This window comes from Xanthobacter sp. ZOL 2024 (assembly GCF_052932325.1).
The window spans coordinates 2838969-2953115 of sequence record NZ_CM128808.1; the positions used below are offsets into that span (position 1 = coordinate 2838969).

At 68.3% G+C, this 114147-nt stretch carries 93 protein-coding genes, 3 tRNA genes, 1 other RNA gene and 1 riboswitch (2 of these 98 running past the window's edge); of the genes, 52 read left to right on the plus strand and 45 right to left on the minus strand.

Going from position 1 to position 114147, the window contains the following annotated elements; genetic code table 11:
- The 10 genes from ACU4E7_RS13040 to lgt all read right to left on the minus strand — a co-directional run.
- Window positions 1–166: the start of an ABC transporter ATP-binding protein gene (locus tag ACU4E7_RS13040; protein ID WP_447019103.1), read on the minus strand. Its footprint begins 635 nt before the window's first position; 166 of the gene's 801 nt are visible here — the first part of the coding sequence; its start codon is at window positions 164–166; the stop codon falls past the left edge of the window.
- A complete protein-coding gene (locus ACU4E7_RS13045) occupies window positions 163–1179 on the minus strand; it encodes a FecCD family ABC transporter permease (protein WP_447021629.1) in 1017 nt (338 codons plus the stop codon). Before ACU4E7_RS13045 ends, ACU4E7_RS13040 begins: the two co-directional genes overlap by 4 nt.
- Window positions 1180–1196: 17 nt before the next feature.
- Entirely contained in the window at window positions 1197–2174 is a 978-nt protein-coding gene (locus ACU4E7_RS13050) for an ABC transporter substrate-binding protein (RefSeq protein WP_447019104.1), read from the minus strand.
- A 16-nt stretch (window positions 2175–2190) separates the two neighbouring features.
- Window positions 2191–4143, minus strand: coding sequence for a TonB-dependent receptor plug domain-containing protein (locus ACU4E7_RS13055; protein WP_447019105.1), 1953 nt, complete (start codon window positions 4141–4143; stop codon window positions 2191–2193).
- A gap of 207 nt (window positions 4144–4350) precedes the next feature.
- Window positions 4351–4556: riboswitch (cobalamin riboswitch) on the minus strand.
- Window positions 4557–4623: 67 nt separating this feature from the next.
- Window positions 4624–5061 (minus strand): hypothetical protein, encoded by a 438-nt coding sequence (locus tag ACU4E7_RS13060; RefSeq protein WP_447019106.1) that lies wholly within the window; start codon window positions 5059–5061, stop codon window positions 4624–4626.
- A gap of 60 nt (window positions 5062–5121) precedes the next feature.
- Window positions 5122–5934, minus strand: coding sequence for a WYL domain-containing protein (locus ACU4E7_RS13065; RefSeq protein ID WP_447019107.1), 813 nt, complete (start codon window positions 5932–5934; stop codon window positions 5122–5124).
- A 103-nt stretch (window positions 5935–6037) separates the two neighbouring features.
- Window positions 6038–6394: an SH3 domain-containing protein gene (locus ACU4E7_RS13070; RefSeq protein WP_238120206.1), complete on the minus strand. Its 357-nt coding sequence runs from the start codon at window positions 6392–6394 to the stop codon at window positions 6038–6040.
- Entirely contained in the window at window positions 6391–7170 is a 780-nt protein-coding gene (pgeF, locus tag ACU4E7_RS13075; RefSeq protein WP_447021630.1) for a peptidoglycan editing factor PgeF, read from the minus strand. Before pgeF ends, ACU4E7_RS13070 begins: the two co-directional genes overlap by 4 nt.
- A gap of 124 nt (window positions 7171–7294) precedes the next feature.
- Window positions 7295–8395 carry a class I SAM-dependent methyltransferase gene (locus tag ACU4E7_RS13080; protein WP_447019108.1) on the minus strand — a complete coding sequence of 367 codons (1101 nt, stop codon included), beginning with the start codon at window positions 8393–8395 and terminating at the stop codon, window positions 7295–7297.
- Window positions 8392–9204 (minus strand): prolipoprotein diacylglyceryl transferase, encoded by an 813-nt coding sequence (gene lgt / locus ACU4E7_RS13085; protein ID WP_238120209.1) that lies wholly within the window; start codon window positions 9202–9204, stop codon window positions 8392–8394. Before lgt ends, ACU4E7_RS13080 begins: the two co-directional genes overlap by 4 nt.
- A 182-nt stretch (window positions 9205–9386) precedes the next feature.
- Here lgt and ACU4E7_RS13090 point away from each other — a divergent pair, with 182 nt between their 5' ends.
- From ACU4E7_RS13090 to ACU4E7_RS13105, 4 genes are all read left to right on the plus strand, one after another.
- Window positions 9387–9698, plus strand: coding sequence for an accessory factor UbiK family protein (locus ACU4E7_RS13090; protein WP_238120210.1), 312 nt, complete (start codon window positions 9387–9389; stop codon window positions 9696–9698).
- Window positions 9699–10011: 313 nt separating this feature from the next.
- Window positions 10012–10512 carry a type III secretion system chaperone family protein gene (locus ACU4E7_RS13095; protein ID WP_238120211.1) on the plus strand — a complete coding sequence of 167 codons (501 nt, stop codon included), beginning with the start codon at window positions 10012–10014 and terminating at the stop codon, window positions 10510–10512.
- A gap of 113 nt (window positions 10513–10625) precedes the next feature.
- Complete coding sequence (gene proC, locus ACU4E7_RS13100) at window positions 10626–11462, plus strand: pyrroline-5-carboxylate reductase (RefSeq protein WP_238120212.1); 837 nt, start codon at window positions 10626–10628, stop codon at window positions 11460–11462.
- 101 nt (window positions 11463–11563) lie between these two features.
- Complete coding sequence (locus ACU4E7_RS13105; RefSeq protein WP_238120213.1) at window positions 11564–12220, plus strand: TetR/AcrR family transcriptional regulator; 657 nt, start codon at window positions 11564–11566, stop codon at window positions 12218–12220.
- A 39-nt stretch (window positions 12221–12259) separates the two neighbouring features.
- Here the strand turns inward: ACU4E7_RS13105 and cmk are convergent, their stop codons facing one another.
- Complete coding sequence (cmk, locus tag ACU4E7_RS13110; protein WP_447019109.1) at window positions 12260–12886, minus strand: (d)CMP kinase; 627 nt, start codon at window positions 12884–12886, stop codon at window positions 12260–12262.
- Between the two features lie 6 nt (window positions 12887–12892).
- Complete coding sequence (gene aroA, locus ACU4E7_RS13115; RefSeq protein WP_238120218.1) at window positions 12893–14269, minus strand: 3-phosphoshikimate 1-carboxyvinyltransferase; 1377 nt, start codon at window positions 14267–14269, stop codon at window positions 12893–12895.
- A 200-nt stretch (window positions 14270–14469) separates the two neighbouring features.
- Here aroA and ACU4E7_RS13120 point away from each other — a divergent pair, with 200 nt between their 5' ends.
- The 3 genes from ACU4E7_RS13120 to ACU4E7_RS13130 all read left to right on the plus strand — a co-directional run bounded on the left by ACU4E7_RS13120 (window position 14470) and on the right by ACU4E7_RS13130 (window position 15375).
- Window positions 14470–14859: a TIGR02300 family protein gene (locus ACU4E7_RS13120; RefSeq protein ID WP_447019110.1), complete on the plus strand. Its 390-nt coding sequence runs from the start codon at window positions 14470–14472 to the stop codon at window positions 14857–14859.
- Between the two features lie 144 nt (window positions 14860–15003).
- Window positions 15004–15079: transfer RNA gene (locus ACU4E7_RS13125), tRNA-Ala, on the plus strand.
- Between the two features lie 220 nt (window positions 15080–15299).
- A tRNA-Ala gene (locus ACU4E7_RS13130) sits at window positions 15300–15375 on the plus strand.
- 239 nt (window positions 15376–15614) lie between these two features.
- Here ACU4E7_RS13130 and ACU4E7_RS13135 read toward each other — a convergent pair.
- A complete protein-coding gene (locus tag ACU4E7_RS13135) occupies window positions 15615–15917 on the minus strand; it encodes an ArsR/SmtB family transcription factor (RefSeq protein ID WP_447019111.1) in 303 nt (100 codons plus the stop codon).
- Between the two features lie 181 nt (window positions 15918–16098).
- On the opposite strand from ACU4E7_RS13135, the gene ACU4E7_RS13140 reads away from it, so the two are divergent.
- From ACU4E7_RS13140 to ACU4E7_RS13160, 5 genes are all read left to right on the plus strand, one after another.
- A complete protein-coding gene (locus ACU4E7_RS13140) occupies window positions 16099–16302 on the plus strand; it encodes a YgaP family membrane protein (RefSeq protein ID WP_238120221.1) in 204 nt (67 codons plus the stop codon).
- A gap of 49 nt (window positions 16303–16351) precedes the next feature.
- Window positions 16352–17425, plus strand: a complete 1074-nt coding sequence (locus ACU4E7_RS13145) for an efflux RND transporter periplasmic adaptor subunit (protein ID WP_447021631.1) — start codon at window positions 16352–16354, stop codon at window positions 17423–17425.
- A complete protein-coding gene (locus ACU4E7_RS13150; protein WP_447019112.1) occupies window positions 17422–20679 on the plus strand; it encodes an efflux RND transporter permease subunit in 3258 nt (1085 codons plus the stop codon). The genes ACU4E7_RS13145 and ACU4E7_RS13150 overlap by 4 nt, the downstream gene beginning before the upstream one ends.
- Window positions 20680–20770: 91 nt before the next feature.
- Window positions 20771–20846, plus strand: a tRNA-Ala gene (locus tag ACU4E7_RS13155).
- A 172-nt stretch (window positions 20847–21018) separates the two neighbouring features.
- On the plus strand, window positions 21019–22533 hold the full coding sequence (locus ACU4E7_RS13160) for a Fic family protein (protein ID WP_447019113.1): 1515 nt from the start codon (window positions 21019–21021) through the stop codon (window positions 22531–22533).
- Between the two features lie 89 nt (window positions 22534–22622).
- Here ACU4E7_RS13160 and ACU4E7_RS13165 read toward each other — a convergent pair whose 3' ends face one another.
- From ACU4E7_RS13165 to ACU4E7_RS13185, 5 genes are read right to left on the minus strand one after another with little or no spacing between them, the layout of a single operon-like run.
- Entirely contained in the window at window positions 22623–23453 is an 831-nt protein-coding gene (locus tag ACU4E7_RS13165) for an ABC transporter permease (RefSeq protein WP_238120226.1), read from the minus strand.
- 3 nt (window positions 23454–23456) lie between these two features.
- Window positions 23457–24509, minus strand: coding sequence for an extracellular solute-binding protein (locus ACU4E7_RS13170; protein WP_447019114.1), 1053 nt, complete (start codon window positions 24507–24509; stop codon window positions 23457–23459).
- Between the two features lie 38 nt (window positions 24510–24547).
- On the minus strand, window positions 24548–25606 hold the full coding sequence (locus ACU4E7_RS13175; RefSeq protein ID WP_447019115.1) for an ABC transporter ATP-binding protein: 1059 nt from the start codon (window positions 25604–25606) through the stop codon (window positions 24548–24550).
- Window positions 25607–25626: 20 nt separating this feature from the next.
- The gene (locus tag ACU4E7_RS13180) at window positions 25627–26427 is read right to left on the minus strand and encodes an ABC transporter permease (RefSeq protein WP_238120229.1); all 801 of its coding nucleotides are present in this window, start codon (window positions 26425–26427) and stop codon (window positions 25627–25629) included.
- Complete coding sequence (locus ACU4E7_RS13185; protein ID WP_447019116.1) at window positions 26424–28700, minus strand: CocE/NonD family hydrolase; 2277 nt, start codon at window positions 28698–28700, stop codon at window positions 26424–26426. Before ACU4E7_RS13185 ends, ACU4E7_RS13180 begins: the two co-directional genes overlap by 4 nt.
- A gap of 109 nt (window positions 28701–28809) precedes the next feature.
- Here ACU4E7_RS13185 and ACU4E7_RS13190 point away from each other — a divergent pair, with 109 nt between their 5' ends.
- Window positions 28810–29742, plus strand: coding sequence for a LysR family transcriptional regulator (locus ACU4E7_RS13190; protein WP_447019117.1), 933 nt, complete (start codon window positions 28810–28812; stop codon window positions 29740–29742).
- 5 nt (window positions 29743–29747) lie between these two features.
- Here the strand turns inward: ACU4E7_RS13190 and ACU4E7_RS13195 are convergent, their stop codons facing one another.
- Window positions 29748–30281 (minus strand): DUF2244 domain-containing protein, encoded by a 534-nt coding sequence (locus ACU4E7_RS13195; protein WP_447019118.1) that lies wholly within the window; start codon window positions 30279–30281, stop codon window positions 29748–29750.
- A gap of 34 nt (window positions 30282–30315) precedes the next feature.
- Here ACU4E7_RS13195 and nth point away from each other — a divergent pair, with 34 nt between their 5' ends.
- From nth to ACU4E7_RS13210, 3 genes are all read left to right on the plus strand, one after another.
- A complete protein-coding gene (nth, locus tag ACU4E7_RS13200) occupies window positions 30316–31263 on the plus strand; it encodes an endonuclease III (RefSeq protein ID WP_238120233.1) in 948 nt (315 codons plus the stop codon).
- A gap of 214 nt (window positions 31264–31477) precedes the next feature.
- Complete coding sequence (locus ACU4E7_RS13205) at window positions 31478–32065, plus strand: DUF2087 domain-containing protein (protein WP_447019119.1); 588 nt, start codon at window positions 31478–31480, stop codon at window positions 32063–32065.
- Between the two features lie 38 nt (window positions 32066–32103).
- Window positions 32104–33003 (plus strand): alpha/beta fold hydrolase, encoded by a 900-nt coding sequence (locus tag ACU4E7_RS13210; RefSeq protein ID WP_447019120.1) that lies wholly within the window; start codon window positions 32104–32106, stop codon window positions 33001–33003.
- 6 nt (window positions 33004–33009) lie between these two features.
- Here ACU4E7_RS13210 and aroB read toward each other — a convergent pair whose 3' ends face one another.
- Entirely contained in the window at window positions 33010–34761 is a 1752-nt protein-coding gene (gene aroB / locus ACU4E7_RS13215; protein WP_447019121.1) for a 3-dehydroquinate synthase, read from the minus strand.
- Window positions 34762–35028: 267 nt separating this feature from the next.
- Between aroB and ACU4E7_RS13220 the strand changes: the two genes are divergently transcribed.
- The 6 genes from ACU4E7_RS13220 to ACU4E7_RS13245 all read left to right on the plus strand — a co-directional run bounded on the left by ACU4E7_RS13220 (window position 35029) and on the right by ACU4E7_RS13245 (window position 39223).
- Window positions 35029–35172, plus strand: a complete 144-nt coding sequence (locus ACU4E7_RS13220) for a hypothetical protein (protein ID WP_238120237.1) — start codon at window positions 35029–35031, stop codon at window positions 35170–35172.
- Complete coding sequence (locus ACU4E7_RS13225; protein ID WP_447019122.1) at window positions 35169–36146, plus strand: site-specific tyrosine recombinase XerD; 978 nt, start codon at window positions 35169–35171, stop codon at window positions 36144–36146. The genes ACU4E7_RS13220 and ACU4E7_RS13225 overlap by 4 nt, the downstream gene beginning before the upstream one ends.
- 54 nt (window positions 36147–36200) lie before the next feature.
- Window positions 36201–36572: a transfer-messenger RNA gene (gene ssrA / locus ACU4E7_RS13230) on the plus strand.
- A 159-nt stretch (window positions 36573–36731) separates the two neighbouring features.
- The gene (locus ACU4E7_RS13235; RefSeq protein ID WP_238120239.1) at window positions 36732–37334 is read left to right on the plus strand and encodes an SspB family protein; all 603 of its coding nucleotides are present in this window, start codon (window positions 36732–36734) and stop codon (window positions 37332–37334) included.
- A gap of 87 nt (window positions 37335–37421) precedes the next feature.
- A complete protein-coding gene (locus ACU4E7_RS13240; RefSeq protein WP_447019123.1) occupies window positions 37422–38687 on the plus strand; it encodes a flavin monoamine oxidase family protein in 1266 nt (421 codons plus the stop codon).
- Window positions 38684–39223, plus strand: a complete 540-nt coding sequence (locus tag ACU4E7_RS13245; protein ID WP_447019124.1) for a dihydrofolate reductase — start codon at window positions 38684–38686, stop codon at window positions 39221–39223. The genes ACU4E7_RS13240 and ACU4E7_RS13245 overlap by 4 nt, the downstream gene beginning before the upstream one ends.
- A gap of 57 nt (window positions 39224–39280) precedes the next feature.
- Here the strand turns inward: ACU4E7_RS13245 and ACU4E7_RS13250 are convergent, their stop codons facing one another.
- Together ACU4E7_RS13250 and ACU4E7_RS13255 are read right to left on the minus strand one after the other, a co-directional pair.
- The gene (locus ACU4E7_RS13250) at window positions 39281–43210 is read right to left on the minus strand and encodes an AsmA family protein (protein WP_447019125.1); all 3930 of its coding nucleotides are present in this window, start codon (window positions 43208–43210) and stop codon (window positions 39281–39283) included.
- A gap of 77 nt (window positions 43211–43287) precedes the next feature.
- The gene (locus ACU4E7_RS13255) at window positions 43288–44700 is read right to left on the minus strand and encodes an FAD-binding oxidoreductase (RefSeq protein ID WP_447019126.1); all 1413 of its coding nucleotides are present in this window, start codon (window positions 44698–44700) and stop codon (window positions 43288–43290) included.
- Window positions 44701–45028: 328 nt separating this feature from the next.
- Between ACU4E7_RS13255 and ACU4E7_RS13260 the strand changes: the two genes are divergently transcribed.
- Window positions 45029–45538 carry a thioesterase family protein gene (locus ACU4E7_RS13260; RefSeq protein WP_238120247.1) on the plus strand — a complete coding sequence of 170 codons (510 nt, stop codon included), beginning with the start codon at window positions 45029–45031 and terminating at the stop codon, window positions 45536–45538.
- Window positions 45539–45790: 252 nt separating this feature from the next.
- Entirely contained in the window at window positions 45791–45979 is a 189-nt protein-coding gene (locus ACU4E7_RS13265) for a hypothetical protein (protein ID WP_238120248.1), read from the plus strand.
- Window positions 45980–46234: 255 nt separating this feature from the next.
- On the opposite strand, the gene ACU4E7_RS13270 is transcribed toward ACU4E7_RS13265, so the two are convergent.
- The 4 genes from ACU4E7_RS13270 to ACU4E7_RS13285 all read right to left on the minus strand — a co-directional run bounded on the left by ACU4E7_RS13270 (window position 46235) and on the right by ACU4E7_RS13285 (window position 51761).
- Window positions 46235–47146, minus strand: a complete 912-nt coding sequence (locus tag ACU4E7_RS13270; RefSeq protein WP_447019127.1) for a 50S ribosomal protein L11 methyltransferase — start codon at window positions 47144–47146, stop codon at window positions 46235–46237.
- A gap of 248 nt (window positions 47147–47394) precedes the next feature.
- Complete coding sequence (locus ACU4E7_RS13275; protein WP_447019128.1) at window positions 47395–48648, minus strand: diguanylate cyclase; 1254 nt, start codon at window positions 48646–48648, stop codon at window positions 47395–47397.
- Between the two features lie 212 nt (window positions 48649–48860).
- The gene (locus ACU4E7_RS13280; protein WP_447021632.1) at window positions 48861–51296 is read right to left on the minus strand and encodes an ATP-dependent helicase; all 2436 of its coding nucleotides are present in this window, start codon (window positions 51294–51296) and stop codon (window positions 48861–48863) included.
- A gap of 120 nt (window positions 51297–51416) precedes the next feature.
- A complete protein-coding gene (locus ACU4E7_RS13285; RefSeq protein WP_447019129.1) occupies window positions 51417–51761 on the minus strand; it encodes a cupin domain-containing protein in 345 nt (114 codons plus the stop codon).
- A 202-nt stretch (window positions 51762–51963) separates the two neighbouring features.
- On the opposite strand from ACU4E7_RS13285, the gene ACU4E7_RS13290 reads away from it, so the two are divergent.
- Window positions 51964–53622: a hypothetical protein gene (locus ACU4E7_RS13290; RefSeq protein ID WP_447019130.1), complete on the plus strand. Its 1659-nt coding sequence runs from the start codon at window positions 51964–51966 to the stop codon at window positions 53620–53622.
- Between the two features lie 16 nt (window positions 53623–53638).
- On the opposite strand, the gene ACU4E7_RS13295 is transcribed toward ACU4E7_RS13290, so the two are convergent.
- Window positions 53639–55021, minus strand: a complete 1383-nt coding sequence (locus tag ACU4E7_RS13295; RefSeq protein ID WP_447019131.1) for an MFS transporter — start codon at window positions 55019–55021, stop codon at window positions 53639–53641.
- A gap of 275 nt (window positions 55022–55296) precedes the next feature.
- Here ACU4E7_RS13295 and ACU4E7_RS13300 point away from each other — a divergent pair, with 275 nt between their 5' ends.
- The 3 genes from ACU4E7_RS13300 (at window position 55297) to ACU4E7_RS13310 (ending at window position 60586) form a co-directional block, all read left to right on the plus strand.
- The gene (locus tag ACU4E7_RS13300) at window positions 55297–56715 is read left to right on the plus strand and encodes a diguanylate cyclase domain-containing protein (RefSeq protein WP_238120255.1); all 1419 of its coding nucleotides are present in this window, start codon (window positions 55297–55299) and stop codon (window positions 56713–56715) included.
- A gap of 299 nt (window positions 56716–57014) precedes the next feature.
- Window positions 57015–58982 (plus strand): hypothetical protein, encoded by a 1968-nt coding sequence (locus ACU4E7_RS13305; RefSeq protein WP_447019132.1) that lies wholly within the window; start codon window positions 57015–57017, stop codon window positions 58980–58982.
- Window positions 58983–58993: 11 nt separating this feature from the next.
- Window positions 58994–60586 carry a PEP/pyruvate-binding domain-containing protein gene (locus tag ACU4E7_RS13310; protein ID WP_447019133.1) on the plus strand — a complete coding sequence of 531 codons (1593 nt, stop codon included), beginning with the start codon at window positions 58994–58996 and terminating at the stop codon, window positions 60584–60586.
- A 12-nt stretch (window positions 60587–60598) separates the two neighbouring features.
- On the opposite strand, the gene ACU4E7_RS13315 is transcribed toward ACU4E7_RS13310, so the two are convergent.
- Window positions 60599–61072 carry a winged helix-turn-helix transcriptional regulator gene (locus ACU4E7_RS13315; protein ID WP_447019134.1) on the minus strand — a complete coding sequence of 158 codons (474 nt, stop codon included), beginning with the start codon at window positions 61070–61072 and terminating at the stop codon, window positions 60599–60601.
- Window positions 61073–61233: 161 nt separating this feature from the next.
- Here ACU4E7_RS13315 and ACU4E7_RS13320 point away from each other — a divergent pair, with 161 nt between their 5' ends.
- Window positions 61234–61854 carry an NAD(P)-dependent oxidoreductase gene (locus tag ACU4E7_RS13320; protein ID WP_238120259.1) on the plus strand — a complete coding sequence of 207 codons (621 nt, stop codon included), beginning with the start codon at window positions 61234–61236 and terminating at the stop codon, window positions 61852–61854.
- Between the two features lie 6 nt (window positions 61855–61860).
- Here the strand turns inward: ACU4E7_RS13320 and ACU4E7_RS13325 are convergent, their stop codons facing one another.
- Window positions 61861–66735: an NAD-glutamate dehydrogenase gene (locus ACU4E7_RS13325; RefSeq protein ID WP_447019135.1), complete on the minus strand. Its 4875-nt coding sequence runs from the start codon at window positions 66733–66735 to the stop codon at window positions 61861–61863.
- Between the two features lie 226 nt (window positions 66736–66961).
- On the opposite strand from ACU4E7_RS13325, the gene ACU4E7_RS13330 reads away from it, so the two are divergent.
- From ACU4E7_RS13330 to ACU4E7_RS13360, 7 genes are all read left to right on the plus strand, one after another.
- Complete coding sequence (locus tag ACU4E7_RS13330) at window positions 66962–67537, plus strand: peroxidase-related enzyme (protein WP_447021633.1); 576 nt, start codon at window positions 66962–66964, stop codon at window positions 67535–67537.
- 266 nt (window positions 67538–67803) lie between these two features.
- Window positions 67804–68577, plus strand: coding sequence for an ABC transporter ATP-binding protein (locus tag ACU4E7_RS13335; protein WP_447019136.1), 774 nt, complete (start codon window positions 67804–67806; stop codon window positions 68575–68577).
- 1 nt (window position 68578) lies between these two features.
- Window positions 68579–69304 (plus strand): ABC transporter ATP-binding protein, encoded by a 726-nt coding sequence (locus ACU4E7_RS13340; RefSeq protein WP_447019137.1) that lies wholly within the window; start codon window positions 68579–68581, stop codon window positions 69302–69304.
- Between the two features lie 56 nt (window positions 69305–69360).
- Window positions 69361–70572 (plus strand): ABC transporter substrate-binding protein, encoded by a 1212-nt coding sequence (locus ACU4E7_RS13345; RefSeq protein WP_238120263.1) that lies wholly within the window; start codon window positions 69361–69363, stop codon window positions 70570–70572.
- Between the two features lie 74 nt (window positions 70573–70646).
- Window positions 70647–71528, plus strand: coding sequence for a branched-chain amino acid ABC transporter permease (locus ACU4E7_RS13350; protein ID WP_238120264.1), 882 nt, complete (start codon window positions 70647–70649; stop codon window positions 71526–71528).
- Window positions 71529–71538: 10 nt separating this feature from the next.
- A complete protein-coding gene (locus ACU4E7_RS13355; protein WP_443265861.1) occupies window positions 71539–72525 on the plus strand; it encodes a branched-chain amino acid ABC transporter permease in 987 nt (328 codons plus the stop codon).
- A 204-nt stretch (window positions 72526–72729) separates the two neighbouring features.
- On the plus strand, window positions 72730–75036 hold the full coding sequence (locus ACU4E7_RS13360; protein ID WP_447019138.1) for an FAD-dependent oxidoreductase: 2307 nt from the start codon (window positions 72730–72732) through the stop codon (window positions 75034–75036).
- A 643-nt stretch (window positions 75037–75679) separates the two neighbouring features.
- Here ACU4E7_RS13360 and ACU4E7_RS13365 read toward each other — a convergent pair.
- Window positions 75680–77305: an alpha-amylase family glycosyl hydrolase gene (locus ACU4E7_RS13365; protein WP_238120268.1), complete on the minus strand. Its 1626-nt coding sequence runs from the start codon at window positions 77303–77305 to the stop codon at window positions 75680–75682.
- A 60-nt stretch (window positions 77306–77365) separates the two neighbouring features.
- Between ACU4E7_RS13365 and ACU4E7_RS13370 the strand changes: the two genes are divergently transcribed.
- Complete coding sequence (locus ACU4E7_RS13370) at window positions 77366–78142, plus strand: cobalamin-binding protein (protein ID WP_447019139.1); 777 nt, start codon at window positions 77366–77368, stop codon at window positions 78140–78142.
- A gap of 8 nt (window positions 78143–78150) precedes the next feature.
- Here ACU4E7_RS13370 and ACU4E7_RS13375 read toward each other — a convergent pair whose 3' ends face one another.
- Window positions 78151–79278 (minus strand): aminomethyltransferase family protein, encoded by a 1128-nt coding sequence (locus tag ACU4E7_RS13375; RefSeq protein WP_238120272.1) that lies wholly within the window; start codon window positions 79276–79278, stop codon window positions 78151–78153.
- 372 nt (window positions 79279–79650) lie between these two features.
- On the opposite strand from ACU4E7_RS13375, the gene ACU4E7_RS13380 reads away from it, so the two are divergent.
- The 7 genes from ACU4E7_RS13380 to ACU4E7_RS13410 all read left to right on the plus strand — a co-directional run bounded on the left by ACU4E7_RS13380 (window position 79651) and on the right by ACU4E7_RS13410 (window position 88608).
- Window positions 79651–81057 (plus strand): acyl-CoA dehydrogenase family protein, encoded by a 1407-nt coding sequence (locus tag ACU4E7_RS13380; protein ID WP_447019140.1) that lies wholly within the window; start codon window positions 79651–79653, stop codon window positions 81055–81057.
- Between the two features lie 94 nt (window positions 81058–81151).
- On the plus strand, window positions 81152–81670 hold the full coding sequence (locus tag ACU4E7_RS13385; RefSeq protein WP_238124998.1) for a flavin reductase family protein: 519 nt from the start codon (window positions 81152–81154) through the stop codon (window positions 81668–81670).
- 46 nt (window positions 81671–81716) lie between these two features.
- Window positions 81717–84041 carry a DUF1989 domain-containing protein gene (locus ACU4E7_RS13390; protein WP_447019141.1) on the plus strand — a complete coding sequence of 775 codons (2325 nt, stop codon included), beginning with the start codon at window positions 81717–81719 and terminating at the stop codon, window positions 84039–84041.
- 260 nt (window positions 84042–84301) lie between these two features.
- Window positions 84302–85981 (plus strand): APC family permease, encoded by a 1680-nt coding sequence (locus ACU4E7_RS13395; protein ID WP_238121439.1) that lies wholly within the window; start codon window positions 84302–84304, stop codon window positions 85979–85981.
- An 11-nt stretch (window positions 85982–85992) separates the two neighbouring features.
- Window positions 85993–86580 (plus strand): dimethylamine monooxygenase subunit DmmA family protein, encoded by a 588-nt coding sequence (locus ACU4E7_RS13400; RefSeq protein ID WP_447019142.1) that lies wholly within the window; start codon window positions 85993–85995, stop codon window positions 86578–86580.
- A complete protein-coding gene (locus tag ACU4E7_RS13405) occupies window positions 86577–87527 on the plus strand; it encodes a PDR/VanB family oxidoreductase (protein WP_447019143.1) in 951 nt (316 codons plus the stop codon). The genes ACU4E7_RS13400 and ACU4E7_RS13405 overlap by 4 nt, the downstream gene beginning before the upstream one ends.
- A 16-nt stretch (window positions 87528–87543) precedes the next feature.
- A complete protein-coding gene (locus ACU4E7_RS13410) occupies window positions 87544–88608 on the plus strand; it encodes a heme-dependent oxidative N-demethylase family protein (RefSeq protein ID WP_447019144.1) in 1065 nt (354 codons plus the stop codon).
- 102 nt (window positions 88609–88710) lie between these two features.
- On the opposite strand, the gene ACU4E7_RS13415 is transcribed toward ACU4E7_RS13410, so the two are convergent.
- Entirely contained in the window at window positions 88711–90156 is a 1446-nt protein-coding gene (locus ACU4E7_RS13415) for an NAD-dependent succinate-semialdehyde dehydrogenase (protein WP_447019145.1), read from the minus strand.
- A 456-nt stretch (window positions 90157–90612) separates the two neighbouring features.
- Here ACU4E7_RS13415 and ACU4E7_RS13420 point away from each other — a divergent pair, with 456 nt between their 5' ends.
- Window positions 90613–91269, plus strand: coding sequence for a GntR family transcriptional regulator (locus tag ACU4E7_RS13420; RefSeq protein WP_238121445.1), 657 nt, complete (start codon window positions 90613–90615; stop codon window positions 91267–91269).
- Between the two features lie 89 nt (window positions 91270–91358).
- Here ACU4E7_RS13420 and ACU4E7_RS13425 read toward each other — a convergent pair whose 3' ends face one another.
- Together ACU4E7_RS13425 and ACU4E7_RS13430 are read right to left on the minus strand one after the other, a co-directional pair.
- Window positions 91359–91763: a DoxX family protein gene (locus ACU4E7_RS13425; RefSeq protein WP_447019146.1), complete on the minus strand. Its 405-nt coding sequence runs from the start codon at window positions 91761–91763 to the stop codon at window positions 91359–91361.
- A gap of 93 nt (window positions 91764–91856) precedes the next feature.
- Window positions 91857–92687: a DODA-type extradiol aromatic ring-opening family dioxygenase gene (locus tag ACU4E7_RS13430; RefSeq protein WP_447019147.1), complete on the minus strand. Its 831-nt coding sequence runs from the start codon at window positions 92685–92687 to the stop codon at window positions 91857–91859.
- Window positions 92688–92810: 123 nt separating this feature from the next.
- Between ACU4E7_RS13430 and ACU4E7_RS13435 the strand changes: the two genes are divergently transcribed.
- A complete protein-coding gene (locus tag ACU4E7_RS13435) occupies window positions 92811–93725 on the plus strand; it encodes a LysR family transcriptional regulator (protein WP_447019148.1) in 915 nt (304 codons plus the stop codon).
- Window positions 93726–93727: 2 nt separating this feature from the next.
- Here ACU4E7_RS13435 and ACU4E7_RS13440 read toward each other — a convergent pair whose 3' ends face one another.
- Both ACU4E7_RS13440 and ACU4E7_RS13445 read right to left on the minus strand, forming a co-directional pair.
- Window positions 93728–95368, minus strand: coding sequence for a Na+/H+ antiporter (locus tag ACU4E7_RS13440; protein ID WP_238121451.1), 1641 nt, complete (start codon window positions 95366–95368; stop codon window positions 93728–93730).
- 196 nt (window positions 95369–95564) lie between these two features.
- Window positions 95565–96470: a LysR family transcriptional regulator gene (locus ACU4E7_RS13445; protein ID WP_238121453.1), complete on the minus strand. Its 906-nt coding sequence runs from the start codon at window positions 96468–96470 to the stop codon at window positions 95565–95567.
- Between the two features lie 125 nt (window positions 96471–96595).
- Here ACU4E7_RS13445 and ACU4E7_RS13450 point away from each other — a divergent pair, with 125 nt between their 5' ends.
- The 4 genes from ACU4E7_RS13450 to ACU4E7_RS13465 are packed head-to-tail and all read left to right on the plus strand — an operon-like array spanning window position 96596 to window position 102736.
- Complete coding sequence (locus ACU4E7_RS13450; RefSeq protein WP_447019149.1) at window positions 96596–98320, plus strand: acyl-CoA dehydrogenase family protein; 1725 nt, start codon at window positions 96596–96598, stop codon at window positions 98318–98320.
- Window positions 98317–99561 (plus strand): CaiB/BaiF CoA transferase family protein, encoded by a 1245-nt coding sequence (locus ACU4E7_RS13455; RefSeq protein ID WP_447019150.1) that lies wholly within the window; start codon window positions 98317–98319, stop codon window positions 99559–99561. Before ACU4E7_RS13450 ends, ACU4E7_RS13455 begins: the two co-directional genes overlap by 4 nt.
- 32 nt (window positions 99562–99593) lie before the next feature.
- A complete protein-coding gene (locus ACU4E7_RS13460; RefSeq protein WP_238121458.1) occupies window positions 99594–100727 on the plus strand; it encodes a TAXI family TRAP transporter solute-binding subunit in 1134 nt (377 codons plus the stop codon).
- Between the two features lie 56 nt (window positions 100728–100783).
- Window positions 100784–102736, plus strand: coding sequence for a TRAP transporter permease (locus ACU4E7_RS13465; protein ID WP_447019151.1), 1953 nt, complete (start codon window positions 100784–100786; stop codon window positions 102734–102736).
- A gap of 106 nt (window positions 102737–102842) precedes the next feature.
- Here the strand turns inward: ACU4E7_RS13465 and ACU4E7_RS13470 are convergent, their stop codons facing one another.
- The 9 genes from ACU4E7_RS13470 to ACU4E7_RS13510 form a co-directional block, all read right to left on the minus strand.
- Complete coding sequence (locus tag ACU4E7_RS13470) at window positions 102843–104066, minus strand: CaiB/BaiF CoA transferase family protein (protein ID WP_447019152.1); 1224 nt, start codon at window positions 104064–104066, stop codon at window positions 102843–102845.
- A gap of 75 nt (window positions 104067–104141) precedes the next feature.
- Window positions 104142–104951: an IclR family transcriptional regulator gene (locus ACU4E7_RS13475; RefSeq protein ID WP_238121463.1), complete on the minus strand. Its 810-nt coding sequence runs from the start codon at window positions 104949–104951 to the stop codon at window positions 104142–104144.
- A gap of 97 nt (window positions 104952–105048) precedes the next feature.
- Window positions 105049–105801 (minus strand): enoyl-CoA hydratase-related protein, encoded by a 753-nt coding sequence (locus ACU4E7_RS13480; protein WP_447019153.1) that lies wholly within the window; start codon window positions 105799–105801, stop codon window positions 105049–105051.
- 69 nt (window positions 105802–105870) lie between these two features.
- Window positions 105871–106788 (minus strand): NAD(P)H-dependent flavin oxidoreductase, encoded by a 918-nt coding sequence (locus ACU4E7_RS13485; protein ID WP_447021634.1) that lies wholly within the window; start codon window positions 106786–106788, stop codon window positions 105871–105873.
- Window positions 106789–106856: 68 nt separating this feature from the next.
- Window positions 106857–107567, minus strand: a complete 711-nt coding sequence (locus ACU4E7_RS13490; RefSeq protein ID WP_238121467.1) for an ABC transporter ATP-binding protein — start codon at window positions 107565–107567, stop codon at window positions 106857–106859.
- Window positions 107560–108270: an ABC transporter ATP-binding protein gene (locus ACU4E7_RS13495; protein WP_447019154.1), complete on the minus strand. Its 711-nt coding sequence runs from the start codon at window positions 108268–108270 to the stop codon at window positions 107560–107562. The genes ACU4E7_RS13490 and ACU4E7_RS13495 overlap by 8 nt, the downstream gene beginning before the upstream one ends.
- Window positions 108257–109267, minus strand: coding sequence for a branched-chain amino acid ABC transporter permease (locus tag ACU4E7_RS13500; RefSeq protein WP_447019155.1), 1011 nt, complete (start codon window positions 109265–109267; stop codon window positions 108257–108259). Before ACU4E7_RS13500 ends, ACU4E7_RS13495 begins: the two co-directional genes overlap by 14 nt.
- A 10-nt stretch (window positions 109268–109277) precedes the next feature.
- Entirely contained in the window at window positions 109278–110150 is an 873-nt protein-coding gene (locus ACU4E7_RS13505; protein ID WP_238121473.1) for a branched-chain amino acid ABC transporter permease, read from the minus strand.
- A 75-nt stretch (window positions 110151–110225) separates the two neighbouring features.
- The gene (locus tag ACU4E7_RS13510) at window positions 110226–111404 is read right to left on the minus strand and encodes an ABC transporter substrate-binding protein (RefSeq protein ID WP_447019156.1); all 1179 of its coding nucleotides are present in this window, start codon (window positions 111402–111404) and stop codon (window positions 110226–110228) included.
- A 458-nt stretch (window positions 111405–111862) separates the two neighbouring features.
- Between ACU4E7_RS13510 and ACU4E7_RS13515 the strand changes: the two genes are divergently transcribed.
- Complete coding sequence (locus ACU4E7_RS13515; protein WP_447019157.1) at window positions 111863–113947, plus strand: 3-hydroxyacyl-CoA dehydrogenase NAD-binding domain-containing protein; 2085 nt, start codon at window positions 111863–111865, stop codon at window positions 113945–113947.
- Window positions 113947–114147 carry the start of an AMP-binding protein gene (locus ACU4E7_RS13520; RefSeq protein WP_447019158.1) on the plus strand. Its footprint extends 1539 nt past the window's final position, so 201 of the gene's 1740 nt are visible here — the first part of the coding sequence; it begins with the start codon at window positions 113947–113949; its stop codon lies off the right edge, out of view. The genes ACU4E7_RS13515 and ACU4E7_RS13520 overlap by 1 nt, the downstream gene beginning before the upstream one ends.

Sequence of the window (114147 nt, forward strand, 5' to 3'; positions counted from 1 at the left end):
CCTGCGGCGGCTCGAGACCGGCCATCACCCGCAGCAGGGTGGTCTTGCCGGCGCCGTTGGGGCCCAGCAGGCCCAGCACCCGGCCGGGCTCGGCGGTGATGTCCACCCGGTCGAGGATGGCGCGACCGCCCCGCTGGACGGTGATGCCTTCGGCACCGATGATCATTCGCGCTCCGTGCCCAGGCGCCGCAGCAGCAGCAGGAAGAACGGTGCGCCCACCAGAGCCGTCACCACGCCGAGCTTCAGCTCGGGCCGGGTGGGCAGGAGTCGCACCAGGATGTCGGCGCCGAGGGTGAGGGCGGCGCCGGCCAGGCCGCTCACCAGCAGCAGCCGGCCCGGCCGGTGACCCACCAGCGGTCGCAGCAGATGCGGCACCACCAGGCCGACGAAGCCGATGGTTCCCGATACCGAGACCGCCGCGCCCACCATGGCGGCGGTTCCGGCGATGGCCAGCAGCCGCAGCCGGCGCAGGGAGAAGCCGAGGCTTTCGGCGGTCTCCTCGCCCAGGGTCAGCGCATCGAGCCCGCGCGCGGTGGCCAACACCAGGGCGGTGCCGACGGTGATGAAGGGCAGTACCAGCAGCACGTGGTCAAGGCTGCGATCGGCCAAAGAGCCCATGAGCCAGAACACGATTTCGAGCGTGGCATAGGGGCTGGTGGACAGGTTGAGGGCGAGGGCGGTGAGGGCGCCGGCGAGGCTGTTGACGGCGATGCCCGCGAGAATCAGCACGGTGGTGGAGGCGCCGTTGCGGGCCAGCGCCAGCAGCACCGCCGTGGCCAGCCCGGCGCCCACCAGGCCTCCCAGCGGCAGGGCCAGGGGAAACAGGGCGGCGGCGCCGAAATAGAAGGCGGTCACCGCGCCCAGGGCCGCGGCACCGGACACGCCCACCACGCCGGGATCGGCCAGGGGGTTGCGCATCAGCCCCTGCAGCGCGGCGCCGGTGAGGCCGAGGCTGAAGCCCACCATCACCCCCAGCAGGGCGCGCGGCAGCCGCAGTTCCAGCAGCACCAGGGCGGACAGGCCGCGCTGGCCGGCCATCAGTTCGCGCAGGGCGGCCGGCCAGTCGAGTGGGGCGTAGCCGACGGCCAGCGACAGGGCGAACAGGGCCAGCACCAGGGCGGCGAGACTTCCCACCAGCAGCGGCAGCGGCCAGGCGTGCGGCGGCGCCGCGGCGGTCATGGGCGAGGAGGCGCGCGTCACGGCGTCCGCACCGGCGATGGAGCGGGTGCCACCGCCACCGCTGCGCCGTGGGCGGCGCGGGAGAGGCGAATGAAGGCCTCGCCCAGCTGCGGCCCCACGCAGGCCCACAGCCGAGTCGGCACCGAGGCGATGCGGCCGGCGGCCATGGCATCCACCACCGCGGGGTGGGCCATCATCTCGCGCGCGAGGGAGGGCGGGGCATCGGGCTCGTCATCCACCACCAGCACGTCGGGCCTGGCGGTGACGATCTCTTCCAGGGAGAGCTGGCCGAGTTTGTCCGGCGAGAGGCGGGCGGCCACATTGTCGAGCCCGGCCCGCCGCATGAGGTCGTCGGCCAGGGTGTCGCGGCCTACGGTGAAGCCGTTGGGGCGCATCACCACCGCGCGCGGTGGGCGAGCGGGGGCGGGCGGCGCGGCCGCCAGGGCCGCCTCGATCTCGCCGACCATGGCCTCGCCCCGCTCCGGCACGCCCAGACGCTGCGCCACCAGGCGGATCTGCGCGTAGGCCTCGTCCAGATTCTGGGGAATGGTAAGCTCCATCACCGGAATGCCGAAGCGGTGCAGCATCGCCACCGTATTGCGGGTGGTGAAGGCGCCGGCGATCACCAGATCGGGGCCAAGCGGCACCACCTCTTCCGCCAGCCCCCGATTGGCCGGCACCCCGGTCGCCAGATCGGCCACCGTGGAACCGACCGGATCGGCGGCGAGGCGGGTGACGGACAACACGCGCTCCTTCGGCACGAGGCGCAGCACCAGCTCATCGGCGCACAGGTTCAGCGAGACGATGCGGCGCGGCGCGGCGTCCGCCGCGGGCTCGCCGCCGCGCGCCGTCCCGTTCCCGCCGGCGAGTCCGAGGGCGAGGCCAAGGGCGAGGACAGCGGCGCCCAGCACCCGTCGCGCCGGGGCGAACGGCCGCCGGCCGCCCGCCGGAGCGGGCCGCCGGCGTGCCTGTCGCGCCCTCTGGTCGTGGTCCATGCGCGGGTCCGCCCCCTCAATAGGTCAGCCGCAGCCCGGCGAAGGCACCGAAGCCTGGAGCCAGCCAACCATTGGGGTTCTCATAGGATTCGTTGAACAGGTTGTCGATCCGCCCGAACACCGCGACGTTCTGGTTGACGGTGTAGTTGGCCGCGAGGTTGACGATGGTGTAGCCGGGCTGGCGCACCACGGCGAAGGTGGTGCGGTCCACGTCCCACCAGTCGGAGAGATAGACCAGGGTGGCCGAGACCGTGAGCGGGTCGATGGGCTGCCAGTTCACGCCCACGCTCACCTTGTTGCTGGGCCGCCGCAGCGGATAGCAGGAGGTGGCATCGCGCGGCGCGCAGCTCACGCCGAACGAGCCGCCGGAGGGGAAATAGCCGATGGTGCTGGTGTAGGTGTAGTCGGTCCGCACCGAGAGGCGATCGGTGATCTTCAGGGCCAGATAGGCTTCCACGCCTTGGCTCGTGGCGCTGGAAAGGTTGGCGTAATTGTAGCTGTAGGTTGCCGCGTCGTAGGTGGTGACGATCAGGTTGGTGATGTCGTTGTGGAAATAGGTGGCACCGAAGCCCACCCGGTCGCTCCACAGCATCTGCTCGAAGCCGGCGTCCCAGCCGGTGCTTTCTTCCGGCGACAGGTCGGGATTGCCGTAATAGGGGGCATAGAGCTGGTAGAGGGTCGGCGCCTTGAAGGCGGTGCCGTAGGTCATCTTCAGCTTGGTTCCGGTTTCCGGAAACAGCAGGGCCGGGGCGATGCGCCAGGTGGTGTGATCGCCGAAATCGTCATTGCTGTCGTAGCGCACATTGGCGGCGACGAAGAAGCGCTCGGCGAACGCCGATTGCAGCTCCAGATAGCCGGCGGTATCGCCGGTGTTCGCGTCCATGGCGGACCAGGCGCTTTCGCTGGTCATGCTCTCATTATAGCGCTCGATGCCGGCGAGCAGGTTCTGCCCGGGTAGGAAGGTGTAGTTGGAGCGCCAGTAATAGGTTTGCCGGTCGCCGTCATAGGTGCTGGCATTGTCGGGATAGGGGCTGGCATTGGTGCGGCTGTAATCGGTGGCGGATACCCCGAAGGTGCTCACCAGCCGGTCGTCGAAGGTCTTCCACAGGCCCTCGGCCTTGCCGATGAAGAAGCGGCCATAGCTGGTGTCCTGCATGGGGGCGGGATAGCCGGTGCCGGTGCTGTAGTTGTAGAGGTCCGAGGTGTAGGCGAGCTGGCTCTCGATGTAGCGCGCCACCACATTCACCGAGAAACTGTCGCTCACGTCCGCATCGAGGCGGGCCGAATAGGTCCAGTTGTCGTTGGCGTTGTTGTTGATGGGCTCGCCCGGCAGGGCGATGTTGGCCGGTGTCACCGGGATCGACGTGCTGGCGAAATGGCCGACGTTGAAGGCATAGCCGATGTTGTTATAGCCGCCGCTGAGGCTCGCCACCTGGTTGAAGGTGCCGAGCGAGCCGGCTTCCACATAACCGCTGGCCTTGGCCGGGCCCTCGCCACGCTGGGTGGTCATGGAAATGACGCCGCCGATGGCGTCCGAGCCATAAAGGCCGGACTGCGGGCCGCGCAGCACCTCCATGCGGGCGAAGTCATTGGTGTAGAGGGTGCCAAGGTCGAAGGCGCCGTTGGGGGCCGAGGGGTCGCCGATGTCGACACCGTCGAGCAGCATCTTCACGTGATTGGAATTGGTGCCGCGCATGAAGATGGAGGTCAGCCCGCCGGGGCCTCCGGTCTGCACCACATTGAGACCGGGCACCGATTCGAGCGCATCGGCCACCGAACGCTGCTGGGTGTTGGCCAGGTCTTCAGCAGTGATGACGGTCACCGAGCTCGCCACTTCGCGCAGCGGCGTGGGGATGCCGGTGGCGCTCACCACCACGTCGGGCAATTGGATCTGGCTGGCATCGGTGCCGGTGGTGTCGGCAGATTGCGCCAGGGCCGGCGTGGCGGCGGCCAGAGCCAAGAGGCTCACGGACAGGCTTACGGACAGGTTCAGGGCGCGGGACAACAGATGAGGGCGGCGAACAGGCACTGTGGCAGACGGCGAAACGACAAGCATTGCAACCTCGGGCGGGACGCCTGTGGCACGTCACCGCGAACGAGGGCTTTCGTGTTGCCGGCCGCAGCCGCCTGACCCGAAACACTCCCACTATCGGAACACCCCGCCCGACGAGCTCGCGTGTGACCACGGTCGACGGCAGGTCTCCTGGCTCGCGGGTCACCATTTTCCGCTGCCTTCCCAGGCCCCGAGTGCCCAGTGGCGTTGCTGCGGAAAACTCGCCGCTTACAGTTGCGGGGGCAGCCGCGGAATAGAAGCGCCAAGCGCCTCGCACCGCATTCCCTTTTATTCCTCCGGGGAGGAGTACCGTCGCCGGCGAACCTAGGCGAGCCGGGGGTGCCCCGTCAATGCCCGGTTGTTGCTGCACTTTGGTCGCAATCGGGCGACGCCCCGTTATTGCTCGGTGAAGAAGGTCATCAACACGTCGCCCTCGGCGCCGGTGAGGCACAGGAAGCGGTGCACCTTGTCGCTGCGGTCGCGCTGGATATAGGCCTCGCCCATGATCACCGTGTCGATGGGGGTGTTGCCGACCTTCAGGTCGCCCTTGGCGATGGTGAGGCCGTCCATGTCGATGAAGAGGTCGTCGATGGACGGCGATTGCGCCTTCAGCCGGGTCAGTGCGTGGGCCTTGCAATCCGCCACGTGCCGCGCCTGCTCGGCGGCAAGGGCCTGTTGGCGGGCCACCGCTTCCGCCGTGGGCTGCGGGCTGGCCGGTGCCGGTGCCGCCGGCGCCTTCTCCGGCGCGGCGGAGGCGACGCGGGGCGCGGCGGAGAGCGCCGCCATCACCAGCAGCGGGAGCAGCGCAACGGGGCGGACGATGGAATGCGGCATCGGGTGTCCTCACGTGGTTGATCCGTGAGGACAACGCTGCAGCTCGAGATTTGTGCCGCCTCAGAGCAGCCCCTGGCCGGTCAGGCTGTGGCAGAACTGGTCGAGCAGCACCGCTTCCTGCTCCTTGAGCACCCCATCTGCGGCGATCACCTTGAGGCCGGCTTTGAGCAACGGGCCGATGGCCGCGCGATCCCCCGCCATCAGGGTGTCCAGCGCCGCCTCGACGCTTTCCGGCGTTGGCCGCAGGCGGCCGAGATAGGCGGCGAGGCGCTCACGCTCGCCGCCGGTGAGGTCAAGGTCAGCGGCGGCACAGGCGCGCTCGCAGAAGAACTGGATCTCCTCCATTTCCGCCGCCCCCAGCTCGCCATCGGCCACCGCCAGGGCCACCAGCAGCACCACGCCGGAACCGTTGACGATGGTGCGGATGCGATCCCAGCGGGGCGCCGCCGGCTCCGCGGGCGGCACGCGGATGGCATCCTGCGGCCAGGTGAAGCCGAAGGTGTCCAGGAAGAACCGGCTGAGCGGCTCGCGCCGGGTCCCGTCGAAATCGCTCACGGCCTTGATGCGGTCCACCCGGAACGCGCGGGCCGCCTGCCGCTCGTGGCAGCGGGCCAGCAGGATGGGCACGCCCTCCACATTGCGCTGCACCGCCCAGACCGAAATGCGCCGGTGGCTGAGATTGCCGGCATGGTCCTCATAATCGATCACGAACGACTGGCCCTCGGCCGGATCGTGATCGTGGGCGTGGTCCGCCCATTCGTCGTGTGGGTCGTCGGCCGGCACCACGATCTGCGAGGCCCGGGCGTAGACCGGCGCGCCGAGGCTGGCGACGCGGCCAATGAAATAGGACTTCAACGAGGTGATGGCGTTCATGAGCCGCTCATGGGCAACGTCTTGAGGCAAGGGCCAAGTCGTGGGCAAGGTCCCGGATCACCTTATTGGTAACCCAGGCGCGCGCGGCCTCAAAGCGGTGCTCTCAGAAGCTGGCCTCGCGCAGGTAGCGGCCATTCACCCAGCCCACCGCCGGTGCCGGCTGGCCCGGCGGCGGCGCGTGGCGGCTCACCTTGCACCAGCGTTGGCGGCCGCGCAGCACGCAGCCCTGGTTGGTGAGAAGGGTGCCATTGGCGAACCGCGCGAGGATCGGGCTTTTGGCGGATGGTTCCGTCCGCAGGTTCAGCGCATCGCCCGGTGGTACGCCCGCCACCGCCCACACATCGGGGCCGCCCATCAGCCCGTCGGCGAAATCCAGGGCCATGGCCGGGGCGCTCAGCCCCACCACCGCCAGCAGGGCGAAGGCCACGCGCCGTGGCCGGACAGGACGCAGACCCATCATGCCGCCTCGGGGGCCAGAGCGATGGCGGCGATCAGCCGGCCGTAATCGGCTTCGCCGCGGTGGGTGGCGCGGCGGAAGGAATAGAAGCGCGTCGGGTCGGTATAGGTGTCCAGCCCCAGGTCCTCGATGAAGACGACGCCGGCTTCCTCCAGCCGGAAGCGGATGAAGCTCGGCAGGTCGAACCAGGCGTGGTGGGGGCGGTCCGCCGGGGCGAAGAAGCGGGCATAGGTTCGTTCGACGCTGAGGAAGCGGGTGACGAAATCCTCCCCCACCTCGTAGCTCGACTGGCGGATCAGCGGACCGATGACCGCCCGGATGGCGCCGCGCCGTGCACCCTGGCTCTCCATTTGCGCCACGGTGGCGCCGATGACGCCGCCGAGCGCCCCCTTCCAGCCCGAATGGGCGGCGGCGACCACCCGCGCTTCGGCGTCGGCAAACAGCACCGGCCCGCAATCGGCGATGGAGACGGCGGCGCCGAGGCCCATGGTGGCGGTGACAATGGCGTCCGCCTTGGGGGCATCGTCCCGGGTCCAGGGGGTGGTGGCGAGCACCGCATCGGCGGAATGCACCTGCCAGCAGGCCAGGAGCTTCTCCGGCGCGACACCGATCTCCGCCGCCATGCGGGCGCGGTTCTCGGCCACCGCGGCGGGGTCGTCTCGGGAGCCCATGCCGCCGTTGAGGCTGGCGTAAAGGCCCGAGGAAACCCCGCCCTGGCGGGTGAAGAAGCCATGGCGGATGCCGGGCAAGCCCTTGAGAGAGGCGGCCTCGATCTTCATCGTCATCCCCATCACCATCCGTCGGCGTGCGCGTTCCGGCGCCCGCTCCGTTCGGTGATCCTGTACGCCTTTTCCTTAACGAGAGGCAGAGGGGGCAGGGGACTGGCGCGTTTTTCCCGGGGCCTCAGCGGCCGCGCCGCTCGCTCGGGTCGAAGCCGGGGGGCACGCCCACGGTGGGCGCACTGAGGGCCAGCACCTTGAACAGCTCTCCCATCTGTCCCGGTCCGCTGCCGGCGAGGCGCAGGGCGGCGGCCTCGATGGCGTCCTGCCCGGCTGGCTCCGCCTCCCGCATCAGCCGTTCCGCCCGTGCGCCGAGGCCGAGGCGGATGAGGAAATCCCCCTGCCCGAGGGGACCAAAGGCGGCGAGCCCCTGGCCGAGGGCGACGCGGGCGAGGGCGGCAAAATCCACATGGGCCGTGAGATCGGCGCCGCCGGGATCGGCCAGCGGATCGGCGAAGCGGTGATGGGAGAGCGCCTGCAGGGTATCGCCGAAGCCACCCGCATGGCCGTAATCAATCACCAGCGCGGCGCCGCCATGGCGGGCGAGATGGGCGGCGAGGGCGAGGGCGGGGCCGGGGTCCATGCGTTCCAGCACGGCCCCATCGGGAGCCGCGGACGCCGCATAAGCATCCGCCAGGGGCGAGGGGCGCGGGTCGAGGCCGAAGCGGAGAGCGCCGCCCGCATCAAGGCCCACCCGGCGCTCGTGCCAGCCATCGGCGGCCCGCACATATTGGTCGACGGGCAGGGCATCGAAGAATTCGTTGGCGAGCACGATGGCGGGGCCTTCGGGCAAGTCCTCGATGCGCCCGTGCCAGGCGAGGGGGACGCCGCACGCGTCCAGGGTGCGCTGCTGGGCGGCGCGCAGCACCGGGCTCGTCTCCACCAGATGCACGCGGGCAGCGGCGCCGAAGGCGGGCAGCAGCCGCGCCGCCCGCAGGGCGTCGGCCATCAGGGTGCCGCGCCCGGGGCCGAGCTCCACCAGGCTGAAAGCGGAGGGCGCGCCCATCTGCTGCCACAGGGCCACCGCCCACAGGCCCAAAAGCTCGCCGAACATCTGGCTGATCTCGGGGGCGGTGGTGAAGTCGCCCTTGGCCCCGAGCGGGTCGCGGGTCATGTAATAGCCGTAGCGGGGATGGCCGAGGCACAGCGCCATGTAGCGGCTCACCGGCAGCGGCCCCTCGGCGGCGATGAGGGCGCGGATCTCCGCCGCCAGCGGGCTGGTCACGCCTTGGCCTTGCGCTTCAGGGCATAAGCCACGAGGCCGGCGCCGGCGAGCACCACCGGCACCGAGAGCCACATGCCCATGGTGGTGCCGAAGGCGAGATAGCCGAGCTGCACGTCCGGCTCGCGGAAGAACTCGCCGATGATGCGCCCGCAGCCGTAGCCCATGCCGAAGATGCCGGCGGCGAGCCCGGGCCGCTTCAGGGCGCCCAGGCGCACCGCAACCAGCATGATGAGGAACAACAACACTCCTTCGAGCCCGGCCTCGTACAGCTGGCTGGGATGGCGGGGCAGGTCGCCGCCATTGGGGAAGACGACGGCCCACGGCACGTCGGCGGGCCGGCCCCACAGCTCCGAATTGATGAAATTGGCGATGCGGCCGAACAGCAGGCCGAGGGGCGCCACCACGCCCGCCACGTCGAGCAGGGAAAGAATGCGGATGCCGCGGGCGCGGGCGAAGAGGATGAGGCCGAGGATGGTGCCAGTGAGGCCGCCGTGGAACGACATGCCGCCCTTCCAGACGGCGATGATGTCGCCGGGATGGGCGGCGAAATAGGCCGGATTGTAGAACAGCACATAGCCGATGCGCCCGCCCAGGATGACGCCCAGGGTGGCCCAGAACAGAGCGTCGTCCAGATCCTGCGGCCGCATGGGCGAGGTGCCGCCCCACAGAGCGGGGCGCGCCACCAGCCAGCGGCCCAGCTGCCAGCCGAGCACCAGGCCGGCGATATAAGCGAGGGCGTACCAGCGGATGGCGAGCGGCCCCACATGGATCAGCACGGGGTCGATGGTGGGAAAGGGCAGGGCGAGCATCAGATGAGGTATCCCGGATGGAGCGCGCCGGCGCCGGAAGGCGGGCGGCATGTGGCGCGGCCGGGCCGCCGCCGTCAAGGTGCCGCACGGACCGGTGGGGGCGACGCCGTTCGGCCTTGCGTCTGCCGGCGCCCCTCGCCATGTTCTGCTGCAAGCGGCATCGACCGCCGAAGGAGATAGTCATGACCCAGACCACGGGCCGCATTTTCGACGAGATGGCTCGCCTCGTGAACGATGCCGCCGGTGTCGCGCAAGGTGTGCGCCGCGAGGCGGAAACCGTGATGCGCTCGCAGCTGGAGCGCTTCCTGCGTGACATGGACCTCGTCAAGCGCGAGGAATTTGAGGCCGTGAAGGACATGGCCGCCGCCGCGCGGGAGGAGAATGAGCGCCTCGCCGCGCGAATCGCCGCGCTCGAGGCCAAGCTGGGCGTCAGCCCCACCGAGACCCCCGCGCAGCCGTATGACGAGAGCTTCGGCGGCACCGCCCAGCCATGAGGTGGGGCGCCTGCGCGCCTGTTTCGTGTGCATGCTCAAAGCGTGCACACAATCTGTCGTAGCGGGGCAATCTTGACCCGCGATATACTGATTTTCAGGGCGATTCGGAGCCGGTTCGTCGCGGGGTGATGGCGACGGGGCGTAGCTTCGCCTGGTGCGGGAGCCGGTTCGTGCTTCTGAATGCACACATCCGGAGACTGCATCGACGTGTGGCACGTGGTGCTGCCCCGCCTTTGGCTGTTCCGGCCTCTGGTGACATTGCCCCGGTGCCGTCCGACCCTGTCCGCGTTCCAGACACCGCGAGGTCGAGGCCATGTCTCTCATCGACATCGAAGCCGAAGCGCCGGCGAACCCCGTGGACCTGATGGAGCAGCTCGCCGCTGTTCACGACTGGTCCTTCGAGCGCTCCGACGAGGACGAGATCACCCTGGCGCTCGCCAGCCGTTGGACCGATTGCCATGTCTCGGTGCAGTGGATGGACGAGCTGGAGGCCCTGCATCTCGCCTGCGCGTTCGATTTCAAGGTGCCGGAGAACCGCCGCGCTGAGGTGGTGAAGCTGCTGGCGCTCATCAATGAGCAGATGTGGCTGGGCCATTTCGACATCTGGGCCCAGGAGGGGGTCATCATGTTCCGCCACGCGCTGGTGCTGACCGGTGGCGCCACCGCTTCCGACCGCCAGTGCGAGGCCATCGTCGATGCCGCCCTCGATGCGGTGGAGCGCTATTACCCCGCCTTCCAGTTCGTGGTGTGGGCCGGCAAGACCGCCCGCGAGGCCATGGACACCGCCTTGTTCGAGACCGTGGGCGAGGCCTGACGGCGCGGCGGCGGCGCGAAAACGTCCCGCGCGGGTTTCCCCTGGCGCGGGCGTGACGTAAATCTGGGCCTCGGTTCGAGGCGCGCCGGGGCGCGCCCGTTTGCGAGGCGATCATGAGCGATGTGGAGTTGAAGGATCTGTCGGGCCCGGTGGTGCTGCTGGGCGCGGGCAAGATGGGCGGAGCTATGCTGGACGGCTGGCTCAACCTGGGCTTGCCGGCCCATCTCGCGGTGGTGCTGGATCCGAATCTGCCCGTCGATGCCGCTGCGCGCCTCAAGGCCAGGGGCGTGGCGGTGAACCCGCCCCTGCATCAGATCGCGGCGCCGGCGGTGGTGCTGCTGGCGGTGAAGCCGCAGGTGGCGCCCGATGCGCTGCCTCAGGTTTCACCGGTGGTGAAGCCGGGCACCCTGGTGGTGTCCATCATGGCCGGGCGCACCCTGTCCTTCCTCTCCGGCTTCTTTCCCGAAGGCACGCCGCTGGTGCGCGCCATTCCCAATACGCCGGCCGCCATCGGCCGTGGTGTGAGCGTGGCGGTCCCGAGCGCCACGGTTTCCGCCGCCGACCGCGATCTCGCCGCGACCCTGCTCGGTGCCATCGGCATCGTTGAATGGGTGGCGGATGAGGAACTGATGGATGCGGCCACCGCCGTGTCCGGTTCCGGGCCGGCCTATGTGTTCCTGCTGGCCGAGGTGCTGGCGGAGGCCGGCCTTGCCGCGGGTCTGCCGGCGGATCTCGCCGCCCGCATCGCCCGCGCTACCGTGGCCGGCTCCGGCGCGCTGCTGGATGATTCGCCGCTGCCTGCCGCGACCTTGCGGCAGAATGTCACGTCTCCGGGTGGAACCACCGCGGCGGCGCTGGCGGTTCTCATGCACGAGACCCGCGGCTTCGGCCCGCTGATGGAAGAAGCGGTTGCGGCCGCCACCCGCCGGGGCAAAGAATTGGCCGGCTGAGGCCGACCTTTGCCGGTGCGCGGGTTCGGCGCGGCGCCGGTGAGCGATGGACAAGAGCCCGGGCCCGCCTTGCGTGGCGGCCCGGTTTCAGGAGTGACGCCATGACCTCGGAGATGTCCCGCGAGGCGTGCCTGCGCGGTTTCCTGGAGCTGCTGGCGGAACGGCCGCTGGCACGGATCGATCTTGCCGAGGTGGCGGCGCGCTGTGGCGTGGCGCTCGGCGAGATGCGGGCTTCCTTCTCCTCCACCGACGACCTGCTGGCGAGCTTCTTCCGCGTCACCGATCGCAAGGTGCTGGCGGAAGGCGGGCCGGATTCGGATGAGCTTTCGGAAGAGGGGCCCAAGGAGCGTCTGTTCGAGGTGCTGATGCGGCGTCTCGACGCGCTGGAGCCCCATCGTGATGCGGTGCGCACCCTCATGCGCTCCGCGAAGCGCGATCCGCTGCTGGCCGCCCGGCTGCTGCGGCTGTCCGAGCGCTCGCAGCGCTGGATGCTGGCGGCGGCGGGCATCGACTGCACCGGGGCGGCCGGCGCCATCCGGGCCAAGGGTCTGGCGCTGCTGTTCGCGCGCGTGCTGGACGTGTGGCTGGCCGATGACGATCCCGGCCTCGGCCGCACCATGGCGGCCCTCGATGAGCAATTGACCCGGGGCGGCAAGCTCCTGGGCATGCTGGACGATCTCGCCTTCCTGGCGATGCCCTGGCGCACCCGTCGCCATCGGGACAGTGCGCCACAGGCCGAAACGCCGTCCGGGGCCTGAAGACTTTCAGTGCTGGGATGGGGTGTCGGTGGCGCGGTCTCAGCGTCCGCCCAGGCGCTGTTCCACCAGCTCCAAAGCCGCGCTGTAGGCCTCTTCGATGCCGAGGTTGGAGGTGTCCAGCTCCATGGCATCCCCGGCTTTCACCAGCGGCGCCGAGGCGCGCCCGGAATCCCGCGCATCACGCCGGCGGATGTCGTCCAGCACGCTCTCGAAGGTTGTCGCTTCGCCGCGCCCCGCCAGCTCCCGATAGCGCCGCTCCGCCCGCACGTGCGGGGTGGCGGTGACGAACAGCTTGGCGTCGGCATCGGGGCAGATGACGGAGCCGATGTCGCGTCCGTCCAGCACGGCGCCGCGGGGGTGGGCTGCAAAACGTCGCTGCAGATCGAGCAGCGCCGCCCGCACCTGCGGCACCGCCGCCACCACCGAGGCCGCCTCGCCGATGGGGGCTGAGCGCAGGTGCTCGGGGTCGAGCTGGGAGACATCCAGGGTGCGGGCCGTCTCGGCCGCCGCATCCGCCTGGCCCAGCTTGCCAGCTGCGAGGCAGCGGGCCCCCACTGCGCGGTAGAGCAAGCCGGTGTCCAGATGGGGCAGGCCGTAATGGGCGGCGAGTCGCCGGGCCAGGGTGCCTTTGCCGGATGCGGCGGGACCGTCGATAGCGATAATCATGGGCGGTCAGTCGATCTGCGCGCCAAGGCCACGCATCATGGGCAGAAAGCTGGGGAAAGAGGTGGCGATGAAGGCCACGTCGTCGACGCTGACACCCTGTTCGGCCACCAGCCCCAGCACCAGGAACGACATGGCGATGCGGTGATCCATGTGGGTCTTCACCGGACCGCCGCCGGGGACCGCGGCGCTGCCGGTGACGATGAGATCATCGCCTTCCACGCGGTGGACAATGCCACAGGCGGCAAGGCCGTCCGCCACCGCGGCCAGCCGGTCGCTCTCCTTCACCCGCAGCTCGGCAAGCCCGCGCATGATGGTGTCGCCTTCGGCGCATGCCGCCGCCACCGCGAGGATGGGATATTCGTCGATCATGGCCGGCGCCCGTTCGGCCGGGACCTCCACACCCTTGAGGCGGGTGTGGCGCACCCGCAGGTCCGCCACCGTCTCGCCGCCCTCGGTGCGGGGGTTCAGGATGGCGATGTCGGCCCCCATCTCCTGCAGGGTGGTGACGAGGCCGGTGCGCAGCGGATTCATCATGAGATCGGTCAGCACGACGTCGGAGCCGGGCACCAGCAGCGCCGCCACCAGCGGGAAGGCCGCCGACGACGGATCCGCCGGCACGTCCACCGGCGCCGCCACCAGATGCGGACGGCCCCGGAGGGCGATGCGCCGTCCGTGGGCGCCATGGGGCGTCACGCTCACGGTGGCACCGAAATGCGCCAGCATGCGCTCGGTATGGTCGCGGGTGGCTTCCTGCTCGATCACCACCGTCTCGCCATCGGCCCCGAGGCCGGCGAGCAGCACCGCCGACTTGACCTGGGCGGAGGGCACGGGGGTCGTGTAGGTGCTGGCGGCGAGGCCCGAATGGCCTTTCAGGGTGAGGGGCAGGCGGCCGCCCTCGGCGGCGCTCACCACCTCGGCGCCCATGGCGGTGAGGGGATCGAGCACCCGCTTCATGGGCCGACGGCGCAGGCTGGCGTCACCATCGAACGTGGCGGTCACGTCCTGGCCGGCCACCGCGCCCATCATCAGCCGCACGCCGGTGCCCGAATTGCCGAAATCCAGCGGTGCCGCCGGTGTGGAGAGGCCGTTGGCACCGACGCCGTCCACCTGCCAATGGCCGTCGCCCAGGCGCTCCACGCCGGCCCCCAGGGCGCGGCAGGCGGCGGCGGTGTTGAGCACATCTTCGCCTTCCAGCAGGCCGGTGATGGTGGTGCGGCCGTGGGCGAACAGGCCGAAGATGAGGGCGCGGTGAGAGACCGATTTGTCGCCGGGCACCCGGACGGTGCCGGCCAGCGGCCCGCCGCGACGGGCGGTGGCCGGCTGTGGTGCGGCATGATGGCCGGAGGGCGTGGGGGCGGAGGAGCTCAGCGGCGCGCCGGACATGGGATCGAAACCTCGGACGGAGGGGCAGGCACGGCTGCTTCGTGCGCCCTCGGAGTGCGGATATGGGGGTCCGTCTAACACAGCCGGCGGGGCGCTGCCACGCGGCCGATCCGTCGAGATCGGCGCTGGGGCCTTGACACTGACCCGGCAAGGCTCCAATGGAGCACGCTCCATTTACAGCCCTACCGAGGATCTTTGCCGTGGCGAAGCCTGAACTCGGCACCAAGCGCATCTGTCCTGTTACGGGGCGCAAGTTTTACGACCTGAACAAGGACCCGGTGGTTTCGCCCTTTACAGGCGAATCTTATCCGCGGTCCTATTTCGAGCCCGCCGCGCGCGGAGCCAGCCGTACCGAGGCCACCGAGAGCGACGAGCACGAGACTGAAGTGCCCGACGCCGAGGTGATCAGCCTGGAAGAGGCCGATGCGGAGAAGACCGCTACGGCCAAGGTGACGACTGGCAGCGACGTGGATGTGGACGACGATATCGAGGCCGGCGATGACGACGCCTTCCTGGAGGAAGACGAGGACGACGGCGACGATGTGAGCGACCTCATCGGCGAGGGCCGCGAGGACGACGAAGAGACTTGAAGTCGGAAGCGGCCTGTGTTTTAAGGCCGCTCTCGCTCGGAGGACGTGAGTCGCCGGGCACCCCGCCGCGGGACCTCCCGTTGCACTAAGCCTTTCTCAAAACTTAGGTTTTCGGGAAAGTTTGGTGCCAGCCCGCGGCGCAGTGGGGCCATAGCTCAGTTGGGAGAGCGCTTGAATGGCATTCAAGAGGTCGGCGGTTCGATTCCGCCTGGCTCCACCAAATTTCCGATCGTAGATCTGCGGTCGCCCGCCCCCAAGCGGGTTTGTCCACAGGTGGCGATCTGCCGGAACGTGTATTCGTCCGGCGCGCTGTTTTGGCTTGGCAGGCGATGACTGTCGTCGTTTTGCAAGGCTGTTGAGATCTTCTGGATAACTCTCTTGAGGGTGTAGGAAGATCTGGATCTTTCGGTTCGTGCGTGGCATCAAGCCTGCACTCCGGTGGGGCCATAGCTCAGTTGGGAGAGCGCTTGAATGGCATTCAAGAGGTCGGCGGTTCGATTCCGCCTGGCTCCACCAAGTCTCCCCTTATAAAATCCCCTGATACGCGCAGCGCCCACCCGGGTGCACAGAGTGGATCTGATCCAGTGGTGATCCGGTCCTCTCCGCGTCGTCTTTTGCCGCGTGCGAATGCGACCCGCCCCTCTCCGTTCTCATCTTCTCCGTTCAGTTTCGCTGGTCGTGCCTGGCAGATGACGCCGGGGGTTGGCTGCTTGGCGGAATCGCGAGCGGTGCGGTGATTCGCGCCTGCGCGGGTGTCACGCGGGCTCGGTGCAGCCGGGGCGGCCGCAGAATGCGTCATGCAGCGCTTCCACCACTTGCAGAACCTCCGGCCGGGCGATGTGGTAGAAGACGCTGGTGCCTTCGCGCCGCGCCTCCACCAGCCCATCCGCGCGCAGGCGCATGAGCTGCTGCGACATGGGCACCTGCTCGATACCCAGAAGCTCACGGAGCTCGGCAACGGACTTCTCGTCGCTGCCCAGGGCGCAGAGCACCAGGAGGCGCTGAGGGTGGGACAGGGAGCGCATGAGCTCCGCCGCCCGCTCCGATGCCGGGATCATCTCTTCTACATTCATGATCTTGAATTTATGATATCTGAATGTTATCTGCAACTCAGGTCGCGGACCGTCCGTCCGGCGTCCGACGCGGGGGCATGCCCTGCAAGCATGTCGGAATTGAGAGCCCGGGCCGCCGGGTCGCTGCTCGCCCCCCTGGCGGTGTGGCGGGATGGAGGATGAAGAGATGTCGGTTGATCGTGCTGTGATGATGTTCGCCGGGTTCATGGTGCTTCTGTCCCTGGCGCTCGGGGTGTTCGTCTCACCCTATTGGCTGTGGCTCACCGCCTTCGTGGGCGTGAACCTCATGCAGGCGTCGGTCACCGGTTTCTGCCCGGCGGCCATGATTTTCAAGAAGCTCGGCCTCAAGGTCGGCTGCGCCTTTTCCTGATCCCGGCCTGTCCGCAGCGGTGGCCGCGCGCCGCCGGAGAAAGAGCATGATGCCTCGTTTCCGCACCTTCACGCCCGTCCTCGCCGCGGCGCTGCTCGGCCTGCCGGCGCTGCTCGCCGGTGCCTTGCCCCTGCGCGCCGAAACCGCGCCGCCCGCCAGGCTGGTCACCGGCCCGACCGAGCGCGCGCCGTTTCTGGTGCGCAGCCAGGATATCCCCGAGATGAAGGCGGTGTTCGGCGAGGTGGAGAGCCGCACAGTGGTGCCGGCCCGCGCCCGCATCGGCGGCACCGTGCGCGAGGTGAAGGTCACCGAGGGCAGCGAGGTGAAGGAGGGCGACGAGATCGCTTTGGTGGTGGACGACAAGCTCGCCCTCACCCTCAACGCGGCCGAGGCCAAGATCAAGGAGCTGAATTCCCAGCTCGAAAACGCCAAGACTGAATTGGATCGCGCCCAGCAGTTGCTGGCCAAGGGCGTGGCCAGCCAGAGCCGGGTGGATACCGCCAAGACCCAGTTCGATGTGGCGGCCAACCAGGTGGCCGCCGCCGAGGCCGACCGCGCGGTGGTGGTGCAGCGGGTGCGCGAAGGCGCCGTGCTGGCCCCCGCCGACGGGCGCGTGCTGACGGTGCCGGTGACCCCCGGCTCGGTGGTGCTGGCGGGCGACGTGATCGCCCGCATCGCCTCCGGCCAATATTATCTGCGGCTGTCGCTGCCCGAGCGCTACGCGGCCAACATTCGAGAAGGCGGCACCGTGCGCATTGGCGGGCGCGGCATCTCGCCCCAGACCGCCGGCGGCATCGAGACCGCCCGGGCGGGGCGCATCGTGAAAGTCTATCCGGAGATCACCGGCGGTCGGGTGATGGCCGACGTGGATGTGGCCGGGCTCGGCGATTATTTCGTCAATGAGCGCACCCTGGTGTGGATCGAGATTGGCAACCGCGCCGTGCTGGCGGTGCCGCCGGCGGCGGTCACCACCCGCCACGGGGTGGATTATGTGCGCATCCAGGCGCCCCAAGGGCCGCTCGACGTGGCCGTGGTGCTGGGCGAGCGCTTCGCGGAGAACGGCGAGCCCCGGGTGGAGGTGCTCACCGGCCTTTCCGATGGTGACAAGGTGGTGCTGCCGTGAGCCTGGACAATCAAACGCCGGCGCCGGTCAAGCTCGGCATTGCCGGCACCCTCACCCGCATCTTCATCACCTCGCCCCTGACGCCGCTGCTGCTGATGGCGGCCTTCGCCTTCGGCATCATCGCCCTCGTCACCCTGCCGCGCGAGGAAGAGCCGCAGATCTCGGTGCCGATGGTGGATATCCACATCGAGGCCAACGGCCTGAAGGCCGAGGATGCGGTGAAGCTGGTCACCGAGCCGCTGGAGACCATCGTCAAGAGCATCGACGGGGTGGAGCACGTCTATTCCAACACCAATGACGATGGCGTGCTCGTCACCGCCCGCTTCCTGGTGGGCACCAATCCCGATGCCGCCATCCTGCGCGTGCACGAGAAGATCCGCGCCAATTACGATCGCATGCCGGTGGGCATTCCCGAGCCGCTGATCGTCGGCCGCTCCATCGACGATGTGGCGATCCTGGTGGTGACGCTGACCCCCAAGCCCGATGCCGCCGCCCGCTGGACCGCCAACGGCCTCACCCGCATCGCCCGCGAGCTGCAGGTGGAGATCGCCAAGCTTCCGGACATCGGCCTGACCTATATCGTCGGCGACCAGCCGGAGGAGATCCGGGTCGAGCCCGATCCGGAAAAGCTCTCCCTCTATGGCATCACCCTGGCCCAGCTTTCGGCCAAGATCGACGGCGCCAACCGCTCGTTCCAGGCGGGCACGGTGCGGGAGAAGGGCCAGCAGCGCACCCTGGTGGCCGGCCAGACCCTGCAGACCCCCACCGAGATCGGCAACCTGCTGCTCACCGCCCGCGACGGCCGCCCCGTCTATGTGCGCGATGTCGCTACCGTGACGCTGGCCACCGAGCCCAACGACACCCGCGTGTTCGACGTGCGCAAGGGGCCCGGCGGCGACGCGCTGATGCGGGTGCCGGCGGTGTCCCTCGCCATCGCCAAGAGGCCCGGCACCAATGCGGTGCTGATCGCCGAGGAGGTGCTCAAGCGCCTCGACCAGATCAGCGGCCAGATGGTGCCCGCCGATGTGGAGATGAGCATCACCCGCAATTACGGCGAGAGCGCCAACGAGAAGGCCAACGAGCTGCTGCTGCATCTCGGCCTCGCCACCGTCTCCATCGTGCTTCTGGTGGGGGTGGCCATCGGCTGGCGCGAGGCGCTGGTGGTGGCGGTGGTCATCCCCTCCACCATCCTGCTTACGTTGTTCGCCTCGCGGCTCATGGGCTACACCCTGAACCGGGTGAGCCTGTTCGCGCTCATCTTCTCCATCGGCATCCTGGTGGATGATGCCATCGTCATCATCGAGAACATCGCCCGCCACTGGGCCATGAAGGACGGCCGCAAGCGCGACGAATCCGCGGTGCTGGCGGTGGCCGAGGTGGGCAACCCCACCATCGTCGCCACCCTGACGGTGGTGGCGGCGCTGCTGCCCATGCTGTTCGTCTCCGGCATGATGGGGCCCTATATGAGCCCCATCCCCGCCAATGCCTCGGCGGCCATGGTGTTCTCCTTCTTCGTCGCGGTGGTGCTCACCCCCTGGTTGATGCTGAAGGTGGCCAGCTCCAAGGCGGCGGTGGCCCATGCCCATGAGGGGGCGGGAGGCGGCAAGCTCGGGCATTTCTATGTGAAGGTGGCCGAGCCCATCCTGCGCACCAAGGCCCGCGCCTGGACCTTCCTGCTGGTGGTGGGCGCGGTGACGCTGGCCTCCCTGTCGCTGTTCTACACCGAGCATGTCACGGTGAAGCTCTTGCCGTTCGACAACAAGACCGAGCTCAACGTGGTGCTGGACCTGCCCCAGGGCGCCTCGGTGGAAGACACCAACCGCACCCTGCAGCAGATGGTGGACGCGCTCGCCAGCGTGCCGGAGGTGGTCTCGTTCCAGACCTATGCCGGCACCGCTTCGCCCTTCAATTTCAACGGCCTGGTGCGCCATTACAATCTGCGCAGCGCGCCGCGCCAGGGCGATATTCAGGTGAACCTCACCTCCAAGGGTGATCGCCATCGCACCAGCCACGACATCGCCTTGGAGCTGCGCGAGCGGCTGAAGGCGATCCCGCTGCCGGCGGGCAGTGCCCTCAAGGTGGTGGAGCCGCCGCCGGGGCCGCCGGTGCTCGCCACCCTTCTGGCGGAGATCTACGGGCCGGATGCCAAGACCCGCCGCGCGGTGGCCGCCAAGGTGCGCGAGGCCTTTGAGAGCGTGCCCTTCATCGTCGATGTGGATGACAGCTACGGCACGCTCTCGCAGCGGGTGCGGCTTGCCATCGACCAGGACAATCTCGAATTCTACAAGGTGGAGCAGGGCGACGTTTATGACGCCATCCGCGCCTTCTACGGTGGCACCACGGTGGGCTATTCCCATCGCGGGGAAGGGCGCCCGCCCATTCCGATCCGCCTCTCCCTCTCCAAGGCCGACCGGCAGGTGAGCCCGCGCAGCCTGTCGACGCCGGTGCCCGCCAATGCGCTGCCCGGCGGCCGCGGGGTGATGGAGCTGGGGGATGTGGTGAATGTCACCCGCGAGCCGTCCTCCTATCCCATCTTCCGCCACAACGGGCGGGCGGCGGAGATGGTGACGGCGGATCTCGCCGGTGCCTACGAGGCGCCCGTCTACGGCATGATCGCCGTTTCCAAGGCCCTCGATGCCATGGACTGGGGCGATCTGCCCAAGCCGAAGATCGCGCTGCATGGCCAGCCGGCGGACGAGAGCCAGCCGACCCTGTTGTGGGATGGCGAGTGGGAGGTGACCTGGGTGACCTTCCGCGACATGGGCGGGGCGTTCGGCGTCGCCATCCTGGGCATCTATATCCTGGTGGTGGCGCAGTTCGGCTCGTTCAAGCTGCCGCTGGTGATCCTGACCCCCATTCCCTTGACCTTCATCGGCATCCTGGCGGGGCACTGGCTGTTCAACGCGCCGTTCTCGGCCCCGTCCATGATCGGGTTCATCGCGCTCGCCGGCATCATCGTGCGCAATTCGATCCTGCTGGTGGACTTCATCCGCCACGCCCGCACCCCGGGTCGGCCGCTGAAGGAGGTGCTGCTGGAGGCGGGCGCCATTCGCTTCAAGCCGATCCTGCTGACAGCGCTGGCGGCCATGATCGGCGCGGCGGTGATCCTCACCGACCCCATCTTTCAGGGGCTCGCCATCTCGCTGTTCTTTGGGCTCCTGTCCTCGACGGCGCTGACGGTGCTGGTGATTCCGGCCATTTACGTGGCCCTGCGCGGCGACAAGCCCGCGCCCGAACAGGCGCCGCACGGCTAGCCGGCGGACCGCGCGCGACGATGTGGAAAACCCATCGCCGCGCGCTTGACAGTGAGGGGAGGCAAACCCTAAATGGCGCCTCCCATGGATCGGGGCCGTAGCTCAGATGGGAGAGCGCTGCAATCGCACTGCAGAGGTCAGGGGTTCGATTCCCCTCGGCTCCACCACGATACATCACGACATTGCAGATCATTTTCGCTGGCCTGCCTGATCGCAGGTGCATCAGCGGTCCGCCGGCTGGGCGGGGCATCGGGCTCACCGCTGATGCGAAAATAATTGGTTTCGCATTGGAGGGTGGTTTTATAATCAAAAATTCACGGCAATAAGCGGAATGCCATCATGGATGCCGATATGGACCGGGGCCACACGCCGGTCGGGTTCGCTTGGCTTCGGGCCCATTTCGCGCTGAAGGTCCCCGCCCCCTACACCGAGAGCTATGTGGTTGCCGGCGCACGGCGCACTCAGGTGTCCGGCGCGCACACCATGGAGTTCTACCCCAGGGCCTATGCCACGGGTGACGATGTCGTCGCCAATCTGCGGTTTGCACTGCGTTACGAACCCCTTGATCTCGGCGTGCTGGTCGCTGCGCTGAAGGCGATGGCGCCGCGCATCATTGAAGACTGGGTGCGCGCCGAGCCGACAGGGGCCTACGCGCGGCGCGCCTGGTTCTTCTACGAGTATTTTCTCGATCGCAGGCTGGACCTTGGCGACGTCACCGGCGGCAATTACGTGGCGGCCCTCGATCCGAAGAAGCACTTCACGGGCGCGCGGGAGAACTCACCGCGTCACCGCGTCGCCAACAATCTGATCGGCACGCGCCTGCTCTGCCCCACCGTGCGGCGCACAGCGCATCTTGAGGCCTGTATCGCCCGGCACGTGGGCCAGGAGGCAGCGGGCTTGGTCAAGGCCTACGATCCAGCCTTGCTCGCCCGTGCGGTCAGCTACCTCTACACGAAAGAGACCCGCTCGTCGTTCGCCATCGAGGGGGAAAGCCCGAGCCCGGATCGCTCGGAGCGCTTCATCCGCGCCTTGCAGAAGGCGCCGGCTTTCGATCCCTCGCGGCAGGCAGATCTGGTGGACCTGCAAAATGCCATCGTCGACCCACGCTATGCGGCGACCGATTGGCGTTTATTCCAGAACTTCGTCGGCTCGACCACGCCTGATTTTCGGGACGAAGTCCATTTCATTTGCCCCCGGCCCGAGGATGTTCCGAGCCTCATGCAGGGATGGAGGCAATTGATGCGCCGCCTTTCCGCGGACGACCTTGAGCCGGTCGTCGCCGCCGCCGTGGCGGCCTTCAGCTTCGTGTTCATCCACCCATTTGAGGACGGCAACGGCCGAATCCATCGCTTTCTCATCCATCATCTGTTGAGCAAGCGGCGTTTCACCCCCGATGAGCTGATCTTTCCCGTGTCCGCCGCCATCCTCCGCGATCGGCGGGCCTATGATCAGGTGCTGGAGACTTTTTCGCAGCCTTCGCTTGCCGCCATCTCCTGGCGCTGGACCAAGGGGCGGGAAATCGTCGTCACCAGCGACAGCGCGGATCTCTACCGATATTTCGATGCCACGGTTCTTGCGGAATATCTTTATGACCGCGTGATCGAGACCGTTGAGACCGATCTCAAGCGGGAGCTAGGCTTTCTAGCCATCTTCGATCAGGCGATGGAGGGCGTGCGGGAGATCGTCGACATGCCGGATCGGCGTGCGGCTCTTCTGGTCCGCCTGCTGCTGCAGAATGGGGGCCGTCTCTCGGCGGCCAAACGGCCGCAATTCGTCGAGCTGAGCGATGCGGAGATCTTGGCGATGGAAGATGTGGTCCGCGCCGTCACCGGCGGCGACAGCCGTCCCGGGTGACAGGACGACGTCCTCATGCAGGACCGATGACGAGTATCTTAAATCATATAATGTTCCGCTTGTTCGTGCGGATTTGATGATGCCCGCCCTCACGCCGGGCGGGCGCGGCGGCCGATCAGGAGGCTGCCGATGCTGGTCATGAGGATGGTCACCACCAGCAGGATGAAGGCCAGCGCCGCGCCGAACGGCCAGTTGCTGACGCGGGTGAACTGGTCGTAGACCGCCGGCGCCATCATGTGGAACTTGGGGCCGCCGAGCAGCACCGGGGTGGCATAGGCGTTCATGCACAAGATGAACACCAGCGTCGCCCCGGCCAGCACGCCCGGCAGGGAGAGCGGCAGCAGCACGCGGAAGAAGACGGTGCTCGGCCGGGCGCCGAGATTGGCGGCGGCTTCCTCCGCCTGGCGGGGGATGCCCTCGATCACCGCGGCGAGGGTCAGCACCATATACGGCAGCACCACGCCGACGATGCCCACCACCACCGCGAACGGCGTGTAAAGCATGGCGATGGGGTGGGAGATGAGCCCAAGCCCGCGCAGCGCCGCATTGATGGCGCCCTCATTGCCGAGCAAAGCGATATAGCCGGCCGAGCGCACCACCCCGCCCACCAGCAGGGGAAACAGGGTGAGGATGGTGAGCTTGCTCTTCCACGAACTCTCCATCCGGGCCAGCCAATAGGCCGGCCCGAAGGCGAGCAGGGTGGTGATGAAGGTGGACAGCAGCGACACCCACAAGGTGGTGAAGAGGATGTCGCGATAGAACTCGTCCGTCACCGCCTTGGTGTAGTTGGCCCAGGTGAAGGCCTCCTGCATCAGATAGAGCGGGTCATAGGTATTGAAGGAATACCGCGCCATCAGCGCCATGGGCGCGCCCAGAAGGAGAAGAACCAGAAGGCCGGCGGGAAGGACGAGCGCTGCCATGGGTCAGCCCTTGAAATCGCGGTTCCAGGTGTCGAGCAGCTGGGCCTGGTTCTTCATGATGTAGCTGAGATCCGGCGTCCACAGCCGCTGCTGCTGGGCCTCGGTGAAGCCGATGAGCTTTTCCAGATCGGGATCGAGCTTGGCGTTGGTCACCGTGGGCAGATAGCCCATCTTCTTGGAGAAGGCGGTCTGCGCGGAGGGATCCAGCATGGCGTTGAGGTAGACGAAGCCGCCGTCGAGATTGCGGGCGTTCTTCGGCACGCAGGCTTCATAGGTGGTGGGGAAGGCGCCTTCCTCGGCGATGGACCAGCCCACCGGAATACCCTGCTGGCTCCACATGTAGCCGCGGGCGGCGGCGATGATGGTCATCCAGATCTCGCCGGATTTAAGCGCCGCGCCCACCGCCTCGGTGGAGGCCAGCACCTTGGCGTCGAGCGCCTTCCACGCCTCCAGCCCCTTCTTGGCGGGGCCGAAGTCCGACATGGAGCCGCCATTGGCCATGGCCGCATAGGCCATGTTGGTGGTGTAGAGGAAGTCCGACAGGCCGATCTTGCCCTTGTACTTGGGGTTCCACAGTTCCTGGATGGAAGCCGGCGGGGTCGGGATCATCTCCTTGTTGTAGACGATGGTGTGCGCCGAATAGATCTGCGGAATCGCATAGCTCTTCCGGAGGAAGGGCAGCACATGGGCGCTGTTGGGCACCCGCTCGCGGGTCACGTCGGCCAGCGCGCCCACGGCGCTGGCGGCATAGGTGTCGAAATCGGCGAGGCAGGCCACGTCCAGGCTGCCGCGGCGGTTCATGCGCTCGGCCAGGATCTTGGTGCGGCGGGGCACCGGGCCGGAGATCTCCTGCAGCACCGTGTAGCCCATGGGCTCCATGATGGCTTCGTCCACCGCCATCTTCAGCGTGTTGCCGAAGTCGCCGCCCCAGGTGCCCACCACCACCTCATTGGCCTCGGCGGCCATCAGGCGCGAGGCGGAGAAGGCCGGGGTGAGGGCGGCGCCGGCGCCGGCGGCAAGGAGGGCGCGGCGGGTCAGTCTAAAGGTGTCCGTCATGTTCTTCGTCCTCTGGCAGGCTTGTTATTGGAAATGGGTCAGGTGTCCGGCAGCAGCCGCACGTGCTCGGGGGTCCAACTGGCGCGCACCCCGTCGCCCGGGCGGGCCGCGTGCAGCGGATCGCCGGCGGCGGGGGTGGGGCGGATGACGGTGAGGCGCTCGGCGCCCAGGGCGACCACATATTCGGTCTGGGCGCCCAGATAGAGGATCTCCTTCAGCACCGCCGGTTCGCCGCTGGCGTCGTCGCCCACGGACAGGCCGATGCGTTCGGGCCGCAGGGCGAACACCAGCGGGCCGGTGCCGGCGCCGCCCGGGACGCAGGCGAGCCGGGTGCCGGAGGCCGCCTCAAAGGCGCCCTCGGCCAGGCGGCCGCGGATGAGGTTGGAGCGGCCCACGAAATTCGCCACGAAGGCATCGGCCGGGCGCTCGTAGAGGTCCTCGGCGGTGCCGGCCTGGCGCACCCGGCCGCCCTCCATCACCACCAGCCGGTCGGACATGGTGAGGGCCTCTTCCTGGTCGTGGGTCACCATCAGGGTGGTGAGGCCGAGGGCCTGCTGCAGGGCGCGGATTTCCGAACGCACCTCGCCGCGCAGCTTGGCATCGAGGTTGGACAAGGGCTCGTCGAGCAGGAACACGGCGGGGTTCACCACCAGGGCGCGGGCCAGGGCCACCCGCTGCTGCTGGCCGCCGGAGAGCTGGCGGGGATAGCGCTCTGCCAGATGGTCGAGCTGCACCCGCTTCAGCGCCTCCACCGTGCGCGCCTCCCGCTCGGCCCGGCCCACCTTGCGCATCTCCAGGCCGAAGGCGACGTTCTGCGCCACGCTCATATGGGGAAACAGGGCGTAGGACTGGAACACCATGCCGGTGTCGCGGGCGTGGGCGGGCAGGTGCGTCACCTCGCGGCCCTCGATGGTGATGCGCCCGGCGGTGGGGTCGATGAAGCCGGCCACCATGCGCAGGGTGGTGGTCTTGCCGCAGCCCGAGGGGCCGAGCAGGGACACCAGTTCGCCCTTGCCGATCTTGAGGTCGAGGCCGGCCACGGCGGTGAAGCCGTTGGCGTAGGTCTTTTCCAGCCCCTGGATGTCGAGTGCGGCCATCTGTTCGCTCTTTCCTGCTCTCACACCACCCGGGACAGCTTCACGAAGCGGTCGGTTATCAGCATCAGCGCGGCGATGAGCACCACCTGCACGGTGGCGACGGCCGCCAGGGTCGGGTCCATGCGGAATTCGAGGTAATTGATCATTTCAATGGGCAGCGTGGACATGCCGGGGCCCACCAGCAGCAAGGTCAGCTCCAGATTCTCGAAGCTCTGGATGAAGGAGAACATCACCGCCGCCACGATGCCCGGGCGCAGCATGGGCAGGGTGACCCGCCAGAACACCTGCCAGGGGCGGGCGCCGAGATTGGCGGCGGCTTCCTCCACGGCGCCATCGAGGCCCTGGAGGCTGGCGGTGACCACTCGCACGGTCCACGGAATGGCCAGCAGCACATGGGCGGCGACAAGGCCGCCGAGGGTGCCGGTGATGTCCATGTCGAGCCGGTTCTGCGCCATCAGGAACGTGAGATAGAGCGCGGTGCCGGCGACGATGCCGGGCACGATCAGCGGCGACAGCATGAAGGTGGTGAAGGCGCCCTTGAACGGCAGGTTCGAGCGGGCGATGCCGAGGGCGGCGGCGGTGCCCGCCGGCACGCCGATGAGGCAGGCCAGCACCGCCACCTTGGCCGAGACGATGAAGCCGGACATGAATTCCGAGCGGGCGAAGCCATTGGCATACCAATGGAGCGTGAAGCCCGACGGCGGAAAGGAGACGATCTCGTCGCGGAAGAACGAGATGGCCACGAGGGCGGCCACCGGCGCCAGCATCAGCACATAAGCGGCGATGATGCCGCCGCGGTAGAGCAGCCGTCCCGGGCTCATGCGGCCTCCGCGCCGGTGTCGAGAGGGGTGAAGGCGGCGGCCGCAGCCTTCGCCAGGCCGGTCAGGACCGCAAGGTCCGCCCCGGAGAAGGCGCCGGTGGGGCCGAGCAGGTTGATCTGGCCCACCAGCCGGCCATCGCCGGCGCGCACCGGCAGGTTGAGCACCGCATCGCAGCCGAGCGCGGCAATGGCGCTCCAGTCGCCGAACATGCGCTCCAGGGCGGCCGCACCATCGAACAATTGGGAGGCGCCTTCCGCCTTCATCTGCGCCATGGCGGGGGCATCGGCGAAGCGCTTGGCCGCGCCCACCGGGAAGGCGGCGTGGCTGGTGGCGATGCGCACCGCGCGGTCGCCCCGGTAGGCGAGGGCGGTGGCCACCGTCGCCCCGCTCGCCGCCTGGATGGCGCCGAGGGCTTCGGAAAGCTGAGCGCCGGCGCGGTCGTCGGTCCCGGTGGGCAGGCGGCCGGCGATGTCGCGGGCGGGCAGGTGCAGGCGGGTGCCGGCAAGATCCACTGTGATCACCGGCGGCCGGCCATGGGGCACCTTGCCGAAATGGTCGGCATCGGCGCCGGCAATGGAGAGGCGCAGCCGGCTGCCGGCCTTCAGCTGCCAGCCGGTGGGCAGCAGGGGAATGCGCACGCTCATCGGTTCTCCCGGCACCACCGGCTGCGCGTCGGCACGGCGAAAGGTGCGCCAGGGCCAGGCGGTGGCCTGGCCGGCGGGGGGCGTGGCCTCGGCCCGGTGCAGGGCACGCAGGAGGCCTTCCGTCACATAGCGCTCGGTGCCGTCCGCTTCCACCTCGGTGAGGTAGACGAACAGAGCGGCGTCGGGCGCATCCAGGCGGAAGCGGAGATCGAGCCGGGCATGGCCGGCGAGGTCGAGGGGGGCGAGGAGCGGGGCGCTGTCCCAGCTCAGCATGCGGGCGGTGCGGCCCTGCCAGTCGCAGTAATAATTGCGGGAATCGTGGCCGGCGATGCGCTCGTAGCGGGTCTCGTGGCCGGTGCCGAGGTTCGGGGCCACCCGATAGCTGCGGGTCCCCTCGACAGCGGTCGCACTGAGCGCGCCGCTCTCGCTGCCGGCGAGCACCAGGTCGGCGCCATAGGGCGGCCACTGGTCGGCGGCGTGCCAGGCTTCCTCGTGCAACGCGTAGAAATGGATCGGCGCTTCGTCCTTGAGGCCGGTGTCGGCGCCCATGAGATAGGTGTCGAAGAAGCGCAGCACCTCCGCCATCCAGGGGAACACCGGGGTCTCGTCGGCGCGCCAGGGGGAAACGTCGATGCGCGCGCCGTGGTCCCAGGGGCCGAGCAGCAGGTGGCGGGGATTGTCCTTGAGGTTCAGGAAGCGGGCGATGGCGCCGTTGGCATAGCCGGCCCCGTCCATCCAGCCGGAAACCGACAGCACCGCCACATCACTCTTCACGCCGGCGGCATAGGTATAGGGGCTGAAGGAGGCGCTGGAATAGGCGGGATCGTAGGGCAGGCCCTCTTCCCGGTAGCGCAGGTCGGCCATGAATTCGGTCTGGCGGAAATTGCCCGCATGCTCGGCGAGCGCCGCGGCAAGCAGGGTGCCGTCCTCATCCTCATCCACCGGCTGCGGGCCGCGGAAATCGGGATCGGCGTAATATTTGAATTCCTTGAGCAGGTCGCGCCGGTCCTGGTCGAGACCGAACATCAGGCGGTCATAGGTCTGTGTCAGCGAGGCGCACTGCAGGCCGCCGGGGTAATAATTGTCAGAATAGGTATCCCAGACCGAGAACAGGGGAGCGATGGCCTTCACCGCCGGATGGCCGGTGGAGGCGAGGAAGTCCGACGCCGCGCCCAGATAGGAGATGCCGGTGGCGCCGACGATGCCGTTGGACCAGGGCTGGCCGATCACCCAATCGGCCACCTCGGCGCTGTCGAGGCGTTCGGCCGGCGAGCGGAAGCCATCGCGGGTGCCGAAGCTGGCGCCGGTGCCGCGCACGTCGATGATCACCACCGCATAGCCGCGTGGCACGAAGAAATCCCGGAACTTGCCGGTGTTCGGATTGGGCTCGGCGGTGGACCCGGTGGCGAGGGCGAAGCGCCGGTAATAGGGCGTGAACAGCAGCAGCGCCGGGCGCGGGGTGGCCACATCGCCGTCCGGCAGATGCACATCCACCGCCAGGCGGCAGCCGTCGCGCATGGTCACGTAGCGCGAGAGGGGCGTCTTCGGGAGGGTATGAACGGCGGGCCGGCCGGCGAGATAGTCGGCGGGAGACTGGTTCCAGGCGGGCTTTGAAGAAGAAACGCGCATCAGCTCTGTCCAGGGAGATCTTGCCGCTCACGATTGCGAAAATGTGATACTTGCGTCAAATTCAAAATTCTCAACGATATTTGCGTTTTTAGCACGGTTTGGAGCGACCATGAACGTTCGGGGATTGGAGGCGCTGCGGGCATTCGTGGAGTGTGGCTCGGTGGCCCGGGCGGCGGATCGGCTGCTGAAGACGGCGCCGCAGGTGAGCCGCCTGCTCTCGGCGCTGGAGGACGAGGCGGGTTTTGCGATCTTCGACCGGCGCGGCCGCAGCCTCAGCCTCACCGCCGAGGGTCGGCGCTTCTACCAGCAGGTGGACCAACTGCTGACCGCCCAGGACGAGCTGGACCGCTTCGCAGCCCAGATCCGTGGCGGCCGGCGCGATCACGTGCGCATCCTCTCCTCGCCCTTCATCTCCCACGGCCTCATCAACCAGGCGCTGGCGCGGATGATGGCCAAGCACCCGGGCCTGACCGCCCAGGTGGATTCCCGGGTGCGCCTCGATATCGACACCTGGATGGAGGCGGAGGCCTTCGACCTCGGCGTGGTGGTGCTGCCGCTCAAGACCGGGGCCTATGAGATCGAGCCCCTGTTGACCGTGAAGGCGGTGGCGGCGCTGCACCCGAGCCACCCGCTCGCCGCGCTGGAGGTGGTGACCTATGAGGACCTCATCCAGCACGACATCATCTCCACCCATCCCCGCTCGCTGCTGGGCCGGCACCTGGAGAGCCTCTCCCACCGCACCGGGCGCAAGGCCAATATCCGCATCGAGGCGCGCAACGGCGTCATCGCCTGCCAATTGGCCTCGCTCAATCTCGGCTGCTGCATCGCCGATCCGTTCGTGGCCCAGTCGAGCGGGGTCAGCGGGCTGGTGCTGAAGCGCTTCAAGCCGGCACTGGACCTGCGCTACGGCTTCATCCGGCCGAGCTGGGTGCCGCGCAGCGCTTTGGTGGACGATCTGGCGCGGGAGATCCGCACTCTGGCCGAAGAGATGATCGCCGAGCCGTTCTTCGCCCCTGCCTTGGCCCGGCTCCACGCCGCCTGAGGGGCTCAGAACCGGCTGCGGACCACGCCTTTCTTCACATGGTTCAAAGCGGCGGTGAGCTCGCCGGCGAGCCGGCCCTTCTCGATGGGGCCGAGGCAGCGACCCACCGGCACCTGGCGGGGGCCGCACACCAGGGCGAGTTCCAGGGTGCCGAGCTCATCATCATCGCGGCGGGCGATGCGGGTCCAGAACGGGTTGAGGCGCACCACGCTGGTGCGGCCCTTGGCCGAGACGTCGCGGATCTCGATCTCGCTCGCGGTGACGCGGATATATTCCCGCGCCCGTGCCGAGCGGAAGCTGGAGCGGAAGGCGAGATAGAGCACCAGCACGTCGAGCCCGAAGAAGCCGAACACCGGCCACGCCCCCATGGCCACGAACAGGGCGCCGGAGCCGAAGCTCACCACCGCGATGCTGCCCATGACCAGAAGGAAGCCACGCGGGGAGAGGGAGCGGTGGGGCGCGAGCGTCACCGCATAGACCACCGGGTCATCGGCGATGGTCTCAGATGCGTCGCGGCTCGGATCGGTGGCGTCGCTCATGGGAGCGCAGTATAGGGGAAAAATGCCGCGAAAGATGCCAGCCCCGCGCCCGCCCGCCGCGCCGAAAGTCTCGCCCAAGGTCTCGCCCAAGGCGACAGCCAAGGGAGCGACCAAGGGCACCACCAAGCCACGTGCCCAGGTTGCTTCAGAAGCCGCGCCGGAGGCTTTCGATCCCCTGGCCGAACTGCTCACTCCGCCCGCTCCTAAAAAGCCCGGCCGCAAGGCGACAGATGCCAAAGGCAAGGCGAGCAAGCGGCGCGCGGCAGCCGCGCCCCCCGAGCCGCCGGCCCGGCGCAACAAGGCGGTGGCCAATGCGGCGGCGGCGGCCTACGGCAAGACGGTGACGGGCTGGAGCGCCGCCGAGATCACCGAGGCCTTCTCCCGCTTCGAGGCCGCAAATCCCGAGCCCAAGGGCGAATTGGACCATAGCGATCCCTACACCCTGCTGGTGGCGGTGGTGCTCTCTGCCCAGGCCACCGATTCCGGGGTGAACAAGGCCACCAAGGGCCTGTTCGCCGCCGCCTCCACCCCCGCCGCCATGGTGGCGTTGGGGGAGGAGAAGGTGGCGCATTTCATCCGCACCCTCGGCCTCTACAAGAACAAGGCGAAGAATGTGGTGGAGCTCTCCCGCCTGCTGCTGGAGCGTTTCCACGGCGACGTGCCGCGCGATCGCGAGGCGCTGGAGAGCCTGCCCGGGGTGGGCCGCAAGACCGCCAACGTGGTGCTGAACATTGCCTTCGGAGAGCCCACCATCGCCGTCGACACCCATCTGTTCCGGGTGGCCAACCGCACCGGCCTTGCTCCCGGCGCCACCCCGCTGGCGGTGGAGGAGGCGCTGGAGGCGCGCATTCCCGATCGCTTCAAGCTCCACGCCCATCACTGGCTGATCCTGCACGGCCGCTACATCTGCAAGGCGCGCCAGCCGGAGTGCGGCCGCTGCCTCATCGCCGATCTGTGCCTCTGGCCGGAAAAGCACTTCTGAGTTGAGGTGCGCCGGCGTCTGGGCTAAACGGGCGGCAGGGTCCGCAGTTCACCCAGGCGTCACCGCCCCGCAAGGGGAGCTAAACCTGCCGCGTCGTCCGTCTCGTGTTGAGGCCGGCGCGTCTCAATTCAGACCGAACGCTTATCCTGCGCCCGTCGCAAGCCGGTGACCCTCGACCTCCTCTCGGAATGCGGCGCATTGTCGAGGATAAGTCATGTCCAGACCGGTCTTTGCCTTTGCGGCAAACGATATTTCCGCTTTGGCGCGCGCGCTGCGGGGCCAGCTTGCCGCCTGTGATCACCTGCCGAGCCATCTCGAGATGCTCAACATGCTCGCCCGGGCGAGCGGCCACCGAAATTTCCAGCACTTCCGCGCCGTTGCCGAGGGCGGGTCCGCCGAGCCTGCTCCGGCGCTAGCCGCCGATCCCGTCGATCTGAAGCGGGTGGATCGGGTCGCCGGCCTGTTCGATCCGCAGGGTCGGCTTACCCGCTGGCCGGGCAAGGAGAGCTGGCGGCGCCTGTGCCTGTGGGCCCTGTGGTCCACGCTGCCGGCGGGCGAGACCTTGACCGAGCGGGAGATCAACGAGCGTCTCAACGCCCGCCACCTGTTTGCCGATCACGCTTTGCTGCGGCGGGAGATGGCGGACCGGGGCATGGTGTGGCGCACCGCCGATGGCCGCGCCTATCGCCGCATCGAGCAGCGCCCGCCGGCGGAGGCGGTGGCGGTGCTGCGGCGGCTCGCCCTGCGCCATACCGCGCCGGTTCCACAGACGGCGAATCGCGGCACTCTCGCACCGCTCTAAGGGCGCGACCCGCGCCCGAGCGCAGAAGGAGAGCGCCCATGCATCCCGTGGCACTGGCGGCGGAGCGCCTCTTGGCGGCCATCCCCACCCCGCGCATGGTCGCCACCCCCGGCGGCGCCCTCGCCTGCACGGTTGAGGGGGAGGGGGTGCCGGTCTTGGCGCTGCACGGCATCATGGGCGGCCTTGACCAGTCGTGGCTGCTGGCCCGGGCCTTGCTGCCTGACTGGGCGGGCTGGCGCATCATCTCCATCGCCCGCCCGGGCTATCCTGGCTCCCCCCTTGCCACCGGTGTCACCGCCGAAGCGCAGGCTCATGCCTACGCCGCACTGCTGGACCAGATGGGGCTGGACCGCGCCTTCGTGGCGGCCTTCTCCGGCGGCGGGCCTTCGGCCCTCGCCTTCGCGCGGCTTTATCCCGCGCGCTGCCGGGGGCTGGTGCTGGTGAGCGCCTGCACCGGCCGGCTGGTGGCGCCGCCCGCCTCGCGGGTGGGGCTGGAACGGTCGGAGATGTTCTCCCGCCTGCCGGGGCTCAACCGGGTGCCGGCCTTCGTGGTGCGGCGCTGGCCCCATTGGGCGGCGCAGGGCTTCGTGCCCGATGGGGCGGAGCGCACGCGGGTGCTGGCGGATCCGGCGGCCGGGCCGCTGCTGGCGGCGCTGCTGCTCAGCTCCTGCCTGGATATGGCCGTGCGCATGCCGGGCACGCTGAGCGATGTGGCCCAGTTCGCCACCCTGCCGGCGAGCTGTGCCGATGGCGTGGCGGCGCCGCTGCTGGCGCTGCACGGCACAAGGGATGGCATCGTGCCGTTCGCCCATGCCCGCGCGGTGACCGAGGCCATTGCCGGCGCCCGGCTCGTGCCCCTGGAGGGCGGCACGCACATGGGCGTGTTCACCCAGCTCGCGCGGGTGCGGGAAGCCGCCGCGGCTTTCCTGAAGATCTGACGCCCGTCAGCGCACGGCGGCGAGGAAGGCGCGCACGGCGGCGGGATCCACATCTTTGGCGACGAAGGCTTCGCCGATGCCGCGCACCAGGATGAAGGTCAAAGCGCCACGGCTCACCTTCTTGTCCTGGGCGATGAGCTGCATCAGCCCGTCGGTATCGGGCAGGTCGCCGGGCACGTCGGCGATCCGGGTGGGCAGGCCCACGGCCTCCAGGTGCCGCACCACCCGCGTCACGTCCTGGCCGGGGCACAGGCCGAGCTTGGCGGAAAAGGCGAAGGCGAGGGCCATGCCGATGGCCACGCCCTCGCCATGCAGCAGGCGATCGGAGAAGCCGGCGCCCGCCTCCAGCGCGTGGCCGAAGGTGTGGCCGAGGTTCAGCAGCGCCCGGTCGCCGGTTTCCTTTTCGTCGCGGGCCACCACGGCGGCCTTGGCAAGGCAGCTTGCCGCCACCGCCTCGATCCGCTCCGGCCCGCCGCCGAGCACCGCCGGGGCGTGTTGCTCCAGCCAGTCGAACAGCGGGCGGTCGCCCAAAAGGCCGTATTTGACCACCTCGGCATAGCCCGCCTTCACCTCGCGGCCGGGCAGGGTGTCGAGGGCGGCGGTATCGGCCAGCACCAGCACCGGCTGGTGAAAGGTGCCCACCAGGTTCTTGCCCTGGGGCGAGTTGATGCCGGTCTTGCCGCCCACCGAGGAATCCACCTGGCTGAGCAGGGTGGTCGGCGCCTGCACCACATCCACCCCGCGCCGCAGCACCGAGGCGGAGAAGCCGGCGAGATCGCCCACCACGCCGCCGCCCAGCGCCAGCACCAGGTCCCGCCGCTCGATGCGGGCGGAGATCAGCCCTTCCACCACCTGCTGCAGGCCGGCCCAGCACTTGGTCTTCTCGCCCGGCTCCACCACGATGGCGGTGTGCGCGATGCCGGCGTCCGCAAGGGAGGCTTCCACGGTGGCGAGGTGGCCGGCTGCCGCCACGTTGCGATCGGTGACGATGGCCACCCGCGCCCCCTTGCGCAGGGCCTTGATGTGCAGGCCCGTCTCGCTCAGCAGCCCGGGACCGATGAGGATTTCATAGGGCCTGCCGGCCAGGTCCACCCGCACCGTGCTGCGCTGGGCGCCGACCGGGAAAGAGGGCACGGCGGAAAGGGAGGGGCTGGTCATGGAGGGTCCTTGGTCTGGCGCCGCGAGATGCCGGGCCAGCGCCGCCACCACCTCGTCGACCACCACTTCGTGCACCACGTCACGCGAATCGACGGCGAGGTCGGCCTCGGCATAGGTGGGGCCGCGCTGGGCGAGCAACTGGGCGAGCTTGGCGGCAGGGTCGCCCTGGGCGAGCAGCGGCCGGTCGGTGCGTTTCTTGACGCGCTTGAGCAGGGTGGCGAGGTCGGCTCGCAACCACACCGAGACGCCTTTGGCGGCTACGTTGGCGCGGGTTTCCGCGTTCATGAAGGCCCCGCCACCGGTGGCGATGACCATGGGGCCGGACTGCAGCAGCCGCGCCACCACGCGCTTTTCGCCTTCGCGGAACTCGGCTTCGCCGCGGCGCGCGAAGATTTCCGGAATGCTCATGCAGGCGGCGCGTTCGATTTCCTCGTCCGCATCCACGAACGCCAGTCCGAGGCGCTTGGCGAGACGGCGGCCGACCGAGGACTTGCCGGCGCCGGGCATGCCCACCAGCACCACCGAGCGCGTGCCCAGAAGCGCCAGGACATCCCGGGGGGCGGGATGATCCGGGTGGCCGTGCGCTTGCCCCGCGCTCATGGTTCGCATGTCCTTTGCTGGCGGCACGATGTTTTCCGACTGCACCCGCACGGTCCTTGGCTCCGGCCCGGCGGATCCCGAGCCTGGGGTCGCCGCGCGCCGCGCCTGTCCGATGAAAGCTGCCGGCACGAAGGCGTTCCGCCGGCCATGCTCGGGCTCTAGCATCGGCGCGCAGAGCGGGCAATGCGGTTGAACACGACCGGCAGGCATGGCACCTCTCCTCCTGACGCTTGAACTGAGCGATTCCGTGGCGCAGGGGAAACCGCAGTGCCCACCTTGTTTCGATTGATCGTGGTGCTGGCCATCCTCGCCGGCCTTGGCTACGGCGCCCTGTGGGCGCTCGCCACCATGGTCGAGCCGCAGCCCCGCGACATCTCCTTCACCGTGCCACCGGAGCGCATCGGCAAATGAGCGCCTCCGGTCCGCTCGCACTGTTCCTCGACATGCAGGCGGTGGAGCGGGGCGCCAGCCGGCACACGCTCGATGCCTATCGGCGCGACCTGGACGATTTCGGGGCGTTCGTGGCCACGCGCGGTGGCTGTCTGGCGGAGGCCGACACCGCCGCCGTGCGGGCCTATCTGGCCGATCTCGATCTCCGAGGCTTCAAGGGCACCACCATTGCCCGCCGCCTCTCGGCCATCCGCCAATTCTATCGCTTCCTGTTCGCGGAAGGCCACCGGGAGGATGATCCCGCCGCCGTGCTGGAAGGCCCCAAGCGCGGCCGCCCGCTGCCCAAGGTGCTGACGGTGGCGGAGGTGACGCGGCTCATCGAAACCGCCCATACCCGCGCCGCCGAGGTGCCGGTCACCGCCGGTCCGGTGGAGGCGGACGGCGTTCCGGCCGAGCGGCCGGCGGCCCGGCGCGGGGAGGCGCTGCGGCGCCTGCGCGTGGTGTGCATCATCGAACTGCTCTATGCGAGCGGGCTGCGCATTTCCGAGCTCATCACCCTGCCAGCCAGCGCCGCCCGCGCCCGGTCCGATGCCATCATGGTCATGGGCAAGGGGCGCAAGGAGCGGCTGGTGCCCCTTTCGGCGCCCGCCAAGGCGGCCATGAGCGCCTGGCTGGACGCCCGCAGGGCGGCCGGGCTCGAAGCCTCCCGCTGGCTGTTTCCCTCATCCGGCGAGAGCGGCCAGGTGAGTCGCCAGCAGGCGGCGCGGGACCTCAAGGACCTGGCCCTGGCAGCCGGGCTCGATCCCGCCCGCCTGTCGCCCCACGTGCTGCGCCACGCCTTCGCCAGCCACCTCCTGGCCCACGGCGCCGACCTCAGGGTGGTGCAGACCCTGCTGGGTCATGCGGATGTATCCACAACCCAGATCTATACCCACGTGCTGGACGAGCGCCTGAAAGGCATGGTGCGGGATCTCCACCCCCTTTCGGAGCCTTAGGAACGGCAATTTCCCAGGGTGTGGCGCCGGGTGCGCCCCACTTTGTGCGGGCCGCCCCTTTCCTCGGCCGGGGCGGGTGCTTATATTCGGCGCGCCGGCGCAAGCCGGATATGGCGATAAATGGATGTCGGAATAAACCATTCGGACCCGGGGGCGGTACCCGGCGCCTCCACCCGAGCCCATCAGCGGAGCCTGTCTCCAGCGGTTGGGTTCCGGCGGGGGCGAAATAGGATCGACGAGGGTGTAAAGGGCAGTCTTTCGCTCGGCATTGTACCACCGTTATCGGGCTAAACTTATAGTTGCCAACGACAACTATGCTCCGGTTGCTCAGGCCGCGTGAGCGGTTTGAAAGACCAAAATAAAAGTCCTACCGGGTAGCTCTGGATAGGCGGGGTTCGGAGGCACCTGGCAACAGAAGCCTCCACTTTCCGCCGGCGCAGCCGGATCGGCGGAGGGGTCAGGCTTTCCGTCTCCGCTCTCGGCGCGACGTCCTTCGGGCGCGATCTCTTCGGGGTGCGATGTCCGTGGGGCGAGATGGCCGGCGCGAATCTGTTTGTCCGGCTGGGACAAGGCTCAAGCGGACACATGTCGGTCGATCACATCCGCTACGATCTTCTCGCTCAGGAAGCGCTGCGCTCCGTGGTGCGGCGCGTGCTCCAGGATGTGGCCAAGGATGGCCTGCCGGGCGACCATCATTTCTACGTCTCCTTCGACACCCGCGCCCCGGGCGTGCGGCTCTCGCAGCGCATGCGCGAGAAGTATCCGGAAGAGATGACCATTGTGCTCCAGCACCAGTTTTGGGACCTCATCGTCTCCGATGTGGCGTTCGAGGTGGGGCTGTCGTTTGGCGGCATTCCCGAGAAGCTGCTGGTGCCGTTCTCCGCCTTGAAGGGCTTCTTCGATCCGTCCGTGAAGTTCGGTCTCCAGTTTGAGCTGGCGACCCCGGACGAGGGGAATGGCGATGAGCCCGAGGAGGCCGCCGATGACGCCGCGACCGGGCCGGCCGGCAGCAAGCCGACGGTGCTGAAGCAGCCGTCGCGTGGCGCCGCATCAGAGCCGGCGGTGTCCGCCGCGAAGGTGAGCGGCGATGCAGCTGGCGAGCCCCATGAGGCCGGCGGCGCCGATGCCGAGCGCCCCGCCAGCGGCGCCCAGGTGGTGCAGCTCGACGTCTTCCGCAACAAGAAGTAGGCACGCTCGCGCCCATGGCCGCGAGGCGCCCGGCATGGTGAACCGGCGGCGACGTTTGTCTGTGTCCCGCCTTGCGGAGCGCGAGCGGTGACCTGCGAAACCGATGTGGCGGTGATTGGCGCGGGCGCCGCGGGGCTTGCCGCCGGTGCGAGTCTTGCGGCGGCGGGGGTCGACTTCCGCATCCTGGAAGCCGCGTCGGTCATCGGTGGCCGCGCCGCCACCGATCGTGAGACGCTGGGCACTCCATTCGATCTCGGCTGCCACTGGCTGCACGACGCCCGCGCCAATCCCTTCGTCCCCATCGCGCGGCGCCTCGGTTTCCGGTTCGATGCGGACGGGCCGGCGCGGCGGCAGCGGCTGCTGCATCTGGGCGCCCGTTTCGCCACGACGGACGAGGCCACGGCCGCTCAAGCGGCGGTGGATGCGGCCATGGATGCGGTGACGGCGGCCGGGCGGGCCGGCCGGGACGTGGCGGCGGTGGAGGCTCTGCCGCCGCTCGGCCCTTGGCTGCCGCTGGCGCGGCATTGGCTTGCCCTGATGTCTGCCGCCGCGCCGGAGCGCATCTCCACCCTCGACTACAGCCGCTACCACGACACCAACGACAACTGGCCGGTGCTCGACGGCTATGGCGCCCTGATCCAGGCCCATGCCGGCACCCTGCCGGTGACCCTCGATTGCCCGGTGACGCGGCTCGATCACGGCGGACGGCGGCTGCGGTTGGAGACCCCGCGCGGCACGTTGACGGCGCGCTTCGCCATCGTCGCGGTCTCCACCGCCGTGGTGGCGCGAGGCCAGCTGGCCTTCACCCCGAGCCTGCCGCCGGAGCTGGGCGAGGCGTTCGCGGCGCTGCCCCTCGGCTGCGCGGAAAAGATCGCCCTCCTGTTCGACGATGATGTCTTCGGTGTTCCCCCGCGCACCGGTCTCGATGCCTTCGATACCGACCGCCCGCAGCGGCTTGCGGTGTCGGCGCTGCTGCGCCCCGGTGGCGCGCCGGCGGCGGTGGTGCATATCGCCGGCCCGGAGGCGGCGGCGCTGGCGGCGGCCGGCGAGGGGGCGATGGTGGATTTTGCCACCTCGGCCTTGGCCCAGGCGTTCGGCGCCGGGCTGCGCGGCCGTGTGCGGCGGGCCCGGGTCACCAAATGGACCCATGCGCCTTATATCGGTGGCGCCTATTCCTGCGCGCTGCCTGGTGCCGGCCACCTGCGCCCGTGGCTGCACGAGGGGCTTGGAACGCGTGTGCTCTTTGCCGGCGAAGCGCTGGGTGGGCCGGCTTTCTCCACCGCCCATGGGGCTCACCTGTCGGGCCGCGCCGCTGCCGAAACCGTGCTCGAACGCCTGAGGAGCCAGCCATGACCGCGCCTGTCGACCCCATGATCGCGCCGGTGCCGCTGGCGCTCATTGTCGCTGTCGCCGAGAATGGGGTGATCGGCCATGAGGGGACGATGCCGTGGCATCTGTCTTCTGATCTCAAGCGGTTCCGGGCGCTGACCTGGGGCAAGCCGCTGATCATGGGCCGGCGCACCTTCCAGTCCATCGGCAAGCCACTGCCGGGCCGCACCTCCATCGTCATCAGCGCCGATCCGGACTTCACTGTGCCCGAAGGGGTGGTGAAGGTGGCGGACCTGCCCGCCGCTCTCGCGGCCGCGGCCGATGTGGCACAGGCCTCGGCGGCTGATGAGGCCATGGTGATCGGCGGCAGCCGGGTGTTTGCGGACACCCTGCCGCTGGCCCGGACCCTGCACCTGACGCAGGTGCATGCGGCGCCACCGGGGGATGTGCGGTTTCCCGATTTCGACCGCGCCCACTGGCGCGAAGACGCGCGGGAGGGCCCCGCCCAGGGGCCGAAGGACACCGCGCCCTTCACCTACATCACCCTGTCGCGCCGCTGACGGAGCCGGCTGCGGAATCACCTCTCTCCCGCATCGTGACCACTCACGATGCGGCGGTCAGTCTCCCACCAGCCCCGGCGGGCGCGGCACTTCGCCGAAGCCACGGGTGGGCGGCAAGGTGGGCTCCAGCGGCAGCGGTGGGGGAACCACATAAGCGGGCAGCCGTTCAGGCGGGCGCCGCGTGGTGGCCGGCGCCGGGCGACGGACTTCGGCCGGTGGCGCGGCGCGGCTGGCGGTTTCCGCTTGCGGGTCCCGCCTCGTGTCCGGCCGTGACGCCCGCGGGGTCTCGGGCGCCGCTGCCGGTGCGGCGGTGGCCGCAGGGACGCGCGGCAGGGCGGCCCGCGGCGGCGTGGCCGGCTGTTGTGCCGTCGCCGGCGGTGCGGCCGGGGGCTGGTCCTGTCGCGGCTCGGGAGGACGGGTCTGCGCCGATGGCGCGGTGCCGCCGCCGGCGCTGGGCGCGAGCGTGCCCGTGGATGTGCCAAAGCTCGGGGCGGGAATCGTCGGGGCCGGAATCTCCCGCCGCTCGATGAGCCTGGGATCGCGGGCCGATGGACGCGCAGCTTGCGGCGCGGTGGCCGGTGCCGGCGCGGGAGCCACGACCGGCGGCAAGGCCGTGGGCGCGGCGACGGGCGGAACGATCCGAGGCGCCGCCGGGACCGCCGCCGGGGTCGGCGTGGCCGCCGGTGCGCGCTGCTGCTCCAGGCGCTGGGTTTCGCGCTCGATGGCCCGCATGGCGATGGCGCTGGTGAGGCCGGTGGCCCGGATCCGCCGCTCCGGTCCGGCGATGGGCCCGCTCCAGCCCAGGGTCCCGCTGGCGGCGGGCCCGGGGCCGCCCTCGGTCTCGAAGTCGATGCTCGCCTCCGCCAGCAGGCGGGGAAGGTCAAGGCTGCCGGACAGGCCCAGGCGCACGTCGCCGAGGGTGATCCGCGTCGGCGAGAGCTTGGCGAGGCCGTTCACCACGCTGAAGGTGGACTCGGCCGTGGGCAGCAGTAGCGGGCCGCGGGCCAGGGCGCGATCGAACAACTGGCTGGTCTGCCGTTCATCGGGGGGCGTGGGCACAGCGGCGGTTTCGGCCAGAACCGTGCGCAGCGCGGCGGGATCGGCGGCCGCGATTTGCAGGTCGCGCCCGCTGATGGTGCCTTGGCCGGAGAGATTCTGCACCAGCTGCAGCACGCTGCGGCCGCTGCCGCCGAGATCGACGGCGAGGCTGGTGGTGCCGGCCGGCGCGTTGTGCGCCCCGGCCAGGGCGGCCAGCGCCGCGTTCTGCACCTTGTCCAGGCTCAGCCGGCCTTCCGCCTGGGCCACGTCGTTCTGACGCCGCACCCGGAGGGTGGCCGCCACCTGCCCGCCGCCGAAGCCGCCGGAGATGTCGTGCAGATCCACGCCGGTGCCATCGCTGCCGAGGCGCAGGCGTCCCTCGCTCAACGCCAGCGGGCCGATGAGCTCGAGGCGGGGGGCGGTGATGTCGATGCCGAGGGCGACGCCGCTCACGGCCGCCGGCAGCAGGCGGGCATTGCTCCAGGTTCCGGTGCTGTCGCTGGCCGTCCGCGCGGCGAACAGGCCCGCCAGGGCCGGGACGGACACGCGGTCGAGGGCGAGCTGGCCGTTGAGCCGTGGCACCGCCCCCGGTTCCAGCTCCAGCGCGCCGCTGAGGGGCGCACCCCCCACCGATCCCTGCAGGCTGGCGAACCGCCAGGCATTGCCGGAGCGGCCGAGGGAGAAGGCGAGCGCCGTCGGCATCGGCGCGTTGTCGGCGGCGGCCGCCACCTGTGGCAGCACCCGGCCCAGGTCCGGCCCATCGGCACGCAGCTTCAGATCGGGCACCAACTGCCCGTTGACGATGCGCGCCTGGCCCTCGCCGGCGATGGTGAGGGCACTGGTGGCGAGCTGCAGCCGCAACTGGCCGTCGTCGGCGGTGAAGGGGTCGAGGTTGAAGTCCAGGTGGCCGGCGCCAAGCTTGGGATTGAGCCCTTCGAGGCCAAGGGCGCCCAGCACCCTGGCCGTGTCCGGACTGTCCGCGGAGAGGGCGATGGCCAGCGGCACCCCCTCGCTGGTGCGGGTGAAGGCGATGCGCCCGGACAGCAGGCCCAGGCTGCCGTCGCTGGTGATGCTGCGGCCGCCGGCCTCGCGCCAGACCACGCTGGTGGAGAGCTTCACCGGGGCCCCCACCGGGGCGAGCTTGGCGATCACGTCGGCGGTGCGTGGCCCGGCCACCAAACGGGCCACCGGCACCAGGCCATCCGCCTTGCCGCCGTTCACCACCAGGTTGAACTCGCCGCGGGGCGTGGTGGAGAAATTCTCCATCCAACCCGCCCCTTCCAGGTGGATGCCGCCGAGATCCTCCAGCACCACCCGCTTCACCCGCCAGTTGCCACCGGTGGCGCTGGCCTCCAGCGTGAGATGGCGCAGCTGCTGCTCGGCCAGGGTGAGGTCGCGCCCGTCCAGCACCAGCGTGGCGTCGGCGCCGCCGCCCACGGCGGTGGCCGCCTGCTGCAGCGCCGTCACCATGGGGTCGATGGCGAAGCCGGTCACGGCGAGGTTGAGGTCGAGCTTGGGGCCTGCGTTGGGCGGCAGCGCCGCCGCGAGGCTGCCCTGCAGCCGGCTGCGATCGAAATGCGCATCGAGCCCGTCGAGGGCGATGCGCTGCGGCGCCAGCTGCAGCTTGGTTTCGATGCGGGCGGGCCCCTTCAGGACGCTCGCCAGCTCGCGCGGGGCTTCGGGAGCGGCCCAGCGCAGGAAATCGGCCGGATCCTCGGCGCTCAGCGCCATCTCGCCGCTGAAGCCGCCGCCACTGGGGGCGCTGGTGGGGGCCCCGGACGCGCGCAGTGCGGCCTTGCCCGGCAGTTGCGCCTCGGCGGTGTCCACCCGCCAGCCGCTTTGCCCGCCGCTGAGATCCAGGCGCACATCGCGCACCACCGTGCCACCGAGCACCAATTGCTCGATGGAGAGGCCCAGCCGCGAGGCCATGTCCGGCGCGGGCAGCCCGGCCAGCACGGCCAGGCTGCGGTGCAGCACCTCGGCCGGCCGGATCACCGCCGGCTTGCCGCCCTCCGCGCCAGCGGTGGCCGCGAGGGTGTCGAGATCCAGGCTGCGGGCGTTCAGCACCGCATCGAGCGCCACCGCGCGGCCCAGGGTGAGGCGGGCGGAGCCGCTGAGCTGGGCCGGGGTGGCATCGCCGCCGAGGGCGAGGGCGAAATTGTCGGCCAGCACCTGCTCGGTGGAGGCCTTCACGTGGCCCGCCAACTGCCAGGATTCGAGCCCGCCGGCGCCCTTGCGGGTGAGGCTGGCGCGGCCGTCGAAACGGGGCAGGGCATCGGCGGTGCCGAAGGCGCCGTCGAGATCCACCGTATAGGGACGGTTGCGCCCGTCGAGGATCAGCCGCAGGCGGCCTTCGCCCTTGTCGTCGAGCTTGGCAAGGGTCGAGCGCAGATTGAAACGGGCGCCATCCGCCTCCACCTCGCCGTCGAGGCGGAAGGGACCGGACAGGGACTTGGCCTCGCCCTTGAGATCCATGTCGGTGAGGGTGAGGGTGCGGTCCGAGGCGCGGTCCAGCAGGTCCAGGGTACCGTCGCGCACCTCCAGCCGGGCGATGGCCACATCGCTGCCGCCACCGGTGCCGGTGGGCACCACCACCCGGCCGTTGCTGTCGAGCACCAGCCGCATGCGCGGATTGACCAGGGTGAGGCCGGTGGCCTCCACCTGGCCGCGCAGCAGCCCGCCGAGGGAGAGCTCGGCCTCGAATTCCCGCACCGTGCCACCGGTGGAGACCACATCGCCCAGGGTCACGTCGTGCAGGGTCAGGCGGGGGGCCGGGAGCAGTTCGGCATCGATGGCGCCGCGGATCACCACTGGAATGCCCAGGGTGCGGGCGATCTCCCGCTCGAACGGGCCGCGCCAGGCGTTCCAGTCCACCACCAGCGGTGCCGCGAAGGCGCTGACGATGGCGAGGGTCACCACTGTGGCGAGGCTGATGAGGATGCCCTGCACGCCTGTCTCCTGGAAAGTCCGCCGGCGGTCCGTTCGGGCCGCCCCTACGGGTGTTCAGCTATGGGGTGCGATTGCGATCAGACGACGACGATCTTGCCCGGATTCATGATGTTGTGCGGGTCGAGGGCCCGCTTGATGGCGGCCATGGCGGCCAGCGCCGGGGCGCCGTGCTCGGCTTCCATATATTTCATCTTGCCCTGGCCCACGCCGTGCTCGCCGGTGCAGGTGCCGCCCATGGCCAGCGCCCGCTCCACCAGCCTGCTCATATAGTGCTTGGCCTTGGCGAGGTCGTCGGGGTCCTCCACGTCCACCATCAGGGTGGTGTGGAAGTTGCCGTCGCCCACATGGCCGACGATGGGTGCGATGAGCCCCATCTCTTCGATGTCGCGCTTGGTTTCCATGACGCAATCGGCCAGGCGCGAGATGGGCACGCAGACGTCGGTGGCCACCGCCTTGGCGCCGGGGCGCAGGGGCAGGACCGACCAGTAGGCATCATGCCGGGCCTGCCACAGCCGGCTGCGATCCTCGGGATGGCGGGCGAAGGCGGCCGGGCCGCCGCCGAATTCCGCCGCCAGCGCCCCGAACCGCTCGGCCTGCTCGGCCACGCCCGCCTCGGTGCCGTGGAATTCCAGGAACAGGGTGGGGGTCTCCTGCAGGTCGAGCTTGGCATAGGCGTTGGAGGCCTTCACCTGCACCTCGTCCAGAAGCTCGATGCGGGCCACCGGAATGCCGTTCTGGATGGTGGCGATGACCGTGTCGCAGGCGGCCTCGACGCTGGGGAAGGGGCAGACGGCGGCGGAGATCGCCTCCGGGATGCCGTAGAGCTTCAAGGTGATCTCGGTGATGATGCCGAGGGTGCCCTCGGCGCCCACGAACAGGCGGGTAAGATCGTAGCCGGCGGACGACTTGCGGGCGCGGGTGGCGGTGGTGACGACCTCGCCGTCGGCGGTCACCACCTTCAGCGACAGCACATTGTCCTTCATGGTGCCGTAGCGCACCGCGTTGGTGCCCGAGGCGCGGGTGGAGACCATGCCGCCGAGGGAGGCATCGGCGCCCGGATCGATGGGGAAGAACAGGCCCTGGTCGCGCAGGTCCTCATTGAGGCGCTTGCGCGTGACCCCCGGCTCGATGACGCAATCGAGGTCGGCGGTGTTCACCGCCAGGATGCGGTTCATGCGCGACAGGTCCACACAGACGCCGCCGCGCGGCGCGTTCACATGGCCTTCCAGCGAGGTGCCCGCACCCCAGGGAATGACCGGAACGCCATGCCGCGCGCAGATGCGGACCACTGTCTGCACATCCTGCGTGCTTTCCGCAAACACCACCAGATCGGCCGGTTCATTGGGCAGATAAGTGGTCACATTGGCATGCTGCGCGCGAACGGTCGGGTTTGTCACGACCTTGTGATCGAGCGCGCTTTTCAGTTCCTCTGTGGCGGAAATAACACGATTCCGTGAGGGGGCCTCGGGTTTCGCGTCTGCGGGAAGCATTTACTGTTCCTTAACTTTGTTGTCGCACTCCGGACGCGTCTGGCGATTCGGAGGGGTGTCGAAACGGTATGAGAAGGCCGTTTCCCATGCTTTTGAATTTGACAGTGTTATTTCCGATTCGGCGCGGCGGCTAGTTTCGATCCATTTCGGTGGTGACGAATGCCGCATCTCGCGGCACAGTGAATAGGCACAGAGCACGTCCGACCCCTTGGACCGCTCGACGGGATCGGCAGGGCCGATCCAAAAGATCCTCAATGGCAACCGGTGAACGCGCCGCCCCGCGCGCGGGGGCGGGTGTGCGCGTTCCTCATGACAGGGCACGAGTGTCATGCTGGACCTGATCGACTTCGAACCCGTCTTCTTCGCCCCGTTCGTCTCGTCTCCCATGCAGGTGGACCGGGCGTGGATCGACTATAACGGCCACCTGAAGATGGCCTATTATGAACTCATCTTCGACCATGCGGCGAGCGAGGCGCTGACCCTGCTCGGCCTTGGCCAGCAATATGCGCAGCAGCGTGGCGCCTCCTTCTTCACCGCCGAGGCGCATGTACGCTACCTGCGGGAGATCACCCCCGAAAGCCCGGTGCGGGTGACCTTGCGGCTGATGGATTACGACGAGAAGCGCATCCATCTCTACCAGACCCTGCACCATGCCTCCGAAGGCTGGAGCTCGGCCACCTGCGAGCAGATCGCGGTCCATGTGGACCTCAAGTCGCGCCGGGTCACGCCGTTTCCCGACGAGGTGCTGGAGCGCATCGCCATGATGCGGGCCGCCCATGCCGGGCTGCCCTCTCCAGATGGCGTGGGGCGGCGGGTCTCGATGATGGCGCGCTGCTGAGGCGCGCCGGATTGACACCGAACGCGGGGGCGCGTATCCCCCGCATCAACGGCGCCGTTTTTTTCGGCAATGCGCCGCCAGTCTCCGAAAATCAAAGGCTCATGGAACTCTGCATCGGGCGGAGGCACGGGGGCGTGCCTTCATTGCGCGCAATGCAGGGCAGCTATGCTTACCTATCTGTTCCGTCTCTGGTGCAATGCAGCATATATTGCATCGCATCACGGCCGACATGGCCCGGTACAGGAGGCATCCATGAGTGCTGCTACCTATCCCGAAAAGACCCTTTTGGCGTCCCATGCCATGGGTGTGCCCGCCCACGCCCGCCCGGCGCGGGGCTTCTTCGCGCGCCTGCTGGACACGGTGATCGCCGCGCGGACCGAGCAGGCTGAGAAGGAGCTGGCGCGTTATCTGGCCGGCCGTCCCGCGGGTCCGCTGGTCTGAAGGGCACCTGGCGCAGGCGCGCTCGGAACGGTGTGCGCAGGGTGGCGCGCGGACGGTGTCCGGGCGCACACGGCGCGGCACTGCTGGCGCGATGTGGCCGCTGTGCGAAGCCGTATGCACAAGTCGCAGCGGCAGGCCCTGCCGGCGCTTTGGCCTGAGGGCTGATGCTTTGGATATTTCAGGCGATGTGATCCCGCGCCGGATCGGTTACGACCCGGCGTCGGTTGCCTACGATGGCGTCGCGCGGGCGCCGCTTCAGAGCCGGCCGGCGCCGTCGGCGGAGAGTTCCAGCGTCGCCCAGCCTTCGATGTGGCGCTGCTTGACCAGATAAAGCCCCTGGCTGCGGTAGGCGGCGAGGGCGGCCGGCACCTGGCTCACCAGCAGGCCCGACAGCACGATGTGCCCGCCCGGGGCCAGCAGGTTGCGCAGCGGCCGCGCCAGCCGCTTGAGCGGCGGCAACAGAATATTCGCCAGGATCAGATCGTAGGGACCGCCCGCGGCGATGGACGCGGCACCCGCGCCGGCGGCGTGGAGCATGGTGATGCCGGTGCCCGCGTGGTTGGCACGGGCATTGGCCCGGGCGGTGCGCACGGCGATGATGTCGATATCGCTGGCCACCACCTGGGTGTGGAAGCGGCGGGCGGCCGCAATGGCCAGCACCCCGGTGCCGGTGCCGATATCGAGCACGCGCGCCGGGCAGGCCCGGCGGGCCACATCGGCAATGGCGGCGAGGCAGCCCTGGGTCGTGCCATGGTGCCCCGTGCCGAAGGCCAGCGCCGCCTCGATCTCGATGCCGATGGTGCTGCCCCGGACCCGGCCGCGGTCATGGGACCCGTGCACCATGAAGGGGCCGACCTTCACCGGCGCCAGTCCTTCCAGGCTGGCGGCCACCCAGTCCTTCTGTTCCACCGCTGAAAAGGTGGTGGCCGCGGCCAGCTCCGGACCGGCGGCAAAGCCCACCAATTCGCGCAGGCGATCGGCGTCGAACGCCTCGCCGGCGAACACCTCCACCACCCAGTCGTCTTCGCCGCGCTCGAAATTGGCCACCGCCACCTCGGCCGGATCGAAGGTCTCTGAAATGAGATCGGCGATCCGCTGCGCGGCGGCGCGGGGGGCGGCGACGCGCATCACGTGGCTGGCGTCGTTGGGAGGCAGGCCTTCGAGCATGGAAGCGATATCCGGATCACGCGGCCCGCGGCAGCGATGCGCCGGTGGGGCCGCCCATATGTTGTGCTGGCTGCCCCGCCGGCGGCGGGTGCCACGGGCCCGGCAGGGCGGCGCGAGACTAAAGCGTTGCGAGACTGCAGCGTTGATGATGTGGCGCGTCGACGGATGCCGGCGCCGTTGCGGTTCCATAGCCGAGAGGCTTTTCCCCTTTCAACGAAAAACGCATGCGAACCGGCCGAACGCCGCGCTCAGGAGTCGAATGCGCCGGTCACCGTGTTGCGTCCGCTGCCCTTGGAGGCATAGAGCCGCTGGTCGGCCACCGTCAGCAGGCCGCTGATGGTGTCGGCATCCTGCGGGGCGGTGGCGACGCCGATGGACAGGGTGAGCGGCTCCACATGTGGGGGCAGGGACAACAGAGCGATCCGCTCCCGCAGCATGGTGGCGAGGCGCAACGCCTGCAGGTGCGAGACGCCGGGCGCGAATGCCACGAACTCGTCGCCACCATATCGCACCACATAATCGGACTGGCGCAGGGCGTCGGTCATGGCGTCGGCGACGATGCGCAGCACCGCGTCTCCCACCGGATGGCCGTGGCGGTCGTTCACCGTCTTGAAATTGTCGATGTCGATGAGCAACAGGCTCATCGGTCGATTGGTGGTGGCCGAAACCGCGAGGAGATCGCGGCCGAGCGGCTCCAGTTGGCCGCGATGCAGCAACTGGGTCAGTGGGTCACGGCGCGATGCGCGGGTCAGCTCTTCGAAGCGTTGCCGATACGTCAGGATGTCGAAAACATCCGACAGACGGCGCGGCGGGCCGTCAGCCCGCATCTCAAACCGGTCCAGGTAGAACAGCAGCATGGCCGCGCACAATCCCGCCGCCGCCAGCTTGCCGAGCCAGCCGCCGATCCCCGCCGAGAAGGGCACGTCGAAGGCGAGATGCAGCATGGCGAAGAAGCCGGCCTGATCAAAGGTGAGCACACAGGCCAGGGTCAGCCAGATGGCCAGGAACGGAAGGCGTCGCAATGGCCGCGAGATGCGCTCGTAAAGCAGGATCATGGCGATGCAGTCGAGGAACAGCAGCGCCGTGCCCCACAGCATCAGCCCACCGAGCTGATCGAGAAAGGAGAGCTCGCCGCTACCCGCCAGTCCGCCCACGTCACGGTGCAGGCGCAGCACCGCCACGAATGCGATGAGGAAGAGATTGCCGAACAGCAGCCCATAAATGGGCTGGCGCGCCACCTGCGCATCCTCGCGGATATAGACCAGCAGCAGCAGCGCCAGCTTGCCCGAGAACATCACCACCGAGCCCGGCGAGAGGGAGGCGCCCAGCGGCAGGGCGACATAGAAGCTCGCCGCCAGATAGGTCTCCATGAAATGGATGCTGCCGAGTGCGCAGAAGAACGTGCCAATGCCGAGGGTGTTCCGCCAGCGGAACAGGCCCAGCATGGCGGCCACGTAAAGCACCAGACCGATGATCAGGAGCATGATGTTGACGAAAGGCATGGGTGCTGCGCATCTGGCCGCGGCACCGCCGAGCCGGGCGCGCGGAAAACCATTTCGTGCGCGCCACCGGGTGGGCGTCGCGCTGCAAGGCGAGCGTGGCTGCCGCTGCAACGCCCAAGTCGATCTAGCCATCTCCGCCCGGTGAACGCAAGTTGTCGCGCGGCGGCGGCGCCTCTCTTCCGCGCCTTTTCGACAGCATCGGCGCGCGGGGCTTAAACCTTCTCGACGAAGGTCTCGATCACCCGCTTTTCGCCGGCCTTGTCGAACAGCACGGTGAGCTTGTTGCCGTCGATGCCGGTCACCTCGCCATAGCCGAACTTGATGTGGAACACCCGCTCGCCGGTCGTGAAGGCCGAGCTCGATGTGGTGGAGGTGGCGAGCAGGGTGCCCTCGATCACCTTCGGTCCACGCCGCTCGCTCCCCCAGTTCTGGCCCCCGTTGTAGCGGCCATTGCGCTCGCCAGAACCGCCCTCCGTCTCGTTGCGCTGGTTCTGGGCGCGCTGCCAGCCGGGGGTGCCATAAGAGGAGCTCGAGAAGGGGCTCGCCCCGGCGCGGTCGAAGCGGCTCGCCCCATAGCTGCCGCCATAGCTGGAGCCGCCCCAGCCGGAGCCGCCGCGGCTTTCCTCCACCTGCACATGGGCATCGGGCAACTCGTCCAGAAAGCGGCTCGGCACCGTGGAATTCCACAGGCCGTGAATGCGCCGGTTGGAAGCGAAATAGATGCGGGCGGAGGCCCGCGCGCGGGTGATGCCCACATAAGCGAGCCGCCGCTCTTCCTCCAATCCCGCCTTGCCCTGCTCGTCGAGGGCCCGCTGGTGGGGGAACAGGCCTTCCTCCCAGCCGGGCAGGAAGACGGTGTCGAACTCCAGGCCCTTGGCGGAATGCAGGGTCATCACCTGCACCGCATCCTCGCCGGCGCCCTGCTCGGTATCCATCACAAGGGAGATGTGCTCCAGGAAGCCGCCGAGATTCTCGAACGGCTCCATGGAGCGCACCAGCTCCTTCAGGTTTTCCAGCCGGCCGGCGGCCTCGGCGGAGCGGTCCTTCTGCCACATCTCCGTATAGCCGCTCTCGTCGAGCACGATCTCGGCCATCTCGGTGTGAGACAACACGCGGGCCTGCTCGCGCCAGCGTTCGAACGCCTCCATCAGCCCGCGCAGGGTGGCGCGCACCTTGGGCTTCAGCTCTTCACTCTCGGTCAGCACCCGGGCCGCCTCCTGCAGCGGCACGCCGGCGGCGCGGGCGACATCGTGGATCTGCTTGAGGGTGGCGTCGCCAATGCCCCGCTTGGGCACGTTGACGATGCGCTCGAAGGCGAGGTCGTCAGAGGTGGAGTTCACGCAGCGCAGATAGGCCAGCGCATCGCGGATTTCCGCCCGCTCATAGAAGCGCGGGCCGCCGATGACCTTGTAATTGAGCCCCAGCGTGATGAAGCGGTCTTCAAACTCGCGCATCTGGAACGAGGCGCGCACCAGGATGGCGATCTGCGAGAGGGCATGGCCCGCCCGCTGCAGGGCCTCGATCTCCTCGCCGATGGCGCGGGCCTCCTCACCGGAATCCCAAGCGCCCGTTACGGTCACGCGCTCGCCATCCTCCCCTTCCGAGAACAGGGTCTTGCCGAGCCGCCCCTCGTTGTGGGCGATGAGGTGGGACGCAGCCGCCAGGATATGGCCGGTGGAGCGATAATTGCGCTCCAGCCGGATCACCGTGGCGCCGGGAAAATCGCTCTCGAAGCGCAGGATGTTATCCACCTCGGCGCCGCGCCAGCCATAGATGGACTGGTCGTCGTCGCCCACGCAGCACACGTTGCGCGAGCCCTGGGCCAGAAGCCGCAGCCAAAGATATTGGGCGACGTTGGTGTCCTGGTACTCATCCACCAGCAGATATTTGAACTTGCGGTGGTATTCGGCGAGCACATCGGGATTTTCGCGGAACAGGCGGATGCCTTCCAACAGCAGATCGCCGAAATCCACCGCGTTCAGCGCCTTCAGCCGGGCCTGGTAGGCGGCGTAAAGAGCCGCGCCCTTGCCATTGGCAAACACCGCGCCCTCGCCGGCGGGCACGTCCCTGGGGGACAGGCCGCGGTTCTTCCAGCCATCGATGGTGGCGGCCAGCAGCCGGGCGGGCCAGCGCTTCTCGTCGATGCCCTCGGCGGCCAGCTGCTGCTTCATCAGCCGGATCTGGTCGTCGGTATCGAGAATGGTGAAGCCGCTCTTCAGCCCCACCAGCTCATGGTGGCGCCGCAGGATCCGCACGCCGATGGCATGGAAGGTGCCGAGCCAGGGCATGCCTTCCACCTGGTCGCCCACCATGGAGGCGATGCGCTCCTTCATCTCCCGCGCGGCCTTGTTGGTGAAGGTTACCGCCAGGATCTGCGAGGGATAGGCGCGGCCGGTGGCCAGGATGTGGGCGATGCGGGTGGTGAGCACGCGGGTCTTGCCGGTGCCGGCACCGGCCAGCACCAGCAGCGGGCCCTCCAGGGTTTCCACCGCCGCCCGCTGCTCCGGATTGAGCCCGTCGAGATAGGGCACGGGGGCGGCTGCCGGTGGCGCCATGGCGGCGCGCGCCCGCGCGGCGATGCCGCCGGGACGCGGCGCCGGAAGCTCGGGAGCCGGCGCGCCGGCGTTGCGGAAGGGATCGGAGGGCATGCTCAAAACGGTCGACTCAATGGCCCCATGATTCTGTGAAGAGAACAAAATGGCACCAGCCCCGGCCAAAGGCGAGGGCCTCGTGCGCGGACCGGGGTTGCGCTGACAGGGCGGGGCGGTTCAGTCGGCGGTCGGCTTCGGCAAGTGCACCACGTAGAACTTACGCACGGCGGTGACACTTTTCCAGGTGCCGGTGAAGCCGGAGGGGATGACGAAGGCGTCGCCGGCGGTGAAGGTCTCCGTGTGCCCCGAGGCATCGGTCAGCTCCACCGTGCCCTCCAGCAGCATGCAGAATTCATCCTCGTCATACTTCACCGCCAGGGTCGAGGCCTGCGACGCCCAGAATCCCGCCGAGAAGGCGCCGGTTCGATCCTGATACCACTCATGAACGGTCGTCGCCGACGTGGGGTCCACCGGCGGCTTGGGATCAAAGCGGATGGGGCGAACGTGCGGGAGAGGGGGCATCTGAAGGTCCACAATTGCAGTGCATGCGCCACGGGGCCGGTATTTTATGAATCTAGCATGGTGGCGCATCCGGGTGGTGAGGGATCCTTCGCGGGCGCCGGTGCACGCCCTACGAGGCTTGATATGACGTTGCGGAAGAGCTTTCAAAAGCCTCCGCCACTCGCATAAGCTGCAGGCGGCGGCAGCTTGGGGGTGGGGTGGCATGTCGGAAGTGAATGACCGAGCGGAGGATGCTCATGGTGGTCCGCCCGCAGGGCCAGTTGGGCCTTCCATCCTGTCTTGGTTCTGGATCGTGGTCGGGTCGCTCATCACGGGTGCGGCGCTGTTCTGGCTCTACGACCAGGTGCTGCTGGCTTGGCAAGTGCGCGGCTATGTGGCTGAGATCGGTACTGCGTTTGGTCTCAATGCGCATCTCACCAACGCCATATTCATCGTCTCCCTCGCCGTCGTCGCCTTCTGTCTGCGGCTGTCCTTCTCCTTGTCTAAGCGGCGGCGCACCGTCGGGCAGCTGGCGCTGCTGACGCTGCTCGTGGGGCACTCGCTGGCGCTCTGGTCGGCTTCGCGCCTGAAGATCGAGGGGCGATGCTATGTGGTGACCCGCACGGGCATCACCTACAATGAGCATCCGGGCCTGGATCCGGCGACCGGTCGCCCCTGTCGCCCGGTGACGAACGAGCTTCAGGAGCGGCTGCGCGCCTATGAAACCGGAGCGCGGCCGACTCGTGTGACGGAGGAGAACCCAACATTCTTTGATCCGCGCACCGGTGAGCCGGTGATCTGGTTCTACCGCGACGCTCAAGGGACCATCGAACTGTTCAATCTGATGGGGTTCCATCCTCTGACGGGCGAGGAACTGACGCCCATCAACAAGGAGGTGGTGGCCCAATGGCAGGAGGGCCAGCGGCGGCGTGTTGCATTGCCCACCCGGGCGCCGCAGAGGATCGATCCGGCACGGGGGGGCTTTTTTGACCCCATGACCGGTGCGCCGAGGGCTTGGTATGTGGTCGCGCCGAACGGCGTGCTCGAGTTCTTCGACAGCCCCGGCTTCCACCCGGTCACCGGCGAGCCGCTGGTGGTGGTCACGCGTAGCGTGGTCGATGCTTGGCAGGCAGCGGCGGCGCAGGCGGCACGGGAGCGTGCCGAGGAGGCACGCCAACGTGAGCAGGCGCAACGTGCCGAAGCGGAGCGGGTGGCGCGGGAGCGCCAGGAGATGGCGGAGCGGGTGCAGCAACAGCAGCGCGCGGAAACGGAAAAGCGCCAGCAGGAGAAGGCCGCGGCAGAACGCTGTGACACTCTGGCGGCCAATCCCAACGACAAGCGACGTGGCGCGACGGCGGGCGTGCCTTATGAGGTGCTGAAGCTGCAGGCGCGTGACGCCTTGGAAGCGTGCGAGGCGGCGCTTGAGGCCTTTCCCGACGAATTGCGCTTCCGCTACCAATATGCTCGAGCCATGCAGTTTGTGGATCGAAACAAGGCATTCGAGCTGCAGAAGGCGAATGCGGCGCAGCTCTATCCCGCCGCTTTCGACAATCTTGGCTGGTTGTATGTGTCATTGCGCAACGATTATCCCACCGCCATCCGGCAATTCAACACGGGGGTGCAGCTGGGCGATCCCGATTGCATGGTCAGTCTAGCCGAGCTTATCAGCACTGGTCGTTACCCGGTGGATAATCCGCAGCAGGAGGTTCTCCGGCTTTATGCCCGCGCGGCCGAACTCGGGCATCAGCGGGCGGCGGAGGCTTATCAGGAGACCAAGGAAGCGCTGGCGGAGCATCAGTTCCAGCAGCAACAGCAACGGGCGATGCAAGAGCAGGCGATCGGTATATTCGGTAAGCTTCTGAATGGCATGCCCCGTCGCTGACGGGGCATGCTGAACGTCAATCACCCCCCCCTTCTCGCTGAGGCTCCTGGCGTCGCATCAGGAGTGCGCCGGCGCTGAAGAAGGCCAGCAGCACCGCCACGCCGGCCCTCTGGCTGCCGGTTGCCGCGGTGACGATGGCGACGCTGGTGGGGGCGGCGAATGAGGTAATCTTGCCGGACAGGGCGAACAGCCCGAAGCACTCGGCGAGATGGGCCTCGGGCGCGAGCCGCACCAGCAGGGTGCGCGAGGCCGCCTGGAGCGGGCCGGCCACCAGGCCGATGAGGAGGCCGAGGCCGAGATAGAACCGCTCCGGCAGCGTGGCGAACAGCCCATGCGCCGGCGCTGTGGGCACCAGCCCGAACAGCAGCGCGTCCCGCGACAGGGACAACAGGCCGACACAGGAGAGGATCAGGCAGGCCAGGGCGCCGCGGATGACCGTGCGGGCCCCCAGGCGGTCGTCCAGCCTCCCGCCCGCCAGCGCGCCGATGGTGCCGGTGATGGTGAGGGCGATGCCAAAAAGGCCGATCTGGATGGCGCCCCAGCCGAACACGCCGGCGGCGTAGATGCCCCCGAAGGCGAACAGCGCCACCAGACCATCCGCGTAAAGCATGTTGGCGATGAGGAAGCGGGCGAGGGTGGGGCGGGCCCGCAGGCGGGGCAGCAGCGCCCGGATATTGCCGAGGCCCACCTTGATCGCGGCGCCCGGTGGGAGCCCCGCGGGCGGATCCGGTACCAGGAGCAGCAGCGGCCAGACGAGCAGGGCGAACCACAAGGCGGTGAAGGGGCCGGACAGGCGATCGCCTTCACGGCTCGCCGCATCAAGGCCGAAGGCGGGTGGCGTGCCGAGGAGGGTGAGGCCGCTGTCCGGCTGGGTGGCGAAGAAGCCGAGCATGATCGCCAGCGAGACGAGGCCGCCGAGATAGCCCATGGCCCAGCCCGTGCCGGACAGGCGCCCGAGCTTCTCCGCCGGCACCAGGGACGGCATCATGGCGTTATTGAAGACGGTGGCGAACTCGACGCCGATGGTGCCGATGGCGAACGCGGCCAGGATCAGGGGGATGCGGCTTGCGTCCCCCGGCGTGGCGAACCACAGCAGCGATGCACCCCCCATGAGCATGGCGCCGAACAGCACGATCCAGGGCTTGCGGCGACCAGAGGCGTCGGCGATGGCGCCGAGCACTGGCGAGCACAGGGCGATCACGAGGCCTGCGGCGCCGGTGGCGAAGCCCCAGAGCGCCTGCCCTTCGGCCGGTGTCGCCGCTACCGCCGTGGCGAAATACGGCGCGAAGACGAACGTGGTGATGAGGGTGAAATAGGGCTGGCATGCCGGATCGAACAGGATCCAGGCGAAGATGGCGCGCCGGCTGGCGCGGTCTGACGCCTCAGACGGCATCGGCATACGCATCTCTATAGCCATTCTGACAGCAGCGGTGGCGGTCGGGGCAAGTGTCTTTTTTTGGTCCTATCACAATTGTTTTCACATCCTGAGGCTGTTGCTCGTGTGTCGTCACTCTTTTTGCTCTCATTCTTGAATGAATGCTTGTTTGAGACTATGTTAATCGGGGGCGGATGAAAATGTTTCATGGCCTGAGCGCGTGTCAGGGGCGTGGCGGCGGTCGGTTGGTTCCCAGCGAAGAGCCGGGGCCTTTTGATCATGCGTGAGGTCTGCCGTTGATGCAGCCGTTTGTTCCCCCGCGGACGCTGGCCGTTTCCGGGTGCGAGGTCGAGCTCCAGCTGGCGCTCATCGCCCACATGATGCAGGTGCCCCAGGTGCTGCTGGCCCGCCCCGGGCAGCCGTTGTTGTGTGTGGAGCCAGGTGTTCCTCCCGTTTGTCGCCGCGTGTCTGTGGTGCCGGAGCTGCTGCGCATGGCCGCGGCGGTGCGCCAGCGGCTGACGATCGCCGATCTCGCGACCAGCGGAAAGTTCAGTGAGGGGTTGCGGGGATTGGCTCCCGCCTCGCTCCGTTTTTTTGCCAGCGTGCCGTTGATCGCGGCGTCCGGAACCGCCCTTGGTGCACTGTGCATTGTCGATACGGTGCCGCGCCAGCTCGGGCGCGAGGATCTGGCGCGGCTGGAGGATGCCGGCCGGGTGCTCGCGGCGCTGATCGGCTACCAGCGGGGCGAGGATGCGGTGGCCCGTCTGGGAGCCGATCTGGTGCGCGCCACCGCCGAGGCGCGGGCACGGGCGGCATCGGAGCTGCGCTACAAGAAGATGTATGAGCGCGCGTCCGCGCAGGCGCAGATCGGCGTGTGGGAATGTGATCTCGCCACCTCGCGTCTCACCTGGACCGATGGCGTCTATGACATGTTCGAACTGCCGCGTGGCAGCCTGGTGACCCGGGAGCTGATTCTTGCCCTTTACGACCCCGCTTCGCGGCGGGAGATGGAGGAGCTGCGGCAGCAGGCCATCGACCGTTGCAGCGGCTTCAGCCTGGAAGTGCGTGTGCGGGCTGCCGGTGGGACGCCGAAATGGATTCGCCTCACCGCTGAGGTCGAGGTCGAAGACGGTGCGCCAGTGCGGATTTTCGGCCTCAAGCAGGACATTACCCAGGAGCATATTCTGCTGGAGCAGCTGCGCGTAACCGCCGAGCGGGACGCGCTCACGGGTCTTGCCAACCGGGCCATGTTCGAGCGCAGCCTCGGGCGTCCCGGTCTGGCTGGTGCGCGGCAGAGGGCGCTGGTGTTGATCGATCTCGATGGCTTCAAGGCGGTTAATGATACCTATGGCCATTCGGCCGGCGATGCCTGCCTGGTGGAGGTGGCGCGCCGCCTGCAACGGGAGCTCGCCGGGGCGGAGCTGATCGCCCGCATCGGCGGCGACGAATTCGCGGTGCTCATGGAGGTGCCGCAGCTGGAGAGTGCCTTGGAAAGCCGCGTCCGCTCGGCCCTGGCGGCGCTCACCGCCCCAATGCGGCACGGCGGCCAGGTCTTCGCGGTTGGGGCCTCCATCGGTGTTGCCCGGGCGCTGGAAGCGCTCGCGCCACAGCAGGTGTTCGCCCGCGCCGATCAGGCCATGTACGCGGCGAAGAACAGTGGTCGCAATTGCGTGCGGATCCACTCCGATCAGCCGGAAGGCGCGCGTCGCGTCTCCTAGCCTCCATGCGGATCCGCCTCGATCCTCCTTGATTCCCGTTGCTTTCCCGCACCAGGCCGTCGTCCGTGGCCTTCGGGCGCTGGTGTGACGGTGCGCGTGGAGGTCCGCGGTGACCGGGCGGCGGCATGTGCTTGCTGTTGCCGCTCCTGTGGCGGATGTCTTTTATTTCTATAAAACAATAAAATTCATTAAACTGTAGCATATGACGCTTTTATGACATGTTGTGTGGCGTGTACTTAAAATTTATAGACAAATAACTCTCTTACCGTGCTAGTGAAATTCGCGGTCGGGAGGGTTCCATGAAGTCTCAGATCGTTGAAGAGCTTGGCAATGCGGAGGTTCTGCTGCCTTCGCTCATCGCGGACGGGTTGCGGGCGAACGATCGCGTCAAGGCGCGTCTCAGCATGCTGCAGGAGGTCGGACGGCGGGCGGCCTCGGCCACCGGGGGGCACGGATCGGGCGTGGCGCCGTTCGCCCTGGGCGAGGAATGCCGGGCGGTGGGGCTGGACGTGGCGGCGATGGAGGCCCTGGCGGGCCATGCAACGTTGGTTGCCGGCAAGGTCACCGCGCCGGGTCTCGGGGCGCTTGGTGCCGGGATCTGGGCGGATGTCGAAGCCATGATCCACGCGGTCGGTGCAGGCGATGCGGGCGCAGGCGATGCGGGGGCAGGAGATGCGGGCGCGACGGCCGCCCGGCGGCTCGAAGCCTTGCGCGCGGGCACCGCGCTCGGCTCCGGCGATGCCCTTGCGCCGGCGGACATCCTGGCCCTCACCAGCCTTTCTGCGGAGGGGCGCGACAGCCTGCACCGCCTGATCATGGACCTGCACAAGGATCTGAACCGGCTGGCGGCCAGCCATGCCGAGGAGGTCCTGGCGGGGGCGCATGTCTATGGCCTCAAGGCCGAAGACCGGCCGGCGGTGGAAGCCTTCATGCGGGGGGTGGAAGCCACGCGGCGGCTCAAGTTCGATCACCCGGGCCTCGCCACGGTAGCCACCCGCGCGGGCGATCGCCTCACCATTCAGAACGATATCGGCGAAACCGATGCCCATGTGGTGGTGATCACGCAAGAGGCGGACACCATCACCGTCACCTATTCGGATGTTCATCGTGCGCGAGCCAAGTTCTTCGTGGCGTGTTTCGATGATTTTCCCGCCCAGTGGAGCGGTCTCGGCACCAAGAGCGTGGAGGGGCTCGCCGAGGGCGGCGTGTTCTTCCTGGTGACCGGGCGGCTGACCGATACGGACCGGGTGGCGCGCGAAGCATTTCTTGAAGCGCTCGGCGCCGCGCTGGTGTTCCTCATTGATTGGAACAAGGCGCGCAAGACCCTGAGGTCCTGGGTGCCGAAGGCGGATGCGGTGCGCATTCTGCAATGGGCGGCGCGCAACCGCATCGGTCATCGCGGCTTTCTTGAAATGGGCGGCAGCGAGTTGGTGGCGGCCGCCGTGCACCATGCCGCACCCACCCGTATCGGCTTCGGCGAGCGGCTCGACGGGGTGCTGGGGCGCGAGGCCGCGGTCTCGTTCCTGGAAGCGGTGCTGCGCATCTCCGCCGAGGCTCTGTTGGACGGCAGCGCACTGCGGCTGGCGCGTGACCGCATCGAAGCTGAGCTGGTCGGCCGGCTGGAGCGGGTGGATACGGCCCTGCTGGATGTGGTGATCCGCCAGGCCGGCCTCGCCCGCGAGGTGGCCGTGGCCATTGCCCAGCACGTGGACGATCTGGCCGCCGGCCGTGGCAGTGATGCGGACGAGCTGGCGCGCCGCGCCCGGGCCATTGAGCAGAAGGCGGATCGCATCGCCCTGGAAGCCCGCGGGGAGATCGCCCGGCTTGATGCGGATCCGGCGGTGGCGCAACTGGTCAACCGCATTGAGGAAGCGATCGACGATCTGGAGCAGGCCGCCTTCATCGCTTCCCTGGCGCCGCAGGGGCTCGACGGGGCGTTGCTGGCGGCGCTCGGGCACCTCGCCCGGCTTGCGGTGGCGGGCACCGAGGCGGCGGCCATGGGCGTTGCCGCCACCGCCGAAATTCCCGAGGGCAGCCGCATCGACAGCGAGGCGGCGCTGGCGGCGTTCGGCCGGCTGATCGAGATCGAGCATGAGGGCGACGTGGCCGAGCGCGCGGTGACCACGCAGGTGCTGCGCGGCGATTTCGATCTCCGGGCGGCCCTGGCCGCCCTGGAACTCGCCCGCGCCCTGGAGCGCAGCACCGATCAGCTGGCCGGTTTCGGGCACCTGCTGCATGCCCAGGTTCTCGCCGACCTCACCAAATAGGACGCCTTGCCATGAAGATCGTGCGAATTGGCGCCGGCGCCGCCGGCCCGCTGCCCTCGGCGGATGTGGTGGGGGCGAAGGCGGCCAATCTGGCGCAGATGGCGGCCCTCGGCCTGCCGGTGCCGCCGGCTTTCGTGCTGCCGGTCAGCCTGTGCGCGGCCATTGTGCGTGGCGATGCGGATGCGCGGCAGAAGCTGCGGGCCGGGCTGGCAGAAGGCATTGCTTTCCTCGAGCAGGCCACCGGCCGCACCCTGGGGGACCGGCGGCGGCCGCTATTGGTCTCGGTGCGCTCGGGCGCCGCCCGCTCCATGCCCGGCATGCTGGATACGGTGCTGGATGTGGGCTGCACCGCCAGCGCCGTGCGTGGATTGATCCGCAGCACCGGCAATCCCCGCTTCGCCTGGGACTGTCGGCGCCGCTTCCTCGAGAGCTTCTGCACCGTGGTGCTGGGGGTGCCGCCGGGGGTGCTGGATGCGCCGCGGGCATCGGTGCTGGCGGGCGAGGGCGCGCGGTGCGTGGAGGAGCTGGACGGAGAGGCCCTGGAGCGGCTCGCCCGGGCCTATGTGGAGGCGCTCGACGACGACGGCAATCCCATTCCCGCCGAGCCGGTGGCCCAGCTGGAGGCCGCGGCGCAGGCCGTCTATGGCTCCTGGATGGGCGAGCGGGCGCGGACCTATCGCCAGTTGGAACACCTGGAGCATCTGCAGGGCACGGCGGTAACCGTGCAGGCCATGGTGTTCGGCAACCGGGGGCTCACCTCCGGCTCGGGGGTCGCCTTCTCGCGCGATCCCTCCACGGGGGCCGCGGCGCCGGTGATCGATGTGCTGTTCGAGGCGCAGGGGGAAGACGTGGTGTCCGGCAGCCGCTCGCCGCAGACCGAAGACGCTTTGATGCGCGTCGTGCCCGAGGCGGGTCGCCAGCTGCGTGATGTCCTGGTCACCCTGGAACGGGCCTTCCGCGATGTGCAGGACGTGGAATTCACCATTGAAGATGGCCGGCTGTGGATGCTGCAGACCCGTTCTGCCAAGCGCACCCCCCGGGCAGCTCTGCGGATCGCCATCGACCTGGTGCGCGGCGGCCTCATCGCGCCGGCGGAAGGTGTGGCGCGCCTCGCGGGCCTTGATCCGGCGAGCCTGGTGGAACGCCGCCTGACCGGTGTCGGCACCCCACTGACCACGGGCACCGGCGCGTCGGCCGGGGTGGCGGTGGGGCGCGTGGCCTTCTCCTCGCAGAGCGCCCAGCGCTATGCCGACGGGCATGAGCCGGTGATCCTGGTGCGCCCGGACACCTCCACCTCCGATGTGGCGGGCTTCTCGGTCTCCGCCGGCATCGTCACCGCCGTGGGGGGCCGCACCGCCCATGCGGCGTTGGTGGCGCGGCAGATGGGCAAGCCCTGCGTGGCCGGCTGCCGCGACCTCGTGGTGGACGTGGATCGCGGCTGTGCCCTCGTGGGTGAGACGGTGCTGCGGGAGGGCGATTGGCTCTCGGTGGACGGCGGCGCCGGGCGGGTCTTCACCGGTCGCGGCAGCGTGGAGGTGGACCGCCTGGATGAGGAGCTCGCCACGGTCGCCGGATGGCAGGTCGAGGCCGAGGCGCCGGTGTGAGGGGCCGGCGGCTCACCGGGGCCCTGTGGCCTCCGGTTCGCCATCGAAGCGGGCGCGGGCCGCGGTGATGGCCTGCGCATTGTCGAACGCCCAGCGGTTCAGCACCTCCACCACGTCCGCCAGGGAGCGGCCAAGGGGCGTCAGCGCATATTGAACCTGGGGCGGCGTGGTCGGAAAGACCGTGCGCGCCACCAGGCCGTCGCGCTCCAGATGGCGCAGGGTGACGGTGAGCATGCGCTGCGAGATGGGCCCGATCTGCCGGCGCAGGGCGTTGAAACGACACGGGCCGGCGGTGAGATTCAGCACCACCAGCACGCTCCAGGCATCGCCGATGCGGTCCAGCACATGACGGGTGGGGCAGGGCACCGCGCTCGCCAGCACCTGTGGCGTCAGCACCTGTGGCGTCAGCTCCTGCGGCGATGGAATCTCCGGCGCCGGGGCTTTCGGGGCGCGGCCTGCGGGTGCGCGGCGCGAGGGCGCGGTCATCGGTTCCTCCCATGTGCCCTGGTGCGGGGAAGATGCCTTCTTCAAACCAGGTTCGTTTTGAGCATATGGTTCCGGAAAGGAACCGCCAAGCGCGCGGGCGTGTCACGCGCGCCGGGCTTATCTGCGCGTGCCAGCCGGCCGCGCTCCAACGGGAGTATCGCATGAAGATCGTCGTTCTCGGCGCCACCGGCATGGCTGGATCGCGCATCGTCGCCGAGGCTCTGGCCCGGGGCCATCAGGTCACCGGCATCGCGCGCAAGCCCGAGGGCCTGGCCGATCATCCGGCGCTGACGAAGGTGGCCGCCGACGTGGCGGCAGAGGCGGAGGCGGGGCGCCTCGCGGATCGGCTGCGCGGCCATGACGTTGTGGTGAGCGCGCTGCACTTCCAGACCCTGTCGGAACCGCAACTGGTGGGGGCGGTGAAGGCCGCCGGCATCAAGCGGCTGCTGGTGGTCGGCGGTGCCGGCAGCCTGGAAGCCGCCCCGGGGGTGCTGGTGATCGACACGCCGGACTTTCTGGAGGCGTGGCGCCCCTACGCCCGGCCGGGTCTCGACTTCCTGGCGGCGTTGAAGGGCGAGAGCGAGTTGGAATGGACCTTCATCTCGCCCTCGTTCTTCTTTGAGCCCGGCACCCGCACCGGCACCTTCCGGCTGGGCACCGACCAGTTGCTGGTGGCGGCCGACGGCCGCAGCGCCATTTCCGGTGAAGACTTCGCGGTGGCGATGCTGGACGAGATCGAGACCCCGGCCCACGTCCGCCGCCGCTTCACCGTCGGCTACTGATCCGCTTCAGGTTCGGATCAGGTCTCCCAACAGGCTCGCCGCCAGGGTCAGCTTCGACAGGCTGAGGCCCGAGGCGGCGATGTCCTTCACCGTGGCGCGCATGCGTTCCACCGCGTCCCGGTGGCGGCTCACATAGGCTTCGAGCGCCGCCTCGCCGGACCCGCCGGAGGCAAGGATCTCGCCGCAGATGCGCCGCAGGAAGCTCTCGAGCTGCGCCAGGGCGCGGTCGAGGGCGAGGCGGTCGTAATAGTCCGGAGCGACGATGCTGCGGGCCTGCATCACCAGGTCGTCGACGTCGAAATAGCGGCCTGCGGCGAAGAAGGTGCTCGCCACGTCGGGAATCGGCCGTCCGCTGGTGTGCGCCAGCAGGGCGATGTCGGCCGCCGCCGCCAGCGCCTGGCTGGAGGCGATGCGCCGGGCGAGGTCCTCCGGCACATTTTGGGTGGTGAGCTCGGTGATGCGGGTCTGCCGCAGCAGGCGCCAGGCCTCGGGCAGGCTCTCGTCCAGCGCCGTCGCCACCGCCTGGATGCCGGCGCGATAGCGCTCCACCACGGCGGCGATGCCATCGGCGAACGAGACATTGCCGAGGAACCAAATGATGCGGCCGAGCACCAGGTCCTGGACGCCCGCATAGAGGGCGAGCTGGGCCGCGCCGGACACCTTGTTGTCGAGCGCGTCGATGGCGGCGAGCAGCGCCGGCACCTGGTAGCTGTCGCGCACTGCCGCGAAGGCGCGGGCGATGGCCGCCGCGTCCGCTCCGGTCTGGTCGGTGATGCGGGCAAGCGCCGAGGGACCGCACAGGTTGACAATGGCGTTGGAAAGGGCCGTGGCGATGATCTCGCGCCGCAGCCGGTGGTGGGTGATGGCCGCGGGGAAGCGCGCTTCGATCTGCGGCGGGAAATAGGTGATCAGCTCGCGCGCCAGATAGGGATCATCCGGTACGCTTGAGCCGGTCAGGTCGGCGTCGAGGGCCAGCTTCGCATAGGCCAGCAGCACCGCGAGTTCCGGCCGGCTGAGGAATTCGCCGCGGGAGTGGCGGTCGGCGATCTCGCTGTCGGAGGGCAGCGCCTCCACCGCGCGGTCGAGGGCACCACGGGCTTCCAGCATCTGCATGAGCCGCTGCTGGAACGGCAGGTCCGCCGCGCCGGCGCGCTGGGCGAGGGACAGGGCGAGGGTCTGCTCATAATTGTTGCGCAGCACCAGCTGCGCCACGTCGTCGGTCATCTCCTTCAGCAGCGCCGCCCGCGCCGGCGCCGTGAGGGCGCCGCTCTCCAGGGGATGGGCGAGGGCGATCTTGATGTTCACCTCCACGTCGGACGTGTTGACGCCGGCCGAATTGTCGATGGCATCGGTGTTGAGGCGGATGCCGCGGCGGGCCGCCTCGATGCGGCTGCGCTGGGTCATGCCCAGGTTGGCGCCTTCGCCGATCACCTTCACGTTCAACTCATCGGCGCTGACGCGCACCGCGTCGTTGGCGCGGTCGCCCGCCGCCGCGTCGCTCTCGCCGGACGCGCGCACATAGGTGCCGATGCCGCCGAAGAACAGGAGATCGGCCGATGCCTTGAGGATGGCGTTGATGAGCTCCGGCGGCGTGGCGTGGGGCTTGGGGAAGCGGAGCAGGGCCTGCACCTCGCCCGACACCGGAATGCTCTTGGCCGTGCGCGCGAATACCCCGCCACCGGGCGAGATGAGGGCAGGATCATAATCTGCCCAGGAGGAGCGGGGCAGGTTGAACAGCCGCTGCCGCTCCCCATGGGCGCGGACCGGGTCGGGATCGGGGTCGAGGAAGATGTGGCGGTGATCGAACGCGGCGACGAGTTTGATGGCGGACGACAGCAGCATGCCGTTGCCGAACACGTCGCCGGACATGTCGCCCACGCCGATCACCGTCACCGGCGTGGTCTGAATGTCGATGTCCATTTCCCGGAAATGGCGCTTCACCGCCTCCCAGGCGCCGCGGGCGGTGATGCCCATGGCCTTGTGGTCGTACCCCACCGAGCCGCCGGAGGCGAAGGCATCGTCCAGCCAGAAGCCGTGCCGGGCGGAAATGGCGTTGGCGGTGTCGGAGAAGGTGGCGGTGCCCTTGTCGGCGGCGACCACCAGATAGGGGTCGTCGCCATCCAGGCGGACCGTGTCGGCGGGTGGCACCACGGCCCCGGCCTTCAGATTGTCGGTGAGATCGAGCAGTGCGGAAACGAAGACCTCATAGGCGGCGGTTCCGGCCGCCAGCGTCGCCTCGCGGCTGCCGTCGGCGGGCAGTTGCCGGGGCACGAAGCCGCCCTTGGCGCCCACCGGCACGATGACCGCGTTCTTGACCTGCTGCGCTTTCACGAGGCCCAGGATCTCGGTGCGGAAATCCTGCGGGCGATCGGACCATCGCAGGCCACCGCGCGCCACCTTGCCGAAGCGCAGGTGCACACCTTCGATGCGTGGCGCGTGGACGAACACCTCATAAAGCGGCCGGGGCAGGGGCAGCCCCTCCACCCGCGCGCTCTCGAACTTGAGCGCCACCGCCTCGCGCGGGCGCTCCTCGGAGTCGCGCTGGTAGAAGGTGGTGCGCACGGCGGCATCGACCAGATTGACCAGGCGCCGCAGGATCCGATCCTCATCGAGGCTGGAGACGGCGGCGAGGGCGCTGGCGAGCCGCTCGCGCGGGGGCGCCTCACGGGCCTCGCGCGCCGCCGCCGCCGGCTCCAGCATGGGATCGAAGCGGGCGTGGAACAGCGCGACGATATCGCGGGCGATGGTCTCGTGGCGGGCCAGGGTGCGCCACATGTAGTCGAGGCTGAAGGGCAGGCCCGCCTGGCGCAGATAGCGCGCCAGGGTCCGCACCAGCACGGCCTCGCGCCACGACAGGCCGGCGTCCAGCACCAAGGCGTTGAAGCCGTCATTGTCGGCGGCGCCGCGCAGCACCGCGTTGAGGCCATCCTCCAGGCGTTCCTCCGAGCCGGCCATGGCGATGGTGCCGCCGTCGGCACGCTCCAGCGTCATGTCGTGCAGCCAGCTCCGCGCCATGTCGCCGGTGTCGGCATCGCTGGAGAAGGCGCCATCGTCGGCCCGGGGCTGGATGCGGTAGGTGCGCTCGTTGATGGCCTTGAGGCCCATGTTCTGCAGCATGGGCACGCGGATGGAGAGCGCCAGCGGCGCGCCATAGGACAACAGACGCAGACCGATGCGGGCCGGGCTGTCGCCGGCCCGGCGATAGAAATCGATGGCGATGGGCCGCTCGGGGGAAAGGCGCTCCAGCCGCTCGATGTCCGCCACTGCGGTCGTCACATCGAACGCATCCATGTAGCCTACGCCGAAGGCGCGGCCATAGCGCCAGGCGAGGGCTTGCGGGTCTTCGCCCGCCAGGCCCGGGCGGGTGGCGACGGCGCCAGGCAGGGCGGCGGCCAGCCGCTCGCTCCAGGATTGGGTGGCCTCGATGATCCGCCGCTCCAGATCCGCAATGTCCACCTGCGGCGTGGGCCCGGGGCGGCGCGCGATGGTGACATGCATGCGCGTCAGCGGGGTTCCGGTGAGAAACGTCTCGGTGAGCGCCGCCGTGGTGCCGTCAAAAGCCTCCACCAGCAGCGCGGCAATGCGATCGCGCACGGCGCTGTCGAAGCGCTCCTTGGGCACATAGACGAGAATGGAGGCGAACCGGTCGAAGCGGTCCAGGGCCGGCAGGACCCGCACCCGCGGGCGATCGTAGAGGGTGAGAATGGCCCGTGCGTGGCGGGCCAGGGTGGCGCTGTCGAGCTGGAAGAAATCGTCGCGCGGATAGGTCTCCAGCACCATCTCCAGGGCGCGGGCGGAATGGCTGTCCGGCTCCAGGCCGGCGCCGCTGATCACCATTTCCGCCTTGCGGCGCAGCTCGGGAATATCCCGCACCGAATGGACATAGGCGGTGGAGGCGAGCAGCCCGAGAATGCGCAGCACGCCGGTGACCGCGCCATCGGGCCCGATGGTCTTGATGGCGATGTCGTCCATGGCGCTGCGGCGATGCACCCGGGCGCGCAGGGTGGATTTGGTGAAGGTGACGAGCTGGGGGCTGCCCAGGAAGGCGTGGGCGTCGGCCGGGCTCACCGTGTCCGCGACCTCAGCGCGGACCGCAGCATCGCGCAGCAGCCCAAGGCCGCTCTCCGGCTCCGTGGCCAGGCCGCCGTCCGGGGTCACCTGCGCGTGAATGAGGCCGAGGAAAATGAAATTGTTGGCGGTCAGCCAGGTCAGCAGGTCGGACGCCTCGGCACTGCGCCGCGGGTCGATGTCGGGCAGCGACGCCCGGAGCTGGGTGGCGAGGGCGCTCACCCGATCGCGCATGGCATGAAAGTCGGCGTTGACGCGCTGCACATCGGCGAGGGTCGCGGCGAGGCTCGCGGTCACGTCCGCCGCGGTTGCCGGGTCGAGGGCCGGGACTTCCAGGTGGATGAGGCTCTCGCGGTCTTCGCGGGCGTGGGGTGCCGCAACGCCGGTGACCTGCCCGGCGGCATCGCGGATGACGTGAAAGATGGGGTGGGCGGCGAGCTGCACCTCGATCTGCCGCTCCGCCAGCTCGCTCGCCAGGGAATCGAACAGGAACGACATGTCATCGTTCACCGCCTCGATCACTGTGAGGGGGTGGTCCCCGGCTTGGGCAGGCGTCAAGGTGAGGTCGCTCACGCCGCGCGGCCGGCGGGCCAGATGGGTCCAGGCCTGCGCGATCCGTTCGGCCACGAAGGCCGGGTCGAGCGGCGGCCGGTCGCCGGGGGCGAGATCTTCGGGGGCGAGGGCGTCCAGGAAGGTGTGGGTGAAGGCGGGGGGCACCTGCGGCGCCGTCTCGTCCACCAGGGCGGCGATGGCGCCGATGCGCGCTTGCAGGTCGCTCGGCGTTTCGGCAGCTTGAAGGCCTTGAATGGTCATGGCTACTCCCCGAATGGACGCCCCCGCTCGCTGTCATCCGTGCCGTGTGTGCGGTGCGCCACTGCCCGGGCATTCGGGGACAAGGCCACGACGCAACGATGACGAGGCAACGCTCATGGTGCTCAAAGTGAAGTCGTCTTCCCGCGCCGGGAAGTCCAAAAGCGCAACCGCTGAAAAAACCAGCACGCCCGCGAAACGGGCGGCGTCTCCCGCCGCTGCGGCGCATCTGGCCGATGATCAGCCGGCCATCGCGCTGCCCCTTCCGCCGGCGCGCTTCGACGCGGCGACCGAGGCCTATTTCAACAAATGCCAGGAGAAGCTCGGCTTCGTTCCCAACGTGCTGCAGGCCTATGCATTCGACATGGCGAAGCTCGGCGCGTTCTCCGCCATGTACAACGATCTGATGCTGGCCCCCTCCGGCCTGTCGAAGCTGGAGCGGGAGATGATCGCGGTGGCGGTGTCGAGCGTGAACCGCTGCTATTACTGTCTCACCGCCCATGGCGCGGCCGTGCGGCAGCTGTCCGGCGATCCGGTTCTCGGCGAGCAGATGGTGATGAATTATCGCGCCGCCCGGCTCGAGCCCCGCCAGCGAGCCATGCTGGATTTCGCCGTGAAGCTCACCGAACGTCCGCATGAGATCGAGGAGGCGGACCGCGCCGTCCTGCGTGCCGCGGGCTTCTCCGAGCGCGACATCTGGGACATTGGTGCAGTCACCGGATTCTTCAATATGTCCAATAGGATCGCTGCGGCGACGGACATGCGCCCCAATCTCGCGTATCACAGCCAGGCGAGGCACCCGTAAGGCCGTTCCACCCCGCGCCGATGGGTTCTGGCGCGGGGTGGAAAAAATCTTCCGAGCGTACGCTCGTTCTATTCCCTTTTGTGCTATGAGGTATGCGCTAGAGGTTGAGCTCGTCGCAACTTCTGGTCTGATTGACGCGCCTCTCGCCCCGTGGTTAGGGTGCGTCGCAAGATCAAGTGCACTGCAAAAGTGCCGATCCGGAGGAAATCGCCGCGGGTGAGCGCCATGCGCCCCCAAGGCCCAGACAATGAGGGCGCCCATCGGTCATGGACACTGTCTCAGACGTGCCCTACATCGTTGAAGCATCAGGTCTTACCAAGGAGTTCAAGGGGTTCGCGGCCGTCAAGAACGTGAACCTCAAGATCCGTCGTCACACGATTCATGCCCTCATCGGGCCGAATGGTGCCGGCAAGACCACCTGCTTCAATCTGATCACGAAATTTCTGGACCCCACCCGGGGGACCATCCGCCTGAACGGGCGCGACATCACGCGCACACCGCCGGCGGATGTGGCGCGGATGGGCATGGTCCGCTCATTCCAGATCTCGGCCACCTTCCCGCACCTGTCGGTGCTGGAGAATGTGCGCATTGCGTTGCAGCGTCCGCTCGGCAACTCATTCCGCTTCTGGCAGTCCGAGGCCTCGCTGAACGCGCTGAACGATCGCGCCATGGCGCTGCTGGAGGATGTGGATCTCACCTCCTATGCCCAGCATCTGGCGGTGGAACTGCCCTACGGCCGCAAGCGCGCTCTGGAGATCGCCACCACCTTGGCGCTCGACCCGGAAATGCTGCTGCTCGACGAGCCCACCTCCGGCATGGGGCGGGAGGACATCGCCCGCACGGCGGAGCTCATCAAGCGGGTGTCGGCCAACCGCACCATCTTGATGGTGGAGCACAATCTTTCGGTGGTGGCGGACCTGTCCGACATGATCACCGTTCTGGCCCGCGGCGAGATCCTCACCGAAGGGCCCTATGCGGAAGTCTCCAAGAATCCGCAGGTGGTCGAAGCCTATATGGGCACCGGACATGGAGCGCATTGAGATGGCTGAGACCCAGGCTTCCCTCAAGGCGCCCCTGCTCAGCGTCAAGGACCTGCACGGCCATTATGGCGAAAGCCATGTGCTGCACGGCATGACCTTCGATGTCCGCCCCGGAGAGGTGGTGACCCTTCTCGGCCGTAACGGCGCCGGCAAGACCACCACCATGCGGGCGATCATGGGCCTTCTGCGCAAGCGCGCCGGCTCGATCCGCTATGAAGGCACCGAGACGGTGGGCCTCGCGCCCAACAAGATCGCCCGCCTCGGCATCGCCATCTGTCCCGAAGAACGCGGCATCTTCTCCTCGCTCTCGGTGCGGGAAAACCTGCTGCTGCCGCCGGTGGTGCTGCCGGGCGGCCTTTCCGTGGACGAGATCCACGAGCTGTTCCCGCGCCTGGAAGAGCGGCGCAACAGCCAGGGCACGAAGCTCTCGGGCGGCGAGCAGCAGATGCTGGCCATCGCCCGCATCCTGCGCACGGGGGCCAAGCTCCTGCTCCTGGACGAGCCTTCCGAAGGCCTTGCACCGGTGATCGTGCAGCATATCGGCCAGATCATCCGCGACCTCAAGAAGAAGGGGTTCACGGTGCTTCTGGTGGAACAGAACTTCCATTTCGCCTCCACCGTCGCGGACCGCCACTATGTTGTGGAGCACGGCCGTGTGGTGGACATGGTGGAAAACGACAAGATCGCAGAAAACGCGGCGCGTCTCGAAGCCCTTCTCGGCGTCTGAAGACTTCGGTTCCTGACAGAGAAAAGGCCGGCAACGTCCGGCCGGGAGGAAACATCATGCGTCTTGCTGCTATTTTTCTGGCGGCCTCGAGCCTCGTCGGTATCGGCGCGGCCCAGGCTGCCGACCCGGTTCCGGTCAAGATCGGCGTGCTCAACGACCAGTCCGGCCTCTATGCCGACCTGGGTGGCCAGGGCTCGGTCTGGGCCGCCAAGAAGGCGGTCGAGGATTTCGGCGCCGCCGCCAAGGGCCTGAAGGTGGATGTCATCTTCGCCGACCACCAGAATAAGGCCGATGTCGGCACCTCCATCGCCCGTCAGTGGTATGACATCGATGGCGTGGACATGATCGTCGACACGCCCAATTCCGGCGTGGCCTTGGCGGTGTCCGGCGTCACCAAGGAAAAGAACAAGGTCTTCATCAATTCCGGCGCGGCCACCTCGGACCTCACCGGCAAGGCCTGCACGCCCAACACCGTGCACTGGACCTACGACACCTGGGCGCTCGCCAACGGCACCGGCAAGGCGATCGTGAAGAACGGGGGCGACACCTGGTTCTTCCTCACCGCCGACTATGCCTTCGGCCACGCGCTGGAGCGCGACACCTCCAAGGTGGTGACGGAGAACGGCGGCAAGGTGGTGGGCTCAGTGAAGGTGCCGCTCAACAATGCGGACTTCTCCTCCTTCCTGCTGCAGGCGCAGAGCTCCAAGGCCAAGATCGTCGGCCTCGCCAATGCCGGCGGCGACACCATCAACTCCATCAAGCAGGCGTCGGAATACGGCATCGTCGATGGCGGCCAGAAGCTTGCTGGCCTGCTCATCTTCCTCACCGATGTGCATTCCCTGGGCCTGAAGACGGCGCAGGGGCTGAACCTCACCGGCGCCTGGTACTGGGACCAGACCGACGCCAACCGCAAGTTCGCCGATGAGTTCGCCAAGGCCAATGGCGGCAAGCGGCCCACCATGGTGCAGGCCGGCGTCTATTCCGGCGTGCTGCACTATCTGAAGGCCGTCGAGGCCCTCAAGAGTGCCAAGGACGGCGCCGCGGTGGTGGCGGAGATGAAGAAGCTGCCCACCGACGACCCGCTGTTCGGCAAGGGCGAGGTGCGCATCGACGGCCGGCACATTCACCCCATGTTCCTTTATGAGGTGAAGAAGCCGTCCGAATCCAAGGGCCCGTGGGATTACTACACCCTCAAGGCCACCATTCCCGCCAACGAGGCCTTCCGGCCCCTGAGCGAGAGCGACTGCCCGCTGGTCAAGAAGGGCTGACCCACTCCCGAAACGGACCGATCCCGCCCGCGCGGCAGGATCGGTCCGCCTCTCCTGATTGAGACGGATCCCAAATGTTCGAGCTCCTCGGCATTCCCCCCCAAGCGCTGTTCGGGCAATTGCTGCTCGGGCTGATCAACGGCGCCTTCTACGCCATGCTGAGCCTCGGGCTCGCGGTGATCTTCGGCCTTTTGAACGTCATCAACTTCGCCCATGGCGCCCAGTACATGATGGGCGCCTTCGGGGCGTGGATGCTGCTGAACTATCTCGGCATTCCGTTCTGGGGCGCATTGGTGCTCTCGCCCATCATCGTCGCCATCATCGGCATGGTGATCGAGCGCGTGCTGTTGCGACGATTGTACAGTCTCGATCACTTGTACGGCCTCTTGCTCACCTTCGGCCTCGCCCTCATCATCGAGGGGCTGTTCCGCCGGCAGTACGGCTCGTCGGGCCTGCCCTACAACAATCCGCTGCCCGGCGGCACCAACCTCGGCTTCATGTTCCTGCCCAACTACCGCGCCTTCGTGGTGGTGGCCTCGCTGGTGGTCTGCCTTGTCACCTGGTTCGTGATCGAGCGCACCAAGCTCGGCTCCTATCTGCGCGCCGCCACCGAGCGGCCGGACCTGGTGCAGGCCTTCGGCATCGACGTGCCGCGCATGATCACCCTCACCTACGGCTTCGGTGTCGGCCTTGCGGCGCTCGCCGGTGTGCTGGCCGCGCCCGCCTACCAGGTGAGCCCGACCATGGGCTCCAACCTCATCATCGTGGTGTTCGCTGTGGTGGTCATCGGCGGCATGGGCTCCATCATGGGCGCCATCGTCACCGGCTTCGGCCTCGGTGTGGTGGAGGGCCTGACCAAGGTGTTCTATCCGGAGGCCTCCTCCACGGTGATCTTCGTCATCATGGCCATCGTGCTCATGGTGAAGCCCGCCGGCCTGTTCGGCACCGCGAAGTGAGGCGGCATCCATGAGCTCTTCTTCCTCCTCCACCCTGCCGGCCGCCGCCGCGCCCGCGTCCTCCTCGGTGATGACGGTGCTCGGCATTCTGGCCGTCGCCGTGCTGCTGGTGGCGCCGTTCGGCGTCTATCCTGTGTTCCTTATGAAGGTGATGTGCTTCGCGCTGTTCGCGTGCGCGTTCAACCTGATGCTGGGCTACACCGGGCTGCTGTCGTTCGGGCATGCCATGTTCTTCGGCGGCTCGGCCTATATCTGCGCCCACACCGTGAAGGTGCTGGGCTTCACCCCCGAGCTCGGCATCCTCTCCGGGGTGCTGTTCGCCGCGGTGCTGGGTTTCGTCACCGGGCTGCTGGCGATCCGCCGCCAGGGCATCTATTTCGCCATGGTGACCCTGGCGCTGGCGCAGATGTTCTTCTTCTTCTGCCTCCAGGCGCCCTTCACCGGCGGCGAGGACGGCCTGCAATCGGTGCCGCGCCGGCCGCTGTTCGGCTTCATCGACATCAGCCAGGACATCCACCTCTACTACATGGTGCTGGCCATCTTCCTGTTCGGCTTCCTGGTCATCTACCGCACCATCCATTCGCCGTTCGGCCAGGTGCTGAAGGCGATCCGCGAGAATGAGCCGCGCGCCATCTCGCTGGGCTATCGGGCCAACCAGTACAAGCTGCTGGCCTTCGTGCTTTCGGCGGCTCTGGCGGGCCTTGCCGGTTCCACCAAGGTGATGGTGTTCCAGCTCGCTTCACTCACCGACGTCGCCTGGCAGATGTCCGGCGAGGTGGTGCTGATGACCCTGGTGGGTGGCATGGGCACCATCCTCGGCCCGGTGGTGGGTGCGGCGGTCATCGTCACCATGCAGAACTATCTCGCCGGGCTCGGCGAGTGGGTGCTGGTGATCCAGGGCGTCATCTTCGTCGCCGCCGTGTCCCTGTTCCGCCGCGGCATCGTCGGTGAGATCATCGCCATCGTGAAATACTACGGGACCAAGAAGGCGGGCTGAGGCGCCGCGTCGTCTCGGCCGGAGTGCCACCTGAAAGCCCGCTCCGGTGTGCCGGGGCGGGCTTTTTCGTTTGTGCCGGACCCCGCCCGGGTCGCCGGGGTGACCTTTTTCGGCCGCGCGTCATGAAGGCTGCGTTATGGTGGGCCACGAAGCGCACCAGAGGTCGGGGCGCACGGCAATCACCCCTGCCGGCGAGGAGATGGCATGAACGCAGGCACACTCGCCCCTGAGGCGGTCCAGACCGGCGCCACGCGCTACGCCGATTTCCTGCTGCTCGGCGGTGGCATCGCCAGCGCTGCCGCCGCTTCCACCCTGAGAGCGGAGGGCGCCACCGGATCGGTGATGATGCTTTCGGCGGAGAATGTGCCGCCCTACCATCACCCGGCGCTCTCCAAGCATCTGCTACTCGGTGACGACGGGGACGAGCGCCTGCTCATCCACCCCATGAGCTTCTATAAGGAGAACGGCATCGATCTGGTGCTGGGTGCCCACGTGGACCGGGTGGACGCGGCCCGCCAGGTGGTGGTCACCCGCACGGGCGAAAAGATCGGCTATGGCCAGTTGCTGATCGCCACCGGGGCGAAGCCGCTGGCGTTGAAGGCGCCCGGCGCCAACCTGCCGGGCGTGTTCAGCCTGCGCCAACGCTCCGATGCGGAGGCGATTCGCGGCGCCATGTCCGAGGCCAAGCGGGCGGTGGTGCTGGGGGGGAGCTATCTCGGGCTCGAGATTGCCATGTCGCTGCTGGCCGCGGGCCTGCAGGTGACCATCATCGAACGAGGACCCCGCCTCCTGCCGCATCTGGAGGCGCCGCGCCTGTCGCAATATTTCGAGCGTTATGCCGAATCGCGGGGCGCCACCTTGCTGCTCAACGAGCAGGTGGCGGCGGTGCGCGGCCGTGGGCATGTGGAGCAGGTGGCCACCATCGGCGGCCAGCTGGTGCCCTGCGACCTGGTGGTGGTGTCAATCGGCGTCACGCCGGCCACCGACTTCCTCAAGGGCAGCGGCATCAGCCTGGATGACGAGGGATATGTGGTGGCCGACGCCCAGTTGCGCACCAATGTCCCCACCGTGTTCGCCGCCGGCGACGTCACCACCTTCTATGATCCGGTGTTCGCGCGGCGCCGGCATTTGCAGCATTGGGACAATGCCCAGAAGCAGGGCCGCCTGGTCGCCCGCAACATGCTGGGGCGGCGGCTGCGCTATGACGAGGTGTCGTACTTCTTCTGCGAGGTGGGGGACATCGGCTTCAACGTGCTGGGATCGCCCGAGGAAGCGGACAACTGGATCACCCGCGGCTCGCTGGAGAAGGGCTCGTTCGCTTTATTCTATCTCAAGGGCGATGTGCCGCGCGCGCTGTTCTCAGTGGGGCGGCCGCCGGATGAGATCCGGGTGGCGGAAGGGTTGATACGCTATCGCGTGGCGCTCGGCGCAGTGAAGGAGCGCCTGCGGGAGCCGGGCTTCGTGCTCGACCACATCCCCACCCAGACCGCCCTCATCCTGCAGGGGGGCGGTGCCCTTGGCGCATTTGAATGCGGTGTGGTGAAGGCCCTGGAGGAGGGGGGGATCTTCCCGGACATCGTCGCCGGGGTTTCTATCGGCGCCCTCAACGGGGCGGTGATCGCCGGCAATCCAGGCCATGCGTCCGAAGCGCTGCAATCGTTCTGGGCGGATCTCTCGGTCACCACGCCGGAGCTGGCCTATGAGGATCTGCGACGGGCCGCGGCCACCACCAAGATTTTGTCGCTGGGCGTGCCCAATTTCTTCACCCCGCGCTGGGTGATGCCACCCAAGGGGCCGGGGGACTGGCCGATCAACTGGACCAGCTATTACGACACCTCGCCCATGCGCGCGCTGTTGAGCAAATATGTGGACTTCAAAACGTTGAAGGACAGTCCGGTCCGCCTTCTGATGAGTGCTGTCGACGTAACGACGGCCACTTTGGAGGTCTTCGATAGTTATGTGGATGATCTGACGCCGGATCATGTGCTCGCCAGCGGCAGCCTGCCGCCGGGGTTTCCGTGGACTGTCATTGACGGCAAGGCCTATTGGGATGGCGGTATCATCAGCAATTCGCCGCTGGATCTACTGCTGGAGCGGTGCGGTCCTGATGGCAAGCGGGTCTTCATCGTCGATCTGTTCTCGGGCAAGCGGGCCTTGCCGGCCAACATGATGGAAGTGTTCGCCCGGCGCGACGAGATCGTCTATTCGGAGCGGGTGCAGAGCGATCTGCACTATCGGGAAAAGATCGAGCTCTATCGGAAGCTGGTGGACTATGTGGTGAGCTTCCTGGACGATGCGGAAGCGGCCAAGATCAAGCGCATTCCGGCCTATATCCAGCTCATGGGCGATGGCGCCAACAGCTCCATCACCCGCATTGTGCGCACCGGCCAGAGCGGTGAGCACGCGAGCCGCGACTATGATTTCTCCGATCTCGCGATCCGCAACAACCAGGCGGAAGGCTATGCCATCGCCAAGCGGACCCTGAGCGGCGGCGCCGAACCGGAGGCATAGGGCCGTATGGGTCTGGCGCCTATTGCGGGATCCGGCAGGTGGTTGTGCTGCGGTGATGCGTGAGGCTGGCGGGCTCGAGATGCGCAATGAAGCACGGGCCGGACGGTGTCATGGGGGGTCCACCATCCGGCCCGCTTCCCCATGCCGGTCAGGGCTTGGCACGGGTATCTGTGCCGCGCGGCGCGCGGGGCATTTGATCATCAGCCGCTGCTGCGTCCGATTCTCGGGTTGAGCACTGTGCTCAGCGAACATGGCTTCTCTATAGCAATGTTCAACATGCGCAGGAACGAAAAGACGTTCCGTTTTGGTTGTATAACGCCTTGTTTGTGGCATTTATCTGTGGGTTGCTAAACGTAAGTCTACCTTGGCAAATGTTGCGGCGGCTCTATATTACCTCCATACCGCTGGCGGAAGGCGCGCAGCCGTCCCTGGAAGGGGGGCGGGCGGTCCGTGGAACAGGTCTGCAAGTCATGGTGGTGTAAGAGAAAAGTGCGTCGCGCTCGATCGGCGGCAGTTCGGCGCGTGACGGCTGGGCGCGTGGACGAGATCTCGGCCCGATGCTGCCTGCCGTCCCGCCAAACTGGTTTTCGATGGTGAGGCCAGTTGCTCGCCGGATGTTGGAGCCAAGGCCGGCGGCGGCGCGTCAGGTCAGCGCCGTGAAATGCGCGCTCCATGGGGGCAGCTGCAGGGTGTGCTCCAGCCGCAGCCCTCCGAAGCCGTGGCCGGTCAGATCCTCACCCATGGGGAGATCCGCCAGGGGCACCTCGCGGATCTCGTCAGCAAGGTTGAAAAGGCACAGCACCCCATCCTGATGGGTTTCGTAGCTCCGTCGCTCGACGACGAGGAGACCACCGTCGGCCGCGTGGATCTTCTCATAGGTGCCGCGCAGGGCCGGCTGTGTCCGACGCCAGGCGAGGAACCGGCGCAGGCGATTGAGGGGCGAGCCGGGCTCGCGCAGCTGCTGTGACACCGCCATCTGGCGGTGGGCGTCGGGGATGGGTAGCCAGGGCTCCACCGAGCTGAAGCCGCAATGGGGCGCGTCGGCCTGCCACGGCATGGGGGTGCGGGCCCCGTCGCGTCCCTGATAGGCCGGGTAGAATTCGCGTCCATAGGGGTCGCGCAGCCGCTCGAACGGCACTTCGGCCTGGGGCAGGGCGAGCTCGCTGCCCTGGTAGAGGCATAGGGCGCCCCGCAGGCAGGAGAGGGCGGCGAGCAGGGTGATGGTGAAGCCGGGGTGGTGGGCGCCTTGCCGCAGCCGCGAGACGGCGCGCATGACGTCATGGTTGTCGAGCGCCCAGCACGGCCAGCCGTCTCCGGGATGATCGCCCAACTCGGCCACCAGGTCGCCGAGCACCGCACCATCCACGTGCTCGGCATTCAGCAGGAAGAAGCCATAGGCCAGTTGCAGCCGCCCTGGCGCCGTATAGGCCTTGTGCAGGCGCACGCCGTCGATCTGGTTCAACTCGCCCAGCAGAACCCGGCCGTCGTAGCTCTCGGCAAGGGTGCGCAGGCGGGCCATGAAGCCGAGGGTCTCCGGCTGGTCCACGTCATGAATGTGGGCCTGCAGCGTATAAGGATTGAAGCGCAGCAGCCCAGGCGGCTCGCGGTCGACGGCGGGTGGATTGTCGGTCAGCAGCCGGTCATGGAAATAGAAGGTGCAGGCATCGAGCCGGAAACCATCCACGCCGATGTCGAACCAGAAGCGGCACATGTCGAGCAGGGCATCCTGGACCTCGGGATTGTGAAAGTTGAGGTCCGGCTGGCTGCCCAGGAAGTTGTGCAGATAATACTGGCCGCGTCGCGGCTCCCACTGCCAGGAGGGGCCACCGAACAGGGAGAGCCAGTTGCTGGGGGCGGTGCCGTCGGCCTTGGGGTCGGCCCACACATACCAGTCCGCCCTGGCATTGGTGCGCGAGGCGCGGCTCTCGCGGAACCAGGGGTGCTGGTCCGAGGTGTGGCTGAGCACCTGGTCCATCAGCACCTTGAGGCCCCGCTTGTGGGCTTCGGCGATGATCTGCTTCACGTCGTCCACGGTGCCGAACAGGGGATCCACCGCGAGATAGTCCTCGACGTCGTATCCGAAGTCCCGCATGGGGGATTTCTGGAACGGGGAGATCCACAGGGCGTCCACCCCGAGATCCACCACATGATCGAGTGCTGCGACGATGCCCTCGAGATCGCCGACACCGTCGGCGGAGGTGTCCTTGAAGGAGCGCGGATAGATCTGGTAGATCACCGCCCCCTGCCACCAGGAAGATCCTTGCGTCATCGCCGGCAGGTTAGCACGGGCGTGCACCGCGGCAACCCCGGGGCGCCCCAAGGAGGCTCCATGCGTCGCTTTCCTCCCGAGCGGATCGTCTGTCTCACCGAGGAAACGGTGGAGACGCTTTATCTGTTGGGAGAGGACCATCGCATCGTCGGCGTATCGGGCTATGCGGTCCGCCCGCCACGGGTGCGGCAGGAGAAGCCGCGGGTGTCCGCCTTCACTTCCGCCGACCTGCCGAAGATCCTGGCGCTGGCGCCGGATCTGGTGCTCACGTTCTCCGACATGCAGGCTGAGATCTGCGCCGATCTGGTGCGGGCCGGGGTGGCGGTGCACGCCTTCAACCAGCGGGACATCGCCGGCATCCTGGCCATGATCCGGCTTCTCGGCGCGCTGGTGGACGCGCGGGCGCGGGCGGAACACCTGGTCGCCAGCTATGAGCGACGTCTGGAAACCATCGCCGCGGCGGTGCCGCCGGGGCCACGGCCTCGGGTCTATTTCGAGGAATGGGACGAGCCGCTGCTCAGCGCCATCGGATGGGTCTCGGAGCTCATCACCATCGCCGGCGGGTGCGATGTGTTTGCCGATCGCTCCGGCGCGCCGGCGGCCAAGGATCGCTGCGTGACGTCGCAGGCGGTGATCGCCGCCGCACCGGATGTGATCCTCGCCTCCTGGTGCGGCAAGAAGGTGGTGCCCGAGCGGATCCGGGCGCGACCGGGCTGGAGCGAGATCCCGGCGGTGCGGCACGGCCGCATCACCGAGATCAAGTCGCCGCTCATTCTGCAGCCCGGCCCGGCGGCGCTGACCGACGGGCTCGATGCTATCGTGGCCGCGCTGCGCTGAGCGGATGCTCAGTCGCGCTCATCCAGGGGATGGGTGCGCAGGCGCATGGGGTCGTAGAAGGGCGTGCGCACCACGTTGGCTTCAAGCCGTGCCGCGCCGTCAGCGACGGTGAGGGCGGTGCCGAGCGCGGTGGCCTCCGGCTTCAGGGACACCAGGGCCAGCGATTTCATCAGGTAGCGGCTGTAGGTGACGGAGTTCACCACGCCCACCTCGACGCCATCACGAAGGATCTTGGCGCCGGGAGTCACCGCCGTGGCAGCCAGCACCTCCATGCCCGCCTGATGGGTGCGCTCGGTGCCCTTGCGGCGGATCAGCGCTTCCTTGCCCCGGAAGGAGGGTTTGTTGAGGTCCACGGACCAGTCCATGAGGACTTCCCAGGGCGTGGTGTCGGCATGGGGCATGTCGAACGGGAAGAAGAGCAGGGCACCCTCCACCCGAACGATGTCCAGGCAATCCCACGAGACGGCCATGGCACCGAACGGCTTTCCGGCTTCGAGAATCTGATCCCACAGGGCCACCGCATCCTTGGCGGCACAGAACACTTCATAGCCGCGCTCGGCCGAATAGCCGCCCCGGGCGAGGGAGACCGGCACCCCGAACAGGGTGGTCTTGCCATGTCCGAAGTAGGGCAGCGCCTTCAGATCCATGGGCGTATGGGGGGCGAGGATGTCGAGCGCCTTCGGCCCCTGCAGGGAGAGGATGTGCACATCGTCGTCGCGCTGATAGGAGACGTCGAAGCCCTTCGCCACCACCGGCAGGGCCTCTTCGAGGGCGCCGCCGCCATGGGAGAGGCGGAAGGTCTCTGGCCCGTCCACATAAACCAGCACGTCGTCGATCAGGCCGCCGTCGTCATTGACGATGGAAGCGATCATGGAGCGGCCGGCCGGCACCTTGGCGAGATCGGCGGTCACCAGCGCGTTGAGGAAGGCGAGCGCGTCCTTGCCGGTGACGTGGATGATCTTGAGCGCCGAAACGTCGATCAGGCCGGCACGGGTGCGCACCGCCACCGTCTCCTCATCGGGGCAGGTCGCATAATGCTGCGGAATCGCCATGTTGTTCCAGGATTCCTCGAGCTTGGACCCGAGCTCGCGGTGACGCCCGTTGAGAACGGATTGGCGCCAAACGGTTTCAGTCATCCTCATCCCCTCTTGCCGGCCCCGCGGGCCTGATCTTGTCCGCCGCTCCGGCGTTTCTGTTCCGGTCGCCCGCCGCCGGTCGCGACGCTGGCGCATCCTGAAAGCACGCTCATTTTGTGTCAATTGATTTTCGTGATAAGAAAATTTCTGTTTTGCTGCATACGCTTTGATCGCTTCGTATGTCTCTGAACATTGCAGAACAGGAAATGCCCCATAATTGGTCAATACTTGCTCAATCAATGGGCTTGCACATGAAGCGTTCGATGGCACTGTGTTTCCGCGGCGTCAAAAAAGTTCACTGAGGGGAACGGGTCGCGAAAGGCGCAACAGCGGTCTGGTCCGGTCGGGGGCCGGCCTGGCGGAGCTCATGTCATGTCCGATGTCAAGAAGTGGGGTGGGGAAGACTTTTGGGGTCTCGGCTTCGAGTGGGATCCGCAATGGTTGCTGACGCCGGCGCAGAAGGAGCTGCAATCCAAGCTCATCGCGCTGTGTGAGAAGACGTTGCGGGCCAATGCCATCGAAAGCGACGCGAAATACATCTACCCGCGGAAGAATTTCGAGGCCCTGGCGTCGCTGGGGCTGCTCGGCCTCAATGTTCCCAAGGCGCTGGGCGGGCTCGGCGAGAACCATGTCTGTGCCGCCATGGTGGTGGAAACCATCGCCCGCTACGGCTGTCCGTCCACCGCCATGTGCTACACCATGCACCTCGGCGCCACCGCCGCCGCTCTGTTGCGGCACCACGACAACCCTATTCTCACCGATATTCTGAAGCGGCTCGACACGGACGTGCTGATCGGCACCCTGTCCTATTCGGATCCCGAGACCGGCTCGCACTTCTGGTATCCCATCTCCTCCAAGGCCGAAGCCCATGGCGATGGCTGGAAGGTGACCAAGAAGGCCTCCTGGACCACCTCCGGCGGCTTTGCCGACTGGTACATCATCCAGACCACCAGCCCCGGTTTCGCCGGTGACTATTCGGATCTGTCGTGCTTCCTCGTCACCAAGGACGAGGTGAGGTCCAATCCCTCGGAATGGGATGGACTGGGTCTGCGCGGTAACCAGTCCGGTCCCATCATGATCGAGAACGCGGTGTTGCCCAAGGAGGCTCTGGTGGGCCCCATCGGCGATGGCGCCAAGTCCAATGACGAGGTGGTGGACCCCTTCTTCCTCACCCTGTCTTCCGCCTGCTGGAACGGTATCTCCCTGGCGGTGATCGACATCGCCAAGCGCCACACCACCCGCAAGACCCACAATGACGTGGGCATGCGTGTCGCCGACTACCCCACCATCCAGGATTATGTGGGAGAGGCGATCATGGACACCAACACCTGCCGGGCCTTCGATTTCCAGATGGCGGCGGCGCTCGACCAGGTGACCGGCAATTGCGACTGGTCGATCCATGAGGATGTGAATGCCTTGCCGCGCTCGGCGCTGCTGCACTGGCTGTGGCAGGTGAAGTTCACCGCGTCCAAGAATGTCGCCCACGTGGTCGACAAGATGCTGCATGCCACCGGTGGCACCGGCTATCGCCCAGCCCTGCAGATCGAGCGCTATCTGCGCGATGGCAAGGCCGGCTGGGTGATGGGGCCCACCAACGAGGTGCTGCGCCAGTTCGTCGGCAAGGCCTCCTTGCTGGGGTTCGAGAGCCTCGATTACTGGAACAAGTCCATCAATACCCGTGTTCTCAATAACGAGATCAAGAAGATGGACGATCTGGAAAAGCGCGCTTTCGCTGAAAAGCTGCTCGCCGAGGTGCAGACCACCGCCAAGGTGGCCTGAACGGCACACCGCCGCCGGTCCCGCCGCTCGCGCACGCCACGCGCGGCGGTGGGGCGGGCGGCGTGTCCTTATCCGCTGCGAGAGAGCATTGCCCATGCCGACGGTGACGACTTCGACGATTGATCTGGACGCCGGTCTTGATCCGCGTGAGCTGCGCAACGCGCTGGGCCGCTTCGCCACCGGCATCGCCGTGGTGATGGCCGGCGACGACGAGGGGCTGATGGGGGTGACGGTGAATTCCTTCTCCGCCGTCTCGCTCGATCCGCCGCTGATCCTGTTCTGCATGGCCCGCACCCTGAATTCCCTGGCCCGGCTGGAGCAGGTGAAGGCCTATTCGGTGAACATCCTGCTGGAGAGCCAGCAGGAGCTTTCCAACCGCTTCGCCCGGGCGGGAGAGGACAAATTCGCCGGCACCGACTGGCATCCGGGCCGCAGCGGGGCGCCCCGGCTCACCGCCGCCCATGCCACCTTCGAGTGCGTGCCCTACGCCCATTACGACGGCGGCGACCACATCATCTTCGTCGGCCGCGTGGTGCACATGCATGCCGAGGGCGACGACGCTCCCCTGCTGTACTACCGCGGCCGCTATCGCCTGCTGGCGGCGGCTGCGTGAGCCGCTTTCTCGGGGCCAATGGGCCCGCTGCCGAAATGGGATCGTGATGAACGTGCCTCTTGTGTCGTCCTCTGCCATCGGCGCCCCGGCGGGGGCGTCTGCGGGCCAGTACCTGGTGGTGCGCGGCGGCGGTTGCCGCGTGGTGGAGCTCGCCGCCGGCGATCATGTCACCCTGGTCGATCCGGAGGGCGGCCAGCCGGCGCTGCTGTTTCCCATCGCCTGCGATGGCATGGCTGCCGGAGCGCTGCTCGGGCTCGGGGCCGACGGCACGGTGACGCTCGGCGCGGCATTGGCCGGCCAGGGTGGCGGAGAAGGGGCCGACGACGTGGCGCGCGTGCTGGCGGAGCGCGGCGTGGATCCGCGGGCGCATCCTGGCCACCTGGTGCTGGCCGATGGCACGGCGCCGGGTGCCGCACTCAGCTTCACCGCCCCGGTTGCGCTGCTCCTGGTGGTGGCGGCACCGGGGACGCCCATGGCGCCGGACCAGCAGACCCCGCCCACCGAGCTGCATCTGCGCATCGCGCGCGGGCCGGGCACGCCGGTGCCGCTGCCGCCCGCGTTGGCGCCGGTGATCCTGGACCTGCGGGTGCCGGCGGCGCAGGCCAAGGCCTATCGGGTCAAGGCCGGCGACTATATCCAGATCATCGACGTGGCCGGGCGCCAGTGCTCCGATTTCCTCGCGTTCGATGCGGCGGGGCTCGTGCGGGGCGAGGAATTCGGCCTCGACGCCACCACCACGCGGACGCTGATGGGCGCCGCCTATCCCGGGCCGGGCCTGCACTCGAAATATTATGACGAGCGACAGATCCCGCTGGTGGAGGTGATCCGTGACACGGTGGGACGGCACGATACGTTCGCCCTGGCCTGCTCGGCCAAATATTATGAAGACATGGGCTATCCCGGCCACGCCAATTGCTCCGACAATTTCAATGTGGTGCTGGCGCCTTTGGGCGTGCGGCCGAAGCGGGGCTGGCCGGCCATCAATTTCTTCTACAATACCGGCATCGACCACGCCAACGCGCTCACCATGGACGAGCCCTGGTCGCGGCCGGGGGATTATGTGCTGCTCCGGGCGCTGACCGATCTCGTCTGCGCCACCTCGTCCTGCGCGGACGACATCGACCCCGCCAATGGCTGGGAGCCCACCGACATTCACGTGCGCGTCTATGACGGTGCCGCGCACTTCTCCAGGGGAACCGCCTTCCGCATGACCGCCGATGCCGAGCCGCGTTTGACGCGCGAGACCGCTTTTCATCCGCGGGTGGCTGAGAAGACCCGCAATTTCGTGGAGTATCGCGGCTTCTGGCTGCCCACCTGTTTCACCGGCGAGGGGTCGGTGGCGGAATATTGGGCCTGCCGGGAGCGCGCGGCCATCATGGACCTCTCGCCGCTGCGCAAATTCGAGGTCACGGGCCCGGATGCGGAGCTGCTGCTGCAGCGCACGGTGACCCGCGACATGCGCAAGCTCGCGGTCGGGCAGGTGGTTTATACGGCCCTGTGCTACGACCATGGCGGCATGATCGACGATGCCACCGTGTTTCGGCTGGGGCCGGCCAATTTCCGCGTGGTGTGCGGCGAGGAATTCACCGGCAAGTGGCTGCGCGACAAGGCGGCGGAATGGGGCCTCAGGGTCTTCGTGAAATCCTCCACCGACCAATTGCACAATATCGCCGTGCAGGGTCCGCTCTCGCGGGAGATCCTCTCGGAAGTGATCTGGACGGCGCCGACCCAGCCGGCCATTGCGGAGCTGAAGTGGTTTCGCTTCGCTGTGGCGCGGCTCGGCGGACCCATGGGGCCGGCGCTGGTGGTCTCCCGCACCGGTTATACGGGCGAGCTCGGGTTCGAGATCTGGTGTCATCCGCAGGACGCTGCCGCCGTCTGGGACGCGGTGTGGGCTGCGGGCGCGCCCAAAGGCCTGAAGCCGCTCGGCCTCGATGCCCTCGACATGCTGCGCATCGAGGCGGGCCTCGTCTTCGCGGGCTATGATTTCTGCGATCAGACCGACCCGTACGAGGCCGGCATCGGCTTTGCGGTGGCCAACAAGGACGAGGACTTCGTGGGCCGGGAGGCGCTGGCGCGGCGGAAGGCGCATCCCGCGCGCAAGATGGTGGGCCTCGTGATCGACGGGAACGAGGCGGTGGGCCACGGCGATCCGCTCTACAATGGCCGGGCGCAGGTGGGGGTCGTCACCAGCGCCACCCGCTCGCCCATCCTCAAGGCGAGCATCGCGCTCGCCCGGGTGGACGTGGCGGCGGCAGAGGTGGGCACCCGGCTGGAGATCGGCAAGCTCGACGGGCTGCAGAAGCGGATCGGCGCGCAGGTGGTGCCGTTTCCCCACTTCGATCCGCAGAAGACGCGCGTGCGCGCCTGAGCCCGGCGTCTGGCCCGTTTGAAAGCTCACCCCCGCCCGGCCAGTGCCGCGCGGGGGCGCTGGCACATGCGCGTAAGGCTGGATCAACTTGGTCAGTCTTTCTGACGCATGTATTGCGTGTGCTTTCATCTGTGTGCGCACCGAATGTGCGCCGATGTGAGCAAAAAATATGCTCGCTCTGACTTTGCGTCAGATGTATATCGTCATTGACAATAATTTTTCTTATGGAGAAACTCCCCGCAATCAAGAGGGGATCAAACATGACCATAACCGCGGTTGAAGGGGAGCCGTCGGCAGACGCCGGCTCGCTCCAGCGCAAGATCAGTTGGACCGGTGCATTCTGGATTGCCAGCGGCGTTCCAGCGCTGGTGCTGTTTTCCATCGGCGCCATCGGCGCCACCGTGGGCGCGCCTGCCTGGGTGGTGTGGAGCGTCTCCATCCTGTTCGGCTTCATACAGGCATTTTCCTATGCGGAAATTGCCGGGCTGTTTCCGCACAAGTCCGGCGGCGCCTCGGTTTATGGCGCGGTGGCCTGGGTGCGCTATTCCAAGCTCCTGGCGCCGTTCTCGGTCTGGTGCAACTGGCTCGCCTGGTCGCCGGTGCTCTCCATCGGTTCCGGCCTTGCCGCCGGCTATGTGCTCTCCATCCTGTTTCCGGCCGATGCCGCCATCAACAGCTGGTCGTTGACCCTGCTTGATCTCAATTGGCTGAAGAGCGGCCTCACCTTGCGGGTGAACGCCACCTTCTTCCTGGGGGCGGCGCTGTTGCTGGTGGCTTTCGCCATCCAGCATCGCGGCATCAGCCAGACGGCGCGGGTGCAGGTCATCCTGGGGGTGGCGGCGCTGCTGCCCCTCATCCTCATCGGCCTCGTGCCGCTGGTCACCGGTGATGTGCTGCTGGCGAACCTCGGCCCGTTCGCGCCGCTGGCCAAGGATGGCACCGGCCAGGTGGTGGCGGGTGAGTGGAACATGGCGGGTATCACGCTGATGGCCGGCGGCCTGTTCATCGCCGCGTGGTCCACCTATGCGTTCGAGACCGCGGTCTGTTACACGCGCGAGTTCAAGGACCCGAAGACGGATACCTTCAAGGCGATCCTCTATTCGGGGCTGCTGTGCATCTTCGTCTTCACCCTGGTGCCTATCGCCTTCCAGGGCGTGCTCGGCCTCGGCCACATGGTGACGCCGGCGGTGATCGATGCCCAGGGCAATATCGTCACCCCTGCCGTCTATGATGGCATCCTCAATGCCGACATCTATTCCGGCATGGGCGTGGCGAGCGCCATGGCGAGCATGATCAAGGGTGGGGCATTGGTGCACACCGTCATCGTGGTGATGCTGATCTTCGCCCTGATGCTGGCCATCATCACCTCCATGGCCGGGTCCTCGCGCACCCTCTATCAGGCCTCGGTGGACGGCTGGCTGCCCAAGTATTTGTCGCACGTGAACGAGAACGGCGCGCCCACCCGGGCCATGTGGACCGATCTCGCCTTCAATCTCGTGCTGCTGATGATGTCGGACTACGTCTTTGTCCTGGCCATCTCCAATGTCTGCTACATTCTGTTCAACTTCCTCAATCTCAACGCCACCTGGATCCACCGCATCGATCGTCCGTCCTGGGCGCGGCCCTACAAGGCGCCCGGCTGGCTGCTCGGTCTCGGCACGCTGCTCGCATATGTGAACCTCGCCCTGCTCGGCATGGGCGCGGACATCTGGGGCGCGGGCACGCTGGTGACGGGTCTCGTGTGCTCGGCCCTCATTCTGCCGGTGTTCGCCTTCCGCCACTACGTGACCGACAAGGGCCAGTTCCCGGCGGCCATGCTGGAAGACATGCACCTCAAGGCGGAGACGGGGGCCGGAACCCGCGCCGGGCTGCTGCCCTACCTGGCGCTCCTCGTGGGCGCGGTGGTGGTCATCGTCGCCCATTCCATCGCGGTCTACTGAACGGGAACGAGATGAGCGACCAAGGGATCAAGAGCCGCCCCGCCTACGGAAAGATCACCGGTGATCCGGCCGCGCGCCACGCGCTGCTGGTGGTGGAAGGGGCCGGCCTTCCGGACGAGCTGATGGCGGAGGGGGTTGACCCCTCCGCCTTCGAGACATGGACCGTGGCCCATGCCAGCACGGTGCCTGGCGCGCCGGTGATGGACGAGGCTGCGGGGGCCGTGCGGTCATTCCGCTCCGCCCGCCAGCTGTTCTCGGCCCTGGAGGAGCGCCTGGCGCGCGAGACCATGGGGCTGCGCCTGTGCGCGGCCGGCACCGAGCCGTTTCTGTGGGATGTGTTCAACATCGGCGCGGTGGCGGGCCTCACCCGCCAGGAGATGCAATTCGCCCAGATGGGGCCGCAGGCCCGGCGGATCTTCTGCGTTCACTGCCGCACCGTCTCGGAAGGCATCACCGCCTCCATCGTCACCTGTGCCGGCTGCGGCGCGTCGCTGTTCGTGCGCGATCACTTCTCCAAGCGTCTCGCCGCCTTCATGGCCGTGCAGATCGATGCCGAGGTGCCCGGCGAGGTGCCGCCGTCCGAGGAGATCTACCGATGACCGGAACCATCCCTGTGCGGGTGCGCGAGATTACCGCGCTGGCGCCCACCCTCAAGCGTTTCGCCTTTGAGCCGGCCCATGGGGGCGCCTTTCCCACCGCGCCGGCGGGCGGGCATGTGATGCTGACCCTGCGCGATGGCGCGCGGGTGATGAAGAATGCCTATTCGCTGGTCTCGCCCCCCGGGGCGCGTGGGCGTTACGAGATCATCGTCCGCAAGGTGGCGCAGTCGCGCGGTGGCTCGGCCTTCCTGCATGCCCATGTGGCGGCCGGCGACGTGCTGGAGATGGCGCCGCCGGTGAGCCTGTTCCCGCTCGCGGCCACCGCCCGCAAACACGTGCTCATCGCCGGCGGCATCGGCATCACGCCCATGCTGTCCTTTCTGGCGGAACTGCAGGCCCGGGGCGCCCGGTTCGAGCTGCACCATCTGTCCTCCCCCGAGGAGGTGCCGGTGTTCGAGCGCCTGCTGGCGCCCTATGCGGTCGATGCCGACATCCGCGTGCATGGGGGTGGCCGGGCGGCGTTCGATCTCGCCGGGCTGCTGTCGCGTCAGCCGCTCGGCAGCCATGTCTACACCTGCGGGCCGCATAGCCTGATGGATGCGGTGGGCACCACCGCGCTCGCCCTCGGCTGGCCCAGGGGCAGCGTGCACAAGGAGAGCTTCGGCGCGGCCGCCGGCGGCCTGCCGTTCAAGGCGGTCCTCACCCGCTCGGGCATCGAGGTGACGGTGGGTGAGAACCAGACCCTTTTGGAGGCGATCGAGGCGGCGGGCGTGGCCGCGCGCTGCCTGTGCCGGGGCGGCGCCTGCGGCGAATGCGTGACGCGGGTGGAGGAGGGCGAGGTGGACCACCGCGACGACTTCCTTTCCGATGCGGAGAAGGCGTCCGGCGCCCTCATCATGCCGTGCGTGTCGCGTGCCCGCGGGCCGCGCCTCGTGCTTGACCTGTGAACCGTGGAGGGATCCGATGACCGTGCAGTTCAAGCCCGCCGAAACCTTCCGCGACACCTTCACTTACAAGAAGTCGCCGGAAGACATTCTGCGCTTTCCCTTTCCGTTCCCCGAAGATGAATACATGTATTCGGTCAACATCGAGCCTCATGTGAAGGGAGGTGCCACCCCCGCCTTCCAGGCGGTGTTCGACATCGATGAGCATTATGTGGGCGAGTGCCGGGAGCGCGAGCGGGTGCTCAAGGAGGACCCCAAGCGCTGTCAGGTGCTGCCCCATATGATGGCGGCGCAATGGGATACGCTGGAGCTCATCATGGAGAGCCTGGCGGCGGACTATCCCGCGCATTTCACCCTGTCCAAGGCGGGGGACGTGTGGACCTGGGTCAACCGTCCTCTCGGCCTGCACCAGACCTTCACCTTCGGTAAGCCGGAAACGCTGCCCTGCGCGCCGTTTGAATACATCACCCGTCAGGTGCAGGGCGACTTCACGCTGCAGGATCAGCGCGAGGACAATCTGTTCGTCGACGGTGGCATGGTGACCACCCAGGCGGACTGGTCGCTGGAATTCAACATCGGCATGAGCTTCCATGAATGGCATGGGCCGGTGCCCGGGGTGGCGCATGACCGGGGGGTGTTCGACCGCGCCCTGAAGTATCTGCTGCGGCTGCAGTATGGCCAGCCGGTGCGCCGCCTCAACTGGACCATGACCATCAACCCGCGGCTCGACACCTCGCCGGAGAACTACCCGGTGTGGGGTCCGGACCGCACCACGGTGACCGCCGACAACGTGGCAGAAAAGGTTCATCTGCGGGTGGAGCTGCAGACCCTGTTCCGGCTGCCGCGCTCCAACGCCATCCTGTTCGGCATCCGCTGCTATCTCACCTCGGTGAGCGATATCGCCCGGGTGCCGAAATGGCGGCGGCGCCTGCACCGGGTGCTGCGGGACCTCCATCCGGACCTGGCGGAATACAAGGGAATGACCCGCTACCGGCCGCTGGTGGTCGCGCACCTGGCGGCACTGGACGATGGCGCCCCCACCTCCAGCGGCATCGCCCCCGATACGGACCGGCTGGACGGCTGAGGCACCCATAGGGACCCGGGAGCTGAAACGAAAAAAAACGGCGGCCGTCATGGCCGCCGTCTTCATGTGGGGTGGGGGACGCTCCCGGATGCGCCCGCAGGCTCAGACGCCGGCCTGGGAGACGAACTTGGGGTTCAGATAGGCCTCGATGGCCTCCGAACCGCCCTCGGAGCCATAGCCGGAATCCTTGATGCCGCCGAACGGCACCTCCGGCAGGGCCAGGCCCAGGTGGTTGATCGTCATCATGCCGGCTTCCACCGCATTGGCCACCGCATTGGCGGTCTTGGCGGAGCGGGTGTAGGCGTAGGAGGCAAGGCCGTAGGGCAGGCGGTTGGCCTCGGTGACGGCCTCGTCGAAGTCGGAGAAGGGCAGCATCATGGCGAGCGGGCCGAACGGCTCCTCGTTCATCATGCGCATTTCGCGGGTCACGCCGGTGACCACGGTGGGCTCGAAGAAATAGCCCTTGTTGCCGATGCGGGCGCCGCCGGTGGCCACCGTCGCGCCCTGCTGGCGGGCATCGGCGATGAGCGCCTCCATGGCTGGGATGCGGCGGGCGTTGGCGAGCGGGCCCATGGTGGTGTCGGCATCGAGGCCGTTGCCCACCTTCACCTGCTTGGCCACCGCCACGAAGGCGTCCACGAACTCCTCATACACCTTCTCCTGCACCAGGTAGCGGGTGGGGGAGACGCAGACCTGACCGGCATTGCGGAACTTGGCGGTGGCGATCTGCTTGGCGGCGGCCTTCACGTCGGCATCCTCGAACACGATCACCGGCGAATGGCCGCCGAGTTCCATGGTCGCCCGCTTCATGTGGGCGCCGGCCAGCGCCGCCAGCTGCTTGCCCACCGGGGTGGAGCCGGTGAAGGTGATCTTGCGGATCACCGGGTGCGGAATGAGGTATTCGCTGATTTCCGCCGGCACGCCGTAGACGAGGCCGATCACGCCCTTGGGCACGCCGGCATCGACAAAGGCGCGGATCAGCTCGGCCGGGGAGGCCGGGGTCTCCTCGGGCGCCTTGACGATGATGGAGCAGCCGGCGGCCAGCGCGCCGCACAGCTTGCGCACCACCTGGTTGATGGGGAAGTTCCAGGGGGTGAAGGCGGCCACCGGGCCCACGGGCTCCTTGATGACCAGCTGGTAGATGCCCGGCGCGCGGGCCGGCACCACGCGGCCATAGGCCCGGCGGCCTTCCTCGGCGAACCAGTCGATGATGTCGGCGGCGGCCAGGGTCTCCATGCGCGCCTCGGGAAGCGGCTTGCCCTGCTCCAGGGTCATCAGCCGGGCGATGGTGTCGGCGCGCTCACGCAGGATGTCGGCGGCCTTGCGCATGAGCTTGGAGCGCTCATAAGCGGAGATGTTGCGCCACACGGCGAAGCCGCGGGTGGTGGCCTCCAGCGCCGCGTCAAGGTCGTTGATGGAGGCGTGGGCGACGGTGCCGATCTCTTCCTCGGTGGCCGGGTTCAGCACCGGAATGCGGCGGGACCCTTCGGCATCACGCCACACGCCATCGATATGGAGCTGAACGTCGGGATAGGTGACGGCTGTCATGAGGGGCTCCTCGGAAGGTCTTGGATTCTGTGCGGCGGCGTCGGGGCGGCGCAGCTGGCGCTGACCTATAGCGGCTCCGGCGGGTGGGATGAAGGGCTCGAAGCCCATCCTTCCAAGGCATGAAAAGGGGAGCCGACCCGCCATCCATGCGATGGGGGTATGGCTGGGACCCTAGCCGTCGATCACGCCCGTGGCGCATCGGGTGGTGTGACGCAAGGGTAGCTTCAGCCGCGTGAGCGCCGGGGCTTGTGAGGGGCCGGTGGAAGGCGCACCCTGCACGAAATCCAAGCGCCGGCCGAGGGGCCGCAGTGTGGCCGCGCGGGCGGCGCCGCGACACGAGGGCGCGGACGCGCGGGAAGACAGGCCTTGGTGCCGCCCGCGAACAGTCGCAGTATACGCGCGAATACGACGTGCCGCGGATGCGGTCGCGGCATGCGGATACGACGGCAAAAGACCATGGACGAGCCTTCCGACAGCAACCTTTCCCGCGCGGAGTTCGCGTATCAGCGGATCCGCGAGGCCATCCGCTCGGGCGAGTTCCAGCCGGGCCAGCGGCTGCGCGAGGCCGACCTCGCCGAGCATTTCCGGGTGAGCCGGACCCCCATTCGCGAAGCGATCCGGCGCATCACCGCCGACGGCCTCCTGGAGCTGGTGCCGGGGCGGGGCCTCGCCGTGTCCCAGTTCAGCATGCAGCAGGTGCGGGAAATCTATTTTCTGCGCGCGGTGCTGGAGGGCGCCGCCGCATCCAGCGCGGCTCAATATGCCTCGCCGTCCGAGATCAAGGCCATGGGTGATCTGCTGGATCAGAGCGCCGAGGTGCTGGACGACCCGGCCGAGACCGGCCGTTTCAACCGCCTGTTCCACCAGGCCATCTACGAGGCGGCGCGCAACCGCTACCTGTCGCAGGCCCTGGCCCAGCTCTCCGATGCCCTGACCCTGCTGCCGGGCACCACCTTCGAGGCGGAGGGCCGCTCGCCGGCGGCGCTGGAGGAGCACCGGGGCATTCTGGACGCCATCGTCGCCCATGCGCCGGAGCGGGCGGAGGAGGCCGCGCGCGCCCACATCCGCCGCGCCAGCGAGACCCGTATGGACATGATGTTCCGCACCGCGTGAGATTCCCGCTCCGCGCTGCCGCGCCGATCGCAAACGAAGAAGGCCGCCCCGGCTCAGCCAGGGCGGCCTTCTTGTGAGACGCAGATGCCTCAGGCGTTGGCGGAGCGCAGCTTGTCGAGGCTCCAGGCGCCGCCGCCCGCAACGGCGAAATACAGGAACAGGAAGCTGTAGAGGGCCGCCAGCTCACCGCCGTTCAGCAGCGGGAAGAAGTTCTGCGGCGCGTGCATCATGAAATAGGCCACCGCCATCTGGCCGGACAGGATGAAGGCCACCGGTCGCGTGAACAGGCCCAGTGCCAGCAGCACGCCGCCGACGATCTCGATGATGCCGGCGAGGCCGAACAGCGAGCCGATGGTCACGCCGTCGAACATGGCCACATGGGGAAAGCCGAACAGCTTGGCCGTGCCGTGGGAGAGGAACAGCAGCGCCGCCACGATGCGCAGCACCGACAGAAGGCGGGGGCTCCAGGTTTCAAAGAAGTCGTTGGAAAGCATAGTCTTGGTCCTTGTCTCGGCGAGAGGGCCTGCCCGCTCACGCCCTGCTCGCCGTCAGGGTGAGGGGAAGTGGATGGGCCGTGCGGCGGGCGCTCAGCCGAACTGGAAGCCCGAATAGGCCTTGCCGAAGATATGGTCGTGGAAGACCCGGTGTCCGGCATCGGTTCCCGCCGCCCCGGCGGCCACGAACAGCGGCACCAGATGTTCGCTGCGCGGATGGCTCATGAGGGCGCCCGGGGCTGACGCCCAGGCGGCGAGCGCCGCGTCGCGGCGGGCGGGCTCCTCCTCCACAGCCGTGGTCAGCCAGCTGTCGAACGCCTCGGCCGCATCGCTCACCCGCCGATCGGGGGTGAAGAAGGCGCGCAGATTGTGGAAGCTCATGCCGCTGCCGACGATCAGCACCCCTTCATCCCGCAGCGGCGCCAGCGCCCGACCGAGGGCGAGATGGGCCTTCGGATCGAGACTGTGGGCCAGGGAGAGCTGCACCAGCGGCACATCGGCCTGCGGATAGATCAGCATGAAGGGTACGAACACGCCGTGGTCGTAGCCGCGGGTGGTTTCCTCACCGGTGGCGATACCGGCCCCTTCCAGCACCTGCCTCACCCGCGCCGCCAACTCCGGCGCGCCCGGCGCCGGGTAGCTCAGCCGGTAGGTGTCGGCGGGAAAGCCATAATAGTCGAACAGCATCCCGGGATGGGTGCCGACATTGACCGTCGGCTTGGTTTCCTCCCAGTGTCCGGAGATCACCAGCACCGCCTTGGGCCGGCCGCCGAGGGCGCCGTCGAGGCCACGCAGATAGGCCTCCAACCCGTCCCAGCGCGCCGCCGGATCGGGCGACTTGGCCATGAACGGCCAGGGGCCGCCGCCGTGGGCGATGAACAGGGTGGGCCACCGGCGCGCGGTGGTTGAGGAGGATGTGGACATGGTGTGTCCCTTTCTCGTGACGCGGCCTATGGGGCCGCTGTCGTGAGGGGAATATGGGACTGGCCTTTCCCGGAAAAAACTGGGAAAGTTTAGACCATCATGATCTGAAATTTAGATGGTCTCATGGATGGCCTGACCCTCGACCAGATCCAGGTGTTTCTCGCGGTGGTGGACACCGGCAGCTTCTCGGCCGCCGCCCGGGCGCTGAACCGGGCCCAGTCGGCGGTCACCTATGCGGTCCGGCGCCTGGAGGACCAGACCGGCGCGGCGCTGTTCGACCGGGCCGAATACCGGCCGGCGCTCACCGAGGCGGGGCGGGCATTGCTGCCGCGGGCGCGGCGGATCGCCGAGGCGGTGGGCGCCTTCCGCATGGAGGCCCGTGGCATCGCCGGTGGGCTCGAGGCGGAGCTGACCCTGGTGGTGGATGCCATGTTTCCCATGACGGTGCTGCTGGAGGCGCTGAAAGGCTTCCGCGCCCATTTCCCCACGGTGCAGACCCGGCTTTACGTGGAAATCCTCTCCGCCAGCGCGCAACTGGTCATGGACGGGGTCTGTAACCTCGGCATCGTGGTGGCGGCGCCGCGCGACGTGGAGAGCCTGGCGCGGATGCCGCTGCTGGACGTGGAGCTGGCGCTGGTGGCCGCGCCTTCCCATCCGCTGGCGCAGCGCCTGGGCGCCATCCCGGCCGAGGTGTTGCGGGATCACGTGCAGTTGGTGCTGACCGAGCGTTCGGGGCCCGGCGGCGCGCGCGACCAGGGGGTGCACGCCACTCAGACGTGGCGCATCGCCGACCTGGGCGCCAAGCACGCCATGCTGCGGGCGGGGCTGGGCTATGGCAGCATGCCGCTGCACCTGGTGGCTGCGGATCTCGCCGATGGAACCTTGGTGCGGCTCACGCCGCAGGATTGGGACGGGCGCGCCACCGCGGTGAGCCTGCCCATGTGCGTGGTGCGCCGGGTGCGCGATGCGTTGGGGCCGGCCACGCAGTGGATGGGGGAGCATCTGGTGAGCGTGTCCCGCGCCGTGGGCGCGGGCTGAGCTCAGTCGGAGATCATTTTGGCTTCCACCAAATCGATCTCGCGCACCAGCTTGCGCACCATCTCGTCGGACAACAGGTTGGAGCGCCCGCGGCGATAGAATTCCACCCGCTCGGCCCTGAGAGCCGCCAGGCGCAGGTCCTGCTCGATCTTCTCGGCGGTGCGGAAGCGGTCGCCGTCCGCCCCGGTGCGGGAATGGCCGTCGATGCGCTGGCGGTAGAGGTCCATGACCCGGGCGCCGACCTCGGTGTACAGGTCGGCATCGGGACGGCCTTCGCCCAGCTCGTGCTGGGCCTGCTCGATGGCCTTGATGGCGGCCTGGGCGGCGGCCACCCGGGCCCGGTCCTCGGCCTTCTGGTGGGTGGGTTCCGCGGGCAGCTGCAGCCCCTTCAACAGGATCGGCAGGCCGATGGAGGCCGCCACCAGCGAGACGATGATGACGCCGGCGGCGAGGAAGATGGCGAGGTCGCGGGCGGGGAAGAACGAGCCGTCGTTCATGAAGATGGGCAAGGTGAGCACGCCGGCAAGGGTGATGGCGCCGCGCACGCCGGCCAGCGCCGTCACCGCCACCAGCCGCCAGCTGGGCCGCTCCATGGGCATGCCCCGCTGGGCGGCGCGGTAGAGCGTGAAGCGCAGCGAGACCCAGGCCCAGATGAAGCGCAGGGCCGCCAGGGCAACGTTGATGGCCACCACATACACCACCAGCCAGATGGGCTCGTGATGGCCCGCCTCGCGCACCACCCGGGCGGCGCCGGCGATAATGGAGGGCAGTTGCTCACCCAGCAGCACGAAGATGACGCCATTGGCGGCGAACTGCACCATGTCCCACACGGCGCTGCGCTGGACCCGGGTGATGGCGAGCGCCTGGCCGCTCTGCTCCACATAGCTCATGGTGATGCCGGCGGAGACGGCGGCGAGAATGCCAGAGCAGTGCAGGTGCTCCGCCAGGAGATACGCGGCGAACGGGATCAGCAGGCTGATGAGGATCTGGGCGCCGGTCTCCTCGCCGAGACGCCGCGAGATCCAGTTCTTGGTCATGGTCACGCCAAGGGTGACCGCCGCGCCGATGGCGATGCCGCCGGCGGCGAGCCACAGGAAGGTGCCGGCCGCCTCGAACAGGGAAAACGCGCCGGTGAGCGCCGCCGCCACCGCGAACCGCATGCACACGAGGCCGGATGCATCGTTGAGCAGGGATTCCCCTTCCAGGATGTGCATGAGCCGCTTGGGGATGGGCACGCGGGCGGCGATGGCGGACACGGCGATGGGGTCGGTGGGCGAGAGGATGGCGGCGAGCGCGAACGCCACCGCCAGCGGCATGGCGGGGATCATCCAATGGATGAACAGCCCGACGCCCAGCACCGTGAACACCACCAGGCCGAATGCCAGCTCGATGATGGCGCCCTTGTCCTTCAGCAGGCCTTCCTTGGGGATGCGCCAGCCGTCCAGGAACAGCAGCGGCGGCAGGAACAGCAGGAAGAAGATGTCGGGCTGCAGCTCCACCCCGAGGTCGGCGACCGCCGCCACCGCGAACCCGAGGGCGATCTGCACCAGGGGCAGGGGCACCGGAATGGGCAGCGCGCGGGTGAGCGAGCCGGAGATGACGACACCAAGCAGCAGGATCAGGATGGTGGTGATGAGGGTCATGGGCGGAGCAGGCCGGCATCAGGGGCGCGCGCAGGCCGATGGGGCGCTGCGCACGATGAATCGGGTGGTGGTATCTGTGAATAGCATCCGCGCTTCAATCCTCGCTATCCCGGCGCGCGGGGGGCGGCCGCGACATGGCGCGCCCCTTCTGCGGCGGTGAGCAGGCACCCGCTTCCCGGCCATTTCGTGGCGCCTGTCAGGGCTCGGTGGGCAGGGGGCGGTACTGCTCGCGGATGCTGGCCACGAAGGCGCGGCAGGCATCGGTGGCGCCATCGGCGCGCCAGGCGAGGGCCACCTCGTGGGCGGCGGTGGCCTCGTCCAGTTCCACATAGGCAACATCCGCGAAATGGCTGGTGCTGAGGGAGCGCGGCACGATGGAGACGCCCATGCCCTGGCTCACCAGCGCCACCACCGTGAACCAGTGCTGGATGTGGTAGTTGAGGTGCGGCTCCACATGGGCCGCCCGCAGCAGGCCGACGATCCGATCATGGTAGTGGGCGGCGAAGTCGCGGGCGAACACCAGGATCTTCTCGCCTGCCAGTTCCCGGAGCGAGAGCCGGCTGCGGCCGGCGAGCCGGTGACGTAAGGGCAGGCAGCACACCAGCCGCTCCACCTCCAGGGACAGGGTCGCCACCGTGTCGGGAAACGGCGTCGCGTGCACGAAGCCCACGTCGACCTTGTGATTGAGGATCTGCTCGATCTGCCGGGTGGAGTTCATCTCCTGCAGGTGCAGCTCCACCTGCGGAAAGCGATCCTGGAACCCCTTCAGCAGCACCGGCAGGCGGCGGTAGAGCATGGAGGGCACGAACGCCACGGTCAGCTTGCCCACGGTGCCCCGCGCGGTCTGGCCGGCGACCTCCTGGGCCGCCTGCAACTGGCCGAGGATGCGCGCGGCGTGGCTGGCGAACACCGCCCCGGCCGGGGTGAGGCGCACCGACTTGCTGGTGCGCTCGATGAGCTGGAAGCCCAGATGCTCCTCCAGCTGCTTGAGGCTGGCGCTCAGGGGCGGCTGGGAGATGTGGAGGGCACGGGCAGCGCGCCCGAAATGGAGCTGCTCGGACAGCACCAGGAAGTGCTGCAACTGCCGAAAGGTGATGGCCATCGGCTCCATCCATAGCTATTTCGCTATCACAGAATACAAACTCAATATTGGATTTCAAATCGCAAGGCGCTGATCCTCCCCCCAATGCACCACGACCGAGACACTCGGCGGACAGGGAGGACGACATGGCCGCTGCGGTTCACCGCAACATCCCCGACAGTGCCGGCATGAATGTGTTTCATGCGGATCCCGGTTTTCTCGATCTGCTGCGGGTCTATCTCGCCCCCGAGATGCTGGAGCGGGTGCTGCCGCGCCTGGAGCGCATGGGCGCGCTGGTGGGCGACCGGCTGGAGCAGCTGGCGCTGACCGCCGACAAGAACCCGCCCAGCCTCGTCATTCGCGCCCGCAATGGGGTCGCCGACGAGCGCGTGGTGAAGCATCCGGCCTATGCGGAGCTGGAGCAGGTGGCCTTCGGCGATTTCGGCCTGGCCGCCATGTCCCATCGCCCGGGAGTGTTCGGGGTGCCGGACAAGCTGCCGCCGCTGGTGAAATATGCGCTGGTCTATCTGTTCGTGCAGGCGGAGTTCGGCCTGTGCTGCCCCCTCAGCATGACGGATTCCCTGACCCGCACCCTGGTGAAGTTTGGCGCGCCGGAGCTGGTGTCGCGCTATTTCGAGGCGCTGACCAGTCAAGATCTGGAAACCCTGGCCCAGGGCTCCATGTTCATGACCGAGCAGGTGGCCGGCTCCGACGTGGGGGCCATCGAGTGCACCGCGCGGCTCGAGGACGGGGTGTGGCGCCTCTATGGCGACAAGTGGTTCTGCTCCAATCCCGATGCCGCGCTCGGCATGGTGCTGGCGCGTCCCGAGGGGGCGGGAGCCGGCACCCGCGGGCTGTCCCTGTTCCTGCTGCCCCGCCATCTCCCGGACGGGCGGCGCAACGCCTATCGGATCCTGCGGCTGAAGGACAAGCTCGGCACCCGTTCCATGGCCTCTGGCGAGATCATGCTGGAGGGGGCGGAAGCCTATCTGGTGGGCGAGCCCAATTCCGGCTTCAAGCAGATGACCGACATGATCAACATGTCGCGCCTCGCCAATGGCGTGCGGTCGGCGGGCCTGATGCGCCGCTCGGTGAACGAGGCGCTGTTCGTTGCCCGCAACCGCACCGCCTTCGGCGCGCGCCTTTCGGACCTGCCGCTGATGCGGCGCCAATTGGCCAAGATGCAGGTCACCGCCGAGCAGGGTCGCTCCATGGTGTTCCACACCGCCCGGGTGCTGGAGGCGGCCGACGCGGGCGATGCCCGCATGGCCAAGGTGCTGCGCATCCTCACGCCGCTGATCAAGTTCCGCACCTGCCGCGATGCCCGCAAGGTGGCGGGGGATGCCATGGAGGTGCGCGGGGGCTGCGGCTATATCGAGGAATGGTCCGATGCCCGGGTGCTGCGCGATGCCCATCTCGGGTCCATCTGGGAGGGCACCAGCAATATCGTCGCCCTCGACGTGGCCCGCGCCACCCGCCGCGAAGGCGCCCTGGAGGCGCTCTCCGGCTATCTTGATGAATTGCAGCGGGAGATCGGTCCCCAGCGTCTGCCGGACGGCCTTGCCGACCGGGTGAAGGCGGCGGTGGATTTGCTGCATGCGGTCGCCCACGACAAGAGCCGTGAGGCGCAGGTGCGGGAGGCGGCGACCGCTGTCTACAACGCCACCTCGGCCACGGTGCTGAGCTGGGAAAACGCTCGCATTGAGGCCCAGACCAACGCCCGGTCCGGCCTGCGCCAGGCCATCGCCGGCGCGGTGCTGCGGCACAAGCTGATGCCGAGCGATCCGCTGCGGCGCGTCGCGGACGAGGCCGCCGAGATCGAGCTCCTGATCGGCGACGCCCAATCCCTCGCGCGGGAGGCGGCGGAATGAGTGCCCACGCCCCGATCGAGGCGCTGGAAAACGCCGCTGCGCCCGCCACCGGCGCCCTTGCCGGCCTGAAGGTGGTGGATCTGAGCCGTGTGCTCGGTGGCCCCTTCGCCACCCAGATGCTCGGCGACCATGGCGCCGACATCATCAAGATCGAGCCGCCGGGCGGCGACGAGACGCGGGAATGGGGCCCGCCCTTTCTCGATGGCACCGCCTCCTATTTCCTTGGGGTCAACCGCAACAAGCGCTCCATGGCCCTCGATCTCACCCAGCCGGCCGGCCGCGCGGTACTGCTGCGGCTGCTGGAGGGGGCCGATGTGCTGGTGGAGAATTTCAAGACCGGAACCCTGGAGAAATGGGGGCTGGGCTATGAGGAGGTTCTGGCCGCGCGCTTTCCCCGCCTCATCCACTGCCGGGTGAGTGGCTTCGGCGCCGATGGTCCGCTCGGCGGGCTGCCGGGCTACGACGCGGTTCTGCAGGCCATGGGCGGCATCATGAGCGTCAATGGCGTGGCCGGTGGCGAGCCCACCCGCGTCGGCCTGCCGGTGGTGGACATGGTGACGGGGCTCAACGCCGCCCTCGGCATTCTCCTCGCCCTGCAGAACCGGGCGCAGACGGGGCGCGGCCAATCGGTGGAGGCGACCTTGTTCGACTCCGCCCTGTCGCTGCTCCATCCCCATGCGGCGAACTATTTCCTCTCCGGCCGGCTGCCGCAGCGCACCGGCAACGACCATCCCAATATTGCGCCCTATTCCACCTATGCCACCGGCACCCGCCCCATCTATCTCGCCGTGGGCAACGACCGGCAGTTCCGCAAGCTGTGCGCCACCATCGGCGCGCCTGACCTCGCGACGGATCCGCGCTTTCTCACCAATGGCGCGCGGGTGGAGAACCGGGCGGCGCTGAAGGGCGCGCTGGAAGCCGCGCTGGCGGCGTTCGACGGGGAAGAACTCGCCACCCGCCTCATCGCGGCCGGCGTGCCCGCCGGCGCCATTCTCGATGTGGCCGAGGCCCTGGCCCATCCCCATACGGCCCATCGGCGCATGGTGGTGGAAATGGGGGCGTATCGCGGTCTCGCGGCGCCGATCCGGCTCAGCCGCTCGGCGGCGAGTTATCGCCGTCCGCCGCCGGGTTTCGGTGCGCAGACGGCGGAGATCCTGGCCGAGGCCGGGATCGAGGCGAAAGAAGCGGAAGAACTGACGCAACACGGTGTGGTGCCGCGCCAACGGACCCACCAGAACTGATCACGCCAATTCAGATCAGATGTCGGGAGGACATGATGAAGCATTTCAATGTCAGGGCGCTTGCCCTGTCGATCGGGCTTGCCGTGAGCGCGGGTGCGGCCGGCGCAGCGGAGCCGAAGCTGCCGTCGAGCATGGTGTGGGCCACCTATGACGTGGGCTCCAGCGGCTTCGTGGAAGCGTCCGCCATCGCCGATGCCTTCGGCAAGGCCTATGGCACGCGGGTGCGGCTGATGCCCTCGGGCACCTCCATCGCCCGCCTGCTGCCGCTCAAGACCGGCCGCGCGCAATATGGGTGGCTGGCCGACGAGCTCTATTTCGCCACCGAAGGCACCTATGATTTTGCCGCCGCCGATTGGGGCCCGCAGGATCTGCGGGTGCTGGCGGGGCGCCCGTCCACCTTCGGCCTCGCCACCGCTGCCGACAGCGGCATCAAGAGCGTCGCCGACGTGCGTGGCAAACGGGTGCCGCGCATCAAGGCCAACCCGTCCATCAACATCAAGGTAGAGGCCATGCTGGCCTTCGGCGGGCTGACCTGGGACGACGTGCATGTGGTGGAGGTGCCGTCCTATGGCGCGGCGCTGCAGGCGCTGGTGAACGGCCAGGCCGACGTGGCCGGCACCACGCCCACCGCGGCGGCGCTCTACGAGCTGGAGTCCCAGCGGGGCATCGCCTGGGTGCCGTTGCCGAAGGACAATGCGGCGGGCTGGAAGGCGATCACCTCGGTGGCCGACTTCTTCGCGCCCGTGACGGCCACCGCCGGCGCCGGCCTGTCGCCGGAGAAGCCGGCGGAGCTGTTCGCCGTGCGCTACCCGATGATCTCCGTCTATGCCAACGCTTCGGACGAGGACGTCTATGAGTTCCTCAAGGCCCTGGACAAGACCTATGGCCTTTATTCCGGCGCCACCAATGCCATGCCCGGGTGGCGCCTCGCCGATGCCGGCACCGCGCCGTCGGACGCGCCGTTCCATTCCGGCGCCATCCGCTATCTGAAGGAGATCGGCGTGTGGACGGACCGGGACGAGGCCTGGAACACGGCCCGCCTGGCCCGGCTCGAAGCGGTGCGCGCCGCCTGGAGCACCGCGCGCACCCTGGCCGCCGAGAAGAAGGTTGCCGATGCCGATTGGCCCGCCTTCTGGGACACCTATCGCAAGCAGCATCTGAACTGAGCTTTGCGGTCCGGCCCGTGCCGCGCGCGGCACGGGTGTGTCCAGGAGGAACCCCCATGTCCGATCCATCCCAGAATGGGCAGGTCCGTGCCGCCGCGGCCGAGGTCACGCCGGCCCCACGGGTCCGCGGTGCCGTCAAGGCGGCGCTACTGCTGCTTGGCGGCGCCGGCCTCGCCATCATCACGGCGCAGAGCTTCAATCTTGAAATCGCCGGCGTGCTGCCGTTGCTCGCCAACCGGTATTATTACGTCCTCGTGAGCCTGTTCCTGGCGGCGGCCTTCCTGCTGCAGCCGGCCCGGGGCAGCGATGGCGACGTGACGCCGTTCGACTGGGGTTGCGCGGTCCTCGCTTTGCTCACCGGTGGCTATCTGGCGTTCGAGGCGGAAACCATCATCACCAGCGGCTGGGAGGTGGTGGCCCCGCCGTTCGCCGTGGCGGTGTGCGCCATCGTGGTGCTGCTGGCGCTGGAGGCGGTGCGCCGCACCGGCGGCCTGGTGCTGCTCGCCATCTGCGTGGTGTTCGCGGCCTATCCCCTGTTCGCCGGCTCCATGCCCGGCTTTCTGTGGGGCACGCAGCTCAACCTGTCCGAAACGCTGGCCGCCCATGTGATGGGCGCGGAGAGCGTCATCGGCATGCCGTTGCGGGTGGTGGCCGATGCCCTGGTGGGCTTCATCATCTTCGGCTCGGTGCTCAGCGTCATGGGCGGCGGGCAGTTCTTCATGGATCTGTCCATGGCCCTCATGGGCCGCAGCCGCGGCGGACCGGCCAAGGTGGCAGTGCTCTCCTCCGCTTTGTTCGGCTCGCTGTCGGGCAGCGTCATCTCCAACGTGCTCACCACCGGGCGCTTGACCATTCCGGCCATGAAGCGGGCCGGCTATCCCCCCACCTATGCCGCGGCGATGGAAGCCTGCGCCTCCACCGGGGGTACTTTGATGCCGCCGGTGATGGGGGCGGTGGCCTTCATCATGGCCTCGTTCCTCGACACCTCCTACACCACCATCGTGGTGGCGGCGGTTGTGCCCTCGCTGCTCTATTACCTGGCGCTGTTCATCCAGGCCGATGTGTTCGCCGCACGCACCGGCATCCGCGGGGTGGGGCGCGACCAGCTGCCGAGGCTGTTGGCCACGGTGCGGGGCGGCTGGCACCATCTGGTGTCGCTGGTGGTGCTGGTGGTGCTCCTGTTCGTCGCCAGCCCCGATCGCGCCGCCTATTACGCCACGGCGATCATGCTGGTGCTGGGCATGGTGGCCACCCGCCGCGTGCTGCCGCTGCGCACCGTGCGCGAGCTGCTGCTCGATGTGACCGGCAACATCGCCTATCTGGTGGCGACCCTGTGCGGCATCGGCCTGATCGTCGGGTCGCTGGCCATGACCGGGGTGGGCAGCGCCTTCTCTCGCGAGCTGGTGCTCTATGGCGGCAACAACGTGCTGCTGCTGCTGTTGCTCGGCGCGCTCACCAGCTTCGTGCTGGGCATGGGGATGACGGTTAGCGCCTGCTACATCTTCCTCGCCACGGTGCTGGCCCCGGCGCTGGTGGGGCTCGGGCTCAACCCCTTGGGTGCGCACCTGTTCGTGCTCTATTGGGGCATGCTCTCCTACATCACGCCGCCGGTGGCCCTGGCCTCCATCGCCGCCGCGCAGATCGCCGGGGCGCGCGGGCTGGAGACGGGGTTCGCCTCCATGCGGCTGGGGCTGGTGCTGTTCATCCTGCCCTTCATGTTCGTCTACAATCCGGGCCTGCTGCTGCAGGGGGATGTCTTCAACATTGTCGTCTCGGTAGGCACCGCGGTGGTGGCGACCGTGCTCCTGTGCTGCGCGGTGGAAGGCTACATCTACCGGGTGGGCACCATCGGCACGCTGGAGCGTGGCGCGGTGCTGGTGGGCGCGGTGCTGCTGATGGTGCCGATCCGGCAGACCGAGCTCGCTGGCGCGCTGGTGCTGGTGCTGACGGCGGTGGGCATGGCGCTGATGCGGCGCCGGGCCGGTCGCGTCGGCTCCGAGCTGGGCTAGGCGGCGGTCACGGATGATCGTCGCGATCCGGTTCGGGGGACGGTCGGCGGCGATCCGGAGTCCCGGCACGATAGCCGATCGTGCCGGGACAACGTCTTTTGCCGCCTCAGCGGACGACGGAGCGGGCCTGCAATTGGGCCAGTTGTTCGGGCGATTGGCCCAGCTCCTCGCCGAGGATGGCGGCGGTGTCACCGGCCAGCGGCGGCGGCATGCGGCGCACCGGCATGCGCTGTCCATCCATGCGGTAGGGCGGCGCCAGCACATAGCGCGGCTGTCCGGTATCGGCGGTGCCGCTGACCACCATGCCGGCGGCCTCGGCCCGCGCCGAGGTGAGCGCCTCCAGCAGCCCCAGCACCTCGCCGCCGGGAATGCCGGCGGCCTTCAGCGCCGCCAGCAGATCGGTGCGGCGATGCTTCAGAAGCTCCGCTTCCAGGATCGGCAGCAGTGCCGCCCGGTTGCGCGAGCGTTCCAGATTGGTGGCGAAGCGCGGGTCCGCCGGCAGGTCCGGACGATCGAGAATGACCTCGCAGAAGCGCTTGAACTGGGCATTGTTGCCCACCGTCAGCACCAGTGGGCCATCGCCGGCCTGGAACACGCCATAGGGCACGATGGAGGGATGGGCATTGCCATAGCGCGGCGGATCCTGCCGCTGGGCCAGAGCCTCCAGGCCGTAATAGCTGGTGAGGGTGAGCCCGCAGTCAAAAAGCGCCAGCTCGATCTGGCGGCCGCGCCCGGTGCGCTCGCGCTGGTAGAGGGCCGCCAGCACCGCCTGGGCCGCATATTGGCCGGTGAAGAGATCGACCGCGGCGACGCCGAATTTGAGCGGCGGCTGGCTGGCCTCGCCATTGAGCGCCATCAGCCCCGCCTCGCCCTGAACGACCAGGTCGTATCCGGGCCGCGTCGCCTCTGGGCCATCGGAGCCGTAGCCGGCGATGGAGCAATAGATGAGGCGGGGGTTCACGGCGCAGAGATCAGCATAGCCGAGGCCCAGCTTGTCGGCGCCTCCGGTCTTGAAATTCTGCACCACCACGTCGGCCTCGCGCGCCATCGCCTTCACCAGGGCGACCCCTTCGGCGGTGGCGAGATCGATGCCGATGGAACGCTTGTTGCGATTGACGCTGTCGAAATAGGAGGTGTTGCTGGTGCCGGTTCTCAGGCCCCAATCGCGGGTGTCGTCGCCGCGGCCGGGGTGCTCCACCTTGATCACGTCGGCGCCGAGATCGCCCAGCACCATGGCGCACCAGGGGCCGGCGAGGATGCGCGACAGGTCGAGCACGCGCACGCCCGCCAATGGCAGGTCGGCATCCGGGGTGGAGGGGGTGTGGGTCATCAACGGCAACTCCAACGGGCGCTACAAGGGGCGCTTCAACGCGCGCTACAAGGGGCGCTTCAGGGGCGGCGGGCTTCAGGCCCCCATTACGCCGTCCAGGCGGCGCACCATCTCGATCAGGCGCGGGCGCACCTCGTCGAGCAGGAACTGGGGGGGAGAGATGACGGTGGGCGCACCGCAATTGATGGCCATGGGCGGCAGGCCACCGCCGGGCCGGAAGCCCACGGCGATGGCGCTGACGCTTTCCTGCCAGTCGCCGAACGAGCAGCACACCCCGAGCCTCGCATAATCGTCCATGGCCTTGTGGAGGCTGTCGCGCACCTGCGGCCAGGCCAACGGATCGAGCATGCGCAGCTCCTCGAACAGCGGCGCCCGTTCCGCCTCGTTCAGCACGGCGATGAACGCGCGGCCGATGGACGAGCGGGCGATGGACATGCGCACGCCCACATCGATATTGAGGGAGATGGCGGCCGGGCCCCGCAGCGATTCCACATAGCGCATGGACAGCCGGTCCCGCACCGCCAGCCCCACGGTGGCGCTGGAGAAATTGGCGAGGTCCCGCATCGCCGGACGGGCGATCTGGCGCACATCGAGGCCACCCAGGGCCACCGTGCTCAGCGCCACCAATTGGGTGCCGAGCCGATATTTGCCCACCTCCTCTACGAAGTGCAGGTAGCCCATCTTGGTCAGCGTGTAGGTGAGGCGCGAGACCGTGGAGCGCGGCAGCTTGCAGCGCTCGGCAATCTCGTGATTGGCCAGGAAGGTCTCGCCGCGCTTGAAGCAGGCAAGCACCTCCAGGCCGCGGGCCAGGGCGGTGATGAAGTGACGGTCGTCCTTGCCGTCGCTGTCGGCCTCAATGTCGGCCGGTGTTTCATTCCGGGTCATGGCGAAAACCTCAGTGTCGCCGCGTGCCGGGGCGTGCCGGGCGGCGCGGGGCCGCTGCTCGGGCTCCATTATCGTGGATTCGGCGCGCTGGCCCCACTCATGGCTGTTTCTTGAAGAACGCCGCGAATGCCGCCTGGGCGGCCGGGCCGCGCCGCAGGGCATGGAAGCTCTCCGCCTCCAGGTGCAGCGCCTGCGTCACCGGGGCGGCCGTCGCCGCCCGCAGCAGGCGCTTGGTGGCGATGAGCGATTCCGCCGGCAGCACCGCCAGGGCGCGCGCTTTCTCCAAGGCGAGATCGAGCGCTCCGCCTTCGGCGGTGACGGCATTGACGATGCCGGCCTCGCGGGCGGTCTCGGCGCCGAACAGCTCGCCCAGCAGCAGCAGCTCGGCTGCCTTCTTGGTGCCCGCCACCCGCGGCAGCAGATAGCTCGAGGCGCCTTCCGGGCACAGGCCGAGATTGACGAACGGCAGCCGGAAGCGGGCGCCGCCACCGGCATAGGCGAGATCGCAATGCAGTAGCATGGTGGTGCCGATGCCCACCGCGAAGCCTTCGACCGCCGCGATGACGGGCTTGGGGAAGGTGGAGAGCACGCCGAGATAGGTGAGCCCGGCGCTGGGCTCGCCAGTGTCCGAGGTGTCCTGGAAATCAGCAAGGTCATTGCCCGCGGTGAAGCAGCCCTTGGCGCCGGTGAGCACTACCGCGCCCACGTCGTCGTCGTCCGCCGCCGCGCTCAGCGCCGCGCCAAGGGCGCCATAGGTCGCGCGATCGAGCGCGTTGCGCCGCTCGGGGCGGGAGATGGTGAGCTGGCGTACGCGCGGGTGCGGATCGCTGATGACGAGGCTCGGGGCCATGGGCGTCTCCTGTGGTTTCCGGCGACGTCTGCCGCGTCGCCTGGAGTTTGGGTGCTGGGGATAAGTGTTTCAGGTCGCGTAGGCTGCGGCCGTGGTGGCAAGGCGCTGGCGGGCCTGCGCATATTCGTCCACCAGGCGGGCGACCATATTCGCCACCGGCGGCGCGTCGGATATGGTGCCCACCCCCTGGCCGGCCCCCCACACGTCGCGCCAGGCCTTCACCCGGCCCGAGCCGAAATTCATGGCGCTCTTGTCCCCATGGGGCAAGGCCTCGGGGTCGAGGCCGGCGGCGACCACCGAGGGCTTCAGGTAGTTCCCCGGAACGCCGGTGAAGAAGGGGGAGTAGAGGATGTCGGAGGCCGCCGAGCCGGCGATCATCTCCTTGTAGGCGGGCACCGCGCGGGATTCGGCGGTGGCGATAAAGCGGGTGCCCATATAAGCGAGGTCGGCCCCCAGCGCCTGGGCCGCCAGGATGCCGTCGCCGGTGGTGATGGCGCCGGCCAGAGCGATGGGGCCGTCATAGAAGCGCCGCACCTCGCTGAGCAGGGCGAACGGGCTGAGGGTGCCGGCATGGCCGCCGGCGCCCGCGCACACCAGGATGAGGCCATCCACCCCCGCTTCCAGCGCCTTTTCCGCATGGCGCACGGTGGTCACGTCATGGAACACCACGCCGCCATAGGAATGGGCCTGGCGCACCACCTCGCCGGGGGCGCGCAGGGAGGTGATGATCAGCGGCACCTCATGGGCGACGCAGGTCTCCATGTCCTGGGCCAGCCGGTCGTTGGAGGCATGGACGATCTGGTTGACCGCGAACGGCGCGATGCGCCGGGTGGGGTCCAGGGCGCGGGCGGCGGCAAGTTCCGTCTTAATGCGCCGGAGCCAGTCGGCGAGCGTCTCCGGGGCGCGGGCATTGAGGGCGGGAAAGGCGCCGACCACGCCGGCCAGGCACTCGGCGATCACCAGCTCCGGACCGGAGAGGATGAACATGGGCGAGGCGATGACCGGCAGGGACAGGGAGCCGCGCAGCGCCGGCGGCAGGCGGCTTTCCGCGTCGCTCACTGGGCCTGTCCCTCCCGCGCGAAATAGAGGTCGTGGAGGCGGTCGATGTCGACGCCGGCGGCGGGCTCCGACATTACCACCTTGCCCGAGCGCATCAGGTGGAGATCATCGGCCACCGACAAGGCCATGCGGGTGTTCTGCTCGATGAGGATGATGGTGGTGCCCTCACCCTTCAGCTTGCGGATGATGTCGAACACCTCGTTGACGATCACCGGGGCGAGGCCCAGGGAGGGCTCGTCGATGAGCAGGATGCGGGGTTTCGCCATCAGCCCGCGGCCCATGGCCACCATCTGCGCCTCGCCGCCGGAGAGCGAGCCAGCCAGTTGGTGGCGGCGCTCCTTGAGGCGGGGGAAGAAAGTGTACATGCGCTCCAGATTGGTGGCGAGGTCGGCCCGGCAGCGCTCCGGATAGGCGCCCAGATAGAGGTTTTCCTCCACCGACATGTCGCGGAACACCAGCCGGCCTTCCGGCACCATGACGATGCCCTGCGCGGCGAGATCCCAGGTCTTGCCCTTGAGTGGCTGGCCGCCCAGGAGGATCTCGCCCTGATAGGGCAGGAGGCCCGTAAGCGTCCGCAGCAGCGTGGTTTTTCCGGCGCCGTTGGGGCCGACGATGGCGGTCAGCGCACCTTCGCGGAAGGTGAGGTTCACATCCCACAGCACGGTGATGGCGCCATAGCCGGAGGTGAGGTTGCGGGTCTCAAGCATGGGCGGTCCCCGTGTAGCTTTCCATCACCGCCGGATTGGCGAACACCTCGGCCGGTGTGCCGTCGGCGATGAGCTGGCCGAAGTTCAGCACCACGGCGCGGGTGCACAGTTCCGAGATCGTCTCGATGTCGTGCTCGACGATCACGATGGTGAGCCCGAACAGGCGGTGCAACTCCCTGAGCTTCAACATGAATGTGCGCTTGGCGTTGCTCTCCAGGCCGGCCAGCACCTCGTCGAGGAGGAGCAGCTTGGGCTCGGTGGCGAGGGCCTTGGCGATCTCCAGCCGCTTCAGCTCCTGCAGGGCGAGGGCGGAGGCGGCATCCGCGTCGGCCTTGTGGGAGAGTTCCATCACCGCGAGGATCTCATCGATCCGCTTGGGGTCGTAGCGCCCGGCGCCAAATACTTGAGCCACCGTGAGATTTTCCCGCACCGAGAGATGGTGCATGGGCTGGGGGATCTGGAAGGTGCGGCCGATGCCCACCCGCGCCCGGCGATGGAGCGGTAGCCGGATGACGTTTTTGCCATCGAAGGTGATCTGGCCCCGGGCCTTCACCAGGCCCGAGATGGAGTTGAACAAGGTGGTCTTGCCGGCGCCATTGGGGCCGACGAGGCCGAGGATCTCGCCCTGAGGGATCTCGAAGGAGACGTCCGAGAGGGCGGTGAGGCCGCCGAAGCGGACGGTGACGGCGTCAAGCTTCAGCATGGTGCTTCTCCGAGCGGGGGAAGAGGCGGGCGACGAGGCCGGAGAGCCCGTTGGGGGCCACCAGCACCATCACTGCCAGCACGATGCCGAGCAGGATCTGGTGCCCCACCGGGATCAGGCTCTTGGCCACCACCTGGTCGAACAGATAGATCACCACCGCCCCGACGATGGGGCCGAGCACGGTGCGGTATCCGCCGAACACCGCGGCGATGATGGGCATGACGCTCCAGATGCCGGAGAAGGCATAATCGGGTTCGAGAAAGCCGATGATGTGGGCATTGAGGGCCCCGAACACGCCGGCGATGAAGGCGGAGAGCAGCAGCATCCAGGTCTTCAGCACGGTGGCGTTCACGCCCACCACCCGGGTGGCGTCCTCGCTCTCGGCGATGGCGCGCAGGGCGGTGCCCACATGGCTGCGGCGGATGACGACATAGACCAGCGCGAACAGCACCACGCAGGCCAGAACCAGCACATAGCTGCCGGCGCGCTCGGACAGGTCGAGGCCGAACACGGTGGGCAGGCCGGGGAAGCGCTGCAGGCCGGCGGCGCCGCCGGTGAGCCAGTCGAGCTCGGTGGCGAGAATGCGGAAGATCTGCGCATAGGCGAGGATGGCCAGGGCGAAATAGGGCCCGGACAATCGCAGCGCCGGCAGCATGGCGAGGGAGGAGAGGGTGGCGAACAGCCCGCCGATGGGAATGGCGAGCAGCACCGGCACGTTGAGCCGGGCCGCCAGCAAGGCGGAGGCATAGGCGCCGACGCCGAAGAAGGCGGCGTGACCGAACGAGACCATGCCGCCGAGATTGCCCAGCAGCGCCCACGACAAGGCAAGGCCGGCGAGGATCAGGGCGGAGATCAGAAGGCCCAGCATGTAGGGGCTGGCGCCCACCATGAGGGGCACCAGCGCGAGCACCAGGAGGCCGGCGCCGAGGGCGATGCCTCGGGCGGTGGAGGAACCGGCCGGGGAACCGGCGGCGGGATGGGATGCAGAGTGGCTCATGGCTCGCCTTTCAGCCGCGGCGGGCGCGCGCGCCGAACAGGCCGTTCGGCATGAAGAACAGAACGAGCAGGAACAGCACCATGCCGGCGAGTTCCTGCAGGGCGGAGCTGGCGAACGTGACGGTGAGCGCCTCGGTAAGGCCCAGCAGCACCGCGCCCAGGAACACCCCGGGGATGGAGCCGACGCCGGCCAGCACGGTGATGATGAAGGCCTTCACGGTGAGCGCATGGCCGGTGGCCGGCTGCACCACGCTCATGGTGTAGAGGGCGATGCCGGCGAACGATGCGAGGGCGCCGGCCACCAGGAACGACACGGTTTCGATGCGGGTGGGGTTGATGCCCATGAGCTGGGCGGCGCCGCGATTGGACGACACCGCGCGCACCGCGCGCCCGTACCAGCTGGACTTGAGCCACCACCACAGCACGCCCATGAGCACCAGCGCCAGGACGAAGGCGATCAGCTCGCCGCGCATGGCGTAGACGTCGCCGAACGACACCGCATCCTGCAGGAAGGCGGAGCTGGTGGTGCGCACATCGCTGGCGAACAGCAGCAGGATGGCATTGGTGAGAATGATGCCAATGGCGAAGGTGAGGATGAGGGAGTTGAGCTCCCGGTGGTCCTTGATGCGGTCCACCAGCAGGAACAGGATCCAGCTCGCCACGCCGACCACGATCAGCGCCAGGGGAATGGCGAAATAGGGGTCGAGCCCGGTGCGGGATTCCACCAGATAGGCCATGTAGGCGGCCAGCAGCACCAGTTCGCCATGGGCCAGGTTGATGATGCGCATAGCGCCGAAGGCGAGGGCGAGGCCGAGCGCCACCAGCGCATAGACGCCGCCGATCAGCACGCCGGAAAACAGCGCCTGCAGAACGAGTTCGGTCATGTCACCTCGACGGGAGCACAAGCTGTCGGGGAAGGGGGCGGGGCCGCGGGCACGGATGGGCCCGCGGCAGGGACGTCACCAGGGCAGGCCCGGGTAGACGATCTCGCCGGTGGCGGCGGACTTGGGCGACACCAGCACGATCTTGCCGTCGCGGTGCTGGCCCATGGAGAGGGAGAAGTTGGGGTTGTCGCCGGTCTGGTCGAACTGGATGCGGCCGAGCAGGCTGTCGCGGTCGGTCTTGCGCATCTCGTCCGACAGGCCGCCGCTTTCGAGGGTGCCGGCCTCGGCGGCGCGGAAGATGCCGTCGCACAGCACCATGGTTTCCACGAAGCTCAAGGTGGAGAGATACTCGATGTCCTTCTTGTACATCTCCTTGTAGAGCTTGGCGAAGGTCTGGCCTTCCTCGCTCTTCACCTCGACCGGGAACGGCAGGAACGAGGTGCCCACCACATTGCCCATGAGGTCGGGGAATTCGGTGTACATCTTGGGGGTCGCCAGCGACCAGGTGCCGACGATCAGCTTCACGTTGGGCTTCAGCACCTTGGCGGCGCGGATGATGCCCACATAGTCGTTCTCATAGGCCGACATCATGATGATGTCCGGCTTATCCTGCAGCTTGATCTTGTTGATGATCGGCTTGAAGTCGGTGATGGCGGGATCGAACTTGTGCACCGTCACCTTGATGCCGGCCGCCGTGAGGTCCTTGTCGAGGCCCGCCGCCAGCAGCGCCGGCGCCTCCTTGGTGGAGGCGATGATGGACACCGACTTCGGCTTCAGCTCGGTGAGAAGCGTGGCAATGCCCCGTTCGTAACCGGCATTGTTGTTGATGCGGAAGAAGGTCTTCAGCCCGCGGGCGGTCAGCTCGTCGCTGACCGCGCCGGCGGTGATGTAGGTCTTGCCCAGCTTGTCGGATGCATCGGAGGCGGGGCCGACGATGTTGGAGCCGTAGCCGCCGATGATGGCGACGGCGCCGCTCGAGGCCAGCTTCTCGACCGCGGAAACCGCCTTCGCCGGCGTGCTCTCGTCGTCGATGACCTCGACCTTCACCTTGTACTTGGGGGAGATGGCATTGCACATCTTCACCGCCACCTGCATGCCCTCGTCGAAGGCCTGCCCGGAGCGCGCCAGCGTGCCGGTGAGCGGCATGTGGGCCCCGATGGTGAAGGTTTTCGGGGCGTCCTCGGCGTGGGCGCCGGCGCTGCCCGCCGCCAGGGCGAGAGCGAACGTCGCGGACGCGAGTGTCTTGCGGACCATGAATTTCCTCCCAGAGCGTGTCCGACGCCGGGAGCCGGTGCCGTCCGGGGTTCCGGTGGCGGCCGCCTCCCTTGCTGCAGTGGAAGGCGAACGCGCACGGCCGGGGGCCGAGGTGTCCGCCTCCTGCGGTGATCCGGCGATGGGATGAGGGCCGGTGGCGATGCACCGGGTGACGGACCAAGCCGCCACTGAAGTTCCTCCCGATCGCGCAGGTGTCTCCCGCGTTCTGTTTGCCCCGGCTTTGGCGTGCCGCGGTGCTCGAGATGCATGGCATGGTCACACCGGCGGTGTCAATTTCTGCAGATTAGAATTCTGCAGGTCGGAACATTTTTATATCATATCGTACTATGGCACCATCTTGTGCCCGTCTGTGGCCTTGACAAGTCTGGGCTCGGCGGGGCACGTCTTTGAAAACTGCAGATCATAATTCCGCAATGCAGAATTCATGGGGAGGGAAGATGGCTTCGGTCCATACTGCGATCACCGACGGCGTTGCCGTGCTCACCATCGTCAATCCGCCCGTCAATGCGCTGGGCGTCGCCGTTCGTTCCGGCCTGGTCGAGGCGGTGGCCGCGGCCGTCGCCGATCCCGCTGTGCGCGCGCTGGTGCTGGCGGCGGAGGGCAAGGTGTTTGTGGCCGGTGCCGACATCTCCGAATTCGGCAAGCCGCCGCTGCCGCCGTCGCTGCCCGAGGTGGTGGCGGTGATCGAGGATTGCGCCAAGCCGGTGGTGGCCGCCCTCAATGGCGCGGCCTTGGGCGGTGGCCTGGAGCTGGCTCTCGCCTGTCATGGGCGGGTGGCGGCGCCCGGCGCCAAGCTGGGCCTGCCCGAGATCAAGCTGGGGCTCATCCCCGGCGCCGGCGGCACCCAGCGCCTGCCCCGCATCATCGGCGCGGCGCCAGCCTTTGCCCTCATGTCCTCCGGGGATCCGGTGGACGCGCGCAAGGCCCTGGCCCTCGGCATGGTCGACGAGATCGCCGAAGGTGATCTTCTGGCCGCCGCCATCGCGTTGGCGGTGCGCCTCGCGGCGGCCGGCGGCTGGACCAAGACCCGTGCGCGGGCCGACAAGTTCAGCCCCGAGGATCGCGCCGCCTTCGAGGCGGCGGCCGCCGCCGCCCTGAAGCGCGCCGGCCGGGTGCCCAATGTGCCGGCCCTCATCGAGGCGGTGCGGGCCTGTCTCGATCAGCCGTTCGCCGAGGCGCTCGCCGTGGAGCGGGCGCGCTTTTCCGCTCTGGTCAATGATCCGAGCGCCCGGGCCCTGCGCCATATCTTCTTCGCCGAGCGCGAGGCGGCGCGCATTCCCGGCATCGGCAAGGAGGTGAAGGCGCGGCCCATCGCCAAGGCGGCGGTGATTGGCGCCGGCACCATGGGCGGCGGCATCGCCATGTGCTTCGCCCAGGCCGGCATTCCGGTCACCCTGATCGAGGTGAAGCCCGAGGCGCTGGAGGCCGGCATGGCCCGCATCCGCGCCAATTACGAGACCTCGGTGAAGCGCGGGTCCCTCACGGCGGAGGCCATGGCGGACCGCCTGTCGCGCATTCTGCCGGCGGTGGGGCTCGAGGCCGCCGCCGATGCCGACATCGTGGTGGAAGCTGCGTTCGAGGATATGGGCGTGAAAGCCGAAATCTTCGGCGCCCTCGACAGGCTGACCAAGCGTGGCGCCATCCTTGCCTCCAACACCTCCTATCTGGACGTGGACGCCATCGCCGCCACCACCGGGCGGCCACAGGATGTGGTGGGGCTGCATTTCTTCAGCCCGGCCAATGTGATGCGCCTCTTGGAAGTGGTGCGCGGGGCGCAGACTGCGCCTGACGTTCTGGTGACCGCCATGGGGCTCGGCCGCACCCTCGGCAAGCTGCCGGTGGTGGTGGGCGTGTGCTACGGCTTCGTCGGCAACCGCATGCTGGCCAAGCGCACCGAGGCGGCCGAGCGCCTGCTGCTGGCTGGCGCGCTGCCCCATGAGGTGGATGCGGCGGTGACCGATTTCGGCTTCCGCATGGGGCCGTTCGCCATGGCGGACCTGGCCGGCCTCGACATCGGCTGGCGCGCCCGCAAGGCGGCCGGAGACAAGGCGGTGAAGGCGCCGGTGGCCGATGCCCTGGCCGAGCAGGGCCGATTCGGCCAGAAGACCGGCCGCGGCTTCTATCTCTACCCGGAAGGCGCGCGCGCCGGCGCGCGGGACCCGGAGACCGAGGCGCTCATCGCCACCCTGGCGGAGGCGCGCGGCATCGCCCGGCGCAGCTTCACGCCCGACGAAATCCTCGCCCGGCTGTTCTATCCCATGGTCAACGAGGGGGCGAAGATCCTGGAAGAGGGGATCGCCGCCCGCTCCGGCGACATCGATATCATCTGGGTCAACGGCTACAACTGGCCGGCCTTCACCGGCGGCCCCATGCAATGGGCCGAGGAGGTGGGGCTGGCGACCATCGTTGCCGGGCTAGAGCGCTTCGCGGCCGAGACCGGCGACGCGAGCCTCGCCCCCTGCGCCCTGCTGCGCCAGCTCGCCGCCGGCGCCGGCTCGTTCGCCGCCCGGGATGCGGCGTGATGGCCGGTGAAGGGGCGAAGGCCCCCGGAACATCCGGCACCGGGGCGGAGTCGATGCCCTGGCAGGCGCATTTCCCGGACGTCTGCGACTGGGCGGCGCCGCTCGACATCACCACCCTGCCGGAGCTGCTGGCGGCCGGCGTCGCCGCCGGGGCGGACAAGCCGGCCCTGGATTTCCGCGGCGCCAAGATCACCTATGGC

Bases quoted from the DNA above. Each gene is read 5' to 3' on its own strand.
- ACU4E7_RS13045 (WP_447021629.1), bottom strand. From the start codon at position 1,179: ATGACCGCCGCGGCGCCGCCGCACGCCTGGCCGCTGCCGCTGCTGGTG.
- ACU4E7_RS13050 (WP_447019104.1), bottom strand. From the start codon at position 2,174: ATGGACCACGACCAGAGGGCGCGACAGGCACGCCGGCGGCCCGCTCCG.
- ACU4E7_RS13060 (WP_447019106.1), bottom strand. From the start codon at position 5,061: ATGCCGCATTCCATCGTCCGCCCCGTTGCGCTGCTCCCGCTGCTGGTG.
- ACU4E7_RS13065 (WP_447019107.1), bottom strand. From the start codon at position 5,934: ATGAACGCCATCACCTCGTTGAAGTCCTATTTCATTGGCCGCGTCGCC.
- ACU4E7_RS13070 (WP_238120206.1), bottom strand. From the start codon at position 6,394: ATGATGGGTCTGCGTCCTGTCCGGCCACGGCGCGTGGCCTTCGCCCTG.
- pgeF (WP_447021630.1), bottom strand. From the start codon at position 7,170: ATGAAGATCGAGGCCGCCTCTCTCAAGGGCTTGCCCGGCATCCGCCAT.
- lgt (WP_238120209.1), bottom strand. From the start codon at position 9,204: ATGCTCGCCCTGCCCTTTCCCACCATCGACCCCGTGCTGATCCATGTG.
- ACU4E7_RS13090 (WP_238120210.1), top strand. From the start codon at position 9,387: ATGACCCAGACCACGGGCCGCATTTTCGACGAGATGGCTCGCCTCGTG.
- ACU4E7_RS13095 (WP_238120211.1), top strand. From the start codon at position 10,012: ATGTCTCTCATCGACATCGAAGCCGAAGCGCCGGCGAACCCCGTGGAC.
- proC (WP_238120212.1), top strand. From the start codon at position 10,626: ATGAGCGATGTGGAGTTGAAGGATCTGTCGGGCCCGGTGGTGCTGCTG.
- ACU4E7_RS13105 (WP_238120213.1), top strand. From the start codon at position 11,564: ATGACCTCGGAGATGTCCCGCGAGGCGTGCCTGCGCGGTTTCCTGGAG.
- cmk (WP_447019109.1), bottom strand. From the start codon at position 12,886: ATGATTATCGCTATCGACGGTCCCGCCGCATCCGGCAAAGGCACCCTG.
- aroA (WP_238120218.1), bottom strand. From the start codon at position 14,269: ATGTCCGGCGCGCCGCTGAGCTCCTCCGCCCCCACGCCCTCCGGCCAT.
- ACU4E7_RS13135 (WP_447019111.1), bottom strand. From the start codon at position 15,917: ATGATCCCGGCATCGGAGCGGGCGGCGGAGCTCATGCGCTCCCTGTCC.
- ACU4E7_RS13140 (WP_238120221.1), top strand. From the start codon at position 16,099: ATGTCGGTTGATCGTGCTGTGATGATGTTCGCCGGGTTCATGGTGCTT.
- ACU4E7_RS13145 (WP_447021631.1), top strand. From the start codon at position 16,352: ATGCCTCGTTTCCGCACCTTCACGCCCGTCCTCGCCGCGGCGCTGCTC.
- ACU4E7_RS13160 (WP_447019113.1), top strand. From the start codon at position 21,019: ATGGATGCCGATATGGACCGGGGCCACACGCCGGTCGGGTTCGCTTGG.
- ACU4E7_RS13165 (WP_238120226.1), bottom strand. From the start codon at position 23,453: ATGGCAGCGCTCGTCCTTCCCGCCGGCCTTCTGGTTCTTCTCCTTCTG.
- ACU4E7_RS13170 (WP_447019114.1), bottom strand. From the start codon at position 24,509: ATGACGGACACCTTTAGACTGACCCGCCGCGCCCTCCTTGCCGCCGGC.
- ACU4E7_RS13175 (WP_447019115.1), bottom strand. From the start codon at position 25,606: ATGGCCGCACTCGACATCCAGGGGCTGGAAAAGACCTACGCCAACGGC.
- ACU4E7_RS13180 (WP_238120229.1), bottom strand. From the start codon at position 26,427: ATGAGCCCGGGACGGCTGCTCTACCGCGGCGGCATCATCGCCGCTTAT.
- ACU4E7_RS13185 (WP_447019116.1), bottom strand. From the start codon at position 28,700: ATGCGCGTTTCTTCTTCAAAGCCCGCCTGGAACCAGTCTCCCGCCGAC.
- ACU4E7_RS13190 (WP_447019117.1), top strand. From the start codon at position 28,810: ATGAACGTTCGGGGATTGGAGGCGCTGCGGGCATTCGTGGAGTGTGGC.
- ACU4E7_RS13195 (WP_447019118.1), bottom strand. From the start codon at position 30,281: ATGAGCGACGCCACCGATCCGAGCCGCGACGCATCTGAGACCATCGCC.
- nth (WP_238120233.1), top strand. From the start codon at position 30,316: ATGCCAGCCCCGCGCCCGCCCGCCGCGCCGAAAGTCTCGCCCAAGGTC.
- ACU4E7_RS13205 (WP_447019119.1), top strand. From the start codon at position 31,478: ATGTCCAGACCGGTCTTTGCCTTTGCGGCAAACGATATTTCCGCTTTG.
- ACU4E7_RS13210 (WP_447019120.1), top strand. From the start codon at position 32,104: ATGCATCCCGTGGCACTGGCGGCGGAGCGCCTCTTGGCGGCCATCCCC.
- aroB (WP_447019121.1), bottom strand. From the start codon at position 34,761: ATGAGCGCGGGGCAAGCGCACGGCCACCCGGATCATCCCGCCCCCCGG.
- ACU4E7_RS13225 (WP_447019122.1), top strand. From the start codon at position 35,169: ATGAGCGCCTCCGGTCCGCTCGCACTGTTCCTCGACATGCAGGCGGTG.
- ACU4E7_RS13235 (WP_238120239.1), top strand. From the start codon at position 36,732: ATGTCGGTCGATCACATCCGCTACGATCTTCTCGCTCAGGAAGCGCTG.
- ACU4E7_RS13245 (WP_447019124.1), top strand. From the start codon at position 38,684: ATGACCGCGCCTGTCGACCCCATGATCGCGCCGGTGCCGCTGGCGCTC.
- ACU4E7_RS13255 (WP_447019126.1), bottom strand. From the start codon at position 44,700: ATGCTTCCCGCAGACGCGAAACCCGAGGCCCCCTCACGGAATCGTGTT.
- ACU4E7_RS13260 (WP_238120247.1), top strand. From the start codon at position 45,029: ATGCTGGACCTGATCGACTTCGAACCCGTCTTCTTCGCCCCGTTCGTC.
- ACU4E7_RS13265 (WP_238120248.1), top strand. From the start codon at position 45,791: ATGAGTGCTGCTACCTATCCCGAAAAGACCCTTTTGGCGTCCCATGCC.
- ACU4E7_RS13270 (WP_447019127.1), bottom strand. From the start codon at position 47,146: ATGCTCGAAGGCCTGCCTCCCAACGACGCCAGCCACGTGATGCGCGTC.
- ACU4E7_RS13275 (WP_447019128.1), bottom strand. From the start codon at position 48,648: ATGCCTTTCGTCAACATCATGCTCCTGATCATCGGTCTGGTGCTTTAC.
- ACU4E7_RS13280 (WP_447021632.1), bottom strand. From the start codon at position 51,296: ATGCCCTCCGATCCCTTCCGCAACGCCGGCGCGCCGGCTCCCGAGCTT.
- ACU4E7_RS13285 (WP_447019129.1), bottom strand. From the start codon at position 51,761: ATGCCCCCTCTCCCGCACGTTCGCCCCATCCGCTTTGATCCCAAGCCG.
- ACU4E7_RS13290 (WP_447019130.1), top strand. From the start codon at position 51,964: ATGTCGGAAGTGAATGACCGAGCGGAGGATGCTCATGGTGGTCCGCCC.
- ACU4E7_RS13295 (WP_447019131.1), bottom strand. From the start codon at position 55,021: ATGCCGATGCCGTCTGAGGCGTCAGACCGCGCCAGCCGGCGCGCCATC.
- ACU4E7_RS13300 (WP_238120255.1), top strand. From the start codon at position 55,297: ATGCAGCCGTTTGTTCCCCCGCGGACGCTGGCCGTTTCCGGGTGCGAG.
- ACU4E7_RS13305 (WP_447019132.1), top strand. From the start codon at position 57,015: ATGAAGTCTCAGATCGTTGAAGAGCTTGGCAATGCGGAGGTTCTGCTG.
- ACU4E7_RS13310 (WP_447019133.1), top strand. From the start codon at position 58,994: ATGAAGATCGTGCGAATTGGCGCCGGCGCCGCCGGCCCGCTGCCCTCG.
- ACU4E7_RS13315 (WP_447019134.1), bottom strand. From the start codon at position 61,072: ATGACCGCGCCCTCGCGCCGCGCACCCGCAGGCCGCGCCCCGAAAGCC.
- ACU4E7_RS13320 (WP_238120259.1), top strand. From the start codon at position 61,234: ATGAAGATCGTCGTTCTCGGCGCCACCGGCATGGCTGGATCGCGCATC.
- ACU4E7_RS13325 (WP_447019135.1), bottom strand. From the start codon at position 66,735: ATGACCATTCAAGGCCTTCAAGCTGCCGAAACGCCGAGCGACCTGCAA.
- ACU4E7_RS13335 (WP_447019136.1), top strand. From the start codon at position 67,804: ATGGACACTGTCTCAGACGTGCCCTACATCGTTGAAGCATCAGGTCTT.
- ACU4E7_RS13340 (WP_447019137.1), top strand. From the start codon at position 68,579: ATGGCTGAGACCCAGGCTTCCCTCAAGGCGCCCCTGCTCAGCGTCAAG.
- ACU4E7_RS13345 (WP_238120263.1), top strand. From the start codon at position 69,361: ATGCGTCTTGCTGCTATTTTTCTGGCGGCCTCGAGCCTCGTCGGTATC.
- ACU4E7_RS13350 (WP_238120264.1), top strand. From the start codon at position 70,647: ATGTTCGAGCTCCTCGGCATTCCCCCCCAAGCGCTGTTCGGGCAATTG.
- ACU4E7_RS13355 (WP_443265861.1), top strand. From the start codon at position 71,539: ATGAGCTCTTCTTCCTCCTCCACCCTGCCGGCCGCCGCCGCGCCCGCG.
- ACU4E7_RS13360 (WP_447019138.1), top strand. From the start codon at position 72,730: ATGAACGCAGGCACACTCGCCCCTGAGGCGGTCCAGACCGGCGCCACG.
- ACU4E7_RS13365 (WP_238120268.1), bottom strand. From the start codon at position 77,305: ATGACGCAAGGATCTTCCTGGTGGCAGGGGGCGGTGATCTACCAGATC.
- ACU4E7_RS13370 (WP_447019139.1), top strand. From the start codon at position 77,366: ATGCGTCGCTTTCCTCCCGAGCGGATCGTCTGTCTCACCGAGGAAACG.
- ACU4E7_RS13375 (WP_238120272.1), bottom strand. From the start codon at position 79,278: ATGACTGAAACCGTTTGGCGCCAATCCGTTCTCAACGGGCGTCACCGC.
- ACU4E7_RS13380 (WP_447019140.1), top strand. From the start codon at position 79,651: ATGTCCGATGTCAAGAAGTGGGGTGGGGAAGACTTTTGGGGTCTCGGC.
- ACU4E7_RS13385 (WP_238124998.1), top strand. From the start codon at position 81,152: ATGCCGACGGTGACGACTTCGACGATTGATCTGGACGCCGGTCTTGAT.
- ACU4E7_RS13390 (WP_447019141.1), top strand. From the start codon at position 81,717: ATGAACGTGCCTCTTGTGTCGTCCTCTGCCATCGGCGCCCCGGCGGGG.
- ACU4E7_RS13395 (WP_238121439.1), top strand. From the start codon at position 84,302: ATGACCATAACCGCGGTTGAAGGGGAGCCGTCGGCAGACGCCGGCTCG.
- ACU4E7_RS13400 (WP_447019142.1), top strand. From the start codon at position 85,993: ATGAGCGACCAAGGGATCAAGAGCCGCCCCGCCTACGGAAAGATCACC.
- ACU4E7_RS13405 (WP_447019143.1), top strand. From the start codon at position 86,577: ATGACCGGAACCATCCCTGTGCGGGTGCGCGAGATTACCGCGCTGGCG.
- ACU4E7_RS13410 (WP_447019144.1), top strand. From the start codon at position 87,544: ATGACCGTGCAGTTCAAGCCCGCCGAAACCTTCCGCGACACCTTCACT.
- ACU4E7_RS13415 (WP_447019145.1), bottom strand. From the start codon at position 90,156: ATGACAGCCGTCACCTATCCCGACGTTCAGCTCCATATCGATGGCGTG.
- ACU4E7_RS13420 (WP_238121445.1), top strand. From the start codon at position 90,613: ATGGACGAGCCTTCCGACAGCAACCTTTCCCGCGCGGAGTTCGCGTAT.
- ACU4E7_RS13425 (WP_447019146.1), bottom strand. From the start codon at position 91,763: ATGCTTTCCAACGACTTCTTTGAAACCTGGAGCCCCCGCCTTCTGTCG.
- ACU4E7_RS13430 (WP_447019147.1), bottom strand. From the start codon at position 92,687: ATGTCCACATCCTCCTCAACCACCGCGCGCCGGTGGCCCACCCTGTTC.
- ACU4E7_RS13435 (WP_447019148.1), top strand. From the start codon at position 92,811: ATGGATGGCCTGACCCTCGACCAGATCCAGGTGTTTCTCGCGGTGGTG.
- ACU4E7_RS13440 (WP_238121451.1), bottom strand. From the start codon at position 95,368: ATGACCCTCATCACCACCATCCTGATCCTGCTGCTTGGTGTCGTCATC.
- ACU4E7_RS13445 (WP_238121453.1), bottom strand. From the start codon at position 96,470: ATGGCCATCACCTTTCGGCAGTTGCAGCACTTCCTGGTGCTGTCCGAG.
- ACU4E7_RS13450 (WP_447019149.1), top strand. From the start codon at position 96,596: ATGGCCGCTGCGGTTCACCGCAACATCCCCGACAGTGCCGGCATGAAT.
- ACU4E7_RS13455 (WP_447019150.1), top strand. From the start codon at position 98,317: ATGAGTGCCCACGCCCCGATCGAGGCGCTGGAAAACGCCGCTGCGCCC.
- ACU4E7_RS13460 (WP_238121458.1), top strand. From the start codon at position 99,594: ATGATGAAGCATTTCAATGTCAGGGCGCTTGCCCTGTCGATCGGGCTT.
- ACU4E7_RS13465 (WP_447019151.1), top strand. From the start codon at position 100,784: ATGTCCGATCCATCCCAGAATGGGCAGGTCCGTGCCGCCGCGGCCGAG.
- ACU4E7_RS13470 (WP_447019152.1), bottom strand. From the start codon at position 104,066: ATGACCCACACCCCCTCCACCCCGGATGCCGACCTGCCATTGGCGGGC.
- ACU4E7_RS13475 (WP_238121463.1), bottom strand. From the start codon at position 104,951: ATGACCCGGAATGAAACACCGGCCGACATTGAGGCCGACAGCGACGGC.
- ACU4E7_RS13480 (WP_447019153.1), bottom strand. From the start codon at position 105,801: ATGGCCCCGAGCCTCGTCATCAGCGATCCGCACCCGCGCGTACGCCAG.
- ACU4E7_RS13485 (WP_447021634.1), bottom strand. From the start codon at position 106,788: ATGTTCATCCTCTCCGGTCCGGAGCTGGTGATCGCCGAGTGCCTGGCC.
- ACU4E7_RS13490 (WP_238121467.1), bottom strand. From the start codon at position 107,567: ATGCTTGAGACCCGCAACCTCACCTCCGGCTATGGCGCCATCACCGTG.
- ACU4E7_RS13495 (WP_447019154.1), bottom strand. From the start codon at position 108,270: ATGCTGAAGCTTGACGCCGTCACCGTCCGCTTCGGCGGCCTCACCGCC.
- ACU4E7_RS13500 (WP_447019155.1), bottom strand. From the start codon at position 109,267: ATGAGCCACTCTGCATCCCATCCCGCCGCCGGTTCCCCGGCCGGTTCC.
- ACU4E7_RS13505 (WP_238121473.1), bottom strand. From the start codon at position 110,150: ATGACCGAACTCGTTCTGCAGGCGCTGTTTTCCGGCGTGCTGATCGGC.
- ACU4E7_RS13510 (WP_447019156.1), bottom strand. From the start codon at position 111,404: ATGGTCCGCAAGACACTCGCGTCCGCGACGTTCGCTCTCGCCCTGGCG.
- ACU4E7_RS13515 (WP_447019157.1), top strand. From the start codon at position 111,863: ATGGCTTCGGTCCATACTGCGATCACCGACGGCGTTGCCGTGCTCACC.